99 protein-coding genes and 2 tRNA genes (2 of these 101 cut by a window edge) are annotated in these 115,343 nt (G+C 50.8%); 56 read left to right on the top strand and 45 right to left on the bottom strand.

Features of this window, described 5'->3' with window-relative positions; genetic code table 11:
• The 3 genes from rnr to EVX52_RS15930 form a co-directional block, all read left to right on the top strand.
• On the top strand, window positions 1-2,329 hold the 3' portion of the coding sequence (rnr, locus tag EVX52_RS15940; RefSeq protein WP_129991642.1) for a ribonuclease R. The gene continues 170 nt to the left of window position 1, outside the view; only the last 2,329 of its 2,499 coding nucleotides appear in the window; its start codon lies beyond the left edge, outside the window; its stop codon occupies window positions 2,327-2,329.
• A 96-nt stretch (window positions 2,330-2,425) separates the two neighbouring features.
• Window positions 2,426-3,169: a 23S rRNA (guanosine(2251)-2'-O)-methyltransferase RlmB gene (rlmB, locus tag EVX52_RS15935; protein ID WP_014411562.1), complete on the top strand. Its 744-nt coding sequence runs from the start codon at window positions 2,426-2,428 to the stop codon at window positions 3,167-3,169.
• Between the two features lie 134 nt (window positions 3,170-3,303).
• Window positions 3,304-4,935 carry an isovaleryl-CoA dehydrogenase gene (locus EVX52_RS15930; protein ID WP_129991641.1) on the top strand — a complete coding sequence of 544 codons (1,632 nt, stop codon included), beginning with the start codon at window positions 3,304-3,306 and terminating at the stop codon, window positions 4,933-4,935.
• 7 nt (window positions 4,936-4,942) lie between these two features.
• Here EVX52_RS15930 and bsmA read toward each other — a convergent pair whose 3' ends face one another.
• On the bottom strand, window positions 4,943-5,254 hold the full coding sequence (gene bsmA / locus EVX52_RS15925) for a biofilm peroxide resistance protein BsmA (protein ID WP_129991640.1): 312 nt from the start codon (window positions 5,252-5,254) through the stop codon (window positions 4,943-4,945).
• A 96-nt stretch (window positions 5,255-5,350) separates the two neighbouring features.
• Window positions 5,351-7,300: a methyl-accepting chemotaxis protein gene (locus EVX52_RS15920; protein WP_129954271.1), complete on the bottom strand. Its 1,950-nt coding sequence runs from the start codon at window positions 7,298-7,300 to the stop codon at window positions 5,351-5,353.
• Between the two features lie 278 nt (window positions 7,301-7,578).
• On the opposite strand from EVX52_RS15920, the gene yjfP reads away from it, so the two are divergent.
• The 5 genes from yjfP (at window position 7,579) to rplI (ending at window position 9,918) form a co-directional block, all read left to right on the top strand.
• Window positions 7,579-8,328, top strand: a complete 750-nt coding sequence (gene yjfP, locus EVX52_RS15915) for an esterase (RefSeq protein ID WP_129954273.1) — start codon at window positions 7,579-7,581, stop codon at window positions 8,326-8,328.
• 150 nt (window positions 8,329-8,478) lie between these two features.
• A complete protein-coding gene (rpsF, locus tag EVX52_RS15905; protein WP_013573776.1) occupies window positions 8,479-8,871 on the top strand; it encodes a 30S ribosomal protein S6 in 393 nt (130 codons plus the stop codon).
• 5 nt (window positions 8,872-8,876) lie between these two features.
• Window positions 8,877-9,194, top strand: a complete 318-nt coding sequence (gene priB, locus EVX52_RS15900) for a primosomal replication protein N (protein ID WP_013573777.1) — start codon at window positions 8,877-8,879, stop codon at window positions 9,192-9,194.
• 4 nt (window positions 9,195-9,198) lie between these two features.
• A complete protein-coding gene (gene rpsR, locus EVX52_RS15895) occupies window positions 9,199-9,426 on the top strand; it encodes a 30S ribosomal protein S18 (RefSeq protein WP_002210155.1) in 228 nt (75 codons plus the stop codon).
• A 39-nt stretch (window positions 9,427-9,465) separates the two neighbouring features.
• Entirely contained in the window at window positions 9,466-9,918 is a 453-nt protein-coding gene (gene rplI / locus EVX52_RS15890) for a 50S ribosomal protein L9 (RefSeq protein WP_129954277.1), read from the top strand.
• A 98-nt stretch (window positions 9,919-10,016) separates the two neighbouring features.
• Here rplI and EVX52_RS15885 read toward each other — a convergent pair whose 3' ends face one another.
• Entirely contained in the window at window positions 10,017-10,739 is a 723-nt protein-coding gene (locus EVX52_RS15885) for a LysM-like peptidoglycan-binding domain-containing protein (protein ID WP_129954279.1), read from the bottom strand.
• Between the two features lie 255 nt (window positions 10,740-10,994).
• Here EVX52_RS15885 and fklB point away from each other — a divergent pair, with 255 nt between their 5' ends.
• The gene (gene fklB / locus EVX52_RS15880; protein ID WP_129954281.1) at window positions 10,995-11,615 is read left to right on the top strand and encodes an FKBP-type peptidyl-prolyl cis-trans isomerase; all 621 of its coding nucleotides are present in this window, start codon (window positions 10,995-10,997) and stop codon (window positions 11,613-11,615) included.
• Between the two features lie 65 nt (window positions 11,616-11,680).
• Here the strand turns inward: fklB and ytfE are convergent, their stop codons facing one another.
• Together ytfE and EVX52_RS15870 are read right to left on the bottom strand one after the other, a co-directional pair.
• Window positions 11,681-12,346, bottom strand: coding sequence for an iron-sulfur cluster repair protein YtfE (gene ytfE, locus EVX52_RS15875; RefSeq protein ID WP_129991639.1), 666 nt, complete (start codon window positions 12,344-12,346; stop codon window positions 11,681-11,683).
• A 124-nt stretch (window positions 12,347-12,470) separates the two neighbouring features.
• On the bottom strand, window positions 12,471-14,420 hold the full coding sequence (locus EVX52_RS15870) for a bifunctional 2',3'-cyclic-nucleotide 2'-phosphodiesterase/3'-nucleotidase (RefSeq protein ID WP_129954285.1): 1,950 nt from the start codon (window positions 14,418-14,420) through the stop codon (window positions 12,471-12,473).
• Between the two features lie 198 nt (window positions 14,421-14,618).
• On the opposite strand from EVX52_RS15870, the gene cysQ reads away from it, so the two are divergent.
• Entirely contained in the window at window positions 14,619-15,365 is a 747-nt protein-coding gene (gene cysQ, locus EVX52_RS15865) for a 3'(2'),5'-bisphosphate nucleotidase CysQ (RefSeq protein WP_129954287.1), read from the top strand.
• A gap of 36 nt (window positions 15,366-15,401) precedes the next feature.
• Here the strand turns inward: cysQ and EVX52_RS15860 are convergent, their stop codons facing one another.
• On the bottom strand, window positions 15,402-15,959 hold the full coding sequence (locus EVX52_RS15860) for a YtfJ family protein (RefSeq protein ID WP_129954289.1): 558 nt from the start codon (window positions 15,957-15,959) through the stop codon (window positions 15,402-15,404).
• Between the two features lie 303 nt (window positions 15,960-16,262).
• On the opposite strand from EVX52_RS15860, the gene EVX52_RS15855 reads away from it, so the two are divergent.
• Entirely contained in the window at window positions 16,263-16,469 is a 207-nt protein-coding gene (locus EVX52_RS15855) for a DUF1107 domain-containing protein (RefSeq protein WP_014333674.1), read from the top strand.
• Between the two features lie 112 nt (window positions 16,470-16,581).
• On the opposite strand, the gene EVX52_RS15850 is transcribed toward EVX52_RS15855, so the two are convergent.
• Together EVX52_RS15850 and msrA are read right to left on the bottom strand one after the other, a co-directional pair.
• Window positions 16,582-17,931: a hemolysin family protein gene (locus EVX52_RS15850; protein ID WP_129954291.1), complete on the bottom strand. Its 1,350-nt coding sequence runs from the start codon at window positions 17,929-17,931 to the stop codon at window positions 16,582-16,584.
• Between the two features lie 227 nt (window positions 17,932-18,158).
• Window positions 18,159-18,794 carry a peptide-methionine (S)-S-oxide reductase MsrA gene (gene msrA / locus EVX52_RS15845; protein ID WP_370278352.1) on the bottom strand — a complete coding sequence of 212 codons (636 nt, stop codon included), beginning with the start codon at window positions 18,792-18,794 and terminating at the stop codon, window positions 18,159-18,161.
• A 328-nt stretch (window positions 18,795-19,122) separates the two neighbouring features.
• Here msrA and EVX52_RS15840 point away from each other — a divergent pair, with 328 nt between their 5' ends.
• From EVX52_RS15840 to EVX52_RS15830, 3 genes are read left to right on the top strand one after another with little or no spacing between them, the layout of a single operon-like run.
• Window positions 19,123-20,802, top strand: a complete 1,680-nt coding sequence (locus EVX52_RS15840) for an autotransporter assembly complex family protein (RefSeq protein WP_238483495.1) — start codon at window positions 19,123-19,125, stop codon at window positions 20,800-20,802.
• Window positions 20,799-24,614, top strand: a complete 3,816-nt coding sequence (locus tag EVX52_RS15835) for a translocation/assembly module TamB domain-containing protein (protein WP_129991638.1) — start codon at window positions 20,799-20,801, stop codon at window positions 24,612-24,614. The genes EVX52_RS15840 and EVX52_RS15835 overlap by 4 nt, the downstream gene beginning before the upstream one ends.
• Before the next feature lie 31 nt (window positions 24,615-24,645).
• The gene (locus EVX52_RS15830; RefSeq protein ID WP_013573790.1) at window positions 24,646-24,999 is read left to right on the top strand and encodes a gamma-glutamylcyclotransferase; all 354 of its coding nucleotides are present in this window, start codon (window positions 24,646-24,648) and stop codon (window positions 24,997-24,999) included.
• A 116-nt stretch (window positions 25,000-25,115) separates the two neighbouring features.
• On the opposite strand, the gene ppa is transcribed toward EVX52_RS15830, so the two are convergent.
• Window positions 25,116-25,646 carry an inorganic diphosphatase gene (gene ppa / locus EVX52_RS15825; protein WP_129954299.1) on the bottom strand — a complete coding sequence of 177 codons (531 nt, stop codon included), beginning with the start codon at window positions 25,644-25,646 and terminating at the stop codon, window positions 25,116-25,118.
• Between the two features lie 316 nt (window positions 25,647-25,962).
• Between ppa and EVX52_RS15820 the strand changes: the two genes are divergently transcribed.
• A complete protein-coding gene (locus EVX52_RS15820) occupies window positions 25,963-27,534 on the top strand; it encodes a methyl-accepting chemotaxis protein (RefSeq protein ID WP_129991637.1) in 1,572 nt (523 codons plus the stop codon).
• Between the two features lie 125 nt (window positions 27,535-27,659).
• On the opposite strand, the gene fbp is transcribed toward EVX52_RS15820, so the two are convergent.
• On the bottom strand, window positions 27,660-28,664 hold the full coding sequence (gene fbp / locus EVX52_RS15815; protein WP_129954303.1) for a class 1 fructose-bisphosphatase: 1,005 nt from the start codon (window positions 28,662-28,664) through the stop codon (window positions 27,660-27,662).
• 167 nt (window positions 28,665-28,831) lie between these two features.
• On the opposite strand from fbp, the gene mpl reads away from it, so the two are divergent.
• Window positions 28,832-30,217 carry a UDP-N-acetylmuramate:L-alanyl-gamma-D-glutamyl-meso-diaminopimelate ligase gene (gene mpl, locus EVX52_RS15810; RefSeq protein WP_129954305.1) on the top strand — a complete coding sequence of 462 codons (1,386 nt, stop codon included), beginning with the start codon at window positions 28,832-28,834 and terminating at the stop codon, window positions 30,215-30,217.
• 308 nt (window positions 30,218-30,525) lie between these two features.
• Here the strand turns inward: mpl and yhcN (EVX52_RS15805) are convergent, their stop codons facing one another.
• From yhcN (EVX52_RS15805) to argR, 3 genes are all read right to left on the bottom strand, one after another.
• Complete coding sequence (yhcN, locus tag EVX52_RS15805) at window positions 30,526-30,789, bottom strand: peroxide/acid stress response protein YhcN (protein WP_129954307.1); 264 nt, start codon at window positions 30,787-30,789, stop codon at window positions 30,526-30,528.
• 201 nt (window positions 30,790-30,990) lie between these two features.
• Window positions 30,991-31,254, bottom strand: a complete 264-nt coding sequence (yhcN, locus tag EVX52_RS15800; RefSeq protein ID WP_129954309.1) for a peroxide/acid stress response protein YhcN — start codon at window positions 31,252-31,254, stop codon at window positions 30,991-30,993.
• Between the two features lie 432 nt (window positions 31,255-31,686).
• Entirely contained in the window at window positions 31,687-32,157 is a 471-nt protein-coding gene (argR, locus tag EVX52_RS15795; protein WP_095923673.1) for a transcriptional regulator ArgR, read from the bottom strand.
• 463 nt (window positions 32,158-32,620) lie between these two features.
• Between argR and mdh the strand changes: the two genes are divergently transcribed.
• Complete coding sequence (gene mdh / locus EVX52_RS15790; RefSeq protein WP_129954311.1) at window positions 32,621-33,559, top strand: malate dehydrogenase; 939 nt, start codon at window positions 32,621-32,623, stop codon at window positions 33,557-33,559.
• 44 nt (window positions 33,560-33,603) lie between these two features.
• Here mdh and EVX52_RS15785 read toward each other — a convergent pair whose 3' ends face one another.
• A complete protein-coding gene (locus EVX52_RS15785; protein WP_129954313.1) occupies window positions 33,604-33,876 on the bottom strand; it encodes a helix-turn-helix transcriptional regulator in 273 nt (90 codons plus the stop codon).
• Between the two features lie 668 nt (window positions 33,877-34,544).
• On the opposite strand from EVX52_RS15785, the gene EVX52_RS15780 reads away from it, so the two are divergent.
• Window positions 34,545-34,904, top strand: a complete 360-nt coding sequence (locus EVX52_RS15780; RefSeq protein WP_129954315.1) for a DNA-binding protein — start codon at window positions 34,545-34,547, stop codon at window positions 34,902-34,904.
• A 52-nt stretch (window positions 34,905-34,956) separates the two neighbouring features.
• Here EVX52_RS15780 and ispB read toward each other — a convergent pair whose 3' ends face one another.
• Complete coding sequence (gene ispB / locus EVX52_RS15775; protein WP_129954317.1) at window positions 34,957-35,928, bottom strand: octaprenyl diphosphate synthase; 972 nt, start codon at window positions 35,926-35,928, stop codon at window positions 34,957-34,959.
• 259 nt (window positions 35,929-36,187) lie between these two features.
• On the opposite strand from ispB, the gene rplU reads away from it, so the two are divergent.
• The 4 genes from rplU (at window position 36,188) to cgtA (ending at window position 39,023) form a co-directional block, all read left to right on the top strand.
• Window positions 36,188-36,499 (top strand): 50S ribosomal protein L21, encoded by a 312-nt coding sequence (rplU, locus tag EVX52_RS15770; RefSeq protein ID WP_013573804.1) that lies wholly within the window; start codon window positions 36,188-36,190, stop codon window positions 36,497-36,499.
• Between the two features lie 18 nt (window positions 36,500-36,517).
• A complete protein-coding gene (gene rpmA / locus EVX52_RS15765; protein ID WP_013573805.1) occupies window positions 36,518-36,775 on the top strand; it encodes a 50S ribosomal protein L27 in 258 nt (85 codons plus the stop codon).
• 85 nt (window positions 36,776-36,860) lie between these two features.
• The gene (locus EVX52_RS15760) at window positions 36,861-37,817 is read left to right on the top strand and encodes a DMT family transporter (protein WP_129954319.1); all 957 of its coding nucleotides are present in this window, start codon (window positions 36,861-36,863) and stop codon (window positions 37,815-37,817) included.
• 33 nt (window positions 37,818-37,850) lie between these two features.
• A complete protein-coding gene (cgtA, locus tag EVX52_RS15755) occupies window positions 37,851-39,023 on the top strand; it encodes an Obg family GTPase CgtA (protein WP_129954321.1) in 1,173 nt (390 codons plus the stop codon).
• A gap of 82 nt (window positions 39,024-39,105) precedes the next feature.
• Here the strand turns inward: cgtA and pmrB are convergent, their stop codons facing one another.
• Genes pmrB through dacB form a run of 3 tightly spaced genes read right to left on the bottom strand, consistent with a single transcriptional unit; the run spans window position 39,106 to window position 42,298 of the window.
• On the bottom strand, window positions 39,106-40,185 hold the full coding sequence (gene pmrB, locus EVX52_RS15750) for a two-component system sensor histidine kinase PmrB (protein ID WP_129954323.1): 1,080 nt from the start codon (window positions 40,183-40,185) through the stop codon (window positions 39,106-39,108).
• Window positions 40,182-40,844 carry a two-component system response regulator PmrA gene (pmrA, locus tag EVX52_RS15745; RefSeq protein ID WP_129991636.1) on the bottom strand — a complete coding sequence of 221 codons (663 nt, stop codon included), beginning with the start codon at window positions 40,842-40,844 and terminating at the stop codon, window positions 40,182-40,184. The genes pmrB and pmrA overlap by 4 nt, the downstream gene beginning before the upstream one ends.
• Before the next feature lie 20 nt (window positions 40,845-40,864).
• Window positions 40,865-42,298: a serine-type D-Ala-D-Ala carboxypeptidase gene (gene dacB, locus EVX52_RS15740; protein ID WP_129954327.1), complete on the bottom strand. Its 1,434-nt coding sequence runs from the start codon at window positions 42,296-42,298 to the stop codon at window positions 40,865-40,867.
• 283 nt (window positions 42,299-42,581) lie between these two features.
• On the opposite strand from dacB, the gene greA reads away from it, so the two are divergent.
• The gene (gene greA / locus EVX52_RS15735; RefSeq protein ID WP_129954329.1) at window positions 42,582-43,058 is read left to right on the top strand and encodes a transcription elongation factor GreA; all 477 of its coding nucleotides are present in this window, start codon (window positions 42,582-42,584) and stop codon (window positions 43,056-43,058) included.
• A 180-nt stretch (window positions 43,059-43,238) separates the two neighbouring features.
• Here the strand turns inward: greA and yhbY are convergent, their stop codons facing one another.
• Window positions 43,239-43,535 carry a ribosome assembly RNA-binding protein YhbY gene (yhbY, locus tag EVX52_RS15730; RefSeq protein ID WP_013573813.1) on the bottom strand — a complete coding sequence of 99 codons (297 nt, stop codon included), beginning with the start codon at window positions 43,533-43,535 and terminating at the stop codon, window positions 43,239-43,241.
• A 182-nt stretch (window positions 43,536-43,717) separates the two neighbouring features.
• On the opposite strand from yhbY, the gene rlmE reads away from it, so the two are divergent.
• The 17 genes from rlmE to EVX52_RS15645 all read left to right on the top strand — a co-directional run bounded on the left by rlmE (window position 43,718) and on the right by EVX52_RS15645 (window position 61,790).
• Window positions 43,718-44,347: a 23S rRNA (uridine(2552)-2'-O)-methyltransferase RlmE gene (gene rlmE, locus EVX52_RS15725; RefSeq protein WP_014333696.1), complete on the top strand. Its 630-nt coding sequence runs from the start codon at window positions 43,718-43,720 to the stop codon at window positions 44,345-44,347.
• 56 nt (window positions 44,348-44,403) lie between these two features.
• The gene (gene ftsH / locus EVX52_RS15720; RefSeq protein WP_129954331.1) at window positions 44,404-46,347 is read left to right on the top strand and encodes an ATP-dependent zinc metalloprotease FtsH; all 1,944 of its coding nucleotides are present in this window, start codon (window positions 44,404-44,406) and stop codon (window positions 46,345-46,347) included.
• A gap of 125 nt (window positions 46,348-46,472) precedes the next feature.
• Window positions 46,473-47,312, top strand: coding sequence for a dihydropteroate synthase (gene folP / locus EVX52_RS15715; RefSeq protein ID WP_129954333.1), 840 nt, complete (start codon window positions 46,473-46,475; stop codon window positions 47,310-47,312).
• Window positions 47,313-47,314: 2 nt separating this feature from the next.
• Window positions 47,315-48,655, top strand: coding sequence for a phosphoglucosamine mutase (gene glmM / locus EVX52_RS15710; RefSeq protein WP_129954335.1), 1,341 nt, complete (start codon window positions 47,315-47,317; stop codon window positions 48,653-48,655).
• A 235-nt stretch (window positions 48,656-48,890) separates the two neighbouring features.
• The gene (secG, locus tag EVX52_RS15705; RefSeq protein ID WP_129954337.1) at window positions 48,891-49,226 is read left to right on the top strand and encodes a preprotein translocase subunit SecG; all 336 of its coding nucleotides are present in this window, start codon (window positions 48,891-48,893) and stop codon (window positions 49,224-49,226) included.
• Between the two features lie 85 nt (window positions 49,227-49,311).
• A tRNA-Leu gene (locus EVX52_RS15700) sits at window positions 49,312-49,398 on the top strand.
• A gap of 59 nt (window positions 49,399-49,457) precedes the next feature.
• Window positions 49,458-49,534 (top strand) — tRNA-Met (locus tag EVX52_RS15695).
• 216 nt (window positions 49,535-49,750) lie between these two features.
• A complete protein-coding gene (gene rimP, locus EVX52_RS15690) occupies window positions 49,751-50,203 on the top strand; it encodes a ribosome maturation factor RimP (protein ID WP_014411570.1) in 453 nt (150 codons plus the stop codon).
• A 23-nt stretch (window positions 50,204-50,226) separates the two neighbouring features.
• Window positions 50,227-51,735, top strand: coding sequence for a transcription termination factor NusA (nusA, locus tag EVX52_RS15685; RefSeq protein WP_013573819.1), 1,509 nt, complete (start codon window positions 50,227-50,229; stop codon window positions 51,733-51,735).
• A 24-nt stretch (window positions 51,736-51,759) separates the two neighbouring features.
• The gene (infB, locus tag EVX52_RS15680; RefSeq protein ID WP_129954339.1) at window positions 51,760-54,453 is read left to right on the top strand and encodes a translation initiation factor IF-2; all 2,694 of its coding nucleotides are present in this window, start codon (window positions 51,760-51,762) and stop codon (window positions 54,451-54,453) included.
• 77 nt (window positions 54,454-54,530) lie between these two features.
• The gene (gene rbfA, locus EVX52_RS15675; protein ID WP_014333704.1) at window positions 54,531-54,944 is read left to right on the top strand and encodes a 30S ribosome-binding factor RbfA; all 414 of its coding nucleotides are present in this window, start codon (window positions 54,531-54,533) and stop codon (window positions 54,942-54,944) included.
• A complete protein-coding gene (gene truB / locus EVX52_RS15670) occupies window positions 54,944-55,888 on the top strand; it encodes a tRNA pseudouridine(55) synthase TruB (RefSeq protein WP_129954341.1) in 945 nt (314 codons plus the stop codon). Before rbfA ends, truB begins: the two co-directional genes overlap by 1 nt.
• Window positions 55,889-56,010: 122 nt before the next feature.
• Window positions 56,011-56,280 carry a 30S ribosomal protein S15 gene (rpsO, locus tag EVX52_RS15665; RefSeq protein WP_014333706.1) on the top strand — a complete coding sequence of 90 codons (270 nt, stop codon included), beginning with the start codon at window positions 56,011-56,013 and terminating at the stop codon, window positions 56,278-56,280.
• A gap of 273 nt (window positions 56,281-56,553) precedes the next feature.
• On the top strand, window positions 56,554-58,677 hold the full coding sequence (pnp, locus tag EVX52_RS15660; RefSeq protein ID WP_129954343.1) for a polyribonucleotide nucleotidyltransferase: 2,124 nt from the start codon (window positions 56,554-56,556) through the stop codon (window positions 58,675-58,677).
• Window positions 58,678-58,806: 129 nt separating this feature from the next.
• The gene (gene nlpI / locus EVX52_RS15655; RefSeq protein WP_129954345.1) at window positions 58,807-59,691 is read left to right on the top strand and encodes a lipoprotein NlpI; all 885 of its coding nucleotides are present in this window, start codon (window positions 58,807-58,809) and stop codon (window positions 59,689-59,691) included.
• 115 nt (window positions 59,692-59,806) lie between these two features.
• Window positions 59,807-59,887: a protein YrbN gene (gene yrbN, locus EVX52_RS25770; RefSeq protein ID WP_096335046.1), complete on the top strand. Its 81-nt coding sequence runs from the start codon at window positions 59,807-59,809 to the stop codon at window positions 59,885-59,887.
• Window positions 59,877-61,790 (top strand): DEAD/DEAH family ATP-dependent RNA helicase, encoded by a 1,914-nt coding sequence (locus EVX52_RS15645; RefSeq protein ID WP_129954347.1) that lies wholly within the window; start codon window positions 59,877-59,879, stop codon window positions 61,788-61,790. Before yrbN ends, EVX52_RS15645 begins: the two co-directional genes overlap by 11 nt.
• A gap of 83 nt (window positions 61,791-61,873) precedes the next feature.
• On the opposite strand, the gene EVX52_RS15640 is transcribed toward EVX52_RS15645, so the two are convergent.
• The gene (locus EVX52_RS15640) at window positions 61,874-62,899 is read right to left on the bottom strand and encodes a luciferase-like monooxygenase (protein WP_129954349.1); all 1,026 of its coding nucleotides are present in this window, start codon (window positions 62,897-62,899) and stop codon (window positions 61,874-61,876) included.
• Between the two features lie 328 nt (window positions 62,900-63,227).
• Between EVX52_RS15640 and EVX52_RS15635 the strand changes: the two genes are divergently transcribed.
• Genes EVX52_RS15635 through EVX52_RS15625 form a run of 3 tightly spaced genes read left to right on the top strand, consistent with a single transcriptional unit; the run spans window position 63,228 to window position 66,531 of the window.
• Complete coding sequence (locus tag EVX52_RS15635; RefSeq protein WP_129954351.1) at window positions 63,228-64,202, top strand: HlyD family secretion protein; 975 nt, start codon at window positions 63,228-63,230, stop codon at window positions 64,200-64,202.
• A complete protein-coding gene (locus tag EVX52_RS15630) occupies window positions 64,199-65,371 on the top strand; it encodes an ABC transporter permease (protein ID WP_129954624.1) in 1,173 nt (390 codons plus the stop codon). The genes EVX52_RS15635 and EVX52_RS15630 overlap by 4 nt, the downstream gene beginning before the upstream one ends.
• Window positions 65,368-66,531, top strand: coding sequence for an ABC transporter permease (locus tag EVX52_RS15625; protein ID WP_129991635.1), 1,164 nt, complete (start codon window positions 65,368-65,370; stop codon window positions 66,529-66,531). Before EVX52_RS15630 ends, EVX52_RS15625 begins: the two co-directional genes overlap by 4 nt.
• A gap of 53 nt (window positions 66,532-66,584) precedes the next feature.
• On the opposite strand, the gene EVX52_RS15620 is transcribed toward EVX52_RS15625, so the two are convergent.
• Window positions 66,585-67,463, bottom strand: coding sequence for a U32 family peptidase (locus EVX52_RS15620; RefSeq protein WP_129954625.1), 879 nt, complete (start codon window positions 67,461-67,463; stop codon window positions 66,585-66,587).
• Between the two features lie 14 nt (window positions 67,464-67,477).
• On the bottom strand, window positions 67,478-68,473 hold the full coding sequence (locus tag EVX52_RS15615) for a peptidase U32 family protein (protein ID WP_129991634.1): 996 nt from the start codon (window positions 68,471-68,473) through the stop codon (window positions 67,478-67,480).
• A 315-nt stretch (window positions 68,474-68,788) separates the two neighbouring features.
• Here EVX52_RS15615 and EVX52_RS15610 point away from each other — a divergent pair, with 315 nt between their 5' ends.
• Together EVX52_RS15610 and EVX52_RS15605 are read left to right on the top strand one after the other, a co-directional pair.
• The gene (locus EVX52_RS15610; protein WP_129954357.1) at window positions 68,789-69,310 is read left to right on the top strand and encodes an SCP2 domain-containing protein; all 522 of its coding nucleotides are present in this window, start codon (window positions 68,789-68,791) and stop codon (window positions 69,308-69,310) included.
• Complete coding sequence (locus EVX52_RS15605) at window positions 69,304-69,807, top strand: GNAT family N-acetyltransferase (RefSeq protein ID WP_129954359.1); 504 nt, start codon at window positions 69,304-69,306, stop codon at window positions 69,805-69,807. Before EVX52_RS15610 ends, EVX52_RS15605 begins: the two co-directional genes overlap by 7 nt.
• Window positions 69,808-69,847: 40 nt before the next feature.
• On the opposite strand, the gene EVX52_RS15600 is transcribed toward EVX52_RS15605, so the two are convergent.
• The gene (locus EVX52_RS15600) at window positions 69,848-70,150 is read right to left on the bottom strand and encodes a GIY-YIG nuclease family protein (RefSeq protein WP_129954361.1); all 303 of its coding nucleotides are present in this window, start codon (window positions 70,148-70,150) and stop codon (window positions 69,848-69,850) included.
• Window positions 70,151-70,266: 116 nt separating this feature from the next.
• On the opposite strand from EVX52_RS15600, the gene EVX52_RS15595 reads away from it, so the two are divergent.
• On the top strand, window positions 70,267-70,710 hold the full coding sequence (locus tag EVX52_RS15595; protein ID WP_129991633.1) for a YhbP family protein: 444 nt from the start codon (window positions 70,267-70,269) through the stop codon (window positions 70,708-70,710).
• 30 nt (window positions 70,711-70,740) lie between these two features.
• Here EVX52_RS15595 and EVX52_RS15590 read toward each other — a convergent pair whose 3' ends face one another.
• Window positions 70,741-71,259, bottom strand: a complete 519-nt coding sequence (locus tag EVX52_RS15590; RefSeq protein WP_129954365.1) for a type 1 glutamine amidotransferase domain-containing protein — start codon at window positions 71,257-71,259, stop codon at window positions 70,741-70,743.
• A gap of 186 nt (window positions 71,260-71,445) precedes the next feature.
• On the opposite strand from EVX52_RS15590, the gene EVX52_RS15585 reads away from it, so the two are divergent.
• Window positions 71,446-72,087 carry a hypothetical protein gene (locus EVX52_RS15585; RefSeq protein WP_129991632.1) on the top strand — a complete coding sequence of 214 codons (642 nt, stop codon included), beginning with the start codon at window positions 71,446-71,448 and terminating at the stop codon, window positions 72,085-72,087.
• A 98-nt stretch (window positions 72,088-72,185) separates the two neighbouring features.
• Here the strand turns inward: EVX52_RS15585 and EVX52_RS15580 are convergent, their stop codons facing one another.
• From EVX52_RS15580 to phnF, 10 genes are read right to left on the bottom strand one after another with little or no spacing between them, the layout of a single operon-like run.
• Window positions 72,186-72,824 carry an acetyltransferase gene (locus EVX52_RS15580; protein WP_129954369.1) on the bottom strand — a complete coding sequence of 213 codons (639 nt, stop codon included), beginning with the start codon at window positions 72,822-72,824 and terminating at the stop codon, window positions 72,186-72,188.
• 8 nt (window positions 72,825-72,832) lie between these two features.
• Window positions 72,833-73,408 carry a ribose 1,5-bisphosphokinase gene (gene phnN / locus EVX52_RS15575; protein WP_129954371.1) on the bottom strand — a complete coding sequence of 192 codons (576 nt, stop codon included), beginning with the start codon at window positions 73,406-73,408 and terminating at the stop codon, window positions 72,833-72,835.
• 25 nt (window positions 73,409-73,433) lie between these two features.
• Window positions 73,434-74,570 (bottom strand): alpha-D-ribose 1-methylphosphonate 5-triphosphate diphosphatase, encoded by a 1,137-nt coding sequence (gene phnM, locus EVX52_RS15570; RefSeq protein ID WP_129954373.1) that lies wholly within the window; start codon window positions 74,568-74,570, stop codon window positions 73,434-73,436.
• Window positions 74,567-75,274, bottom strand: coding sequence for a phosphonate C-P lyase system protein PhnL (gene phnL / locus EVX52_RS15565; protein WP_129954375.1), 708 nt, complete (start codon window positions 75,272-75,274; stop codon window positions 74,567-74,569). The genes phnM and phnL overlap by 4 nt, the downstream gene beginning before the upstream one ends.
• Window positions 75,275-75,302: 28 nt before the next feature.
• The gene (phnK, locus tag EVX52_RS15560) at window positions 75,303-76,094 is read right to left on the bottom strand and encodes a phosphonate C-P lyase system protein PhnK (RefSeq protein ID WP_129954377.1); all 792 of its coding nucleotides are present in this window, start codon (window positions 76,092-76,094) and stop codon (window positions 75,303-75,305) included.
• Window positions 76,094-76,969: an alpha-D-ribose 1-methylphosphonate 5-phosphate C-P-lyase PhnJ gene (locus EVX52_RS15555; RefSeq protein ID WP_129954379.1), complete on the bottom strand. Its 876-nt coding sequence runs from the start codon at window positions 76,967-76,969 to the stop codon at window positions 76,094-76,096. Before EVX52_RS15555 ends, phnK begins: the two co-directional genes overlap by 1 nt.
• The gene (locus EVX52_RS15550) at window positions 76,959-78,041 is read right to left on the bottom strand and encodes a carbon-phosphorus lyase complex subunit PhnI (protein ID WP_129991631.1); all 1,083 of its coding nucleotides are present in this window, start codon (window positions 78,039-78,041) and stop codon (window positions 76,959-76,961) included. The genes EVX52_RS15555 and EVX52_RS15550 overlap by 11 nt, the downstream gene beginning before the upstream one ends.
• The gene (phnH, locus tag EVX52_RS15545) at window positions 78,041-78,622 is read right to left on the bottom strand and encodes a phosphonate C-P lyase system protein PhnH (protein WP_129954383.1); all 582 of its coding nucleotides are present in this window, start codon (window positions 78,620-78,622) and stop codon (window positions 78,041-78,043) included. Before phnH ends, EVX52_RS15550 begins: the two co-directional genes overlap by 1 nt.
• 3 nt (window positions 78,623-78,625) lie before the next feature.
• Window positions 78,626-79,069, bottom strand: a complete 444-nt coding sequence (gene phnG / locus EVX52_RS15540; protein ID WP_129954385.1) for a phosphonate C-P lyase system protein PhnG — start codon at window positions 79,067-79,069, stop codon at window positions 78,626-78,628.
• Window positions 79,070-79,795 carry a phosphonate metabolism transcriptional regulator PhnF gene (gene phnF, locus EVX52_RS15535; protein WP_129991630.1) on the bottom strand — a complete coding sequence of 242 codons (726 nt, stop codon included), beginning with the start codon at window positions 79,793-79,795 and terminating at the stop codon, window positions 79,070-79,072. It abuts the gene before it with no gap.
• A gap of 676 nt (window positions 79,796-80,471) precedes the next feature.
• Here phnF and EVX52_RS15530 point away from each other — a divergent pair.
• From EVX52_RS15530 to EVX52_RS15505, 6 genes are read left to right on the top strand one after another with little or no spacing between them, the layout of a single operon-like run.
• The gene (locus tag EVX52_RS15530; RefSeq protein WP_129954389.1) at window positions 80,472-81,038 is read left to right on the top strand and encodes a fimbrial protein; all 567 of its coding nucleotides are present in this window, start codon (window positions 80,472-80,474) and stop codon (window positions 81,036-81,038) included.
• Between the two features lie 50 nt (window positions 81,039-81,088).
• Window positions 81,089-81,811: a molecular chaperone gene (locus tag EVX52_RS15525; protein ID WP_129954391.1), complete on the top strand. Its 723-nt coding sequence runs from the start codon at window positions 81,089-81,091 to the stop codon at window positions 81,809-81,811.
• A 38-nt stretch (window positions 81,812-81,849) separates the two neighbouring features.
• Window positions 81,850-84,441 (top strand): fimbria/pilus outer membrane usher protein, encoded by a 2,592-nt coding sequence (locus tag EVX52_RS15520; protein ID WP_129991629.1) that lies wholly within the window; start codon window positions 81,850-81,852, stop codon window positions 84,439-84,441.
• Between the two features lie 36 nt (window positions 84,442-84,477).
• On the top strand, window positions 84,478-85,467 hold the full coding sequence (locus EVX52_RS15515; RefSeq protein ID WP_129991628.1) for a fimbrial protein: 990 nt from the start codon (window positions 84,478-84,480) through the stop codon (window positions 85,465-85,467).
• 37 nt (window positions 85,468-85,504) lie between these two features.
• The gene (locus EVX52_RS15510) at window positions 85,505-87,235 is read left to right on the top strand and encodes a ShlB/FhaC/HecB family hemolysin secretion/activation protein (RefSeq protein ID WP_129954397.1); all 1,731 of its coding nucleotides are present in this window, start codon (window positions 85,505-85,507) and stop codon (window positions 87,233-87,235) included.
• Window positions 87,236-87,257: 22 nt separating this feature from the next.
• A complete protein-coding gene (locus EVX52_RS15505; RefSeq protein ID WP_129991627.1) occupies window positions 87,258-95,843 on the top strand; it encodes a hemagglutinin repeat-containing protein in 8,586 nt (2,861 codons plus the stop codon).
• A gap of 187 nt (window positions 95,844-96,030) precedes the next feature.
• On the opposite strand, the gene nrdG is transcribed toward EVX52_RS15505, so the two are convergent.
• The 5 genes from nrdG to treR all read right to left on the bottom strand — a co-directional run bounded on the left by nrdG (window position 96,031) and on the right by treR (window position 103,150).
• Window positions 96,031-96,495 (bottom strand): anaerobic ribonucleoside-triphosphate reductase-activating protein, encoded by a 465-nt coding sequence (gene nrdG, locus EVX52_RS15500; protein WP_129954627.1) that lies wholly within the window; start codon window positions 96,493-96,495, stop codon window positions 96,031-96,033.
• A 4-nt stretch (window positions 96,496-96,499) separates the two neighbouring features.
• A complete protein-coding gene (gene nrdD, locus EVX52_RS15495) occupies window positions 96,500-98,638 on the bottom strand; it encodes an anaerobic ribonucleoside-triphosphate reductase (RefSeq protein WP_129991657.1) in 2,139 nt (712 codons plus the stop codon).
• Between the two features lie 343 nt (window positions 98,639-98,981).
• Window positions 98,982-100,625: an alpha,alpha-phosphotrehalase gene (gene treC, locus EVX52_RS15490; protein ID WP_129991626.1), complete on the bottom strand. Its 1,644-nt coding sequence runs from the start codon at window positions 100,623-100,625 to the stop codon at window positions 98,982-98,984.
• Between the two features lie 22 nt (window positions 100,626-100,647).
• The gene (treB, locus tag EVX52_RS15485) at window positions 100,648-102,066 is read right to left on the bottom strand and encodes a PTS trehalose transporter subunit IIBC (RefSeq protein ID WP_129954403.1); all 1,419 of its coding nucleotides are present in this window, start codon (window positions 102,064-102,066) and stop codon (window positions 100,648-100,650) included.
• A gap of 127 nt (window positions 102,067-102,193) precedes the next feature.
• On the bottom strand, window positions 102,194-103,150 hold the full coding sequence (treR, locus tag EVX52_RS15480; RefSeq protein WP_129991625.1) for a trehalose operon repressor TreR: 957 nt from the start codon (window positions 103,148-103,150) through the stop codon (window positions 102,194-102,196).
• 344 nt (window positions 103,151-103,494) lie between these two features.
• On the opposite strand from treR, the gene mgtA reads away from it, so the two are divergent.
• The gene (mgtA, locus tag EVX52_RS15475; RefSeq protein ID WP_129954407.1) at window positions 103,495-106,197 is read left to right on the top strand and encodes a magnesium-translocating P-type ATPase; all 2,703 of its coding nucleotides are present in this window, start codon (window positions 103,495-103,497) and stop codon (window positions 106,195-106,197) included.
• Window positions 106,198-106,274: 77 nt separating this feature from the next.
• Here the strand turns inward: mgtA and EVX52_RS15470 are convergent, their stop codons facing one another.
• The 4 genes from EVX52_RS15470 to EVX52_RS15455 all read right to left on the bottom strand — a co-directional run bounded on the left by EVX52_RS15470 (window position 106,275) and on the right by EVX52_RS15455 (window position 109,955).
• The gene (locus tag EVX52_RS15470) at window positions 106,275-107,249 is read right to left on the bottom strand and encodes a TerC family protein (protein ID WP_276320340.1); all 975 of its coding nucleotides are present in this window, start codon (window positions 107,247-107,249) and stop codon (window positions 106,275-106,277) included.
• A 407-nt stretch (window positions 107,250-107,656) separates the two neighbouring features.
• Window positions 107,657-108,403: a glutamine amidotransferase gene (locus tag EVX52_RS15465; RefSeq protein ID WP_129991624.1), complete on the bottom strand. Its 747-nt coding sequence runs from the start codon at window positions 108,401-108,403 to the stop codon at window positions 107,657-107,659.
• A 26-nt stretch (window positions 108,404-108,429) separates the two neighbouring features.
• Window positions 108,430-109,416, bottom strand: coding sequence for a Gfo/Idh/MocA family protein (locus tag EVX52_RS15460; protein WP_129991623.1), 987 nt, complete (start codon window positions 109,414-109,416; stop codon window positions 108,430-108,432).
• A gap of 32 nt (window positions 109,417-109,448) precedes the next feature.
• Window positions 109,449-109,955 carry a M48 family metallopeptidase gene (locus EVX52_RS15455; protein WP_129954413.1) on the bottom strand — a complete coding sequence of 169 codons (507 nt, stop codon included), beginning with the start codon at window positions 109,953-109,955 and terminating at the stop codon, window positions 109,449-109,451.
• 171 nt (window positions 109,956-110,126) lie between these two features.
• On the opposite strand from EVX52_RS15455, the gene rlmG reads away from it, so the two are divergent.
• A complete protein-coding gene (gene rlmG / locus EVX52_RS15450; protein WP_129954415.1) occupies window positions 110,127-111,278 on the top strand; it encodes a 23S rRNA (guanine(1835)-N(2))-methyltransferase RlmG in 1,152 nt (383 codons plus the stop codon).
• A gap of 65 nt (window positions 111,279-111,343) precedes the next feature.
• On the opposite strand, the gene EVX52_RS15445 is transcribed toward rlmG, so the two are convergent.
• Together EVX52_RS15445 and EVX52_RS15440 are read right to left on the bottom strand one after the other, a co-directional pair.
• Complete coding sequence (locus EVX52_RS15445; RefSeq protein ID WP_129991622.1) at window positions 111,344-112,267, bottom strand: heparin lyase I family protein; 924 nt, start codon at window positions 112,265-112,267, stop codon at window positions 111,344-111,346.
• Window positions 112,268-112,535: 268 nt separating this feature from the next.
• Window positions 112,536-114,572, bottom strand: coding sequence for an NADPH-dependent 2,4-dienoyl-CoA reductase (locus EVX52_RS15440; protein ID WP_129991621.1), 2,037 nt, complete (start codon window positions 114,570-114,572; stop codon window positions 112,536-112,538).
• Between the two features lie 396 nt (window positions 114,573-114,968).
• Between EVX52_RS15440 and EVX52_RS15435 the strand changes: the two genes are divergently transcribed.
• Window positions 114,969-115,343, top strand: the beginning of a protein-coding gene (locus EVX52_RS15435) for a crotonase/enoyl-CoA hydratase family protein (protein ID WP_129954423.1). It continues 492 nt past the right edge of the window; the window shows 375 of its 867 coding nt (coding positions 1-375); its start codon is at window positions 114,969-114,971; its stop codon lies beyond the right edge, outside the window.

Raw genomic sequence — 115,343 nt, 5'->3', positions numbered from 1 at the left:
CCGTCTGCGCGCGATGGAACGTGACGGGCAGTTAGTCTTTACCCGTCGCCAGTGTTACGCGCTGCCTGAGCGTCTCGACTTGCTGAAAGGCACGGTCATCGGTCATCGCGATGGTTACGGTTTCCTGCGCCTTGAAGGCGTAAAGAAAGACGATGTGTATCTTTCTGCGGAACAAATGAAAATGTGCATCCACGGCGACGTGGTACTGGCACAGCCAGTCGGAACCGACCGTAAAGGCCGCCGTGAAGCTCGCATCGTGCGTGTTCTGGTGCCGAAAACCAGCCAGATTGTGGGTCGCTACTTTACTGACGCTGGCGCCGGTTTTGTGGTGCCTGACGACAGCCGCCTGAGCTTTGATATCCTGATCCCGGCTGACGCCATTAATGGCGCACGCATGGGCTATATGGTGGTCGTTGAGCTGACACAGCGTCCGACCCGACGCACTAAAGCGGTCGGTAAAATCGTTGAGGTCCTCGGGGATAAAATGGGTACCAACATGGCGGTAGATATCGCTCTGCGTACTCATGAAATCCCCCACGTCTGGCCGCCACAGGTGCTGAAACAGGTCGAAGACCTGAGCGAACAGGTGCCGGAAGAAGCGAAAAAAGGCCGTGTCGATTTACGCAGTCTGCCGCTGGTCACCATTGATGGTGAAGATGCGCGCGACTTCGATGATGCCGTATATTGCGAGAAAAAACGCGGCGGTGGCTGGCGCCTGTGGGTGGCCATTGCCGACGTGAGCTATTACGTCCGTCACGGCACGGCGCTGGATGATGAAGCCCGCAGCCGTGCTACGTCGGTGTACTTCCCGTCGCAGGTTGTCCCGATGCTGCCGGAAGTGCTGTCCAACGGCCTGTGTTCCCTGAACCCACAGGTAGACCGCCTGTGCATGGTTTGTGAGATGACCATCTCCGCCCAGGGTAAGCTGACCAGCTCTAAGTTCTACGAAGCGGTAATGAGCTCTCATGCACGTCTGACATACAACAAAGTCTGGCGCATCATCGAAGGCGATCCGGAACTGCGCGAGCAATATTCGCCGCTGGTTAAGCATTTGCTTGAACTGCACACCATGTACAAAATGTTGGATCAGGCGCGTGCAGAGCGCGGCGGTATTGCGTTCGAAACCGAAGAAGCGAAATTTATCTTTAATGCTGAGCGTCGTATCGAACGTGTCGAGCCGACTGTACGTAACGATGCTCATAAACTGATTGAAGAGTGCATGATTCTGGCGAACATCGCTGCCGCACGTTTTGTTGAAAAACATGACGAACCGGCACTGTTCCGTGTGCATGACCGTCCAAGCGATGACCATATCTCCGCGCTGAAAAGCGTGTTGGGTGAACTGGGTCTGGTGATGGGCGGCGGCATGAAGCCTGAGCCGAAGGATTATGCTCAGATCATGGATGAACTGGCCGGCCGTCCTGACCGCGAAATGCTGCAAACCATGCTGTTGCGTTCGATGAAACAGGCGATTTACGATCCGGAAAACCGTGGCCACTTTGGTCTGGCGTTACCGTCTTACGGGCATTTCACTTCGCCAATCCGTCGTTATCCGGATCTGGCATTGCACCGTGCGATCAAGTATCTGCTGGCGAAAGAGCATGGCACGCTGAAAGATCGCTGGACGCCGACCGGTGGCTGGCACAGTGATTACGAAGATATGTTGCAACTCGGTGAGCATTGTTCGATGGCGGAACGCCGCGCGGACGAAGCCACCCGCAACGTGGCTGACTGGCTGAAATGCGACTTCATGCAGGATCATGTGGGTGAAGTCTTCACCGGCATTATCGCCAGTGTCACTGGCTTCGGCTTCTTCGTGCGTCTCAACGATCTGTTCATTGACGGTCTGGTGCATGTCTCATCGCTTGACAACGATTATTACCGTTACGATAACATCGGCCAGCGTCTGGTGGGCGAATCCTCCGGTGCGGTTTACCGCCTGGGCGATACGGTAGAAATTCGCGTCGAAGCGGTGCACATGGACGAACGTAAAATCGATTTCGCGCTGGTGTCCAGCACCCGCAAAGCGCGGGGCGAAGGCAAAACCGCGCGTGACCGCGCGAAAAAAGGGGGCGAACGTACCCTGCGTTCTGCTGCGCCAGCCAACGCTGGTCGTCGCCGCAGCGCTAAGAAAAACGTGAACTTTGAACCGGACAGCGCATTCCGCAAAGATGATGCGAAACCGGCAAAACCTAAGAAAGAAAAAGCAGTCAGTGCTGTGGGTAAAGACGGTAAGCCGAAGAAAGCCAAAAAGCCTTCTGACAAAACCGCAAAAATTGCGGCGGCGACCAGAGCCAAACGCGCGAAGAAAAAGCAGTCTGACAGCTAATCCTTTCTGACGATTCTTCTATGATAGAATCGTCTGTAACTATCCTTACTAAATTGCGGACAGCATGCTGTCCGCAAGTCTATTTTAAAGAGCATCATGAGCGAAATTATTTACGGTATTCATTCCGTTAAAGCCTTACTCGACAACGATCCGCAACGCTTTCTGGAAGTTTTTATCCTGAAAGGCCGTGACGATAAACGCCTGAAACCGCTGATCGACGAGCTGGAAGCCAGCGGTATCGTCATCCAGGTGGCGAGCCGCCAGTGGCTGGATGAGAAATCCGAAGGTGCTGTGCATCAGGGGATCATCGCGCGTGTGCGTGAAGGTCGTCAGTATCAGGAAAATGACCTGCCTGCGTTGCTCGAAAGCCTTGATTGTCCGTTCCTGCTGGTGCTTGATGGCGTAACGGACCCGCATAACCTGGGCGCCTGTCTGCGTACTGCGGATGCCGCCGGGGTTCACGCGGTAATTGTTCCGCGTGACCGTTCTGCGAAACTGAATGCCACTGCGAAGAAAGTCGCCAGCGGTGCCGCTGAAAACGTGCCGCTGATCAACGTGACCAATCTGGCGCGTACATTGCGCGTACTGCAGGAACATAATGTCTGGATCGTCGGCACGGCCGGTGAGGCCGATCATGATCTGTTCCAGAGTAAAATGACAGGCCCGATGGCACTGGTGATGGGGGCGGAAGGTGAAGGCATGCGCCGGCTGACCCGCGAACACTGTGACGAGCTGATCAGCATCCCCATGGCGGGGAGTGTCTCTTCCCTGAACGTTTCTGTAGCCACCGGTGTTTGTCTGTTCGAAGCGGTTCGCCAGCGCGGTCTGAAGAAGAGTTGATTGTTATTTTTTGCGCTGATTAAAACGGGAGCCTCAGGGCTCCCGTTTGCATTTCTGCGTTTGTGATCTGTCCGCCTGTTAATTCCCCGATTTTTACCATACTTACGCCATATCCTTTTGACAGGGAGCAGGCGATGGACTGGGAAACACACCGGGTTTTCAATCAACCCAAGCCGCTGAGTAACAGTAATTTATTTCTTTCCGATACGCCGCTGCGTGAAGCGGTTTCCCGCCAGCAGGCGGGCTGGGATGCAGATGTGCTGGCGTCCCTCGGGCAACAATTAGGTTCTGCGGAATCGCTTGAGCTGGGAAGGCTGGCGAATGCTAATCCGCCTGATCTTTTGCGCTATGACGCTACCGGCGAGCGTCTTGATGACGTGCGTTTCCACCCGGCATGGCATCTGCTGATGCAGGGGCTGATCGCCAACCGTGTGCACAATTTACCGTGGCAGGAAGATGCGCGGGTGGGAGCAGTAGTGGCGCGTGCAGCGCGTTTTATTCTTCACGGCCAGGTTGAAGCGGGGACGCTATGTCCGGTGACAATGACATTTGGTGCGATCCCGCTGCTGCAAAAATATCTTCCGCCGGATTTCAGTGGCTGGATGAAACCCCTGTTATCTGACCGTTATGATCCGCATCTGCAAGCCGGCGATCAGAAGAAAGGCGTGCTGATCGGTATGGGCATGACGGAAAAACAGGGGGGCTCGGACGTGCTCAGTAACACCACGCGGGCGACAGCACTGGAAGGCCGCGGTAGCGGAAAACCTTATCACCTGGTGGGGCACAAATGGTTTTTCTCCGTGCCGCAAAGTGATGCACATTTGGTGCTGGCGCAGGCAGGTGGCGGACTTTCCTGTTTCTTTTTGCCACGGATTTTGCCTGACGGGTCACGCAATGCTATCCGCATTGAGCGGCTGAAGGACAAACTCGGTAACCGTTCGAATGCCAGCAGTGAAGTGGAGTTTCAGAACGCCACTGGCTGGTTGCTGGGAGAGGAAGGTGAAGGCATTCGTCATATCCTCAAAATGGGCGGTCATACACGGTTTGACTGTGCGCTGGGCAGCCACGCCATGATGCGCCGGGCATTGTCCGTAGCGTTGTATCATGCGTTCCAGCGACAGGTGTTTGGTAAACCCTTAACCGAACAGCCTATGATGCGTCAGACACTCAGCCGGATGGCGTTATATCTGGAAGGGCAAACCCTGCTACTGATGCGTCTGGCTACCGCTTGCGGAGAGCGCAATAATCCGGCGGAACAATTGTTATGCCGCCTGCTCACGCCCGCTGCGAAGTTCGAAGTCTGCCGTCAGGGGATGCCGTTTGTAGCCGGGGCGATGGAAGTGCTGGGGGGGATTGGCTATTGCGAAGATAGCGAGTTACCGCGTTTGTATCGCGAAATGCCGGTCAACAGTATCTGGGAAGGGTCGGGAAATATCATGTGTCTTGATGTGCTGCGCACGCTGAAAAAGCTGCCTGCCAGTGCGGAAATGGTTCAGCAGATTTTTCAGCAGGTGCGCGGACAAAACCGCATCTTTGACCGGGTGTCACGCCAGTTTTTACACCGGCTGCATGCGCCGGAAGAAGCGCAAGGGCGCTGGCTGACCGGCCAGCTATGTAACCTGATGACAGCGACGCAAATGCTGGCGTTTGCGTCGCCACCGGTGGCAGATGCGTGGTGTCGCATGGTGCTGGATCCGCGCGGAGAAACACGGCTGCCGGAACGGCTATGTCAGTTACTGCTCAACCGCGCCATCGGCGCTGAATAACGAACGTTTAGCGGTAAAGTATGGCCTGAGAATACCAGCGGCCTGGCATGATGGTTTCGCTGTTAAACATAATCACGTAGTAACGGGCACCCGCAGCGTCGGCTTTGCGCTGGATTTCGGCTTCGGCATCCATCGGGCTGCCAATTACGCCAGCAGTAACATTACCAATTTTGGTCAGCGTGGAGGTTTGCGCCCGGGTAATTTCCTGCGCTTTGTCCGTCGGTGCAGGCGGTGCAACCGGTACGGTTTGCGTCAGATGACTGCAACCATTCAGTGCCACCAGTAAAAGCAGCAGGGCAGGGCGTCGGAGAAATGTCATCGTGATTTCCGGTAAAAGGGTAATGATCAAAGTGTAGCCCTTTCACCGGTATGCTGGCGAGTCTGCGTGGCATTTATTGCCGCGCAGACTCGCATTCTATCGTTCGGAAATTTTAAAGACGCTGACCAGTTGTGAGAGATGGCGACCTTGTTCACTGAGTGCCGCCGCAGTTTGCTGGGAATTTTCCACCAGTGTGGCGTTTTCCTGCGTCGCTTTGCCAATCTGCATAATGGCAATATTTACCTGCGAAATACCGGAAGACTGTTCGTGTGCTGCCACATCGATATCGCTCATCAGCACTTTTACCTGATTAATGCCCTGTAAGATATTGCTCATGTTTGCCTGCGTTTTGGCCGCGCTCTGATGGCCGTCTTCGACTTTATTCAGGGAATCTGCGACCAGATTTTCAATCTCTTTCACGGCATTTGAACTGCGCTGCGCCAGTGCCCTGACTTCCGAGGCGACAACCGCAAATCCGCGTCCGTGCTCACCGGCTCTGGCGGCCTCTACGGCGGCATTAAGGGCCAGGATATTAGTCTGGAAGGCAATGCCTTCGATAACGGTTGTGATATCCGCGATGCGCGTTGAAGCGTGTTTAATCGCCTCCATGCTCATGACCGACTGATTCACCGCCTCCGCGCCAACGGTGGCCGCTTTATCGGTCTGTTGCACCAGCTGTGTGGCCTGTGTGGCGTTGTCCGCAGTGTTCTGAACGGTAGCGGTAATCTGCTCCATACTGGCCGATGTTTCTTCAAGACTGCTGGCTTGTGTGCCGATTTGCTGAGTGATCTGATCGCTGTCGTGCGCTAATCCTTGGGTATTCATCATGATTTCAGACGAAACCTGCCGTACCTCGCCGACAATTTTTTCCAGCCCGTGACCAATACCGTCAATGGCATGCATCAGTGCACCAATTTCATCGATGCGCTGCGTCTCAGCGCGCGCACGCAGGTCCCCGCTGGCATATTGTTGTGCGATACGCACGACCTCGCTCAGCGGGCGGCTGACCAGTTTGCGGGTCAGTCCGATAAACAGAGCCGCAAAACACGCCAGCGCCAGCAGGCTTATCAGCAGAAACTGATTGCGCGTACTGTTGACCTGTTCCATCAGGCTGTTTTTATCTGTGCTGCCCACGACCACCCAATGCCAGGCCGGAACATTCGCATATACCATAAATTGCTGATGTTGGCTGGCCGCATCCGTGTATTCGCGCTGGCCTTTTGGCTGCGACATGACCTGTTGTAACTCGCCGTCAGGCCACGCAGGGGTTTTACCTTCCCCGGTCGGATGAACCAGATATTTACCCCGATCTTTCCCCGGTGCGCTGTTGAGCACAAAGAAATACCCTTTCTCACCAATACGTTTGGACAGGATTTTCTGGCGCATATCGGCATATTCTGCCGTGATATCGACACCCACGAACAAAATCCCGATCACATTGCCCTGCGCATCGCGCACCGGCTGGTATTTGGTAATGTATTGTTTACCAAATAACGTCGCCAGCCCGTTAAAGGATTGTCCGGCCATGATCTGTGCATAAGCCGGGCTGGTATTGTCGAGCAACGTGCCAATAGCGCGGTTGCCGTCCTGTTTTTTCAGGGACGTGGTTACGCGGATAAAGTCATCGCCGCGTCGGGCAAATATCGTAGAAATTGCGCCGGTGCGTGCCAGAAAATCATCAGGGATTTTACTGTCCAGATTCAGTGGCGTACCACCTGCTTTAATGACCGGTGTGGACTGATTACCCACCATGATCGGGCTGGTAGTGTCCAGTTCGAAATCCGACGGCAGAAAATGACTGAACAGACGCGTATAGCTGTCCACTTCCGCATTCAGGCTGGCGTTGTACATTTCAATCATATCTACCACGCCGGTGACCTGTTCAGAAATAGCGTTAACGGTCAGTTCACTGACCTGCTTTCCGGCAGAATGCGTCAGTGACAAAGTGAAAATAATAAATAAGGTTCCGACGAGCAGAGAGGCGATGCTGGCCAGTTTTGCGCCAATGCTCCACCGTCGAAATGCACGTTTTGATGTTTTTTTCATGGTTTTTTCCCGTTAGCTTCTGATAGCGCACTAACGGCGGAGAACGGGAAAGGATTAATGTTCAAATGTAACTATTTATTTCATTTTAAATTGATCTGAATCAATGAAATAAATGCGAATGTGTGAATTTGGATTAAGGCTGGCCCACTGAAAAAGCGGGTTTCGAATAACGGGTTATAAACCATACGAAAAAGGTTGTGGTCGCGATTTTTCAGACCCGTAGAATATCAACACCGACAGAGACCGAAATTTTTTCTAAATACGCAGGGGAAGATACGATGGTTGAGATGTACGAAGAAAATATTGACGGGATCCAGGTGATTCATGCCGTGCCCGCCGGCCAGTATCAGCAGCAACTCCCGACGATTTTTTTCTATCACGGTTTTCTGTCTTCTAAAGAGATTTACTCGTATTTCGGCTACACACTGGCGAAAACGGGTTTTCGAGTGATCCTGCCTGATGCGTTAATGCACGGCGCACGTGCGGAACACAGTGAAGAGCGCTGTCTGGCGAATTTCTGGCATATTTTACAGAACAATATTGATGAGCTGGCCTTGCTAAAAGAAGCGTTTGTCGGACGGGGTCTGGCGGATCCGCAGCGTTTAGGCGTCGGCGGCGTTTCTATGGGCGGCATGACCACCATGGCAGCGCTGATCAAATTCCCGTGGATTAAAGCGGCGGCAAACCTGATGGGTTCTGGTTATTTTGCGCGTTTATCCCACCATCTTTTCCCTGCTTACAATGCCGGTGGCATTGTGCAGCGTGACATATTTGAACGCGAGATTGCGCCTTTACTGCGTCTGGATTTCAGCGGTAAAGCAGCATTAATCGCAGATATTCCTTTGTTTGTCTGGCATGGTGAAGAAGATGATGTGGTGCCGTTTGGCGAAAGCCAGCGTTTGCGGCAGGAGCTGGCTGAAAGTGGCGCGGATACCCATCTGACTTTTATTTCTGAGGCCGGTGCAAAGCATAAAGTCTCGGTTCATGCGCTGGCTGAAGCCACAGCTTTCTTTGCCGAAAAGCTGTAAAGAAATTAATCTGCCTTTCTCCTTGAGTTTCCCACAGGCTGTACATATAATTGCGCGTCATTTTTTCGACCGCACACAAACACGTTCCTTGCTTCCATGGGCCGCGGTTGACCCTGACAGGAGGCTGAATAATCCGTAAGGAGCAATTCGATGCGTCATTACGAAATCGTTTTTATGGTTCACCCTGACCAAAGCGAACAGGTTCCGGGCATGATCGAGCGTTACAGTGCAGTAATCACTAACGCTGCGGGTCAGATTCACCGTCTGGAAGACTGGGGCCGCCGTCAACTGGCTTACCCGATCAACAAACTGCACAAAGCGCACTACGTTCTGCTGAACGTTGAAGCGCCGCAGGAAGCGATCGATGAGCTGGAAACTAACTTCCGCTTCAACGACGCCGTTATCCGTAGCATGGTTATGCGTACTAAACACGCGGTAACTGAAGCATCTCCAATGGTTAAAGCAAAAGACGAACGTCGTGATCGTCGTGAAGATTTTGCTGAAGCTAATGATGATGCTGAAGCTGGGGATTCTGAAGAGTAATTGCCGTGACGGCGAATCGTCTGGTGTTGTCAGGCACTGTGTGCAAGACCCCCATTCGTAAAGTCAGTCCTTCGGGCATTCCGCATTGCCAGTTTGTGCTAGAGCATAAATCATCGCAGCAGGAAGCCGGATTCAACCGACAAGCATGGTGCAGAATGCCCGTGGTTGTCAGTGGACAAGCGTCACAAGCATTAACTCACAGTATAACGGTCGGCACGCAACTCACTGTTACCGGATTCATTAGCTGCCATCAAGGGCGCAATGGTCTGAATAAAGTGGTGTTACATGCCGAGCAGATTGATTTGATAGATTCTGGAGACTAGCCTAATGGCACGTTATTTCCGTCGTCGCAAGTTCTGCCGTTTCACCGCGGAAGGCGTTGTAGAGATTGATTACAAAGACATCGCTACACTGAAAAACTACATTACCGAAAGCGGTAAAATTGTCCCGAGCCGTATTACCGGTACTCGTGCAAAATACCAGCGTCAGCTCGCTCGTTGCATCAAGCGCGCTCGCTACCTTTCATTGTTGCCATACACTGATCGTCATCAGTAATCGGCCACTGTCTATTAACGACTTTGAGAGGATAAAGTAATGCAAGTTATTCTGCTTGATAAAGTAGCAAACCTGGGCAGCCTGGGTGATCAAGTTAACGTTAAAGCGGGCTACGCTCGTAACTTCCTGGTACCACAGGGCAAAGCTGTTCCTGCTACCAAGAAAAACGTTGAATTTTTCGAAGCACGCCGTGCAGAGCTGGAAGCTAAACTGGCTGACGTTCTGTCCGCTGCTGAAGCTCGCGCAACTAAAATCAACGAACTGGGTTCAGTAACCATCGCGTCTAAATCAGGCGACGAAGGCAAACTGTTCGGCTCTATCGGTACCCGCGATATCGCTGATGCAGTAACTGCTGCTGGCGTTGAAGTTGCTAAAAGCGAAGTTCGTTTGCCGAATGGCGTTCTGCGTACCACTGGTGAACACGAAGTTGAGTTCCAGGTACACAGCGACGTATTCGCTAAACTGAACGTAGTTGTGGTTGCTGAAGCGTAATAACGCGTCAGTTAACCCGTGAAACGCCGGCCTTGTGCCGGCGTTTTGCTTTTCTGCGTTCAGGAAAATGTACAGACAGGGAAAGGATAAAAAACGGATCAGTTGCCGCGCTGGAAACTGCCGTCCGGCTGACGGGTAAATGTCACCGTAACATTTTGATCAGTTGTCACTTGCAGGGCCATGACCACTCCCTGTGCATCACGCTGTATCTTCACTTCCTGCCCGGTCTTCAGAGTGCTCAGCGGTTTGTCCGCTCCTTCTACCCGTGCCATCGAAAATACATCATTGACCGCCATATTATTATCGCGGAACAACTGTGCCAGCGTCTGACCCGATTGCACCTGATAACTGCGCCATGTACCGCTGTTGTCATTACTCTGCGGCTGAACAGGCTCAGGCTGCGCCATTTGCGTAGTACGACCCTGATCGTTACGCAAATCGGCCTGCATGGGGATGCTGGTCGGTTGTTGCGATTGCGACGGTGTATAGGTATTTTCTGGCGTATACGGCCACAACAACGCCAGCAGAATCACCAGGACAGCGAGAATAATGCCGCGGCGGTGTGCATATGGCAGGGGCGACAACCAGTGAAAATCGTCACTCATATGCCAGATTTTGCTCAGCAGCGTTTTGCCCCGGGTTGAGGCGGAAGTTCCGGTCTCCGTTTCTGCAGACGTGATTTCACTCTCACTTTCACTCTCACTTTCACTCTGCGGCGCTGTGGTATCGCGCATCGGCCTTTTCATAATGGCAATCCAGGATCTCAACATGGGTTGATAAATACGGATGGCTTTCCTTCTCCTGGGCGGGATTCTGCCCATGACGACCTCTCTTGTTAACTGTCGTAATGTCGACTGCCTGTTGCTGCCTAGTATAGCTGTTTAACTGCTTGATGCGGAAAGGGACAAAGCACAAATATCACCCAAACGATGCCCTGAAGGCTATCAAATGCGAAAAATTTCCCGAAAAGGGGAAGGAACTGCGTCTGCTGTCATGTTGCCTTACAGAGGATTTTACCCAAAAGCCTTGCGCTGCTATGCTGCGCCTTCGATATTTTTAAGAGCTAAGGAAATTTCATGACTACCCCTTCATTTGACAGCGTAGAAGCGCAGGCAAGTTACGGTATCGGCCTGCAGGTCGGTCAACAATTGCAGGAATCAGGTTTGCAGGGCTTAGAGCCTGACGCACTGCTGGCAGGCTTACGCGATGCGCTGGAAGGGAATACGCCAGCCGTTCCTGTTGACGTGGTTCACCGTGCGCTGCGTGAAGTCCACGAACGTGCTGATACTGTTCGTCGTGAACGTCAGGAAGCTCTGGCTGTTCAGGGGCAGGAATTTCTGGCGGCCAATGCACAGCGCGAAGGCGTGAGCAGCACCGAATCCGGTCTGCAATTCTCTGTCATCACTCAGGGCGAAGGTTCAATCCCGGGCCGCCAGGATCGTGTACGTGTTCACTACACCGGTAAACTGATTGACGGCACTGTGTTCGACAGTTCCGTACAGCGTGGTGAACCGGCTGAATTCCCGGTCAATGGTGTTATCGCAGGCTGGATCGAAGCACTGACCCTGATGCCGGTAGGTTCTAAATGGGAATTGTATATCCCACATAACCTGGCTTACGGTGAACGTGGTGCGGGTGCTTCCATCCCTCCATACAGCGCACTGATCTTTGAAGTTGAGCTGCTGGAAATTCTGTAATTCCTCAGGGATAACAGCAACAGAAAAGGGCGCTTATGCGCCCTTTTCTGTTGCTGAAACCTGACTTATTCGCCACGCAGCGCGCGCGGGAACAACAGGTTGTTTTCCAGATGGATATGCTCCATCAGGTCGGTGATAAATTCGTTGATACCGGCGTACAGTGCCCGCCAGGTCACACACGCCCCGTCAGGCGGCGTTACACCATTGGTCAGGCGTTTAATCTCTTCCAGAATCTGTCCCGCATCATCGTGCTCACGTTCCATGACTGAGATCGGACCGGCGGCCTGACGGCCCATTCCGCCGCGTATCATTGGGAACAGGATCTGTTCTTCTTTCATCATGTGGCTGGTCAGCTCTTCCAGAATCAGTTGCAGTTGAACCGCCAGTCCGTGCGGGCAAGGTAATTTGTCACCGTGTACCCGTTCCACTTTGCCGGCCATCAGAATCATTTCCGGCAACTCCTGACGGTGACGGTCATGGTAGCGTGGAATAATAAAATCGATAATTTGCGCCAGCGGTGCGGTTTTCCAGTCAGTAGAGGTATCCGGCAGTTGGGCAATTTCAGCAATCTGTTGTTCGATGAGATGAATATCCAGCTCTTTTTTGGTAACCGCGCGCAACAGGGTTTGTTTACCACCGCAGCAAAAATCGAGATCGTACTGACGGAACAAACGTGTAGCACGCGGAATGGCAACAGCCAGAGCGCCAAGGGGTTGGTCGCGATAGTCCATGATGAAGCCTCGTTAAATGAAAGAATCTATAACATGCATTATAAATGCATGTTTAAGTCACGGCTATAGCTCAAAGGAAGTACAGGAAGAAAAAACGCCCCAGGCGGGGCGTTTAAAGGGAGCATTATTTTTGCAAATCGACCCGATAAATCTCGAAACCGATGGCATCCGGGCCTGTTGCCGTCATCGGATATTGAGCGTGGGTTTTGATGAAGTTTGCAGCTTTCTCACCAGGAGAGGTTTCGAAACGGATATCCAGAGGCTGCGATGCCTGAATTGGCGCCAGCTTCCAGTTGTTGTCTGCCGTTGGCGTGACTGCGCCCGCTTTTTTGGTTTCGGCGCCGATGTAGGCCGCAACCACAGAACGGTTTTCATCCGGTGACGCAAACGCGATGTGCGTATCGCCGGTACCTGCGAATTTCCCACCGTAAGCCCGGTAGTTATTGGTGGCAACCAGGAAGGTGGCTTTCAGGTCAATCGGCTTACCGTTGTAGGTCAGGTTTTTAATACGTTCCGCATCTTTATTGATCAGCGTGCATTCACCGTCGAATTTCGCCGGCTGGCTGACATCAATCTGGTAATTCACGCCGTCGATGACGTCGAAATTATAAGTACGGAAACCGTCCCAGTTGATCAGCGACTGCGGTTTAGTGTTGTTCACGTCAATCTGATTAAACTGCCCGGCGGAGCATTCCAGCCAGTCTTTCACTTCCTGCCCGGTGACTTTCATCACCACCAGCGTGTTCGGATACAGATACAAATCCGCTGCATTACGGAAAGTCAGTTCGCCTTTTTCCACTTCCACGAAACTGGCCGGATCGTTTTTACGGCCGCCGACTTTAAACGGCGCCGCAGCAGACAGTACCGGCAGACCGGCTAAATCCGGGTCGCCCTGAATGAAATGTTCGGTATAGGCTTTCTGCGCATTATTGACGATTTGTACCGTCGGGTCGTCCTGAACCAGCGCCAGGTAGCTGTACATATTGTCGTTGGATTTGCCGATTGGCTTACTGACAAATTTACGCGTTGCGTCGTGAGAGGAGGCGAGTACTTTCACCAGACCCTGATCTTCCGCCGCCAGCGATTTCTTCTGCTCTTTATCGTAAATCGGGCGCGCTTCGGCTTTGGCGGTTTCGACTTTCCAACTGCCGCTGTCATTGTTCAGTACCATATCCACGACGCCCAAATGGTCGCCCCACATGCCCGGCATGACGGCAGGAACGCCATTCAGCGTGCCTTGTCTGATATCCGCGCCTTTGATGCTGGCGAATTCTTCGCTCGGAAAAACGGCGTGCGCGTGGCCGAAAAGGATGGCATCGATGCCTTTTATCTGGCTCAGGTAATAGACCGAGTTTTCTGCCAGGGTTTTATAAGGATCGCCCGACAGGCCGGAGTGCGGAATAGCGACAATAATGTCGGCACCTTGCTTACGCATTTCCGGGATCCACTTTTTAGCGGTTTCGGTGATATCCGCCACGGTGACTTTGCCCTGCAGATTGGCTTTGTCCCAAACCATGATTTGCGGCGGCACGAAACCGATATAGCCGATGCGCAGATTATGGGATTTACCTTCTCTGTCTTTTACCGCGTTTTCGGTGATCAGGAACGGCGTGAACAGGGGCTTACCGGTTTTCACATCAATCACGTTGGCGTTCACATAAGGGAATTTTGCACCTGCAAGCGCTTTTTGCAGATAATCCAGACCGTAATTAAATTCGTGATTGCCGAGATTGCCTACGGCGTAACCGAGTGTGTTCATTGCCAGATATACGGGGTGGACGTCGCCCTGTTTCAGGCCCTTTGCCGCCATATAATCGCCCAGCGGGCTACCCTGAATGATGTCACCGTTGTCGACTAATACTGAGTTGGTTGCTTCGTTACGTGCCGCATGGATCAGGCTCGCAGTGCGCGCCAGTCCAAATTTATCGGTCGGTTTATCTTTGTAATAATCGAAGTCCATCATGTTGCTGTGCAGGTCCGTAGTTTCCATAATGCGCAGATCCACCTGTGACGCCTGAACGGATGCCGCCGTCAGTGCCGCCAGCAGGGATAACGTCAGATGACGCTTATTCATTGCCTCGCCTCCATAGAAAGGGATGATGCCCGTAAAGAAAAACCGGATATGTATCTCAAAGTTTGATGAGAATGTAATCAGCTGTCATGGATAAATGTGAGATATAACAACTTTATGGGCTGACTACATTACGGGATAGCTATTCGTAGTAAAAAAAACTAGGCTTTAGTCATGAGAATTAATGCCCTGAGGTAAACGATGTTAGAGCAGATTTGTCAGTTAGCGCGCGATGCCGGTGACGCGATCATGGCGGTGTATGACGGTGAACAACCGCTCGACGCACGCCATAAAAAAGATGATTCACCGGTCACGGCAGCCGATATTGCCGCGCACCACGTGATTAAAGCCGGCCTGCAAAGGTTGGATCCACAAACGCCGATGCTGTCGGAGGAAGATCCGCAAAGCTGGAGTGAACGTCAGACCTGGACACGCTACTGGCTGGTTGACCCGCTGGATGGCACCAAAGAATTCCTGAAACGTAACGGTGAATTCACTGTGAATATTGCGCTGATCGAAGACGGTATTCCGGTGTTAGGCGTGGTGTACGTGCCGGTGACCCAAGTGATGTACAGCGCTGCAGAAGGCAAAGCCTGGAAAGAAGAGCAGGGCGTGCGTCAGCAGATTGCCGTGAAAGAAGCGCATCCGCCGCTGGTGGTTGTCAGCCGTTCACACTTCAGTAATGACCCTGAATTGCAGGATTATCTGGCACAACTGGGCGAGCATCAGACTGTGGCGATTGGCTCGTCACTGAAGTTTTGTCTGGTGGCTGAAGGGGCTGCGCAGCTTTATCCGCGCTTCGGGCCGACCAATATCTGGGATACCGGTGCCGGACATGCTGTCGCGCTGGCTGCCGGAGCGCAGGTACATGACTGGAAAGGCCAGACGCTGAACTACGTGCCACGCGAGTCGTTCCTGAATCCGGGCTTCAGAGTGTCTTTATTCTGATATGACACCCCGGTTTGTGGCCGGGGTTTTCACGTTTTATTCTTTTACCAGGCTATCCACCAACATAATCACCTGCTGAACATCCTGCGGCGACAATTGTCCGTCTTTAGCGAATTTAATCACTCCGTTTTTATCCAGCACCACTACCGCCGAGCTTTCCGGTTGCAGTTGCCACGCCTTTTTCACCACGCCGTTGCTGTCGACAATCACCTGCGACCACGGGAATTCACGTTTGCCACTTTCAATGCTTTTGCGCACAAACAGGCCGGTGCCGATAATTGCATCGTCAGTATTGACGATAGTGGTGGTCTGGTAACGGTCATGCGGTAAGTTTGCTGCTCTGATGGCGCTGATCAATGGCTCATTCAACGCTTTAGCGCTGCTTCTTCCCGCCATGTGCTGCACGATACGCACTTTTCCAGGCAGTTTGGCGCTGTTCCATTTGCTGTAACTGAACACATCATTAATGTCATTAAGTTCGCCTTTATCATCCACCCCGACCGGTGCCAGACGCTGACCCACGGTAAAGTTGTGGGCAGAGGCAAAAAGCGAAAATGTCATAAAACTGATCACAAAAAGACTTCTTAAAAGCATAGATTCTCCGGGGCACAAAAGAACAGTCACGCCAATCATAGGACGCTGTAAGTGGTCTGTCCTGTTGGTATGTTAAATTTGTGTTGCTGGTTACAAAATTGCCACATAAGGCAGGGTTATACTGCATTTGAATGTCAGGGTTTAAGACAATACTGAAAAGCAATGTAAAAGCAGTTAAATCCACTGGCAATGCCTGACTGCCCTGCTATGTTATAGGTCTCTTCACTATATTTTTCTGTCCCGGTATCTGTCGCCCTGCGACGTGGCCGGTACTGTAGTGATTTAACGGAGAACAATAGAAAAATGAGAATTTTCCAGCGTTACAATCCGATGAAAGTCGCAAAGTACGTTAAGACACTGTTTCGTGGACGTTTGTATATCAAGGACGTCGGCGCTTTTGAGTTTGACCATGGCAAGATTTTGTTGCCCAAGGTTCGTGATAAGCGCCATTTTAGCGTGATGTCTGAAGTTAACCGGCAGGTTACGCATTTACAGACAGAAATGGGCTAATGGCCTTGCGTGTTGTCACTGCGATTTCGCAGCGTACGCAAAAAAAACGGCTCCCTGCAGGAGCCGTTAGTGTTTCTGATATTTGAATTTTCCATGCTTGCAAAAAAACGCCTTACCCCTGCGCTTTCTTCTCGTCTTTAATTTCCTGCGGCGTTTTTGGCAACAGAGGGGTCACCGGTTGATCGACAATACGCGTCACCAGTAACTGATCAATCTTGTAGCTGTCGATGTCGACCACTTCGAATTTATAGCCGGCGAATTTCACAAAGTCTGTGCGTTTCGGGATTTTACGCAGCATGAACATCATAAAGCCGCCGATGGTTTCATAGTTGCCGGATTGCGGGAATTCCTCGATATGCAGTACGCGCATCACGTCTTCGATAGGTGTCCCCCCCTCGATCAGCCATGAATGCTCGTCACGTGCCACAATCTGTTCTTCCATGCCCTGACCGACAAGGTCACCCATCAGGGTTGTCATCACGTCATTAAGCGTGATTATGCCAACTACCAGCGCATATTCATTGAGGATAACGGCAAAGTCTTCACCCGCCGCTTTGAAACTTTCCAGCGCTTCGGAGAGCGTGAGGGTATCCGGCACAATCAGCGCATTGCGAATCTGCACGCCGCTGCTCAGCATTAAACTCTGGTTACCCAGCACGCGGTTCAGTAAATCTTTCGAATCGACATAACCGACAACCTGATCAATATGACCGTCACATACCAGGAATTTGGAATGCGGGTGGGTGGCGATTTTCTCTTTAATGCTTTCTTCGCTTTCACGCAGGTCAAAAAATATCACGCTTTCACGTGATGTCATGGAAGACGGTACAGTGCGGGATTCCAGCTCAAACACGTTTTCAATCAGCTCATGTTCCTGCTTACGCAGCACACCCGCCAGCGCACCAGCCTCTACCACCGCATAAATATCGTCGGAGGTGATGTCGTCGTTGCGCACCATCGGTAGTTTGAAAATGCGAAAGATCGTATTGGCCATTCCGTTGAAGAACCACACCATCGGGCGGCAGATCATCAGACAGAAACGCATCGGGTTGACTATACGGACGGCAACCGACTCAGGTGAAATCATACCGATGCGCTTCGGTGTCAGGTCAGCAAACAGAATAAACAAGCTGGTAACCAACACGAAGGAACAGATAAAGCTGATTTGATCCGCCAGTTCAGGCGACATGAAGCGGATGAAAAACGTCTGGAAAGCAGGGGAGAATGCGGCATCACCCACAATACCACCAAGGATCGCGACGGCATTGAGGCCAATTTGCACAACCGTAAAGAACAAACCAGGCGTCGCCTGTAATTTCATAACATGGGCGGCATTGACGTTTCCTTCGTCTGCCAACTGTTTAAGTTTTATCTTGCGGGAAGCGGCCAGCGATATCTCAGACAGCGAGAAAAAGGCACTGATCGCGATTAATAAGAGAATCAGTAAGATACTGTTTAACATAATCTATCCGTTTAACACCGAACTTAACCGGCAGGGAAAGGCACTCATTATTTTTGTTGCTTAAAGAACACCATTTTAAGAAAACCATTAAAAAGTTGTTCAGAAGAAAAAAGCGTTAAGAATGAAAAACAAAGATAATTGCCAGAAATAGTTTCAAGTGCCACATTTGTGACCCGCATAGTATAGCAGCAGCACTGAGACTGCCGCCAGCGCTTAAAAATGCCGCATTATTGCGGCGGCAGACAGACGCCGATGCCGCCTAATCCGCAGTAGCCTTCCGGGTTTTTAAACAGATATTGCTGATGTTCGTCTTCTGCATAATAGAACGGCAGGGCTTCGGTGATTTCCGTGGTGATGGTGCGTTTATCGTTCGCTTCGTCCATCGCTTGCTGGAAACTCGCCAGGCTTGCCAGCGCCTGATCCTGCTGTTCTGCACTCAGCACATACAGCGCGGAGCGATATTGCGTGCCGATATCGCCGCCCTGACGCATGCCTTGCGCCGGGTCGTGATTCTCCCAAAAAATCTGCAGCAGTTTTGCGTAGCTGATTACCGCCGGGTCAAAGACCACACGCACGACTTCCGCATGGCCTGTCTGGCCAGTGCACACTTCCCGATAGGTCGGGTTCGGTGTGAAACCGCCGCTGTAACCGGCTGCCGTGCTGTAAACCCCTTCCTGTTGCCAGAACAAACGTTCTACACCCCAGAAGCAGCCCATCGCAAAAATCGCGACTTCCATGTTATCAGGGACATGTGTCATTGAATGATCATTTACTGCATGAAGGGTCGCCACCGGCATAGGGGTTGTACGGCCAGGTAACGCTTCTGCCTGAGTAACAGACTGCGTTTTATCGGAAAGTTGCACCACGGGAAACTCCAGTTGTTGCTTTAGTGAACGAGGTTTGTAACAAAAAGTTGGTACGAATAACAACGACCACAGGTCAGTGTTAGTTGTATCTGATTGCGTCTTTGCACACAATACGGAGGACGTTGCTTCGTCGTTGAACATTTTCAGAGGATTAGCACTAAAATGCTTTCATCAGACGTTAAAAAGATGAATCTGCCAAAGACGGGCAGATAATCTCCGGCGGGCATCTGATATTTTAACAGGACAGTAAAATTTAGCAGGAGTGCGTGTGCCACGATATCGTGAACTGGGTTTGTTATTGGTACTGCTGGCCCCCTCACTTTCCATGGCAGCGAAGGTGCGTTTGCAACTGGAAGGCCTGGATGGCGATTTAGAAAGGAACGTCCGCGTTCGTTTATCATCAATTCAAAGCGATGAAGTCGGGGCTAACGGACGGTTCCGTGCCCGTGTGAGTACCGCCATTGAGCAGGGTTTACGGCCACTGGGGTATTATTCGCCGACCATCGATTTTGATTACCGTGAAACGCCGCCGCCGGGGCGTCCGGTTTTGATTGCCAAAGTGACACCGGGAATACCCGTGAAGATCGCTGGCACCCGCGTAGTGATTGAAGGGCAGGCGGAAAAAGATAATGAATTCGAACAACTCAAACAGCGCGATGTACCTGCGGTAGGGACGATTTTAAACCACGGGACGTACGACAATTTCAAAAGCGCATTGACCGGCATTGCCCTGCGCAAAGGCTATTTTGACGCCACGATGCGCAAAAGCCAGCTGGGCGTCATCGAAGATGAACACAAAGCGTTCTGGGACATTCAGTTCGACAGCGGTGAGCGTTACCGCTTCGGTGACGTCCATTATCAGGGATCGCAGATCCGTGATGAATATCTGCAAAATCTGGTGCCATTCCATCAGGGCGATTATTACACCACCGCGCAACTGGCTGAACTTAACCGTCGCCTGTCTGCTACCGGGTGGTTTAATTCCGTTGTCGTGTCCCCAGATTTTACTGATGCCAAAACCACGAAAACTTTGCCGCTGAATGCCGTGGTGTCACCGCGTACCGAAAATACGATCGAAACCGGTATCGGTTATTCCACGGACATCGGCCCGCGGGTGACGGCCAACTGGAAGAAACCGTGGGTTAACGATCGCGGGCAGAGTTTTGAAACCTCAACCACGCTTTCCGGACCGGAGCAATCTTTAGATCTCAGTTATAAAATTCCGCTGCTGAAATCCCCGCTGGAACAATACTATCTGGTGCAGGGCGGCTTCAAACGTGAAGATCTTAACGATACCAATTCAGATTCCACGACGGTAAACCTGGCGCGTTATTGGGATCTTTCCAGCGGCTGGCAACATGCGGTCAATCTGCGCTGGAGTCTCGATCACTTTACGCAGGGTAGCGTCACCAATACCACCATGTTGATCTACCCGGGCGTCAGTCTCAACCGCACGCGTCAGCGCGGCGGCCTGATGCCAACCTGGGGCGATTCCCAGCGTTATTCTCTTGATGTGTCCAACACCACCTGGGGGTCTGACGTCGATTTTGCAGTCGTTCAGGCGCAAAACGTTTGGATCCGTACGCTGGCTGACAAACATCGTTTCGTATTTCGTGGCAATCTCGGCTGGATTGAAACCAACGATTTTGAGCGTGTGCCGCCGTCCCTGCGCTTCTTCGCCGGGGGTGACCGCAGCATTCGCGGCTACAAATACAAATCCATTTCTCCGCGGGATGACGAAGGCAAACTGACCGGTGCGTCCTATCTGGGCACCGGTTCGGTGGAATATCAGTACAACGTAACCGGAAAATGGTGGGGTGCGGTGTTTGTCGATTCCGGCGAGGCGGTTAATGACATTACACAAAACGATTTCAAAACCGGTGCGGGTGTGGGTGTGCGCTGGGCTTCACCGATCGGCCCGGTGAAACTCGATGTTGCCGCCCCTGTGGGTGACAAAGATGAGCATGGATTGCAGTTTTATATCGGCTTGGGTCCGGAATTATGAGTTTATTTAAAAAGATCTGCCTGGGATTCCTGATTTTCCTGGTGTTGTTAATCAGCCTGGTGGCCTTTCTGGTCGGCACACAAACCGGCCTGCATCTGTTAATCAACGGCGCTAACCGCTTTGTGCCGGGGCTGAACATTGCCAGTACCGAAGGTGGGTGGCGTGACCTGACGCTGAAAGGTGTGCATTACGAAATGCCGGGCGTCGATGTCAAAGCCGGGGAGTTTCACCTCTCCCTTGATTTCTCCTGCCTGAAAAACAGCGCGCTGTGCGTCAATGCGTTGCGGGTTAAAGACGTTAATGTGGTGGTCAATACCCAAAAAATGACACCCGCCGCCGCACAACCTGAGCCCGAAAACAGCGAGCCGCTGACCAATCTCAGCACGCCGTATCCGATCACGTTGCGCTTACTGACGCTGGATAACATTAATATCACGCTGGATGACCGGGCTATTTCTCTGGCGTCATTCCGTACAGGGGCCCGCTGGGAAGGCCGCGCAATCCAACTGATGCCCACGCGCATTGGCGGATTACTGATTGCGCTGCCGAAAACGCCGGTCAGCCCGTTACCGGAAGTGGTGCAGGCCGCGCAGGATAAAGCCGTCGAAAAAGCGACCGGCAAACCAGCGGAACCGGTGGCGGTCGTGCCGGAGAAGCCGCTGGGTGAAACCTTGCAGGCATTGTTCGCCAAACCGCTGCTGCCTGAGCTTCCTGATTTCCGTCTGCCGGTCGATCTGGATATTCAGCAAATTCTCGCCGAAAACCTGCGCCTCACCGGTGACACTGATGTGCTGATCACCCGTTTCGAGCTGAAAGCCAGTACGCAAAATCAGCGTGTGACGCTGGATAAACTGATCGTTCGCTCGCCGCAGGGCTCGGTGGATGGTGTGGGGCAGGCGACACTCAACCAGAACTGGCCGGTTGAAATGACCGTCAATACCGCCGTGAATATCGATCCGCTGAAAGGCGAGAAGATCAAACTGAAAGTGGCGGGCGGGCTGCGCGATAAGCTGGATGTTGGTCTGAATCTTTCCGGCCCGGTCCGTGCTCAGCTTGCGCTGCAAACGCAGCTGGCAGAAGCCGGATTGCCGCTGGACCTGAAACTCAGCAGCGATGCGCTGCAATGGCCTCTGACCGGTACACCGCAATATCAGGTGAAAGGTTTCACGTTTAACGTCAGCGGTAAAGCGACCGGTTATGCACTTTCGCTACGTTCCGATTTCAAAGGCGCTCAGATCCCGCCTGCCACATTGACGCTTGACGGTACAGGCAATGTTGAGCAGTTCAGGCTGAAGTTACTGCGTCTGGCCGCGCTGGAAGGGAATGCCGACCTGACCGGTATGGTGGACTGGAGTAAAGCCATCAGCTGGAACAGTGAACTGAAGCTGACCGGCATTAACACAGCCAAACAATATCCGGACTGGCCGTCGAAGTTGCAGGGCAAAATCACCACGCGCGGCAGCCTGTATGGCGGTACGTGGCAGATGCAGATCCCCGTATTGGACCTGACCGGGAATGTTAAGCAAAACGCCGTTAAAGCGCAGGGTAACGTGCGTGGAAACAGTTACGGTCAGTGGGATATTCCACAACTGCACCTGGAACTGGGCCGCAACAATCTGGATGTAAAAGGCACACTCAGCGATACCTGGGATCTGGACGCCAAAGTGGACGCGCCGCATCTTGATGGCGCTTTACCGGGGCTGGGCGGCGTAGTGAAGGGAATGCTGCAACTGCGCGGGGATCTTAAGGCACCGAAGTTGCTGGCGGATCTGACCGCGACGGGTCTGAAATGGCAGGCATTGACGGTGCGCCGCGTGGATATTAAAGGCGATGTCAGCTCTACCGATCAGATCCAGGGCAACCTTGCCGTGCGTGTTCAGCAGCTTAAACAGGATGCGCTGGATATTACCGATATCAATCTCGATGCCAAAGGTGACGAGAAAAAACATGAACTGACGTTAAAAGTTGAGGGCAAACCGGTTTCAGGTCACCTGGCGCTGAACGGTAGTTTTGACCGTGCGACCGAGGAATGGAAAGGCAGTATCACCAATACTTTGTTTGATACCCCGGTCGGACAGTGGCGTCTGAACCGTTCGGTTGCACTGGATTATTTCAATAAAGAGCAGCGAATTACCGTTGGCCCGCATTGCTGGCAAAACCCGAACGCGGATTTATGTGTGCCGAAAACAATTGATGCCGGTGCCAGCGGACAGGCGAGTGTGGTACTCAACCGTTTTGACCTGGCGATGATCAAACCTTTCCTGACGGATGACACACAACTGAGTGGTGTTTTCAGTGGGAAAGCCGATGTGAGCTGGAAAGCGGAAGGTGGTCTGCCGCAGGCCAGCGTTTCACTGGTGGGTAAAGGTGTCAAAGTTCAGCAACTGGTACAGGGCAGCCCGCTGCCGGTAGCATTTGATACGCTGAATCTGAACGCCGGGCTGAACAACGGGCGTGCCAGTCTCGACTGGCTGATTAAAATCACTCACAACGGTCAGCTTGACGGCAGCATCCAGATTGCCGATCCGCAGGGAAAACGTAACCTCAGCGGTAATGTGAATATTGCCCGTATCTCAATGGACTTGCTGCAGCCCGCGCTGATGGACGGTGAAAAAGCCTCGGGTATTTTGAATGCCAGTCTGCGTCTCGGCGGCAATGCACAGAAGCCGCTGGTCTTCGGCAAACTGGCACTAACCGATGTGGATTTTGACGCGCAATTTATGCCGTTTGATATCACTGATGCCAATATAGGCATCAATTTCAACGGCATGTCTTCCATCATGGAAGGGGTAATCAAAACGGCACAGGGCCAGCTCGAACTGAACGGTAACGCCGACTGGAGTGAGCTTAACGCCTGGCGCGCCCGGATTGCGGCCCGGGGCAACAAAGTGCGGGTTTCCGTGCCGCCGATGGTCCGTCTGGACGTTTCGCCGGATTTAGTGTTTGATGCCACACCGCAGTTGTTCTCGTTAAACGGAACGGTAGATATTCCCTGGGCGCGCATTACGGTGCAGGAGTTACCGGAAAGCGCTGTAGGCGTATCGTCGGATGAAGTGATGCTCAACGATCAGCGTCAGCCGATCGCACCGGCTTCAGCCTCTATTCCGATCAATAGCAATCTGATGGTGAACATTGGTAAAGATGTCCGCCTCGATGCCTTTGGCCTGAAAGCCCGGCTGGAAGGTGCGCTGAAAGTGGCACAGGACAGCCGAGGTCTGGGGCTGAACGGGCAAATTAATATTCCGTCCGGACGCTTCCACGCCTACGGGCAGGATCTTATTGTGCGTAAAGGCCAGTTGCTGTTTTCCGGTCCGGCGGACCAACCGCTACTGAATCTGGAAGCGATCCGCAACCCGGATGCGACAGAAAATGATGTAGTGGCTGGTTTGAGAGTGACCGGTGAGGCTGATGCGCCTAAACTTGAAATATTCTCAGATCCGGCGATGTCGCAGCAGGAAGCCTTGTCCTACCTGCTTCGCGGGCAAGGACTAGACAACTCCGGAGGAGACAGCGGCGCAATGACTTCAGCCCTTATCGGGTTAGGGGTTGCGCAAAGTGGTAAACTTGTGGGTAAAATCGGCGAGGCATTCGGTGTCAGCAATCTGGCGCTGGATACTCAGGGCGTGGGAGACAGCTCTCAGGTCGTGGTCAGTGGTTATGTTTTGCCGGGCTTACAGGTGAAATATGGCGTCGGAATATTCGACTCACTGGCAACGCTCACCCTGCGCTACCGGTTGATGCCCAAACTTTACCTGCAGGCGGTATCGGGCATCGATCAGGCATTGGATTTGCTCTATCAGTTTGAGTTCTAATTCATGTGACTTTTACTATACGAATATAAACATGCGAATAATTGTTTACGGTAGCTTACGACGCAAGCAAGGCAACAGTCATTGGATGACGAATGCTCAATGGTTGGGTGACCATGAGCTGGAAGGGTACGCCCTGTATAATCTGGGTCATTATCCTGCTGTTATACCAGGGGAAGGCAAAGTCTATTGCGAAGTTTACCGCATTAACTCGTCCATTATGGCTGAGTTAGATGAGCTGAAAAGTAATACGAAAGATTATCGTCGTGAGCTGATTTCGACACCTTATGGCAGCGCCTGGATTTACCTCTACATTCGCTCACTGGATGGTGTGCCGAGAATTGAGGGTGGCGACTGGGTTAAGCGTAACGAAGCAGTAAGTGAGTAATCTGAGCAAGGTCGTCTTAAAATAATCGTTGTCTGACAGCGCTTAATACATAAAAAAACACCGCCATCTGGCGGTGTTTTTTTATCCGAACGTTGGTCGTTCAAACGGCAGAAAACTTATTTGTTTTTAGCACGTTCGAAAGAGGTCACGATTTCAGCTTTTGCTGCAGCAGCATCTGCCCAACCGTCAACTTTGACCCATTTGCCTTTTTCCAGCGCTTTATATTGCTCGAAGAAGTGGGTGATCTGGCCGCGCAGCAGTTCTGGCAGGTCATTCACATCTTTAATGTGATCGTATTCTTTGCTCAGTTTGGTGTGCGGAACCGCAACAACTTTCGCATCTTCGCCAGATTCGTCCGTCATTTTCAGAACGCCTACCGGACGGCAACGGATCACAGAACCTGGTTGCAGCGGGTATGGTGTTGGAACCAGAACGTCAACCGGGTCGCCATCCAGAGACAGCGTGTGGTTGATGTAACCGTAGTTGCACGGGTAGAACATCGCAGTAGACATGAAACGGTCTACAAACAGTGCACCGGTGTCTTTGTCTACTTCGTACTTGATTGGGTCTGCGTTTGCAGGGATTTCGATCACTACGTAGATATCTTCTGGCAGTTCTTTGCCTGCCGGCACATTCAGTAAGCTCATTGTTGGTTTCCTTCGTTGAACCAGGAATAGAGTGCTGCACATTATAGCCAACTCTCCCGCGATTTCCCGCCCTTTTCATCGAATCGTATATGCGCATTCCCCGGCATGACCTGCTGTTCAACCCCGGCTGAATCTTCCGTCCTGGCAGTAAAATTTACTTGCCTGACATTTTTCCGCGTAACTGCCTGTTTTTCCCTTTCTTATCAAGATATTCAAACTATTGCCGATAACAATATTCAAACAAAAAATCAGGATTAACCTGATCCCTACCCATCTGATGCAACTCCTTTTCACCTGAATGGCTGGATAACACCGTATGTTGAATAAGTTGAGCGTAAAAGCCGGTCTGATTGGCCTGCTGGTAGTTATGACATTGATTCTGTTGCTGGTTAGCGTACTGGGTGCAAATGCCATCCGGCAAAGTGCGATTTCGCTGCAACACATTAACCAGCTTCAGGGCGATGAACTGGGTTCACTGGCCGACAGCTACAGTTTTTCGCTGCGCACGCGTGTTGCCAGCGGTGTGGCGGTGCGTCAGCTGGAAATTGGCATGATGGATGATGCGAAAAATACAGCAAACCGCATTGCCGGTTATATCCAACAAGCCGATGCCGATCTGGCGAAATTTGTCAGCATCCAGGATGATACTCAGCAGGGCAGAGATTTATCCGATGCGGTGAAGAAAACCTATGATGCCTATAAAGCTAACGGATTAATGCCGCTGCTGGCAGCAATCCAGGCGCAAAGTGCAGACGGCTATTACGATGTGCTGGAAAATAAAATCACGCCTTACAGCAATGCTTATGATAAAGCGCTGGCGGATTTCCGTACCTACGCCGTAGATAACACCCGTCAGCGGATCGAACAGGCCCGCGCCAATGCACGTATTCAGCTGACGGTGATTATCACGAGTTTTATCATCGCGCTGATTATCGCTGTGCTGGCGTGGTTCGCGTTGCAAAAAATCATTATGCATCCGCTGAATTTCTCTATCGCGCAGCTTGAATATATCGCCAGGGGCGATCTGACCCACGAAATAGATGATTCCCGTAATAACGAAATGGGGCGTCTGCTGAAAGCGATGAAGCAGATGCAGGATTCACTGGCATTGTCTGTCGGTCGCGTACGTGATGCCGGAAATCAGATCGATGTCGGCTCGCGCGAGCTGGCTGCCGGTAACGTCCACCTGGCGCAGCGTACCGAAGAATCTGCCGCGTCGCTGGAGGAAACTGCCGCGAGTATGGAACAGCTGACTTCAACCGTTCGCATGAATGCGGCAAACTCTGACCAGGCTAATCAGCTGGCGCAAAGTGTGTCATTGATTGCGAATAAAGGCAGTGAGGTCGTCCATCAGGTCATGGATAAAATGCAGGGCATCACAGAGAGCTCAAAACGTATCGGCGATATTATTACGGTCATTGATGGCATTGCCTTCCAGACCAATATTCTGGCGCTGAATGCGGCCGTTGAAGCTGCGCGTGCAGGTGAGCAGGGCCGCGGCTTTGCCGTGGTGGCGGGTGAAGTGCGAAGCCTGGCGCAACGCAGTGCTCAATCTGCCAAAGAGATTAAAGAACTGATCGTGGATTCTGAAAGCCGGGTCGCTGAAGGTTCAGAGATGGTGAAATCCGCTGCAGACACTATGCTGGAAATCTCCGGCGAAGTGACGCGTGTGACCAGCCTGATGCGTGAAATTTCTATCGCGACGACAGAACAAACGCACGGCATCGAACAGGTGAACGTGGCGATTACGCAGATGGATCAGGTGGCGCAGCAAAATGCCGCGCTGGTGGAGCAGGCGACAGCAGCCACGCGTTCACTGGAAGAGCAGGCGCAGTTACTGGCAAAAAGCATGGCGGTATTTAAACTCAATCGCGCCGATCATTTCTGAGAACAGAAATCCTGAACGGTAAACAATAAAAAAGGTGGCCCTAAGGTCACCTTTTTACATTCAGGTCAATGCGAAGCTACACAGGGACCACGCTCATGTTGTGATGATTCTGATATGTCGTTCAGTTATTCATCCGGGAACTGGGCGATAAAGCGTTCTGCGTCTTCAACCATCGAACAGTTGCCTACAAAGAAGGGTGCACGCTCATGCAGTTTCTGCGGGATGATATCCAGAATACGGTTTTTACCGTCACTGGCTTTACCGCCTGCCTGCTCGGCCAGGAAAGCCATTGGGTTGCATTCATACAGCAGGCGCAGTTTTCCGTTCGGATGGCTGGCCGTGCTTGGATAAATATAGATGCCACCTTTCAGCAGGTTGCGGTGGAAATCTGCCACCAGCGAGCCGATATAGCGTGAGGTATAAGGGCGTTGCGTCGCTTCATCCTGCTCCTGGCAATACTTGATGTATTTTTTAACGCCAAGCGGGAATTTAATGTAGTTGCCTTCGTTGATTGAGTACATATTGCCCTTTTCAGGGAAACAGACTTTTTCATGAGAGAGACAGAAAACACCGAGTGAAGGATCATAGGTAAAGGCATGCACGCCTGCGCCGGTGGTGTAAACGAGCATGGTGGAGGATCCATACACCACATAGCCTGCGGCAACCTGGCGGTTCCCCGGTTGCAGAAAGTCAGCTTCTGTTACCGGCTGGCCCAGCGGGGTAGTACGGCGGTAAATCGAGAAAATTGTTCCGACAGAGACGTTAACATCGATGTTTGAAGAACCATCCAGCGGATCCATCAAAATGACGTATTTTGCGTTTTCAGCGCGTTCACCTTCGAAAATGACAATCTCATCTTCTTCTTCCGATGCGATACCGGCAATTTCACCACGCGCCTTCATTGCGGCTTTTAATTTTTCATTGGCGTACAGATCAAGCTTCATCTGTACTTCACCCTGCACATTCTCTGCACCACTGGTACCCAGAATGTCGACCAGACCCGCTTTGTTGATATCACGGTGAATGATTTTAGCGCCGAGTTTTATTGCTGAAAGTAACGCCGTGAGTTCACCCGTTGCATGTGGAAAATCTTGCTGCTTCTCAACAATAAATTCGCCTAACGTTTTCATGACACTTTCCCTGAATCGAGGATAGATAACGGTACGTTAATAAAAATTTCACAAGAACGTGAGCAGTTTAGCCCAAATATATGGATGAATCATAGGCAAATCCATTTCTTCTGGAGGATTCTGAGCGTTAGAATAGCGGCTGACTTAAAGGCATTAATGGAAAATATATGCGCATTCATATTCTTGGGATTTGCGGCACGTTTATGGGCGGGCTGGCGATGCTGGCACGTGCACAGGGGCATCAGGTAACCGGTTCGGACGATAACGTTTATCCACCGATGAGTACGCTGCTGGAAAATCAGGGAATCGACCTGATCCAGGGGTACGATCCTGCCCAGTTAGATCCTCAACCGGATCTGGTGATCATCGGCAACGCGATGACGCGCGGTAATCCTTGCGTCGAAGCCGTGCTGGAGCAGGGGATCCCTTATGTCTCGGGCCCGCAATGGTTACATGATCATGTCCTGCCAGAGCGCTGGGTCATTGCTGTTGCGGGGACGCACGGTAAAACCACCACTGCCGGCATGGTCACGTGGATCCTGGAGGCTTGTGGTTATGAACCCGGGTATGTCATCGGCGGCGTTCCGGGCAATTTTGAGGTGTCCGCGCGTCTGGGCAACAGCCCGTTTATGGTGCTGGAAGCCGACGAATATGACTGTGCGTTCTTCGATAAACGTTCCAAATTCGTTCATTACAGCCCGCGTACGCTGATCCTCAACAACCTTGAGTTCGATCACGCTGACATCTTTGATGATCTGAAAGCGATTCAGAAACAGTTCCACCATCTTGTACGTCTGGTGCCAGGCAAGGGGAAAATCATTCTGCCTGAGCACGACACGCCGCTGAAACAAGTGATGGCAATGGGGTGCTGGAGTGAGCAGGAATTTGTCGGTGATGCCGAAAATTGTGTATGGGATGCGAAAAAACTGACGCCGGATTCCAGCACTTTCGAGGTTTATCTGCATGGCGAAGCCGTCGGGCAGGTGAACTGGAGTTTGGTTGGCGAGCACAACATGCATAACGGTCTGATGGCGATTGCTGCTGCACGCCATGTGGGTGTGAAGCCGGAAGATGCCTGCAGGGCACTTGGCGATTTCATTAATGCCCGCCGTCGCCTTGAATTGCGCGGCGTAGAAAATAACGTCTGTGTGTACGACGATTTTGCTCACCATCCGACGGCTATACTGGCGACGCTTGCTGCATTGCGCAGCAAAGTCGGCGGAACTGCGCGTATTCTGGCGGTGCTGGAGCCCCGTTCAAATACCATGAAAATGGGCATGAGTAAAAATGAACTGGCACCTTCGCTGGGCCGTGCTGATGAAGTTTTCCTTTTACAGCCACAGCACATTCCCTGGCAGGTGGCCGAAGTGGCTGAACATTGTATTCAGCCAGCTCACTGGAGTGCAGATGTCGATTCTCTGGTGGATATGGTGATTAAGGCCTCGCAGCCTGGCGATCATATTCTGGTCATGAGCAATGGCGGATTTGGTGGCATACATGAAAAGCTGTTAGCGGCACTGGCTGTTAAAGCGAAAACCGTCCCGGAGCAATAATCCTGGCGCATTATGAGAGTTAAGCACAGCAGCCGCTGTGCTTTTTTTATGTCTGTGAGTGGCCGGAGCAAGTCATTCAAGTCATTAACGGGCAAAAAAAAAGCCCTCGAAAAGTTGAGGGCCAAAGGGTGTCGTCGGACAGGACGACGAGGGTATCGTTAGCAAGAGAGTCAGGCAGTGGCAGTGTCAACTCTCTTTCCAGCCTCAACAGCGCTCATTATCACTGGTTTGTGGCTGTTGAAACCCGGTAACGCTAATTCAATAAATACTCAAACAGTGGTTTTATCTCAGTGAGAAACTCAGAAATCTTATTGATAGATTTCTGCTGTCGCGTGATAAGCGCCGTTGTTATAAGCCTCGATCACACGGAAAGATTTCGCGCCTTTGCTTTCAGCTTTATCAGACAACTGCTGGCGGATATCCATTGGCACGCCGTTGACGCCACTGACGCTAATCGTGCCCATAGGTCGCAGATTTTCTGCTTGCTGGTTTGTGACAAGCTGCGCGGCAGAGGTAGCAAAAGAAACAGCAGACAACAGGCTAAGTGCGGCAATAGTGGTAATAATTTTCATGATATTTTCCTGAATATACAGACGTTGGTGCTTTTCATCAGAGAGCAACGTCAATTGAGGTTTGGATTTATCAGGGCTGTAATATCGGGTTCAGGAGCACGTAAAGCGTGCGGGAACGTAGATGGTGCAGTGACAAATCCTTCTTAGTGCGCATTGCGCGGGCCTGAGTCATTCAGGCCCCTTCGCTTCTTTTACCTGAACTTATTGGTAAATTTCTGCGGTCGCGTGGTAGTTACCTTCCTCACGAACTTCGATAACCCGGAATGCTTTAGCACCTTTGGTATCGGCTTTATCTGACAGCGCCTGACGGATATCTGATGGGGCGCCGGCTACGCCACTGACGCTGATCATGCCTGTTGGCTGCATTGTTGAAGCTTGTTCTTGCGTAACAGGTTGTGCTGCAAAAACACCAAATGACAATGCAGAGAGAATGCTTAATGTTGCGATAGTAGTTTTAACTTTCATGATTTTGACCTCGTCGATTTTATTATGTTTCTAACAACTGGTGCTTCACACCACGGAAATGAGTATACATCTAGTCACGTCATAAATTAATAGCGAGCTAATAGTAATTTAGGTTGTTATATGTCAACTATTTGTATTTTTAATAACAAAAAAGCATAAAAAAAGAGTAAAAAATGGTCTTTTTAGGTTAATTTTTCGTAAAATCAATAAGTTGAATGAATTTGACTATTTGTGCTTATTTTTGCTGTGAATCACATACTGGAAAACTTTATGTGACGGAATTTAACCGAAATGGGGGTGTGCGGGCGGCTGTTTTGATAAACGCAAAGGCAGTAATCAATGAAGGGAAGTGTATTGAATGAGGTCAGAGGGAGTGATCTTCTGACCTCAGGCACAGAATGAGGGCGTCAAAAGGAGCAAAATGTTGCAGCCCTATAGCTCTTGCTCAAACAAACTAAGAATCGCATCGTGTAATTGTTTGACGCTAAATCCACGGGCCGGTGTCGTGAAGATCGTATCATCGCCGGCAATGGTTCCGAGGATCCCTTCGGATTTCCCCAGGGAGTCAAGTAAACGCGCGATCAGTTGTGCGGCTCCCGGGCTGGTTCGGATCACCACAACGGCATCGTTATAATCGATATCCAGCACCAGATTTTTCAGAGGGCTGGTCGTTGTCGGCACGCCAATCTCAGCAGGCAGGCAGTACACCATTTCCATCTTCGCATTACGGGTTCTGACGGCACCAAATTTTGTCAGCATCCTTGAGACTTTTGACTGATTGATATTTTCGAAACCATCATCCTGAAGAGCGACAACAATCTCGCCCTGAGAACTGAATTTCTCTTCCTTCAACAGCGCTTTGAAGGCTTTGATCAAATCTTCCTGTTTAGCAGGATTACGCATTTTGCACCCTGTTCTCTGAATCATAGTGGGGCTGATTATGCAGATAATTGAATTTTTATGCAACAGAGGTTAACTGCAAAAATCATTAATTAAGCTTGCGACAAGGAATGTAAGTGACGAATTCCCCACGATGATTTCATGAATATGCCAAAATTTTGCATTACGGCTGAGCTGTATTGCACAAGAGTTTACTCTCATGATCTCGATTCAGCTCTCACATTGGACCGAATTTAACCATTTATTAACCTGGCCTATTTTGTGGTGCTACTTTTAATGATGAAGCTTTCCGATAAAAAGTGATTAAAAGCGGAAAAGGTCGACCAGGAGGTGTTTTTTTACTTTCTAAACGACCCACCTCAGATTCTCTGCAGGTAAGCGATTGTTTTTAACGGCGTAAGTGATTAAGGTCACACCCAATTAATTCCACGACACTTATAAGTTAATGATAAAAAAGGAGTATAGGATGAAAGTTGCAGTTCTAGGTGCTGCGGGTGGTATCGGTCAGGCCCTCGCGCTTCTGCTCAAGACCCAGCTACCTTCCGGTTCCGAACTCTCATTATATGATATCGCACCGGTCACTCCGGGTGTCGCCGTCGATCTCAGCCATATCCCTACCGCGGTTAAAATTAAAGGTTTCTGTGGTGAAGATGCTAAACCCGCTCTGGAAGGAGCCGACATCGTCCTGATTTCTGCGGGGGTGGCACGTAAACCGGGTATGGATCGTTCAGATCTGTTTAATGTGAATGCCGGGATTGTGCGCAATCTGATCCAACAAGTTGCCAGTACCTGCCCGAAAGCCTGCATCGGCATCATTACTAACCCGGTAAATACCACAGTCGCGATTGCTGCGGAAGTATTGAAAAATGCTGGTGTCTACGACAAAAACAAACTGTTTGGCGTAACGACCCTGGATACCATCCGCTCCAATACTTTCGTGGCTGAACTGAAGGGTAAGCCACCGGAAGATATCGAAGTGCCGGTTATCGGCGGCCACTCTGGTGTGACGATTCTGCCTTTATTGTCCCAGATCCCTGATATCTCTTTCACTGAAAGCGAGATTGCTTCTCTGACTCAACGTATTCAGAATGCCGGGACTGAAGTGGTGGAAGCTAAAGCCGGTGGCGGATCTGCGACGCTTTCGATGGGGCAGGCGGCTGCACGCTTCGGACTTTCACTGGTACGGGCGATGCAGGGTGAAAATAATGTGGTGGAATGTGCTTATGTGGAAGGTAAAGGCGATCATGCCCGATTTTTCGCACAACCCGTTCTGTTAGGCAAAAATGGTATTGCAGAACTTATCGATGTCGGTCAGCTCAGTGCGTTTGAACAACAATCGCTGGATTCTATGCTGGATATTCTTCGCAAAGATATTGAGCTCGGTGAACAGTTTATTAATAAGTGATCATTGAACAAAGCCGCCGGGTTAACTGGCGGCTTTTGCTTTTCTTAACGCGGTGTTTCATGGGTCGGACGGCAACGGCGTTCGATGATTTGTGAGGTTTTGGGATCAAAATACCGGCTAGGCCAGATCAGCGAGGGATGGACACCCAAAGCACCAGCGATAAGCAATTCTCCTTTTGGCCACGGCCGTGATAATGCATTAGAAAGTGTCGAAGAGCTCAGGCCTGCTGATCGTGATACTGCTGCGAGTGTGGTGCCCTTCTTTCTCAGTGCTGCAATAATATCTGCCTGATGCCAGTCTTCATTCCTTGTCGTCATGATATTTTCCTTCTGAAAATGACTTTCAATAAATATTTTATTAAACATAGATTTCAATACTGAGTGCACTCATTATATCAACCATATCAATGTTTCCTAAAATCCATTATTTTACTTATTTAGAAAATACATTCTTATTTTGATTTAGACAAACAAGTAAATTCCTTTTGCTTTTTGTGATTTGTATCGGTTTATAATATTTACATTGAATAACATTAAAATGAAAACGTAACTGATGTGTTCTTTTTTTGATCTAATTCATTTTTTACGTTGATGAAAGATAAAAATTCAGAGGGTTTTATTATATTTCAGGAGGGTTTTTTTTATCTCTAGTTTAATGTATCCATTTGTTCTATATGATTTTTTTAAATAATCTATTTTTGATTTTAAATTTTTTCTAAGATTTTATTTAACCTGCTTTCCGAAAAAAAATTTTAACCATCCTGACAAATGTTTGATAAACATAATTCATGGAAGCATTTAAATACATCTATAGACTCACTCCTGAAAATTGAATATCTTCTTTCTGTCAAATAGGTGTTTTTCTAAATGACTTGTGTTAGTACCATCCTTTATATAAACGCTCATTACCAGAAAATATTGGTATTACTCTCATGGATGTATAACAACAATCTTTCTTACTGACTTAATAAGAAACAAGGAATGTTATGAAAAAAGAGTGGTTTGCAGCAAAGGAACTGACCGGAAAAGAAGGACTGCCGACGTCAACCCAAGGTGTCCATGGGATGGCTCGCAGATTGTGCTGGATTAAACGCCGCAGGCTGGGTGTTCAGGGACGTGCAGTGGAATATCACATCGACAGTTTGCCCGGTAATGCCGCCGCCAGCTTATCAATGAATGAGAGTTCTGCTGAATATGTTTATACATCACATCAGGACCCACTGGCGATCTGGATTGAGAGTTATAAGCAACTGAGAGAACCTGAACGTGAAACGATCATTTCATTCATTGTGAGGGAAGGGATATCTGAGTTGCTCAACAGATTACGTGAGCCTGAAAAAAACTAGCACAATAGTGCCTGTCGTACCTGCCAGAATCAGCAGGCGCGACAGGCAAATGTCAGAAATCGCGTTTTACCGACATATGCGCAAGGCCTTCAAGCGCCGAGCGGTATTCGGACTCAGGCAGTACCTGAAGCGCCCGGATTGCTTTGTCAGCTTCTTCTTCGGCACGCTGGCGGGTATAAGCCAGAGAGCCCCACTGATGCATGGCTGCCAGCACAGGCTCCAGTAAATGACGCCCGTTACCTTCTTCAATAGCTTTGCGGATCATAGCAGATTGCTCAGCATCGCCGTGCCGCATTGCATGCAGAAGGGGCAGGGTGGGTTTGCCTTCATCAAGGTCATCGCCGGTGTTTTTACCCAGCGTTTCGCCATCAGCATCATAATCGAGCAAATCATCAATTAGCTGGAACGCCGTGCCCAGATAACGACCATAATCTTGCAAGGCGGTAATCTGCTCGCTGCTTCCACCCGCCAGCATGGCAGAGGCTTGCGATGCGGCTTCAAAAAGACGCGCCGTTTTGCTGTAAATCACCTGCATATAACTGGCTTCTGTGATGTCGGGATCGTTGCAATTAATCAATTGCTGCACTTCACCCTCTGCAATCACGTTAACCGCTTTTGCCATCAGAGCCAGAACAGGAAGCGATTCCAGATCAGTCATCATTTGAAAGGCGCGGGTGTAGATAAAATCGCCGACCAGTACGCTGGCGGCATTGCCAAATGCAGCGTTCGCCGTTGCTTTTCCCCGACGCATATCTGATTCGTCGACCACATCATCATGCAGCAGTGTGGCGGTATGAATAAACTCAATCAGGGCGGCAACCGTGATGTGTTTATCGCCCTTGTAGGATAGTGCTTTGGCTGCCAGTACTGCTATCATCGGGCGGATACGTTTGCCGCCGCCACTGATGATGTAATATCCCAGTTGATTGATGAGAGAAACCTCTGAATTCAACTGTTCAAGGATGGATGCGTTGACGGCAGCCATGTCGTCCTGGGTAAGATCAATAATCTGTTCTAGGTTCATTGTGTTTTTTCAGCTGTTGTTCTCTTCACCGCAATGAGGTCTGGCTCACATTGGCACATGGCGCTAACTGTAAAGGGGATTGTACTTGAAAAACAGTGTAGATAAATGCTATCGGAAGAACTGCGCTTTTTTTCTTCTTTTGTCGTGATTGTGCTCTTGTCTTATGCTGATTTTTTGCGTAGAATTCGCGCCCTATTGTGAATATTTATAGCGCCCTCTGGACTATACAAAGTTGAGTGCGCGGAAAGCGGAGTTTTATATGTACGCGGTTTTCCAAAGTGGTGGTAAACAACACCGTGTCAGCGAAGGACAGACTATTCGTCTGGAGAAGCTGGACGTTGCAACTGGCGAAGCTATCGAATTCGATCAGGTTCTGATGATTGCAAACGGTGAAGAAATCAACATCGGCCTGCCTTTAGTTGCTGGCGGTGTAATCAAAGCTGAAGTCGTTGCTCACGGTCGTGGCGAAAAGGTCAAAATCGTTAAGTTTCGTCGTCGTAAACACTATCGTAAGCAGCAGGGCCACCGTCAGTGGTTCACTGACGTTAAAATCACCGGCATCAGCGCTTAAGATTAGGAGAGCGGAACAATGGCACACAAAAAGGCTGGCGGCTCCACACGTAACGGTCGCGATTCAGAAGCTAAACGTCTGGGCGTAAAACGCTTTGGCGGCGAAGCAGTACTGGCAGGCAGCATCATCGTTCGTCAGCGCGGCACCAAATTCCACGCGGGTATCAACGTGGGTTGCGGCAAGGACCACACTCTGTTTGCTTTGGCTGACGGTAAAGTCAAGTTCGAAGTTAAAGGCCCGAAAAACCGTAAGTACATCAGCATCGAAGCTGAATAAGTTTTTCGCGTCTTAGTAAATAGATGTAAGCCCCGCAATTCGTTGCGGGGCTTTTTACATTCTGGTTAGCCCATTCTGGCGGGATATGGATACGAAATCGCAGGCACCTGTCGGGATTCTGTTGGCGCTGATTACTGCCATGAGTTGGGGTTCTTTGCCTATAGCCCTGAAGCAGGTGTTAGTGGTAATGGATCCCTTTACCGTGGTCTGGTATCGGTTTTCGATAGCTGCGATCGTATTGGGTTGCATTCTGGCGGTAAGACGCCGATTGCCCTCTAAAGCGATTTTCAGCCGCCCGCGCTGGTTGATCTTAGTGCTGGTCGCCACCTGCGGATTGCTGGGAAACTTTGTGCTTTTTAGTTCCTCTTTGCAGTTTCTCAGTCCAACGGCGTCGCAGGTTATCGGCCAGCTTTCTCCGGTCGGTATGATGGTGGCCAGCGTTATCATCCTCAAAGAAAGGATGCGCGTGACGCAGGTCATTGGCGCTCTTATGCTAATTTTCGGGCTGATATTGTTTTTCAATACCAGCCTGATTGAAATTTTTACCCGTCTGACAGATTACACTCTGGGTGTGATTTTTGGCGTCGGGGCAGCGATGGTCTGGGTGATATACGGTGTGGCGCAAAAGGTATTGCTGCGCCAACTGGCTTCACCGCAAATCCTGTTTTTGCTGTACACTTTATGTTCTATCGCATTGCTCCCGCTGGCCAGCCCGGCGGTGCTTTCACAGCTCAGCGGCTGGCAGTTTGCCTGTCTGTTGTTTTGCGGCGCGAATACCTTAGTGGGATATGGCGCCTTAGCGGAAGCGATGGCGAGATGGCAGGCGGCTCAGGTGAGTGCTTTAGTAACACTCACTCCGCTGTTTACCCTGCTATTTTCAGATTTATTGGCACTTGCCTGGCCTGACTTTTTTGCTGCACCGGTGCTTAATTTCATTGGGTATCTTGGTGCATTTGTGGTGGTGGCAGGTGCAATGTTTTCCGCAATTGGCCATCGATGGTGGCCACGTCGGACAGAGCAAAACCTGGTAGCTAAACGTTAGCTGCCCGGCGAATGATTTACGGAGACGGTACAAATGAAGTTTGTTGATGAAGCCACGATTCTGGTTGTGGCCGGTGATGGCGGTAACGGGTGCGTCAGCTTCCGCCGCGAAAAATACATTCCACGTGGCGGCCCGGATGGCGGCGATGGCGGCGATGGCGGCGATGTCTACCTGGTTGCTGATGAGAACCTCAATACGCTGATCGATTTCCGCTTTGTGAAATCTTATCGTGCTGAGCGCGGTACTAACGGTCAGAGCAGCGACTGTACCGGTAAACGCGGTAAAGATATCACCATTAAAGTGCCTGTCGGAACACGTGTCCTTGACCAAAGTACTGGCGAAGTCCTGGCCGATATGACTCAAAATGGTCAGGTTAATATGGTCGCTAAAGGCGGTTTCCACGGACTGGGTAACACCCGTTTTAAATCCTCCGTGAATCGTTCACCGCGTCAGAAAACCATGGGCACTAAAGGTGAAGAGCGTGATATCGCCCTTGAGCTGATGCTGCTGGCCGACGTGGGCATGCTGGGGCTGCCAAATGCGGGTAAGTCGACGTTTATCCGCTCCGTCTCTGCTGCGAAGCCAAAAGTGGCTGATTATCCGTTTACCACACTGGTGCCAAGCCTTGGCGTGGTGCGTATGGATCACGAACAAAGCTTCGTGGTTGCAGACATACCTGGTTTGATCGAAGGGGCTTCGGAAGGCGCTGGTCTGGGTATCCGCTTCCTGAAGCATCTTGAGCGTTGCCGCGTTCTGTTGCACCTGATCGACATTGCACCGATCGATGAGTCTGATCCGATCGAAAATGCTAAAGTCATCATCAACGAGCTGAAGCAATACAACGCTAAGCTGGCTGAAAAACCGCGCTGGTTAGTGTTCAATAAAGTTGATCTGATTGAGAAAGAAGAAGCTGAAACGCGTGCAAAAGCAATTGCTGACGCATTGGGCTGGGAGGGTAATTATTACCTCATCTCCGCCGCAAACCGCGAAGGCGTCAATGCATTGTGCTGGGACGTGATGAAATTCATCAACGAAAACCCTAAGCACATGGCAATTGAAGAGGCAGCGCCAGAAAAAGTTGAGTTCATGTGGGATGATTATCACCGTGAACAACTGGCAGAAGTGGAATCTGAAGCCGACGACGACTGGGATGATGACTGGGATGAAGATGACGATGAAGGTGTCGAAATCATTTACGAACGTTAATCCTGCGGATTAACTTTTCATCTCAGTACCAAAGGCTGCCCCTGGCAGCCTTTTTCTTTTTTTTACAAGGCATTAACGGGCATCAGTTGAGTGCCAGTGAGCTTTGAAGTGCAACATGCGGTAACCAGCACTGCGCGCTGAGCCCTGCATTGTCGATACGATTTCGCAATGTCAGCGTACCGCCATGCAGGTGTGCAATCCTGACGACGATATTCAGCCCCAGACCGCTACCCCCATAACGTTGATCGACACGCTTGAAAGCCTGCGTCAGTTCACTGGCTTTCGTCTCATCAATGCCCGGACCCGCATCGTCAATCTGTATCAGAAAGCCGTTATCCTGCGTCACAATGGTAATGTTGATATCGCTTTTTTCCGGCCCGTAGCGGTAAGCATTCTCGACCAGATTACGCACCATCAAACGCAGCAGTACGGCATCACCCTGTATTTCAGCATGCAGTGGCACCTGAATTTTCAGCGTCTGTCCACGTTCATTGAGCATTTCACCCAACTCTTCCCGCAGTGGTTCAACGACATGATTTATCAGATCAACCTGCTGATATTCCCCTTTCGCAAAATTCTGACCTGCGCGGGCAAGCATGAGTAATTGCTCTATGGTATGCATTAACAGGTCGATGCGGCTGATCAGTGTATCACTGCCTTCCACGCCCTTTTTTTGCATTATCTCAAGATGTAGCCGGACGCCAGCCAGCGGAGTGCGTAACTCATGAGCGGCATCGGCAGTGAACAATCGCTCCTGCTGAATCGTCGTAGAAAGTCGTGAAAATAGTTGATTCAGTGCATTAGTCACGGCAACAACTTCCCTGATTTCGCTGTTGAGTGGCAGGGGAGAGAGGTTATCGGCCGAGCGGGTTTCCAGGCGTTTTTGTAACTGGTTAAGAGGACGTATAATCCAGCTGATGGCCCAGAAAGATAACAACAGGGTAATGCTCATCATCAGCAAAGAAGGGGCAATCAGAGAGGCAATGGCTTCGGCAATCTCCTTCTCAACGTGAGCATTGCGGACTTTGGCCGAAAGTGTGTCATTAACCAGCAGGTTAATTTGCTCCTGGCTTTCATGCCAGAGCCAGAAAATACTGGTGAGCTGAGTGACGAACAGGATCAGTGCAAGCATAACCAGCAGACGGCGGCGCATACTGGTCATACGCTCATTTCCAACCTGTAACCGATACCGCGCACGGTTCTTATGGCTTCTTTACCGAGTTTACGGCGCAGATTATGAACATGCACTTCGAGGGTGTTGGAGCCTAAATCATCCTGCCAGGTATAGAGATCCTGCTGGAGCAATTCACGGTTTACCGTCTGTCCGGCACGCATCATCAACCGTGATAAAATAGCGAATTCTTTGGGGGTCACTTCTACCGGCGTATCGCCGAGATAAGCCTGCTGTGAGGAAAGATTAATTTTCAGGTTACCCACGGAAATCTGGTTGTCGCTTTGCCCCTGATATCGGCGGATCAGAGCACGAACACGCGCCTGCAGTTCGACTAAAGCAAAAGGTTTAATCAGATAATCATCGGCGCCTGCATCCAGGCCATCGACCCGGTCTTCGAGTGCATCCCGGGCGGTAAGAATAAGAACGGGCAGGGAGATGTTCTGACGACGCCACTGGCGTAACAGCGTTGCGCCATCTTTATCTGGCAATCCTAAGTCCAGGATCACCAGACTGTACTGGCTGGTTTGGATCAGGCTTTGTGCCTGCGCCGCAGTAGAAGCGCAGTCACAGGCGTAATTTTCACTGGTAAGTGCCAGCATTAATCCCTGCCGTAAAAGTTCATCATCTTCCACTATCAGCAGTTTCATTGTCTGGCACTTCTCCGTGGTTAATTATTTTGGTAAATATCCCTGTAGAGACGACTCTCAAAGCGCACCAGCGGTGCACGACGTGTACGTTGATCTTCAGGGGGAACCGCATAGCCTGAGAGGAACTGCACAAAGGCCATACGCTGGCCGCTGGCTGTGGTGATAAAACCGGCAAGGTTATATACACCTGACAGCGAGCCGGTTTTTGCCGACACTTTGCCGTCCACACCTGCTTCGTGCAGGCCGCCGCGATACTGCAAGGTTCCGTCATGACCCGCTAAAGGCAGCATCGATATAAAATCTAATTCTTTATCGTGCTGGGCGATGTATTGCAGCACCTGCATCATTGTGGCCGGTGACAATAAATCATGACGTGAAAGGCCAGAACCATCCACCTGGATAGAGTTGCCTAAATCCACGCCTGCTTTTTGGCGCAAAACCTGACGAACAGCATCTGAACCCGCCCGCCATGTTCCCGGTACGCCAAAACGCTGATGACCAATGGTACGGAATACCGTATCGGCGATCATGTTGTCTGATTTCTTAAGCATCTGATGCAACAGGTCATGCAGCGGTGCCGATTGGGTTTGCGCCAGTACAGTACCCGCTGGCGTCGGCTGGGTCTGACGTTTCAGCGTACCATCAATCTGGATATCCGCCTGCAGCAGCTCGTCTTTGAGAATCGCACCGGCATAGCTGGCTCCGTCCTGAATAGCGAAAGCCAGCGGTAAAGGCTCGCTGCGTTGTGTCAGACAACCTGTAAGAGTGTATCGGTTGAATTCACCCGGTACGACATCCAGCTCACAATATTGCGCATCCGGTGAGCCTTTTGCCAGCGTGCGGACTTCACTGAACATGTGTACGGGATAATATGAGGCCACGCGGATAAACGCATTTTCGTCAGGTTTAGGTGCACTATACAGTGATACCGAGAAACAGTTTCTGTCGACAATCGCGGCTGCCGGGGGGGCGCTGAAGCATTGGGTGATGTCGTTCCATGGCCATCCCGGAGCTTTATCATGGCTTGCGAACACGGAAGTGTTAATGATCACATCGCCGCTGATTTCTTTGACGCCCTGTTTTTTCAAAACAGCGACCATATTCCGAATATTCTGACGCTTCAGGGTCGGGTCGCCCGAAAAACGCGCGACCAGATCTCCCTTGAGTACACCGTCAGAAACTGAACCTGGCGTTTCGAGTGTGGTAGTGAAGCGGAAATCAGGCCCTAGCTGCAACAGCGCAGCCAGCGCCGTCAGGATCTTCATGGTGCTGGCAGGCAGCGCCATCTGAGTACCGTGATAATCGATCGCAGGTGCAGGGGCACCAATTTTTTGTACCAGGACCGCCAGATTCGTGCCATCAGGCAGATATTCTGTGTAGTTTTCGATCTGAGCCGCATTTGTATTCAGAACAAACGCGCATGCTAATCCACTGACAATTCGTAAAAAACGCATTATTTTGGTAAAGGCTCTGAGTAACGGCAGGATAAATGTGGTGCCATACTACGATGCTACGAACCCAGGCGCAACGTGGCTGAAAGTAAACGATGATCCTCAAGGAACTCTACGTTAAAATACGAATCAAAATGCAAAATGATTCCTGGCCTGGTGGCAACTCCGGGTGAGGTTTTTTTTGTTTTTCGCCAGAGAGAGTCGGTCAAAAGAACTGACTTAATTTCTTACCTGATTCAATCAGGACGGTGTTTACCGAAAGGACCAAGTTAGAGGTAATGAATATATGAAACCGATTCCGATGACATTGCGTGGCGCAGAGAGATTACGTGAAGAACTGGACCATCTGAAGAGCGTCCGCCGCCCGAAAATCATTTCTGATATCGCGACTGCACGTGAACACGGCGATTTGAAAGAGAATGCTGAATACCATGCCGCCCGCGAACAGCAGGGTTTTTGTGAAGGCCGTATCCAGGAAATCGAAGCTAAGCTTTCGAATGCTCAGGTCATTGATGTGACCAAGATGCCTGCCACTGGCCGGGTAATTTTTGGTGCTACCGTGAGTGTCATGAACCTGGACACTGAAGAAGAGCAGAAATACCGTATCGTGGGAGATGATGAAGCTGATTTTAAGCAAAATCTGATTTCTGTGAATTCCCCGATTGCACGCGGTTTGATCGGCAAAGAACAGGATGATGTTGTTGTGATCAAAACGCCGGGTGGTGATGTCGAGTTTGAAGTATTGAAGGTCGAATACCTTTAAAATCTGCATTAAAAAGGGCGAAACGAGACGTTTCGCCCTGTTATTCTCACATTCATGCAGTGAATTGCTTCACAGTAAATTGAAAACTAAAGTAAAAAGGCCTGCTCAGACCTTCCCCTGAACGTGATTTCGTGGCACCTTTCCGAAAATCTACAGCGCTTTTCGTTAAACCTTAATAGATTAACGCGGTAAGATAATTTTGCGGTCTTCGGTGGAAGGGCGATAAAGTACCAGCATATTGCCGATGACTTGCACATTACACGCCTTGGTTTCACGCACAATCGCGTCTACGATCAGGGACTTCGTTTCGCGTTCTTCTGCCGCGACTTTAACCTTGATCAGTTCGTGATGTTGCAGCGCCTGTTCAATTTCGGCGAGCACACCTTCAGTCAGCCCGTTGTTGCCCAGCATAACAACCGGTTTGAGTGGATGCGCGAGGCCTTTCAGGTACTGTTTTTGTTTATTGTTAAGATTCATCGTCTTTTTTGCTTAAGTTGGGATTGAAAACGGGTCATTCTACCGCCATCTCATGTATATCACCAACCCGGACTGCTTCGGGGAGGCAATAATACTGACTTAGCCATAGACGTCATGATGCTAACAGCTTGTTCCAAAAGCTCTAACTCAGGGTGGTTGGAAAACTATATGGTTAATAAATAATGTCTAATAAAAAGCGTTCTGCAAGTTCCAGTCGCTGGTTGCAGGAACACTTTAGCGATAAATATGTGCTGCAGGCACAGAAAAAAGGGCTGCGTTCCCGTGCCTGGTTTAAACTTGATGAAATACAGCAAGGCGATAAGCTGTTTAAACCGGGTATGACAGTCGTGGATTTAGGGGCAGCTCCCGGCGGTTGGTCACAGTATGTTGTGACACAAATCGGTAACAAAGGGCGTATCATCGCCTGTGATATTTTACCTATGGATCCTATTGTTGGAGTCGATTTCCTTCAGGGGGATTTTCGTGATGAATTAGTTCTCAAAGCGTTGCTTGAACGCGTGGGAGAAAACAAGGTTCAGGTGGTCATGTCCGATATGGCCCCTAATATGAGCGGTACTCCGGCAGTCGATATTCCAAAATCGATGTATCTGGTTGAATTAGCATTGGATATGTGTCGGGATGTATTAGCACCAGGCGGAAGTTTCCTGGTGAAGGTGTTTCAGGGAGATGGCTTTGATGAATACCTGCGGGAAATTCGCTCCCTGTTTACGAAGGTGAAGATTCGTAAGCCAGACGCTTCCCGAGCACGTTCGCGAGAAGTGTACATCGTAGCGACAGGGCGGAAACTGTAGTTCCCTAACGCTGTTTGTTAACACAGTTGTAATATGAGGTTAATCCCTTGAGTGACATGGCGAAGAACCTGATCCTCTGGTTAGTCATCGCAGTTGTATTGATGTCTGTATTTCAGAGTTTTGGTCCCAGCGAATCAAATGGTAACAAGGTAGATTACACTACCTTTACAACCGAAGTGGCCCAAGACCAGGTCCGTGAAGTACGTATCAATGGACGTGCGATTGACGTTATCAAAAAAGACAGCAGCAAATACACAACCTATATTCCGGTTAATGATCCTAAATTGCTGGATACGCTGCTGAGCAAAAACGTGAAAGTTGTTGGAGAACCGCCTGAACAGCAGAGTTTCCTGGCGACTATCTTTATTTCATGGTTCCCGATGCTGCTTCTGATTGGCGTCTGGATATTCTTTATGCGGCAAATGCAGGGCGGCGGTGGCAAAGGGGCTATGTCCTTTGGTAAAAGCAAAGCCCGCATGCTGACGGAAGACCAAATCAAAACGACTTTTGCCGACGTTGCAGGCTGTGACGAAGCGAAGGAAGAGGTAAGCGAGCTGGTAGATTACCTGCGCGAACCAAGCCGTTTCCAGAAACTGGGCGGTAAAATTCCTAAAGGCGTTCTGATGGTAGGTCCTCCGGGTACGGGTAAGACCTTGCTGGCTAAAGCGATTGCCGGCGAAGCCAAAGTCCCGTTCTTTACCATTTCCGGTTCTGACTTCGTTGAAATGTTCGTGGGTGTGGGTGCATCACGTGTGCGTGACATGTTCGAACAAGCGAAGAAAGCAGCTCCATGTATCATCTTCATCGATGAAATTGATGCCGTAGGCCGTCAGCGTGGTGCAGGTTTAGGTGGAGGTCACGATGAACGTGAACAGACACTGAACCAGATGCTGGTTGAGATGGATGGCTTCGAAGGTAACGAAGGTATCATCGTTATTGCTGCAACCAACCGTCCGGATGTCCTGGATCCTGCGTTACTGCGTCCGGGTCGTTTCGACCGTCAGGTTGTTGTTGGCTTGCCAGATGTTCGTGGCCGTGAACAAATCCTTAAAGTTCATATGCGTCGTGTGCCATTGGCAACTGACGTTGATGCTTCGGTGATCGCCCGCGGTACACCGGGTTTCTCCGGTGCAGATCTCGCGAACCTGGTTAACGAAGCCGCGTTGTTCTCTGCACGGGGTAACAAACGTGTGGTGTCAATGGTCGAGTTCGAAAAAGCCAAAGACAAAATCATGATGGGTGCTGAGCGCCGTTCCATGGTGATGACCGAATCGCAGAAAGAATCCACCGCCTATCACGAAGCGGGTCACGCTATTATTGGTCGCCTGGTTCCGGAACATGATCCTGTGCACAAAGTGACCATTATTCCTCGTGGCCGTGCATTGGGTGTGACTTTCTTCCTGCCTGAAGGTGATGCGATCAGCGCCAGTCGTCAGAAACTGGAAAGCCAGATTTCTACCTTATACGGTGGCCGTCTTGCTGAAGAGATCATCTATGGTGTAGAGAAAGTGTCTACCGGTGCGTCAAACGACATCAAAGTAGCGACGTCGATTGCCCGTAACATGGTGACACAGTGGGGCTTCTCAGAGAAATTAGGTCCGTTGCTGTATGCAGAAGAAGAAGGTGAAGTCTTCCTCGGCCGTTCAGTCGCGAAAGCTAAACATATGTCTGATGAAACCGCCCGCATCATTGATCAGGAAGTTAAGTCTCTGGTTGAACGTAACTACATTCGTGCGCGTACTTTGCTGATGGAAAACATGGATATCCTTCATTCAATGAAAGATGCCCTGATGAAATATGAAACCATCGATGCACCACAAATTGATGACCTGATGAACCGTACTGAAGTTCGCCCGCCAGCTGGCTGGGACGACGCTAACGGCAAAAACGGTAACAGCAATTCCAGCGACGGCGGTGCCCCGAAAGCGCCAACGCCGGTTGACGAACCTCGTACACCGAATCCTGGTAACACGATGTTTGAGCAATTCAGCGGCAAATAAGCTGTTGATTGGAAAATAACGCTGATAACACTCAACCCCGGGCTTGCCCGGGGTTTTTTATGCGTGCATTCTTTACCACGAAATTTGAAAAGGCCTTTATTGATTGATCAGAAGGGACGTGATTTATGCACCTCACAGCCAGAGAGTCCAGGTTGGACCTCACTTTCCCCCAGGTCATGGGGATCCTGAATGTTACCCCGGATTCATTTTCCGATGGCGGGCGACATAACACACTTGATCTTGCCCTCAGACATGCTCAGGCAATGGTTGATGCAGGCGCATCCATTCTCGACATTGGGGGCGAATCGACTCGTCCTGGTGCAGCAGAAGTCAGTGAGGATGAAGAACTGGCCCGTGTGGTGCCGGTCGTTGAAGCCATTGCACGGCGTTTTGATGTTTGGATCTCTGTTGATACCTCAAAAGCCTGCGTGATCCGGGAAGCGGCACATGCGGGTATGCATCTGATCAATGATATTCGTTCGCTTCAGGAACCCGGTGCGCTACAGGCTGCAGCCGAAACCGGTTTGCCTGTTTGTCTAATGCACATGCAGGGGGAACCCAAAACGATGCAGCATGCCCCGCATTACGATAATGTTGTTGCACAGGTGGAACAGTATTTTGTTGAACAAATTTCACGTTGTGTGAACGCTGGCATTGCAAAAGAGAAATTGCTGCTCGACCCGGGCTTCGGTTTCGGTAAAAATTTAGAGCATAACTATCAGTTGCTCGCACGGCTGGCTGATTTCCATCACTTTGGCATACCGTTGTTAGTGGGGATGTCGAGGAAATCCATGGTGGGGCAACTTCTGCATGTCTCCCCGGAAAAACGGGTTACAGGAAGTGTGGCTTGTGCTGTGATTGCCGCCATGCAAGGTGCCAGGATCGTGCGCGTACATGATGTGAAAGAAACCGTTGAAGCGATGCGTATCGTTGAAGCGACACTTTCTGCAAGGGATAAAAATTAATTATGAGCAACCGTAAATACTTTGGGACAGATGGCATCCGCGGAAAAGTGGGCGATACCCCGATTACCCCTGATTTTGTTCTGAAACTGGGCTGGGCTGCGGGCAAAGTATTAGCACGCCACGGTTCGCGGAAAGTGATCATCGGTAAAGATACCCGCATTTCGGGTTACATGCTGGAATCCGCGTTAGAGGCCGGTCTCGCGGCGGCAGGTTTATCGGCGTCTTTCACCGGCCCGATGCCAACGCCTGCCGTTGCCTATCTGACGCGTACTTTCCGTGCAGAAGCTGGCATTGTCATTTCAGCCTCGCATAACCCTTACTACGACAACGGCATCAAGTTTTTCACTATCGACGGGACCAAATTGCCTGACGAGGTTGAAGAGGCGATTGAAGCAGAGCTTGAAAAACCATTGACCTGTGTTGAGTCCGCCGAACTGGGTAAAGCCAGCAGAATCGTGGATGCAGCTGGTCGGTACATCGAATTCTGTAAAGGAACATTCCCGACAGAGTTGAGCCTGAACGGCCTGAAAATTGTGGTCGATTGCGCTAACGGGGCCACTTACCATATTGCACCCAGTGTGTTGCGTGAACTTGGGGCAAAAGTTATCGCTATCGGCTGTGAGCCGGATGGCATGAACATCAACGAAGAGTGCGGCGCAACGGATGTCCGTCAGTTGCAGCAGCGCGTTCTGGCTGAAAAAGCAGATGTCGGACTGGCATTTGACGGCGATGGTGACCGTCTGATTATGGTTGACCATGAAGGCAACAAAGTTGATGGTGACCAAATCCTTTACATCATTGCGCGTGAAGGGCTTCGTCAGGGGCAGTTGAAAGGCGGTGCGGTCGGCACGCTGATGAGCAATATGGGCCTCGAGCTGGCGCTCAAACAGCTCGGTATTCCCTTTACGCGGGCGAAAGTGGGCGACCGATACGTGCTGGAAAAAATGCAAGAAAAAGGCTGGCGCATTGGTGCTGAAAACTCTGGCCATATCATTCTGCTGGATAAAACCACGACGGGTGATGGCATTGTGGCAGGGTTACAAGTGCTTACCGCCATGGTGCGCAACCACATGAGCTTGCATGACCTCTGCAGCGGCATGAAATTGCTTCCGCAGATCCTGATCAACGTCCGTTTTGCCGGTGAACATGATCCGCTGGAATCTGATGACGTCAAGCAAGTGACGGCAGACGTTGAGAAACAGCTGGCCGGCCGCGGTCGGGTGCTGTTGCGTAAATCAGGTACCGAACCTCTGCTGCGCGTAATGGTGGAAGGGGAAGACGCACAACTGGTGGAAAAACTGGCCAACCGCATTGCTGATGCCGTAAAAGCGGTCAAAGCGTAAGCCGATAAAAAACGGTAAATTTTCGGTGGATTTCTTGCTGCCGGACGTTCGGGCAGCAGGTTTCATGCCGATTTGCCGTTTTTTTCCGCAAACGAACAATTTGATGAAAATTGCCCTTGCACGGCAATACGGCTTTGGTTAGTATTCACACCCGCTTCAGTGGGTCCTTTGATGACCTGCTAAATGGTGAGAAGCAATTGGCATGCGGTGAACCCGCGAGGATACAGGTACTACTATGTACGACGCTCTTCTGGTGATTTTCCTTATCGTAGCAATCGGGCTTGTCGCTCTGGTTATGCTGCAACAAGGTAAAGGCGCTGATATGGGAGCCTCTTTCGGAGCAGGTGCTTCTGGCACATTGTTCGGTTCGAGTGGTTCCGGTAACTTCATGACCCGTATGACAGGCATTTTGGCAGCACTGTTCTTTATCATTAGTTTGATTCTCGGGAACATGAGCACCAATAAAGGCCAAAAAGGCAGTGAGTGGGAGAACCTGAGTCAGCCAGCTAAAACTGAGCAGACCACTACGCCGGCAGCTCCAGCAGCGCCTAACAGTGACGTTCCTCATTAAGCAGTAAACTTCTTTAAGATAGAAGACAGGTTTTGAAACAGTGGCTTGTGCTTGGACAGTATAAGCGATTGTGAAAAAAAAGAGTGCCGAGGTGGTGGAATTGGTAGACACGCTACCTTGAGGTGGTAGTGCCCGAATGGGCTTACGGGTTCAAGTCCCGTCCTCGGTACCAATCTTTATGATAACTTGCTTTTTAGCGGTTATCGGCGTAGTATTTGCCACGTTTTCGGACGCGGGGTGGAGCAGCCTGGTAGCTCGTCGGGCTCATAACCCGAAGGTCGTCGGTTCAAATCCGGCCCCCGCAACCACTTTCCCTAAGTGTTTATTTCAAATAGACTTTCAGTATCTTCCTGTGATGTTCTGCAGCTTCAATTTGAAAACAACACTTTGCGAAAGTTGTACCGAAGCCGCTATGCGGCGAATAGGGTCCAGTTGCATAAAGCCCCGATTTATCGGGGTTTTTTGTTATTTGGCAACAGAATCACTGGGCTATTTAGCCCTTTTTTTATGTCTTGGGGGTGGGCTTGTCCACATTAGAACAAAAATTAACAGAGCTGATTACAGCACCAGTCGAGGCACTTGGCTTTGAGCTGGTGGGCATCGAGTTCGTTCGGGCTCGCCAATCGACGTTGCGCATCTATATTGATAGTGACGCCGGGATCAATGTTGATGATTGTGCTGATGTCAGCCACCAGGTGAGCGCTGTGCTGGACGTTGAAGATCCAGTTACTGTCGCCTACAACCTGGAAGTTTCCTCTCCAGGCCTTGATCGTCCTATGTTCACCGCTGAACATTATCAACGTTTTCTTGGCGATGAAGTCAGTGTTGTTTTGCGTATGGCAGTGCAAAACCGCCGCAAATGGCAGGGCATCATTAAAGCTGTCGAAGGCGAAATGATCACGGTGACAGTGGAAGGGAAAGATGAAGTGTTCGCACTGAGCAACATCCAGAAAGCGAACCTGGTACCCCACTTTTAAAGAGTTTGGAAGAGGCAACTAGGATGAACAAAGAGATTCTGGCTGTTGTAGAAGCAGTTTCTAATGAAAAATCCCTCCCGCGCGAGAAGATTTTTGAAGCGCTGGAAATTGCATTATCAACGGCGACCAAGAAAAAATACGAGCAGGAAATCGAAGTCCGCGTCAGCATTGACCGTAAAACCGGCGACTTTGATACTTTCCGTCGCTGGGTGGCAGTGAACGAAGTGACCCAGCCGACCCGCGAAATCACCCTTGAAGCTGCACAATACGAAGATCCGTCAATCGACCTCGGCGGATATATTGAAGATCAAATTGAATCGGTCACTTTTGACCGCATCACCACACAGACTGCTAAACAAGTCATCGTACAGAAAGTACGTGAAGCAGAACGCGCGATGGTGGTTGATCAGTTCCGTGAGCAGCAAGGTGAAATCGTTACTGGCGTCGTTAAGAAAGTTAACCGCGACAGTATTGCACTGGATTTAGGCAGCAACGCTGAAGCTGTTATCCTGCGTGAAGACATGCTTCCTCGTGAAAATTTCCGCTCTGGTGACCGTATTCGTGGCGTGTTGTATGATGTCCGCCCTGAAGCACGTGGTGCCCAGCTGTTTGTCAGCCGTTCACGAAACGAGATGCTGATTGAACTGTTCCGCATCGAAGTGCCGGAAATTGGCGAGGAGCTGATTGAAATTAAAGCTGCTGCCCGTGATCCTGGGTCCCGTGCGAAAATTGCCGTAAAAACTAACGACAAACGTATCGACCCTGTCGGTGCTTGTGTCGGCATGCGTGGTGCACGCGTTCAGGCCGTTTCCAGCGAACTGGGCGGTGAACGCATTGATATTATCCTTTGGGATGACAATCCTGCGCAGTTCGTTATCAACGCAATGGCACCGGCAGACGTCGCTTCCATCGTAGTTGATGAAGATAAATGCACCATGGATATCGCCGTTGAAGCCAGCAACCTGGCACAGGCGATTGGCCGTAATGGCCAGAACGTGCGTTTGGCTTCCCAATTGTTGAAACAGCATCGTGGTGATGACAAGTGGGAACTGAACGTGATGACAGCAGACGACCTGCAAGCCAAACATCAGGCTGAGGCACACGCTGCGATTGATACCTTTACCAAATACCTGGCCATTGATGAAGATTTCGCCACGGTGCTGGTTGAAGAAGGTTTCTCTACGCTTGAAGAACTGGCTTATGTGCCAGTTAATGAATTGCTTGAAATCGACGGCCTGGATGAAGACACCGTGGATGCGCTGCGCGAACGCGCAAAAGAAGCGCTGACCACGCTGGCTTTAGCTCAGGAAGAAAGTCTCGGTGACAAAAAGCCTGCTGACGATCTGCTTAACCTGGCGGGTCTGGAACGTAGTATGGCATTTAAACTGGCTGCACAAGGGGTTTGTACGCTGGAAGATCTTGCCGAGCAAGGTGTCGACGATCTGGCTGATATTGAAGGTCTTACTGACGAGCAGGCTGGTGAACTTATCATGGCCGCGCGCAATATCTGCTGGTTTGGCGACAACGCGTAATAAACTGTAGCAGGAAGGAACAGCATGACAGATGTAACTGTAAAATCGCTGGCGGCAGAAATTCAGACTCCGGTTGATCGCCTGGTACAGCAATTTGCTGATGCAGGGATCTCGAAGTCCGAAGCTGACTCTGTGACCCAGCAAGAAAAAGAAACTTTATTGGCGCATCTCAATGGTGGAAACCCAGGTGCGACAAACAAACTGACGTTACAACGCAAAACGCGTAGTACACTGAATATTCCGAGCACCGGCGGGAAGAGTAAATCGGTGCAAATCGAGGTCCGCAAGAAACGCACTTATGTTAAACGTGATATGACCGAGGCAGAACAAGCCCAGGCAGAAGCGGAAGAGCAGGCGAAGCGTGACGCGGAAGAACAGGCACAGCGTGCAGCAGCAGAGCAAGCCCAGCGCGAAGCTCAGGAAAAAGCCAAACGCGCCGCCGAAGAGCAAGCTAAACGTGAGGCCGCTGATAAAGCTAAGCGTGACGCAGCGGAAAAAGATAAAGTGACCAATCAAAATACCGATGAAGTAACCAAACCAGCTCAGGCAGATAAAGCACGCCGTGAAGCTGAAGCCGCAGAGCTGAAACGCAAAACGGAAGAAGAAGCCCAGCGTAAGATTGAAGAGAACGCCAAACGCGTTGCAGAAGAAGCCCGTAAAATGGCTGATTCTGGCGTCTGGACTGAAACTGTTGCGCCGAGCGAATCAGAATCTGCTGACTACCATGTCACCACTTCTACGCATGCACGTGCGGCCGAAGACGAGAATGATGCCAAAGTTGAAGGCGATCGTCGTAGCCGTACCCGCGGTGGCAAAGCGACTAAACAGAAAAAAGGCAACAAGCTGTCCGAATCTAAAGCGGATCGCGAAGAAGCCCGTGCTGTTGGCCGTAATGGTAAAGGCAAACGCAAACCAAGCACGCTGCAGCAGAGCTTCAACAAGCCTGTGGTTGCCGTAAACCGTGATGTCGTGGTGGGCGAAACCATTACTGTTGCCGAACTGGCAAACAAAATGGCCGTCAAAGGTTCTCAGGTCATCAAAACTATGATGAAACTGGGCGCTATGGCGACCATCAACCAGGTTATTGATCAGGAAACTGCTCAGCTGGTTGCAGAAGAAATGGGTCATAAAGTTATCCTGCGTCGTGAGAACGAGCTGGAAGAAGCGCTGATGAGCGATCGTGACACAGGTGCTTCCGCAGCTGCTGAGCCTCGCGCTCCGGTTGTGACCATCATGGGCCACGTTGACCACGGTAAAACTTCATTGCTCGACTATATTCGTTCCACGAAAGTCGCCGCAGGTGAGGCCGGTGGTATTACTCAGCACATCGGTGCTTATCACGTAGAAACTGAAAACGGCATGATTACCTTCCTGGATACCCCGGGACACGCCGCGTTTACTTCTATGCGTGCTCGTGGTGCTCAGGCAACAGATATCGTGGTTCTGGTTGTTTCCGCTGATGACGGCGTGATGCCGCAAACCATCGAAGCTGTTCAGCATGCGAAAGCGGCTGGCGTGCCAATCGTTGTTGCGGTAAACAAAATTGATAAACCAGATGCTGATCCGGACCGTGTTCGTACCGAATTGTCTCAGTACGGCGTTATGCCGGAAGAGTGGGGCGGCGAATCTCAGTTCATCCACGTTTCTGCGAAAGTCGGTACTGGTATCGACGATCTGCTGCAAGCTATCTTGCTGCAGGCCGAGGTTCTGGAACTGAAAGCGGTGCGTAGCGGTATGGCAAGTGGTGTTGTGATCGAGTCCTTCCTGGACAAAGGTCGTGGTCCGGTTGCTACCGTGCTGGTTCAGGAAGGTACGCTGAACAAAGGCGACATCATTCTGTGTGGCTTCGAATATGGCCGTGTCCGTGCGATGCGTGACGAAATGGGCCGTGACATTACGTCTGCGGGTCCTTCTATCCCTGTCGAAGTGCTGGGTCTGTCCAGTGTGCCGGCTGCGGGTGATGAAGTTACCGTTGTACGTGATGAGAAAAAAGCACGTGAAGTTGCGCTGTATCGTCAGGGTAAATTCCGCGAAGTTAAACTGGCTCGTCAGCAGAAATCTAAACTGGAAAACATGTTCGCGAACATGACCGAAGGTGAAGTTTCTGAACTGAACATCGTTCTGAAGTCAGATGTCCAGGGTTCTTGTGAAGCAATCTCTGATGCCTTGCAGAGCCTGTCCACCGACGAAGTTAAAGTTAAGATCGTTGGTATGGGTGTCGGTGGTATCACCGAAACTGATGCGACACTGGCTGCTGCTTCTAACGCGATCATCCTCGGCTTCAACGTCCGTGCAGATGCGTCTGCCCGCCGCGTTGTTGAAAGTGAAAGCCTGGATCTGCGTTACTATTCCGTTATCTATAACCTGATTGATGAAGTCAAACAGGCAATGAGCGGTATGTTGGCGCCAGAATACAAACAGCAAATCATTGGCCTGGCTGAAGTTCGTGACGTATTCAAGTCACCTAAATTCGGCGCTATTGCAGGTTGTATGGTGACTGAAGGTATGATCAAGCGTAACAACCCAATCCGTGTGCTGCGTGAAAACGTGGTGATCTATGAAGGCGAACTGGAATCCCTGCGTCGCTTCAAAGATGACGTTGCTGAAGTCCGTAACGGCATGGAATGTGGTATCGGCGTTAAGAATTACAACGATGTGCGTACTGGTGATGTGATCGAAGTCTTCGAAATCATCGAGATCAAACGTACTATCGCTTAACGTTTGCGAAGTCGCTGATATCCAGATGGGGGCCTTGCGCCCCCTTATTTGTCTGGAGCAAGTAAGGAGAAAGCCTCATGGCAAAAGAATTTAGCCGTACTCAGCGCGTCTCTCAGGAGATGCAAAAAGAAATCGCCATCATCTTACAGCGTGAAGTCAAAGACCCACGCGTAGGCATGGCGACAGTTTCAGGCGTAGAAGTCTCACGCGACCTGGCATATGCCAAAGTGTTCGTCACCTTCCTGGATGTGCTGACCACTGATAATCACGATCCTGATCGTGTCAAAAATGGCATCAAAGCCTTGCAGGACGCGTCAGGTTTCATTCGTACGCTGATCGGTAAAGCGATGCGTTTACGTGTAGTACCGGAGCTGACTTTCGCTTACGACAACTCTTTGGTTGAAGGTATGCGTATGTCCAATCTGGTGACTAATGTCGTGAAGAACGATGCTGAACGCCGTTCCGCTGCAGGCGATGACGAGGAAGCATAATGAGTCGCCCACGTCGCCGCGGCCGTGATATACACGGTGTTCTGCTACTGGACAAATCTTTAGGCTTGTCTTCTAACGATGCCCTGCAAAAGGTTAAACGCCTTTATAACGCTAACCGCGCAGGCCATACCGGCGCGCTTGATCCTTTGGCCACCGGTATGCTGCCACTGTGTTTAGGCGAAGCGACTAAATTCTCCCGGTTCCTGCTTGATTCGGACAAACGCTATCGCGTGATTGCCCGCATGGGGCAACGCACCGATACGTCAGATGCTGAAGGTGCCATCATTTGTGAACGTGAAATGACGTTCACCCGGCAACAACTTGACGACGCACTCGACAGTTTCCGCGGGGAAACTCAGCAAATTCCTTCCATGTATTCCGCATTGAAATATGAAGGGAAAAAGCTGTACGAATATGCCCGTCAGGGCATCGAAGTTCCGCGAGAATCACGCAGCATTACGGTGTATGAATTGCAATTTATACGCTGGGAAGGCTTTGACGTTGAGCTGGAGATTCATTGCTCAAAAGGCACTTACATCCGCACTATCGTCGATGATCTTGGTGAGAAGTTGGGTTGTGGTGCGCATGTGACTTATCTGCGTCGTCTGCAGGTGGCAACTTATCCTTCAGAGCGAATGGTCACCCTGGAAAAACTCCATGAGCTGATCGCTCAGGCAGAAGAGCAGGGTATTGAGCCGCGCTTGCTGCTGGATCCTTTGTTGTTGCCGATGGATAGCGCATGTGAAGACTTCCCGGAAGTGAACCTGTTACCTATGGTGGCCGGATATGTCAAACAGGGCCAACCTGTTCAGGCATCAGGTGCGCCCGTCAGCGGTATGGTTCGCATCACTGAAGGCGAAGAACGTAAGTTTATCGGTGTAGGAGAAATTGATGATGAGGGTCGTATTGCACCTCGTCGTCTGGTTGTTGAATACACCGATTAAGCGCTTTCTGCTTACCTTGCGATCATATATAGCAAAGGGTAGAATAGCGCAGCTTATGCATTGGGTTGCTGAATTAGAGATCGGCACCCGTTTAATTATCTATAATATTTTGGAGTAAGATTATGTCTCTAAGCGTTGAAGCTAAGGCTCAGATCGTTTCCGACTTCGGTCGCGGCACTAACGACAGTGGTTCTACCGAAGTTCAGGTTGCTCTGCTGACTGCTCAAATTAACCATCTGCAAGGTCACTTTGCAGAACACAAAAAAGATCACCACAGCCGTCGTGGTCTGCTGCGTATGGTTTCTCAGCGTCGTAAACTGCTGGACTACCTGAAGCGTAAAGATGTAGCACGTTACACCAGCCTGATCGAACGTCTGGGTCTGCGTCGCTAATCAAGCGAGTTTCAGTGTAAAGGGGCCAATAGGCCCCTTTATTCTAGGAAGCGCAGCCAAATCAGGGTACTGTATGGCTGCGGTTTCTACTGTTATTCTAAGAACATGAACTTCCGTTACAGATGTTTTCGCGCGGCTAATGAGAGACTTTATTACCACATTGCCAGGTATATAAGGATTGTCATTAGTCGCGAGAATGTAGTGAGAAGCTCGGATATTTATCGGCGTGAACTGCTGTCATAACAGCTGCGCGTCATACAAAAGGATATTACATTGCTTAATCCGACTATTCGTAAATTCCAATACGGCCAGCACACCGTTACGCTGGAAACCGGCATGATGGCTCGTCAGGCTACTGCCGCTGTTATGGTTAGCATGGACGATACTGCGGTATTCGTGACCGTTGTTGGCCAGAAAAAAGCTAAACCAGGTCAGAGTTTCTTCCCGCTGACGGTTAACTATCAGGAGCGTACTTACGCTGCTGGTCGTATCCCGGGCAGCTTCTTCCGTCGCGAAGGCCGTCCAAGCGAAGGCGAAACACTGACCTCACGTCTGATTGACCGCCCGATTCGCCCGCTGTTCCCGGACTCCTTCCTGAATGAAGTTCAGGTTATCGCGACTGTGGTTTCCCTGAACCCACAAGTTAACCCTGACATCGTTGCGATGATCGGTGCATCTGCTGCCCTGAGCCTGTCTGGTATTCCATTCAATGGCCCGATCGGTGCGGCACGCGTTGGTTATATCAACGACCAGTATGTTCTGAACCCAACCGCTGATGAGCTGAAAACAAGCCGTCTGGATCTGGTTGTGGCAGGTACTCAGGGCGCGGTTCTGATGGTTGAATCTGAAGCTGAAGTACTGAGTGAAGATCAGATGCTGGGCGCGGTCGTCTTTGGCCACGAACAACAACAAATTGTTATCGACAACATCAACTCATTGGTTGCTGAAGCCGGTAAGCCAAAATGGGACTGGCAGCCAGAAGCCGTTAACGCTGAGCTGCATGCTCGCGTCGCTGCACTGTCTGAATCCCGTCTGGGTGATGCGTACCTGATCACCGAGAAGCAAGAACGTTACAACCAGATCAATGTCATCAAAGCTGACGTTGTTCAGGCTCTGCAAGCTGAAGACGAATCCCTGGATGCTGGCGAAATTTCTGACATCCTGGGCAGCATCGAGAAGAATGTGGTTCGTAGCCGTGTGCTGCGTGGCGAGCCGCGTATCGATGGTCGCGAAAAAGACATGATCCGTGGTCTGGATGTGCGTACTGGCGTTCTGCCACGTACCCATGGTTCTGCTCTGTTCACCCGTGGTGAAACTCAGGCGCTGGTGACTGCAACGCTGGGTACTGCCCGTGATGCACAGAACCTGGATGAGCTGATGGGCGAAAAAACTGACAGCTTCCTGTTCCATTACAACTTCCCTCCGTACTCAGTCGGTGAGACCGGGATGGTGGGCTCGCCAAAACGCCGTGAGATTGGCCATGGCCGTCTTGCTAAACGTGGCGTGCTGGCGATGATGCCAAAACCAGAAGACTTCCCGTACACCGTGCGTGTGGTTTCTGAAATCACTGAATCCAACGGTTCATCCTCAATGGCTTCTGTTTGCGGCGCATCTCTGGCCCTGATGGATGCAGGTGTTCCGATTAAGGCCGCTGTTGCCGGTATCGCAATGGGTCTGGTTAAAGAAGGCGAAAGCTTTATCGTTCTGTCCGACATTCTGGGTGACGAAGATCATCTGGGCGACATGGACTTTAAAGTGGCCGGTAGCCGCGACGGTATCACCGCGCTGCAGATGGACATTAAAATCGAAGGTATCACCCGCGAAATCATGCAGGTGGCTCTGAACCAGGCTAAGGGTGCGCGTCTGCATATCCTGGGCGTGATGGAACAGGCTATCAGCACTCCACGTGGCGATATCTCTCAGTTTGCTCCGCGTATTCACACCATCAAGATCAGCCCGGACAAAATTAAGGACGTGATCGGTAAAGGTGGTTCTGTGATCCGTGCGCTGACCGAAGAAACCGGCACCACGATCGAAATCGAAGATGACGGTACTGTGAAAATCGCAGCAACCGACGGCGAGAAAGCGAAATACGCTATTCGTCGTATCGAAGAGATCACTGCTGAAATCGAAGTGGGTCGTATCTATCAGGGTAAAGTGACCCGTATCGTAGACTTTGGCGCATTTGTTGCCATCGGCGGCGGTAAAGAAGGTCTGGTGCATATTTCTCAAATCGCTGACAAGCGTGTAGAGAAAGTGACTGATTACCTGCAGATGGGCCAGGAAGTTCCGGTTAAAGTTCTCGAAGTTGACCGTCAGGGTCGTGTGCGTCTGAGCATCAAAGAAGCTACCGCACCTACTCAGGACGAAACAACTGAGCAACCTGCAGCAGAATAATCTGTAACAGAAGTTTTACAGCTCCTTTCCATCTGGAAAGGAGCTGTTCGTCTCACGGACGCAGGACGCGTTTGTGTTAAGCAAGCGGATGACAGGATGTTCATCCAATGTTTGTCTCCGGGAGTAGAAATGAAGCCTTTCTTGCGCTGGTGTTATGTTGCGACAGCACTTATGTTGGCAGGATGCAGCAACCATGATTGGCGTAAAAATGAAGTTCTGGCGATTCCGTTGCAACCGACGTTGCAGCAGGAAGTCATCCTGGCACGCATGGAACAAATACTTGCCAGTCGGTCATTAACCGATGATGAGAGAGCACAGCTATTATATGAGCGCGGTGTGCTGTATGATAGTCTCGGGCTAAGAGCACTGGCGCGAAATGATTTTTCACAAGCGCTGTCTATTCGTCCTGATATGCCAGAAGTTTTTAACTACCTGGGGATTTACTTAACGCAGGCAGGCAATTTCGATGCTGCCTATGAAGCGTTTGATTCTGTACTAGAGCTTGATCCAACTTACAACTACGCGCGTTTGAACCGAGGTATCGCACTGTATTACGGTGGCCGATTCTCGTTAGCGCAGGATGATCTGCAGGCGTTTTATCGAGACGATCCAAATGATCCCTTCCGTTCGTTATGGCTTTATCTTGCGGAGCGAGAAATCAATCCGAAGGATGCCGAGGTAGCGCTTCAACAGCGTTATGACAAAGCGGACAGAGGGCAATGGGGATGGAATATCGTCGAATTCTACCTGGGCAAAATCAGCGAATCTACGCTGATGGAACGCCTCAAGGCAGAAGCAACGGATAACACTTCGCTCGCTGAGCATCTCAGTGAAACTGACTTCTATTTAGGTAAACATTACCTAAGTCTGGGGGACAAGAACAGCGCTGCGGCACTGTTCAAACTGACGGTAGCTAACAACGTTCATAACTTTGTTGAGCACCGCTATGCATTGTTGGAATTGGCGCTTTTGGGCCATGAGCAAGACGACCTATCAGAATCGGACCAGCAATAGCTGACGACACCAATCAGCCTTTTAAATCATGGTATTTACCATTTTTTAGCGCCTTTACGGGCGAGGGTTGCTTTGTTCGTTTTATAATCTAATTTGAGCCGGTTCACACTTTTCAATGAAAATGACTGAAAATTTTCTCGACGAGTTATGTAGACTGGCTGCCATTATTAATGAGGCACGTGTACATGACTACTGAGCTTGAAACCTCTTTTGCTGACCTGGGGCTGTCTGCTCCGATCATTTCTGCCCTGACTGATTTGGGCTACGAAAAACCTTCACCAATCCAGGCTGAGTGTATTCCTCACCTGTTAAATGGCCGCGACGTTCTGGGCATGGCTCAGACAGGTTCCGGTAAAACAGCCGCATTCTCTTTACCGCTGCTGCATAACATTGATGCTTCACTGAAAGCACCACAAATTCTTGTTCTGGCCCCGACCCGCGAACTGGCGGTTCAGGTTGCTGAAGCAATGACCGATTTTTCTAAACACATGCATGGCGTGAATGTGGTTGCCCTTTATGGCGGCCAGCGCTATGACGTCCAGTTGCGCGCTCTGCGTCAGGGACCACAAGTTGTTGTGGGTACTCCGGGTCGTCTGCTGGACCATCTGAAACGTGGCACGCTGAACCTCTCTAACCTGAGCGGCCTGGTGCTGGACGAAGCTGATGAAATGCTGCGTATGGGCTTCATCGAAGACGTCGAAACCATCATGGCGCAGATCCCGGCTGAACATCAGACCGCGTTGTTCTCTGCAACCATGCCAGAAGCTATCCGTCGTATTACCCGTCGCTTCATGAAAGATCCTCAGGAAGTGCGTATCCAGTCAAGCTTGACCACGCGCCCTGATATCAGCCAGAGCTACTGGTCTGTTTACGGTCTGCGTAAAAACGAAGCATTGGTACGTTTCCTGGAAGCAGAAGATTTTGATGCGGCGATTATCTTCGTACGTACCAAAAACGCGACGCTGGAAGTGGCTGAAGCACTTGAACGTAGCGGCTACAGCAGCGCTGCGCTGAACGGTGACATGAACCAGGCCCTGCGCGAGCAGACTCTGGAACGTCTGAAAGATGGCCGTCTGGACATTCTGATCGCAACCGACGTGGCAGCACGTGGTCTCGACGTAGAACGTATCAGCCTGGTGGTTAACTACGACATCCCGATGGACTCAGAATCTTACGTTCACCGTATCGGTCGTACCGGCCGTGCAGGCCGTGCAGGTCGCGCACTGTTGTTCGTTGAGAACCGTGAGCGTCGTCTGCTGCGTAACATTGAACGCACCATGAAGCTGACCATTCCGGAAGTTGAAATCCCAACTGCAGAAGTTCTGGGCGAGCGTCGTCTGGCTAAGTTTGCAGCGAAAGTTCAGCAACAACTGGAAAGTAGCGATCTGGATCAATACCGTGCGCTGCTGGCAAAACTGCAACCTGCAGAAGAGCTGGACGTTGAGACACTGGCTGCGGCACTGCTGAAAATGGCACAGGGTGAACGCCCTCTGATCGTTGCAGCGGATCCGGTCTTCAAAAGCCGCCCACCACGCCGTGAATTCGAAGAACGTGGCGACCGTGGTGATCGTCGTGACCGTCCGGCCCGCAGCAATGACCGCCCTGCACGTGATGGCGATAGCCCGCGTCGTGAGCGTCGTGACGCTGGCGAAATGGAGCTGTATCGTATCGAAGTGGGTCGTGACGATGGCGTTGAAGTTCGTCACATCGTTGGTGCTATCGCTAATGAAGGCGACATCAGCAGCCGTTACATCGGTAACATCAAACTGTTCGGTACGCACTCTACTATCGAATTGCCGAAAGGTATGCCGGGCGAGATCCTGTCTCACTTCACCCGTACACGTATCCTGAATAAACCGATGAACATGCAACTGATCGGTGATGCGGTGCCACAGGCTCCACGTCGTGATCGTCCGGCCGGTGCTGGCGGTGAGCGTCGTGGTAATGGTGCTCCGCGTCCGTTCAACGGTGAACGTCGTGAAGGTGGCCGTGGTAACGGTGCTCCACGTTCTTTCAGCGGTGACCGTCGTGAAGGTTCTGCAGCCGCAGGTGATCGTCGTCCGCCAAGCCGCGCACCACGTCGTACTTCTGACGCATAATCTGCTTTCAGTTCGCTGATTTTCAGATAATAAAAAACCAGCCTCCGGGCTGGTTTTTTTATGCCTGCGATTTACCTGACCTGTCAGCTGATGCGTTGCTCTTTGACCAGTTCACCCTGAAGTTGTGAAACAATCTCGAATGAATGCAGGCGTGCCTGATGATCAAAAATCTGGCCGTTGATCATCAGTTCATCGGCTTCAGTTTCCCGCAGAATATTTTGCAGCCCCTGACGCACACTTTCTTTATTGCCGACCACCGACATACGCAGCGCATTATCAACGCCAAAGCGTTCCTGAGCGGACCATAAGCTTTCGATGTTATCAACCGGCGCAGGGAGTTTACCCGGCATTCCACGGCGCAAATTGATGAACTGTTGCTGATTAGAGGTGAACATCCGGCGCGCTTCTTCATCCGTGTCGGCAGCAATGGCATTGATACATACCATGGCGTGGGGTTTCTCAAGCTGTGCAGAAGGCTGGAACTTGCTGCGGTAAATTGCTAATGCCTGATACAGCATGTCCGGTGCGAAATGTGAAGCGAAGGCGAAGGGCAGTCCGAGCGCCGCCGCCAGCTGGGCGCTGTAAAGGCTTGAGCCCAGTAACCAGATCGGCACATGCAAACCCTGTCCGGGCACGGCCTGGACAGGTTGCTGCGGCTGAACGTCACCGAAGTACATCTGCAACTCCTGCACATCCTGCGGGAAGTTGTCGATTTCACCGGAGAGATGGCGGCGCAGGGCAATCATGGTGCGCTGATCGGTGCCCGGCGCACGACCTAATCCCAGATCCACACGGTTCGGGTAGAGTGTAGCGAGCGTACCGAACTGCTCGGCAATCACCAGCGGTGAGTGGTTCGGCAGCATCACGCCGCCGGAACCCACGCGGATTGTTTTCGTCCCACCTGCAATATAACCCAGCAGCACAGAGGTTGCCGCACTGGCGATGCCGGTCATATTGTGGTGTTCCGCCATCCAGTAACGCTGGTAGCCCCATTTCTCGGCATGTTGTGCCAGTTCCAGTGAACACTGAAATGCGCGGGCAGGATCGGCGCCCTGCGGAACCGGTGCCAGATCGAGAACGGAAAGGGGGACGGTGTTTTTATCAGACATAATCGCAGCTCACTCTTGATTGAGGTGAGTGGAGAAAGTATTCACTCCGCTCATAATTAGAACGAGTATCACCCAATAGTAATAGATTGAATACGGCATTTGTGCCCTTAAATGCCATTTAAACATCCTAAAATAGGATTGAATTAACCTAAACTATCATTTCAGCCAATATGTTGTTTTGAGTTAAAAATGCTCTGTTTATCCCGCTATGATTTCACTGATATCTGTATGTTCCGCCTGAAGAGATTGATGCAACAAAGGACAATAATATGGAAAGGATACCCAAAGCCGCTGATAAAAACAGGCAAACAAAAAGGATGTCGTACCGATGAGTAAACGAATTTTATTGACCCTGCTGCTGATTGCAGTGGCGGTTTCTCTGGCTGTGTTGTTCCGGGCGCACAATCAGGATCTGTTATTGCAGGGTGAAGTGGATGCACCGGAAGTCATTGTGGCCTCGAAAGCCAAAGGCCGGGTGACAGAACGTCATGTAGAACGCGGTGACGATGTCAAAGCCGGACAGCTATTGATTACCCTCGACAGCCCCGAATTAATGGCGCAGTTACGTGCGGCTGAAGCGGCGCGCGATCAGGCAAAAGCGCAGCTTGATCTTTCCGTTAACGGCACGCGTGAAGAAAGTATTCGCAATCTGAAAGCCACGCTGGCGCAGTCGCAGGCGGAATACATTAATGCACGGGACCTTTATAACCGTAATGCCAAAATGGCATCCAAAGGTTTCATTTCTGCGGCTGATTTGGAAGATTCCCGCCGCGCCCGCGACAGTGCTTATCAGCAGGTGCTGGTGGCCAAAGCCAACCTGGATGAAGGCGTCAACGGTGACCGCGTCGAGCAACGTGAAAGCTATGCCGCTCAGTTGCGCCAGGCGGAAGAAGACCTTCTGGAAGTGAAAGCGCAAACCGATGATTTATTAGTCAAAGCCCCGGTTGATGGTGAGGTCGGACCGATTCCTGTGGAGGTCGGCGAGTTGCAAAACGCCTCGAGCCCGTTACTGACGTTGGTTCGTCTGCCTGATGCGTATTTCGTGTTTAACCTGCGTGAGGATATCCTGGCGGGCGTGCGTAAAGGCGATAAAGTCCGGATACGCGTTCCCGCGCTGAATAACCAGATGATCGAAGCGGAAGTGCGTTACCTTGCTCCGCTTGGCGATTATGCGACCAAACGCGCCACGCGGGCGACCGGCGACTTTGATTTAAAAACTTTTGAAGTGCGTCTGTATCCCGCGAAACCTGTGCCCGGATTACGTCAGGGCATGAGCGCATTGTGGCAATGGCAAGCTCAATGAGGCCGGTCAAAGCGCCGCGCAGTGAAAGGGTGAAAGCCGCATGGCGCTGTTTCAGTCGGGCTTTTACCCGCGAGGTCCGGCATGCTTTCCGCAAGCCGGTGATCCACTGGTTGTGCTGGATTTTTCCTCTGCTGCTTTTCGGGCTTATCAGCAGTAACTTCTCGGAAGGTACATTGCTGGATTTACCGGTATCTGTGGTCGACAATGATCATAGTCCGCTATCCAAAATGCTGGTCCGCAAACTGGACGCCGGTTCTCACGCGCACGTGCAGGCTTTTGAAGGCGGTTTGCCGGAAGCTGAATACCGTCTGCGTACCGCGCAGGATTATGCGCTTTTGTATATTCCCAACGATTTTGAAGCCGATGTGCTGGCCGGAAAACAGCCCGGCGCCGTCCTCTATTACAACGCATTATTCTACGGTGCCGGATTATATTCCACGCAAGATTTCAGCGGACTGATCACCGAACTTAATACCCGCTACCGTTCAATCATTGCGACAGAAATGGGGAAAACGCTGCCTTCGCTGGCAAGTGTAGATCTCTCGTACGGCAGCCTGTTTAACGCCAGTGGCAGCTACATTTATTATCAGCAATTTGCCGCGACCATCCATCTGCTGCAACTGTTTACTGTCACCTGCATGATTTACGTGATGGCGCGCAGCCAGGCATTACTCGGCGCACCTTCGTTCACACTGGCATTGCTTGGCAAACTCGCGCCATACACATTGTGTTTTACCACGTTGCTGATGGTGGAAATCGCCATGCTGGTCGGGTTTTTTGACGCCCGTGTCAGTGGTAATCCTTTGTATATGCTGCTGATCGGTTTTTTCTATGTGATCGCCGCACAAAGCCTCGGATTACTCCTTTTCACTTTCACTAAAACCACCATCACGGCTTACACCATGATGGGGATTTTCGTCAGTATTGCGCTGACTTTCTCGGGCATGGCGGTGCCGGTGCTATCGATGCCGTTGCCAGCCCGTATCATTTCCGGTATTGAGCCGCTGAGTTATGCGCTGGCCGCCATGTTTGATGTTTTCCTGCGGGAAGTGTCAGTGCGCGGCATTCTGATGGTGTGTTGCATTCTGCTGATCTATCCGCTGCTGACCAGTTTGCTGGTGCGTAAACGCCTGTATATGCGAATGAAACAACAGGAACCAGGGCAATGACGGGTCGCGAATGGGGTAAAACCTGGTGGAAAACCTTCAGTAAAGTGCTGACCGGTTTGCTCGATAAACCGATGTGGATGATGTTACTGCTTTCACTGTGTGTGATGAGTCTGGTTTATGCCAACAGAACAGTGTGGGACTTGCCCGTCGCGGTGATCGACCAGGATCACAGTACGGCCAGCCGCATGCTGTCCCGCCAGCTTGATGCGGGGTCGAAAATTGCCACCGTCGCGTATGACAATCTGGCTGACGCGGAACACGATCTGGCGCTGCGAAAACTGTTCGCAGTGATCATCATGCCGGTCGATCTGGAGAAGAAGATCCTCGCCGGACAAAATATTGTGATCCCGGTGTATGGTGATGCCACCAACCGGCTGGCAAACGGGCAGATTCAACAGGATGTGCTGTCGGCGTATCAGTCGATCCTGACGCAGTACAACACAGATTTGCTGCTCAGCAACGGTTTCAGTGAGCGTCAGGCCAGCGTGGTGCTTTCGCCGATCCTGGGCCAGTCATCTGATCTGTTTAACCCCGGCATCAGTTTTGCCGCCATTATTTTTCCAGGTTTACTGGTGATGCTTTTGCAGCACTCATTACTGATAGCCAGTGTGCGCGTCAGTATTGTGCTCAACAGCGGGCCTTCCGGGAAATCATCGATCCCGGCGTTTCTGGGGGGAATTTCAGCCTTGATTCCGGTCTGGCTTTTTCTGTCGATTGTATTGTTCGTATTGTGGCCCTGGGTATTGGGTTACCGGCAAACGGCAACCATTCCTGAGATTTTGCTGCTGACGTTTCCGTTCCTGATGGCGGTATTAGGTTTAGGGAAACTGGTGACGGAATGTCTGCGCAGCGTGGAGCTGATTTACCTGACGCTGGCGTTTCTGACTACGCCGGTCTTCTATATATCAGGTACCATCTGGCCGTTGCAGGCGATGCCCGCATGGGTTCGGGCGATTTCTTCCATGCTTCCTTCAACGTGGGCGACCAAAGCCATTGCCGGTGTGAATCAGATGGGATTGCCGTTTAAAGACGTGGGTGGCGACATTATGATGCTGCTGATCCTGTGCGTGTTTTACACTTTCATTGGCATTGCCGTGGGCATGTTGCGTGATGGCGTCCGGCTGCGCGCGATGTTCCGGCCGAAGCCTCCGCACTTATAAAAAAGGGATATGGCGCAGTGGTCATATCCCTTCTTAGTGTTGTCTGTCTGTGGTTACTGGCGCAGTTCCAGCCCGGCGACACGCTGCCAGTAGCCATTACAGTCGGCTTTATCGGTAAGTGTCAGCGGATACAGTCCGCGTTCGTTGGTGCGAAACGCTTCAAGCGTGGCGAGTGTGTCCATGGTTTCCGGCGACAGACGCACAATGTCTACCAGCCCCTGCATTGACATAAGTTCGTTACCCAGGTTATAGCAATAGCCGCTTTGCGTCTGAATGCCGTTGAGCACGAACACCTGCTGATTTTCCTGAGACAGCATTTTACGGCCCTGCGGATAACTGATGCAGCAGGTTTCACATTCATCCTTCGCCCGGTTTTCTGAACGTGCAGTAAAACAGCGCGCCGAATACGCCAGTGGCAGATGCCCGTAGGACAGCACTTCTACGTCAAATTTATCGCGAATGCCCAAAGCCTGGCATTGGTTGAGCAGATTCACCAGCCAGTCACGGGAAAGCTCGACGGGCATACACCAGCGCACCATGCCCTGTTTATGCAGCAATTTCAGCGTGACCGCGTTGTAGCAATTCAGCGCATGGCCGGCGACAAATGGCAGATTGCGTTCCGCCGCCATATTCACCGCGCCGAAATCATTGGCTTCGAGCAAAAATTCACCGTTCTCCACATAGCGTTTCAGTTCATTGAGCTCTGACGGTGCCTGCAACAACGCCAGCGTGGAAATCACCACCTGTTTACCCGTTGCAGCCAGCTGACGCGCGATCTCCAGCCAGTCGTTCACTTTCATTTCCCGGCGTTTGGCACACACATTTTCGCCGAGGTAAATCACATCCGCGCTGCTGGTCGCCGCAGCCTGATAAAAGTCTTCCACCTGTGCTTTCGGCCAGTAATAAAGGAGGGGGCCTAAAGAATATTTCATCATCGTCTCTTCAGTTACTGCCACTTGCGGTGATAGGCACCCAGCGTCGTTTGTGTGCCCTCAGACATGGAGCCCAGCGTGTTCATCCAGGCTTCCTCGGTTTTAAAGTTTTGCGGATCAGCCATGCAGCGGTCGATGGCCGCACGCCATACGCGTGCGACCTGGCTGACATATGCCGGGCTGCGCTGACGCCCCTCAATTTTCACTGACGCAATATTGGCGGCGAACAGTTCCGGTAATAATTCCAGCGTGTTTAAACTGGTCGGTTCTTCCAGCGCATGGTATTTCGTGCCATCCACCAGATAACGGCCTTTACACAGAGTCGGATAACCGGCGTTTTCGCCTTCGTCATAACGGTCGATCAGCACATCATTCAGACGTGATTCCATGCCCTGCGTGGTCTGTTGCCAGCGTACGAACCGTGCCGGAGAACAGGCACCCACAGTATTGGGCGATTCGCCGGTCAGATAGGACGAAAGATAGCAGCGGCCTTCGGCCATAATGCACAGGCTGCCGAATGCGAATACTTCCAGCGGCACAACGGTAGTACGGGAAAGCTGACGCACCTGATGCATGGAAAGCACACGCGGCAATACCACGCGGGCAACATCAAAGTTGCGTTTATAGAAACGAATGGCTTCGTCGTTGGTGGCGGAAGCCTGCACCGATACATGGCGTTCAACATGAGGATATTTATTCGCCGCGTAATCCAGCATCGCCAGATCAGCCAGGATCAGCGCATCTGCGCCGAGTTGTGCCGCCATATCTACCGCGCGTTCCCAGCGCTGATAACCGTCAGGATGGGCAAATGTATTGATAGCAATATGCAGTTTACGACGGTGGCGGTGCACGTAACTGGCGGCTTCCTGCAGCTTTTTTTCCGTAAAATTCAGGCCGGCGAAATGGCGCGCATTCGTGTCATCTTTCAGACCGATATAAACCGCATCTGCGCCATTGTCGATCGCCGCTTTCAGCGCAGGTAAATTTCCTGCCGGGCAAAGTAGCTCCATTCTCGTTCCTTACTGCAACCGGTCAGCCAGAGCTGAACAGTTGGGGGTGATGAAAAGCCAGTTGCCGACGTCATTCATTCATCAGTCAGGGCTTTGATTGGCGAACTATTTTAGAGAATGCAGGGATGCAATATTTTGATTTGAGGCAGTTTCTGCGGCTTTGAAGGGCTTACCGCCCCCGGGGAGGTTGTACGTGGCGTTTTTCTGTTGCAGTATTTATTGATATAGACCGCTGAACGTTACCGGCAATGTGTCAAAATAGGCCGCATAACCGCCTTAAAACTTGTCGAAAAGTTACCGAGAGGAGTAGTGCCAGTGTTGCAAAAACTACGTGCACGTTTGGTTCGTCAGGGACCCACCCTGTTGAGTGTGCCTTTGAAATTCACGCCATTTGCATTACAACGTCAGGTTCTGCAACAGGTGCTGAGCTGGCAGCTTCGTCAGGCACTGGCTGATGGCGAACTGGATTTCCTCGAAAACCGATGGCTGAAAATTGATGTCAGCGATCTGAACCTGAGCTGGCTGATGTCGGTGGGCGAAGGTAAGCTGATGATCGCTGAACACGGCGAGGCGGATGTCAGCTTCAGCGCAAACGCTAACGACCTGATCCTGATTGCCGCCCGTAAAGAAGATCCTGATACGCTGTTCTTCCAGCGCCGTCTGCGCATTGAAGGCGATACGGAGCTCGGTCTGTATGTGAAAAATCTGATGGATTCTATCGATCTTGATACCATGCCGCTGTTGCTGAAAAACGGCCTGCTGCGTCTGGCCGGTTTTGTCGAAGCGGGACTGCAAGAGGACCGCGGGTCAAAAACTCCGGTAGCTGAGCCATGTTAATCCGTACTGAAATTCCGGTCGATGCTGCGGGCATAGACCGTCTGCTGCGCGCCTCATTTCCGACTGGCGCAGAAGCTGATCTGGTGCAGGAGTTGCGTGAAGATGGTCTCCTGACGCTTGGCGTGGTCGCGACCGACGATGAAGGGGGTGTCGTGGGGTATGTGGCATTCTGTCCGGTGGATATTCAGGGCGAAGACCGTAACTGGGTGGCGCTGGCACCGCTGGCGGTAGAGCACTCTCTGCGTGGTCAGGGACTGGGCGAAAAACTGGTGTACGAAGGGTTAGATTCCCTGAATGAATTTGGTTATGCCGCCGTCGTGGTATTAGGTGACCCTGCGTATTACAAGCGTTTCGGTTTTCAACCTGCGGCTGCTCACGGCCTGCATTGCCGCTGGACAGATACTGAAACCATGTTCCAGCTGTTTACTTTGGCAGACGATGCGCTGTCCGACGCCAGCGGTGAAGTGGTCTTCCCGTCAGCGTTTAATCGCTTCTGATGACAGTCAGAGGGCACAGAGGCCGGTTTCCCGGCCTTTTTTATTTTCCGCTTTCCGCGAATCCCAGATAATTTTCCAGGCATTCCGGCGCGTTTGTCACCAGCAGCTCTTTCTGTGCCTTACTCAGTTTTTTGACTTTTATTTCCAGCTTTGATGCCCGCGAGCGGTCACCTGCCTGGCACTGAAATGCCAACGCTAATTCTCCTTTCCCACGCAATGATTTCGCTCCTTTACCACACTGATGCTGGGCGAGACGCCGCGTCACGTCTGTCGTGATGCCGGTATAGAGCATCCCGGTAGGCGTTCTCAGCATATATAAAAACCAGTTGGCGGTGACGGGCATAAGCTTAGGTATGGGAAAGGAAAAGGTCGTGTCAGTTTACCCGAAAGGCACAACAGAGTGAGGCAAAACATCGTCATACAGCGTTAAACTGTGAAAAATGAAGATGAGGATTGGCGATGAATAACCCTGATGATCTGCAACATATCCTGAAATTTTTGAAAAAGAACCATGTATTGGCGCTGTGCGCTACTGTTGACGGCGAAATGTGGAGCGCTAATTGCTTTTATGTTACCGATGAGGGCAGCATGACGCTCTATTTCATGACAGAACTCAAAACTCTTCATGGCTCGCTGATGTCCCGATCGCCACACATTGTGGGAACGATTGCGCCACCTCCGAAATCCATCGCGCTAATTAAAGGCATTCAGTATCGTGGGGAAGCTACCGTTCTCGATGGTGAAGAAGAAAGCCGTGCGCGCAGTCAGTATTGTAAACGTTTCCCTGTCGCCATCGCGATGAAAACGCCGGTCTGGGCACTGAGGCTCAGCCACATTAAAATGACAGATAATGCGTTGGGATTTGGTAAGAAACTTGTATGGGACAGAGAAGAGACACGGTGATTTGCCCCTCTGTGCAGAGGGGCGGCGGGTTTATTCTGCCAGAATCTTCAGTGATTCACGGTTAAAAGCGGGCAGATCATCCGGCGTCCGGCTGGTGACCAGCGTGTTGTTGTCGACCACCACTTCTTTGTCATAAAACTCGGCACCCGCATTTTTCACGTCCACGACCACCGGTTTCACCGTGGTGAGTTTGCGTCCCCGAACGACATCGGCATTAATCAGCAATTGCGGCCCGTGACAGATGGCGAAAATCGGTTTGCCGCTATTGGCGAACTCCCGGGTAAATTCGACAAACCGGTCATCTCCGCGCAGGGTATCCGGCGAATGTCCGCCGGGCAGCAGCAGGGCGTCAAACTCAGCGACGTTCACATCATCAATTGATTTATCAATGGTAACGGAAGCTTTCCCCTGCTTGCCTTTAATGACGTTACCCGCTTTGTTCTCAATGGTGATGACCTGATGTCCAGCCTCGCGATAAGCCCCGGCGGGTGAAGTGAATTCAGAATCCTCAAATTCATCAGTGATGAGTACCGCTATCTTCTTGCTCATGGTTCCTCCTGCTGAGAATGTGTTTTTTGACTTACCCCCATAATCCTAGAAGCCAGGGACGGACTGATCAAACTGGATTCCTCCGAGTCTGGTCAGGTAACAGGAACTGTCTTATAGCGTGATATTCACATTCAGGTAACACTTCGATCCTCTGTGTCTGTATGCCGTGATTTAAAAGGAAGTGATATGGCAAAAGTTCTTCTGCTGGGTGGGAGTGGTCTGATCGGGAGGGAGCTTTTACGCCTGCTGCAGCTGGATCCGCGTGTCAGCCGTATTGTTGCGCCGAGTCGCCGTCCGTTGCCACCGGGCAATAAACTGATCAATCCGCTGGGCACGAATCTGACCTCACTGGTTGTTGCACTTGATGAACCGATTGATTTGCTGTTCTGCTGTCTGGGTACCACACGTAAACAGGCGGGAAGTGCACAGGCATTTCGGGCCGTGGATTACGATCTGGTGGTCGATTGCGCCAAAGCGGCACGGGAACTGGGTGCCCGCCATTGTCTTGCTGTCAGCGCACACGGCGCGGATGCGCATTCGTGTTTCCTCTACAACCGCACCAAAGGTGAAATGGAACTGGCGCTGATGCAACAGGGCTGGCCACTGCTCACGCTGGTCAGACCGTCGCTGCTGGTAGGCCGGCGTCATCCGCCGCGCCTGCTCGAGCAACTGAGCGCACCATTATTTAAAATGCTGCCAGGGAAATGGAAAGCCGTGGAGTCTGACATTGTGGCAAAAGCTTTGCTGGAACAGGCATTTAACGCCGGGTTGGGGGGGATCACCGTGCTGGATTCCGATCAGATTGTTGCCAGCGTTGAAGAACTTTAATGCACAGGGATCCGCTTCAGCGGATCCCTGTGATAAGCTGACAGGCAAAAAATGCGAATTTCCTGCCTGTCAAACCCTGAGCCCGCTCCCCGCCTTCTCTACAGATATTTTTCCGCAAACACAGCCAGATCTCTGAAGTCCGGCATCCTTTCTTTCAGTGTTTCATGATCCCAGTTCCACCACTGACTTTTCTCGATCCGTTCGATCATACTGTCGTCAAACCGCATGCCGATCTTTTTAGCCGCCACGCCTGCGACGATGGAGTATGGCTCGACGTCTTTGGTCACTACGGCTGACGTACCAATGACCGCGCCATTGCCGACTTTCACGCCGGGCATCAGCACCGCGTTATGACCAATCCATACATCATTACCCACGGTGACGTGATGTTCACGTCGCCAGTCGAAAAATGCCTGATCGTCCTCACCCAGCCCGTATGCTGAACTGCGGTAGGTAAAATGGTGCTGAGCCACACGCTGATAAGTCGGATGGTTACCAGGATTGATCCGTACATAGGTGGCGATCGATACAAATTTGCCGATCGTTGCGTAGAAGATCTGATTATTCCCGGCGGTATAGGAGTAATCGCCGATCTGCGTTTCTTCAATAATCGCATTATCGGCAATATGTACATATTGTCCGAGCTGCGATCCGTTCAGCTCGACCTGCTGACCAATTTTAGGTCGGGCATAATCCTGTTCATCAGCCAGCGAAAAGGGAGAAATGATGTCTGTCATAGGATCCTTCATTGTGAAGTTACGGGATAAACAGGCGTACTGACCGGCAGAGAAAGGATCGCCAGCAGATGCTGTAAGGTGTCCTGCAATGCACCGTCGTTGTTCAGCAGATGGCACTCTGCGGGCAGCGTGCTGGCATATTCTCTGGCACGTTGCAGACGGCGGGCAATTTGCGCCACATCCTCACGTCCGCGCTGCGAAAGTCGTGAGGCCAGCACAGGATCCGATACCTGCAAACACACCGGGAGCAGGCGCTGGCCGTAACGCTGACGGGCTTGTTCCAGATGAGCACGCGAGCCGTTCATCACCACATGACAGCCCAACTGCATCCAATGGTCGATCTCAATGCCCACGCCATACCGGCACTGGTGTGCGACCCATTCCAGCGCGAACAATCCCTGCTGACGGCGTTGCATAAATTCAGCTTCGCTCAATGCAATATGATTTTCCGAACCGGCATCTGCGGGGCGCGTAATATAACGATGCGCCACCGTGACATTGTCCGGTAAATGTTGACGCAGGGCATCCAGCAAACTGTCTTTTCCCGAGCCAGAAGCGCCCATCAGATAGAGTAAACGACTCATTTCATCTCCTTAGACTCTCATCCCCTCAGAACACCTGAATGCCCTGACGCCAGACGTTTTGCACGTAATGATGATCGCCATGCGCGCGTGCCAGCACCAGATCCGCGCGCTTGCCTTCGGCTATTTCACCGCGATCTTTCAGGCCCAGGGCATTGGCCGGATTACGTGTTACCAGTTTCACCGCCTGCGGCAGGCTGAAAGCGTTATTTTCATCACCGGCAATGCGGAAAACAGCATCGAGCAGGCTGGCGGGATAGTAATCAGAAGAGAGAATATCCAGCAGACCGAGCGAGGCCAGATGATGCGCCGGGACATTGCCGGAATGGGACCCGCCGCGCACAATATTTGGCGCACCCATCAGCACCTGCAAACCGTTGGCGTGCGAGGCGCGTGCGGCCTCTTCAGTGGTCGGAAATTCGGCAATCACGCTGCCGAGTGCCAGCGATTCTTCCACATGCGCGGCCGTCGCGTCGTCGTGGCTGGCCAGTGAAATATTGCGTGCCCGGCAGTGCGCGGCAATGGCTTCACGGTTTGGCTGTGCCCAGCGGCGCGAGAGGGCGATTTGCTCTTCCTGATAGTCGTCCATCTGCTGGTCGTTAAGGTGGTACTTGCCCTGATAATACTCACGGTATTTCTGCGGCGTGGCGAACTGGCGCTGGCCCGGTGAATGGTCCATCAGCGAAACCAGTGACAATATTGACGTATCCATCAGCTTTTCGAACAACGGCAAGGTGGTTTCATGCGGCAGTTCGCAGCGCAGATGCAACCGGTGTTCGGCGCGGTTTAATCCGGCATTCTGGCTGTTGATGATAGCGTCGATCATCTTTTGCAGATTATCCAGACGATGCCCGCCGTCGCGCACATCACCGACAGCGACGGCGTCCAGCACCGTGGTGATGCCGCTGGCGACCATCAGGGCATCATGACTGCTCATAGCCGAATGCGCCGGCCAGTCAACTTTCGGGCGCGGCGTGAAAAATTTATCCAGATTGTCGGTGTGCAGCTCGATTAAACCCGGCAGCAACCAGCCGCCCTGCGCATCCAGCGCCTGTGGCAACTGACTGCAGCTGTCTGCGAAGGCGCTGATCACGCCGTTTTTCATCTCAAGCGATCCTTCAACAACCTGATCGTCGAGTACCAGTCTGACGTTATTGATGATCATACGGACATCTCCGGCGCGGTTTCGGGGCTCATTTCATACAAACGGTCGGCAACACGTTGGCGCACATCCTCGTCATGGAAAATCCCGACGACCGCCGCACCGCGTGCTTTGGCCTGCTCAATCAGCGTAACCACGGCGGCGCGGTTAACCGCATCCAGTGAGGCGGTAGGTTCATCGAGCAACAGCACCGGATAATCGACCACAAAACCACGGGCGATATTCACGCGCTGTTGTTCGCCACCGGAAAACGTTGAAGGCGCAAGATGCCACAGGCGTTCCGGTACGTTCAGATGGTGCAGCAATACGCTGGCGCGTGATTCACTCTGCGCTTTATCCACACCCAGTTCGAGCAGCGGCTGCATCACCAGATTCAGCGCGCTGATACGCGGAATAACCCGCAAAAACTGGCTGACCCAGCCGACGGTATGACGGCGAACCGCCAGAATCTCGCGCGCTTCGGCGCTGACGATGTCGATTTGCTGACCCTGATGCTCCACCCAGATGGTGCCGCTGTCCGGCAAATAGTTGCCGTATAAGGAGCGCAAAAGGGTGGATTTTCCGCTACCGGACTGGCCATGCAGCACCACACATTCCCCGGCATTGACCGTCAGACTGGCGTGACTGAACACCGGTAATCGGGCACTGTTCTGGTTATGCAGCACGAAAGTTTTACTGAGATTTTCGACCCTGAGCTTCGTCGTCATTTTGGTCACTCTTTCTCTGGAAGTAGATTCAGGACAGCACGGAAGAAACAAGCAGCTGTGTATAGGGATGATGCGGATCGTCGAGCACGCGGTCGGTTAAACCACTTTCCACCACCTGACCTTGTTTCATCACCAGCAAACGGTGCGCAAGCAGGCGGGCAACGCCAAGATCGTGGGTGACAATCACTACTGCCAGCTGCATTTCCACCACCAGCGTGCGCAGTAAATCCAGCAGACGTGCCTGAACGGACACATCCAGGCCACCGGTTGGTTCATCCATAAACACCAGACGGGGATGCGTCACCAGATTGCGGGCGATTTGCAGACGTTGCTGCATTCCGCCGGAAAACGTGGTCGGCAGGTCATCAATACGTGAAACCGGGATTTCGACATCTTCCAGCCACTGACCGGCCTTCTTGCGGATATTGCCGTAATGGCGCTCACCGACAGCCATCAGACGCTCGCCGATATTTCCCCCGGCTGAAACCTGGCGACGCAGGCCGTCCATCGGATGTTGATGCACCACGCCCCAGTCGGTGCGCAGCAGACGGCGGCGGTCACTTTCGGGCATGTCATACAACGATTGCGCAGGAACCTGCCCGTTGTTGTAAATCACGTTGCCTTGCTGCGGCGCAAGACGGGCAGAAATCGACTGCAACAGTGTGGTTTTGCCGGAACCGGATTCGCCGACAATGCCCAGCACTTCGCCGGGATACAGATTGAACGACACATCGCAAAAGCCTTTGCCCGGCGCATAAAGATGAGTCAGGTTATTCACCGACAACAGCGGCCCGGCGGTAAGATTTAAGGGAGTGTTCATCAGTGGTTACCCTCGTTTGAAGCCTGTTGCTCAACCTGCTGAGCGCAAAAATCGGTGTCGGAGCACACGAACATGCGGTTGCCCTGATCGTCGAGCACCACTTCATCGAGATAACTGTGGTGCGAGCCGCAGAGGGCGCAGGGCTCATCCCATCGCTGAGCGGTAAACGGATGATCGTCAAAGTCCAGACTTTCTACTTTGGTGAACGGTGGCAGGGCGTAAATGCGTTTTTCACGTCCGGCGCCGAACAGCTGCAATGCAGGCATCATGTTCATTTTCGGGTTATCAAATTTCGGGATCGGCGACGGATCCATCACGTAACGATCATTCACTTTCACCGGATAGGCGTAGGTGGTGGCGATATGGCCGAAGCGTGCGATGTCTTCATACAGCTTCACCTGCATCACGCCGTATTCTTCCAGCGCGTGCATTTTGCGGGTTTCGGTTTCACGCGGTTCGATAAAACGCAGCGGCTCCGGGATCGGCACCTGAAAGATCAGGATCTGATCTTCCTGCAACGGTGTTTCCGGAATGCGGTGACGGGTCTGGATCAGGCTGGCTTCCACGGTTTTCCCGGTGGTTTTCACCCCTGCGACGCGCTGGAAGAATTTACGGATCGACACGGCATTGGTGGTGTCGTCAGCGCCCTGATCGATAACCTTCAGCACGTCGTTTTCGCCAATCACGCTGGCAGTCAGCTGGATCCCGCCGGTGCCCCATCCGTAAGGCATCGGCATTTCGCGACCGGCGAACGGCACCTGATAACCGGGGATCGCCACCGCTTTCAGGATGCCACGGCGGATCATACGTTTGGTCTGCTCGTCGAGATAACCGTGGTTGTAGCCGGTGATCGTTTGGGCGGCATTATTGTTCATGGGCGGAGTCCTGTTGTTTTGCGGCGCGCAGGCGTTTTAACAACTCCAGTTCGGCCTGGAAATCGACGTAATGCGGCAGCTTGAGGTGCGAGACAAAACCGGCGGCTTCGACGTTATCGGCATGGGATAACACGAATTCTTCATCCTGCGCCGGACTGCTGATCTGTTCGTTGTATTCACGGGTTTGCAGTGCGCGATCGACCAGCGACATCGACATCGCCTTGCGTTCAGCGCGACCAAACACCAGTCCGTAACCGCGGGTAAAGTGCGGGGGCTTGTCTTCCGGTGCGACAAAACCGTTCACCATCTCGCATTCGGTCAGCAGGATTTCGCCGATATCAATCGCAAAGCCCAGCTCTTCCGGCACGATTTCGACCGTCAGCCAGCCGGTGCGGATTTCACCGGCGAAAGGATGCGTTCGCCCGTAACCGCGCTGCGTGGAATAGCTCAGCGACAGCAAAAATCCTTCATCGCCGCGGACAAGTTGCTGCAGGCGCGCGGCGCGGGATGCCGGATAGACAGGCGGCGTGCGGGTGATATCTTCCGGTTCGCTGCCGTCATCTTCTTCCTGAATCGCCAGCTGTTGTTGCGTGAGTAAATCAAACACATGGCCGCAGTTTTCCGGCTGCGGTTCATCTGCCACTGGCGTGAACGGCGCTTCGCCTTCGGCCAGCAGCGCAAAGTCGAGCAGACGGTGGGTGTAATCGTAAGTGGGACCGAGCACCTGACCGCCGGGTAAGTCTTTATAGATGGCGGAAATACGCCGTTCAATACGCATCGATTGGGTATTCAGCGGCTCGCTGGTGGCCAGACGGGGTAATGTCGTGCGGTAAGCGCGTAGCAGGAAAATGGCTTCAACCAGATCCCCGCCGGACTGTTTAATGGCCAGTGCTGCCAGTTCGCGGTCATAAATCCCGCCTTCGCTCATGACGCGGTCGACTGCCAGACCTAATTGTTGTTCGATCTGATCACAGCCGATTTCATTCACATTCGTGTTGCCACGGCGCTCGTGCGCCAGCAACTGATGGGCGGCGGCAATCGCCTTCTCACCCCCTTTAACGGCTACATACATCAGCAGACCTCCACGCGCGTGGTGCGCGGTATGGCAATCAGTTCTTCGCCGCAGGTGAACATAAAGTCCAGACCCAGCGGGAAACGGTGAGGACGGTTCAGCAGATAATCGCGCACGCAATCAGGCAACTGTGGAGAAATAATCCGGCTGTTTTCAATGCCCGGCCCGCGCAGGCGCAGCGGCGTGCCACCGGTCAGGCTTTCGAGCTGAACAATCACGCTGGTCGCCAGCTCCGGCGACATTTCATCGCCGCACGGGAAAGCCAGCAGGGTTGCGCTGTCCAGCGCAGGATCAGCCAGCGCAAAACTGACAGCGGATGGGTCATTGGTCAGTACGGCGCCGGTATGAAAACGCAGGTTTTTACGCAGGATTTCATCGTTAAGCGATGCACTCAGCCATAGCGGTGTGTCCTGATCGATAAGCGTCAGCAGCACACAGGCACTGGCGGATCCCAGTGCGCCGAAACCGGGCATGGCAGGCAGTTGTACGCTGATGCCTGGCTCGCTTAATCCTTTGAGAATACGGCGAAAACTGTACTGCGCATCGGCGACCGGATGCTGAAAACTGGCAACAAGTGACATGAGTTATTCTCCACGAACCAGAGTAAAGAAATCGACGCGGCTGGAAGCCACTTCGCGGGCACGTTGCTGGCGGCGTTCCTGTTGCAGTGCGGCCAGCGGTGCTATCACGCGTTTATGCAGCAGTTCGTCCATGCCCTGTATTTGCAGTAATGCATCAATGATGGCGCACAGTTCGGCGTGGGCTTTATTGCGACCGGCAACATAGCTGTAGCCATAGATGCCGTTATCGGTGCGGATAACCGCGCGGGTAATGGTCATGTCGCCCATCACGAAACGTTTACCGGTACCCCCCATCCGGCCCTGAAGCTGAGTCAGGCCGGTTTCAGCTGCACGGAGTCGCTCAAATTGCGGCGATAAATTCAGCGGTTGCCAGTGTGCGAGCAACTCATCAGGCCGGCTGTGAGCCAGCACTGACATCCAGCGCTGGCGGGTTTGCAAGTGATCCATTCAGTGCTCCATTGTCAGTTCAATCATGTCGGCACGTGTCAGGCTGACGGAGTATTCCGCCACGGACGCGTTGCTTTCACAGATATTCAGGGTGCGGACACACAGCAGCGGTGCCTGGGGTACGATTTCAAGTAATTTGCTCTCTTTAGCCAGTGCGCGGCGGGCATTAATGCGGGTGGTACGGCGGGTGAGTTTTTGCTTAATTTCCTGGCGAATAAAATCATGCAGCGAGCCGCTGTGGAAATTTTGCAGCGCAGGCCACCAGTCCAGGTCCGGTAAATAGTGGTCAATCACGCAGACCGGCACGCCGTTAACGCGGCGTAACGTACGCAGATGGATCACCGTATCGCCTTCCTGACGGGACAGTGCCGCCGCAACGTGGTCGGTCGCCGGACGCAGCACCGCCAGCAGTCGTTCGCTGGTCGGGTGACTGCCTTGATCCAACAGGTTCTGACTGAACCGTGCCTGTGAATGCAGCGGATAATCATAAGGGCGCATCAGGACCAGCGTGCCAATTCCCTGGCGGCGTTGCAGCCAGCCGCGATCCACCAGCTCATCCACCGCACGGCGCAGCGTATGACGATTTACCTGAAAACGTTCGGCAAGCTGCTGTTCCGGTGGCAAATAATCGCCACAGCGGTAACCGTTACGCAGTTCCTGTTCCAGCTCAGCGGCAATTTGTTGATAGACAGTCGTGTGACTGGTCGGATGTCTAGATAAGTTCATCACAATGAATACCTCGCACGGGAGAAACAGGCAAAGGAGAGCGCTGCGGTAATGTGCATTCGCCGGAGAATTTTTCGGAAACGAAATAAAGGAGACATGATGCAAACCTCAGTTCGGTGTTGGCATCATGTTGGAGAAGTTAAGTGACAGTTGGGTGAAGTTCTGGTTGCAGTGATGTGAAAGATGAAATAAGGGGAAAAAAGTTCAAAATTGAGGGAACTTTTTGAAACGCGATTTATTAACATTTACCTTAGGATAGTTTTTACTAAATGTTTATTCTCCTTTGATTCTATTAGATTTTATCTTTCCTCCAAATGTAAATTATTCTAGGTGTTTTTTACAATTTAGATCTTAAGTTATTTTAATTTATAATCATCCATATCTTAATTTAAAAAAAAGACAGGGCAATTAAACGAAATGCTTAACACGAAGTGGAGTTCTAAAAGTATAACCCGGTGTTTTTCATGCTGAATTTAAAAGTGAATATACAATAGCGGCATAAATTCATTTGGGTTGTAAATAATAAATCAAAAAAACATAATAAAATATAATTAATCGCATATGGAAGTGATTTGTTAAAAATTAGTATATATTTCAACTATCGTTCATTTATGTACAATATGCATCTTCTAGAGCGGTTGATTATATTTGTCTCAATAACAAGGAAAAGTTATTTATGTTAAAGAAATCCAAACTTTTATTATTGCCTGTTTGCTTATTTGCCAGCAGCATGGCGGCCAGTGCTGAAGACGGTACCATTACTTTTACCGGTACCATTAGTAGTGCAACCTGTATTGTCAATGGTGGGACTGATGAAGGCCTGACGCCATCTGGTACTTTTACGGTCAACCTTAAACCTGTCAGCACGACAGCATTGGATGCTACCGGTAAGAAAGCCGGTGACACGCCATTTTATATCAGCTTAAGTGGTACTGACTGTCCGAATGGTAAATTTGCTAACGTTTCCTGGGAACGTGCGGCAAGTACCAAAATTGACAGTGCGACCGGTAACCTGATGAACTCTACTGCTTCAGGTTCGGCAACGAAAGTACAGGTTGTCTTGTCTGACGAAAACAAACAAGCCATCGATTTACGTGTACCAGTGACTGATCCGACTACCGGTAAAGCAATTTCAAATAATGCTGCCCGTTTTGATTATTGGGCACAATATATTGCTACCGGTGGTGCAACTACTGCAGGTACAGTGAATACTGACGTTGTTTACTCCATTATTTATAACTAAGAATAATAACCAGGGTACTTGTACCCTGGTTAATTATCGGAGTATTAAAGATGAAGCTAAAATTGGCAATTCTATTGCCTCTGTTTTTCTCATTCCTGACGCCAGCCTTTGCCTCTATTCAGGTCATGGGAACGCGGGTTATTTTTAACGCCAAAGAAAAAGAGCAATCAGTCCGTATTAATAATGTCGGGGATGCTCCTGCGCTTATTCAGGTCTGGATTGATAGTCGCCGGGAATCAAGCGTTGAAGATAAAGAGAATTTACCTTTTATCATCAACCCACCGATTGCCAGAGTTAATAAAGGCAAAGGGAAGGTCTTACGTATCTTTCCGACAGACGAAACAGCCAGTAAATACCCTCAGGATCGCGAGACGATGCTTTGGATAAACATTCTCGATATACCCCCTGAAAGTGAGAATGCAGCTGATAAGAATCTGATGAATATTGCGGTAAGAACACGCCTTAAATTCTTTTACCGCCCGGCGGGCTTAAAAGGCGAACTTTTAACTGCTTCAGAGAATGTTGCCTGGACCACACAGAAAACAGCAACAGGCTATAAAGTTACGGGAAGCAATAACTCGCCATATTATATTTCTTTTGCCTCGCTAAAGATTGCGGGTCAGGAAGATACTATTCTTCAGGGCGATGTTATCGAACCTTTCAGTAGTAAAGTGTTTGAATTTAAAAATATTAAAAATTCTACGGCACCGGTCCTTAAATATACTTTCATCACAGACCTGGGTGCGTTTGTCAATAAGGAATTGAAATTGTAATGACGTAACGTTATTGCAATAAATTAAGGGATATTTTTGTGATTCGCTTAAATCAAGCATCAAGAAATTTTTCCGCTTTTATAGTGGGATTTTCCAGTTTCATGGTAAGTAATGCATTTTGCGAAACAGTGCCTGTTACTGGAATGACGCTTGGAAGCAATATTGAATCTAAGAGTACTGTAAAAGAGAAAAAAACCGTACGGTTTAACAATGGGTTTATGGTCGGTAATCTTGCAGGCATGGATCTCTCGGCGTTTGATAATGAAGAATTAACGAAACCAGGCGACTATCACGTAGATGTTAAAGTCAATGGCAAATCTATTGGCGTAAAAAAAATTAAATATGTCTCTGTAGGTAGCGAAATTCAACCTTGTTTAACAAAAGAGTTTATTTATCAGTTCGATATTGATACTTCTAAGCTTCATGCCGGATGGGATGTGGATAAGTGTATACTATTAAGTAAGCTCATTCCTTCCGCAACATTTAAGTATGACTCTGATGAAGAAACATTAGAGTTTTCTATACCCCAGGTAAGCTTACTCAATAATCCTGAAGGGTATGTTAACCCTGCGCTTTGGGATAATGGTGTACCTTCTTTAGCGGTAAACTATTCTCTCAGCGCAACGAATGTGCGTAATCAGGATCATACCTCCGATGATTACTATTACGGAAATGCCCTCTCTTCATTAAAGTTGGGAGCATGGCGTTTCTATACGTTCGACAGCGTCACTAAAGACAGCACTTCCACCCAGTGGGATCATATTTCAGCGTATACACAGCGTGCAATCGCACCGCTTAAAGCCGAAATGAAAGCCGGTGATATCAACACGACCGGCGAACTGTTTAATACCGTTTCGCTGCGTGGTGTCAGTTTAGCCACTGATGAACGCATGCTGCCTGATTCACTGCGCGGCTATGCGCCGGTGATCCGTGGTGTTGCGGATACCAATGCAAAAATAACCATCAGACAAAATGGTAATGTCCTTAAGGAACTGACAGTTCCACCCGGTGAATTCGAAATCACGGATCTTTATGCTACGGGCTATGGCGGTGATCTGGAAGTTACAATCACCGAGGCAACAGGTCAGGTACGTACCTTTATTACGCCTTACTCCAGCGTACCGATGTTATTACGTCCGGGGCAATCGAGATTTTCAACCACTGTCGGTGAAATACGTAATGACTCATTACGCGATAAACCCCTGGTTCTGGAGGGAACTTACCAGTATGGGTTGACTAACCAGGTCACCGCTTACACAGGTTTTCAGACCACAGAGGATAACGAATATTCCGCGCTGATGGCCGGTGCTGCTGTCAATACACCCATAGGGGCTTTGGGGGCCGATATTACCCGGTCCTTCACCTCGTTCGAGGTGGAAGATGAGGATTCCTGTGATCGTTTCTGCAATATGAGTTTGAAACTGAGTCTGGCTAAATTTTTCAATGACACCGGAACGAACCTCAGCCTTGCGGGTTACCGTTATTCAAGTAAGGATTATTATTCTCTCAGTGATGCTCTGCTGACCGCTCAGGCATTAGAGGACGATGATGGTAAATATTTACCTATTAACTACCGGGATAAGGTTGAAATAAATATTAGCCAGAACCTTATCGATGGCTGGGGGAATGTTTATCTTTCCGGATACTATGGCCGTGCCTGGGATTCACAAACAGAAAAAAATAACACCAGCAGCTATCAGTTTGGTTATTCCAATTCATGGCATGCAATGAGTTATAACATTAACTTCAGCAAAACTATTGATGAAGATGGCGATACCGATGATGCGATATATCTCAGTATGTCAGTGCCATTTGGTACGCTGCACTCGAAGGTGCCGAAACTTAATGCGTCTGTCAGCTACAGCGACCAAGACTCCAGCATCAGAACCGCGCTGAACGGTACTGCCGGGGAATATAACCAGATGTCGTATGGTGGCTGGATAAACTATGTACAGGATCACCAGACAAATGCAGGGATAAATTTAGGTTACAGCGGCAGTGCCATGCAGGGGAATATCGGGTATAGCCAAACCGAAACTTCATTCATGACCACGATGAATGCCAGTGGCGGGATCGTATTGCATGAAGGAGGCGTTAATTACAGTTCTGCATTGAGCGATACCTTCGGTATTGTCGAAGCGAAAGGAGCAACAGGCTCACATGTTTACCCTGATATGATCTCTCAGGTTTCAGAGAATGGGTATGCCATTATTTCCTCACTCAATCCTTATCAATATAACGATATTTATCTTGATACTAAGGGTGCGGATATGGAAGTCGAAGTTGACGATACTAAGGCAAGTTTAGTTCCTACTGCCGGCGCCTCAGTAAAACTAAGTTTTAAAACAAAAAATAACATCAATAAATTCTTACTTATTAAAGATAAAAAAGGTGTTGTTGTCCCTTATGGAGCGATGATTAAAGACAGTGATGAAAGCGTCCTTGGGATTGTTGGGCAGGGCGGAAGGGCGATGGTGGCTCAGCCTGAAAATAATGCTGAACAATGGTTAACCGTTTCCTGGTCTGAAAAGAAAAACGCTCATTCTTGTCGTATGAAATATATTCCAGACGAAAAGGAATCTGCAGAAAAAACAGTTGGTATCGCCACACTCAATAAAGTGTGTGAATAGCGATAACTCATATTTATTGATAACTTAAGGAGGGGCATGATGAGGTTGATAATATCAGTCGTTATGCTGGGTTTATTATCCTGGCTGATGCCTGTGTCTGTGGCATTTGCCGCTAATGACTGTACCATCACACAGGGTAAAGCCCTTAATGTTTCCGTTATAATACCGACGCTCAGGCCCGCCAGTAAAGGCACAGTGGGAACCGTATTAGGAAGGGCCGAAGTGAATACTTCAGCCATCACCTATACCTGCGGAGCGTTGATTCGCAATACCTGGCGTTCAGCTTTTACCCGGCCAGAGTCAACGCTGCAGGCATCGGACAATGTTTATAATACGAACATTGTCGGTCTTGGGATCCGGTTAAGTTGGCCGGCTTCCAGAAATGCCTATTTCCCCGATGCCTTTGAGTGCATAGGCATATGTACTGAACCTGCTGATAAAGTCGTTCTGGAGTTTGTTCAGACTGGTGTCATCAAAAGCGGGACGATCCCTGCTGGCCTTATCGGGCATGTGAGTTTAGTTGCTGATACCAGCCCGGGTACACCGGTTGATATTGTCACTATTAATTTAGGGGCACCTATTGATGTGGTGCCACGCTCATGTGCCATTTTAACAACCACTCAAAACGTTGATTTAGGCACCTATTCCCTGGCTGATTTTCAGAGCCGGAAGGTCAGGCGGGGCGCAGAAGTCCCCTTTACGCTGATATTAAGTTGCCCTGATCAAACCTCAGTGCAATTTCAATTTCGGGGTGAAAGACCCGTGGGTGCACCGAACGGATATATTGCTAATTGCGATGACGAAAGCTGTGCTCAGCAGGTCGGTGTGAGATTGCTGAATAATTCAGGATCCGCTATTGATACCGCAGGTGCTTCTGTCGATGCGACAGGAAAGAAAGGTGCATCAACCATTATATCGGGTGATAAAACATTTGGATATAAAGCACAAATATATCCGCTTGATGAAACTAAAATGACCGCCGGTAAAATAGATACTTTCGTGGTTTTTGATATTTTAATGAATTAATGAATTACACATATAAATACTATTTAGGGAGAATCTAATGTATAGGAAATACAGCGCGTTGGGCGCTGGCTTACTTGTGGTTTCACTTTCTGGGCAGGCCGCTGTATTGACGCCAATGAACTCAAATCGTGATCTTGACCAGTTAGAACGTCGCCAGACGCAAATGAATATTGAGCAGGAAAAAAGCCGCGAAGCAGAAATTATCAATGCTGAGAAGAATAGCGAACAGTTGCCTGATAGCTTTGCGAAAGCCGGGCCAGGGTATAAATTTGATATTAATGAAATTACGGTGTCGGGTGATGAGGAGTTTGCTGACTCCCCACAGCGTCAGAAAATTATTGATGCCTATAATCATAAGAAAATGGGCCAATATGAGATTATTTCGCTCGTTAAAGATCTGACTAATTTTTATGTGGGTAAAGGCTACACAACCACCACCGTGACTATTCAGGAAAGTAGCCTGAAAAGCGGCGTTCTGACACTTAAAGTGTTGTGGGGCAAAATTGATGGTTTTAGCGTTGAGGGGAAAAACCCAAATTTTCGCCAATCGACCCGTCTGTTCAGTGCAATCCCATTTGCCAAAAATGACGTGCTGAATATGTCTGACGTAGACCAGGGGCTGGATAACCTCCTGCGCGTCTCCGGGGGCAGCAAACTCATTATTGTCCCGTCAGATAAAAATGGCTATTCCACCCTGGATTTACAGAACAGCGATGTTCAGATGTTTTCAGGTAGCCTGGGGACCAATAACTCAGGCACAGAAAGAGATGGCTGGAGTCAATATTTTGCCAGCCTCAGTGCGAATAATCTGGTCGGTTTTAATGATGTACTTAACTATTATACCTCATTCAATGATCTGAATAATAATAATGATAATCAGAAGTCCTGGTCTCTGAACTACAGTATCCCGTTGGGATATTGGGCATTTGATACACAGTATTATCATTCAAGTTATGACAAAACCATTGGGGGAGATTTCGGTGGTTACGGTTCCGACGGTTCATCCGATCGTTTGTCGCTGAAAGTCAGCCGGATGCTTTTCCGTAATGCACAGGGTAAAACCAGTGCTTATGCCAAAGTAGAAACTAATGACAGTAACAACCGCATCGAAGGCTCACAAATTGATGTGAGCAGTAAGCGTTTCTCGAATGTGACACTGGGGTTAACCCGGGTCGGCACGATGTTTGATGGATCACTTTACGCTGATCTGAGTACGACCTTTGGTGTGCCATGGTTTGGTGCTGCCTGGAAAAACGACCCTGATTTAACGGGGTTCGACATCGATGCCGTGAAATACAACGGTTTGCTCAGTTGGTCAAAGAATCTGTATCAGGCCGGGCGTGTTGGCGTCGAGTATGAACTGGGTTCTGGTTTCCAGTATACAGATGATATTCTGGTCAGCGATGAAAATATGAGCGTAGGCGATGAATATACCGTTCGGGGCTATAAAGATAGTTATATGTCTGTAAACAGCGCTGCCTACATTTCCAATACTTTCAAATTCCCAATCAGTGTATTTAAATACGGCATCAATCAGGTTTCACCGTTCATTGGTTATGATTTGGCCGTGGTAAAAGATAATTGTTCCCAAGATGTCTCTTTGTGCCATGCAGAATACATGACCGGCGCGGCAATAGGTTTGAAATTTAATGCCACTCATTTCAATAGTGCATTGACTTATAGCCGCCCGTTAACAGAACCAACCTCATTAAGACATACCGGCATGTCAGAAGAAGCAATTTATTATAATGCGTCAGTTTCGTTTTAATGAACAACACCAGTAATTACCTATGAAAACAGAGGATGTTATGAATAATCATAGTAAAAAAGGTCACTCAAAAAGAGTGATAAAATTGAAGCCATTATACCTGGCAATGGCTGGCATTTTTTCAAGCTTTGCCGATGCAGGGGCAATTATTCCTGATAGTCGTGACCATAGTGCACCCACGATGAACCAAAGTGCCAATGGCACACCCGTTATTAACATTGTTGATCCCAATGCAAGCGGTATTTCTCATAATAAATTTACTGAATTTAACGTTAATCAGGAAGGGGTCATTTTTAACAATAGTACAACCGATGGCACCAGTAAGATTGGCGGCTTTGTTATTAAGAATGATCAGTTGAATAATGAGGCAAATGCCATTATTTCTGAAGTTACCGGGACGAAGGGAACGCAGATTAATGGTGCGATGGAGGTTTTTGGTAAAAAAGCTGATGTCATTATTGCTAACCAAAATGGTATTTCCGTTAATGGTGTATCAACGGTTAATGCCAATAACCTGACCTTAACGACGGGTAAAATTAATCCGCAGGCTGATGGCCGCATCCAACTGAGCGTCGAGAAAGGGACGATCAATATTGAGGGGCAAGGGATTTCAACTGAAGGGTTGGGTTACTTTGATATCATCAGCCGTTCAGCCGTACTGGAAGGTGAAATGGCCGGTCAGGCTGATATTAAAATGGTAACAGGTCTGAATGACTATGACATTCAGTCCCGTACGCATACCGTTCGTGATGCCAATGCCAGCGACCGCCCCGAAGTCTCTATTGATGGTAGTGCATTAGGCTCAATGTATGGTGGCCGTATCCAACTGATCAGTACCGAAAGTGGCGCAGGTGTGCGTCACGAGGGCAGTATCATTGGCAATCAAAGCATCGAAATTTCGGCGAACGGTGATCTGCGGTTATCGGGGTTGAAAAGCGATCAGGGTAGCGTCGCGCTTGCCGGTAATAATGTCAGTATTCAGAAAAACTCAGCGGGGCAAGGTGGCATCGACAGCCAATGGGATCTGATGATCAATGCGCTGGGCCATGTGGATATCGGTGCTGATGCTATCTCGCAGCAGGGCCGGATCATTATTGATGCCAGTTCAATGCTGCAAAATGCCGCCACATTAATGGCAAAAAATGGTCAGACTGCCTCTGTCAATGTGCCATCAATCCAGATCAACGTTGCGAATGAATACCAGATCGTCGGCTCGCTGTATGCGGTTGATCAGTCCGGCCAGACTATACCAGGGGCGGTGGTTTCTCTGGAAAATGGCGACTATGTGGTGCGCCGCGATGGCCAGGTCATCGAGGCCAGCGTTGCCTCCAATGCCCAGGTTGTGAGTAATAGTGGTGATGTTGTCATCAATGCCAAATCTGCCAAAAATAATAACGGGGGCATCGTTGCTCAGAAAGGCGCATTGGTATTAAACATTGATGAGCTGGTCGAAAACAACGGTATGATCAACGCATCGGGTAAACTGACCATCAATACCCGCGCATTTAAAAACAAAGGGATTATCTTTACTGACAGTCAGTTGATTAATACCGGCTCATTAGAAAATACCGGTGGGTTGTATGCGCAGAATACCATTGATGCGACAACTGACTCATTCATCAACAGCGGTAAGATGAGTTCAACTGACGGCGATATGCAGCTTAATGTTAATGGTACGACAGCCAATAACAGCGGCAGCATGGCTGCGAAAAATATCACCATCAATCAAAAAAATCAGGCCGATAAAAGTGCCATTTTTGTCAATGATGGCAGTATAGATACCAGTGGTTCCCTGCATATCAATTCTGATTCAATGCATAACAGCGGCCAAGTCACTGCAGGTACAGTGGCTGATCTTACGTTAACGAAAGAATTGAAAAATAGTGGTGAAGCGGCAGAAATCATTGCCGAGCAGGACCTGTTAATTCACAGTAACCTGGCTGATCATGAACTTTCTGTATTCAATGAGGCGGGTTGGGTACAGGGCGGTAATATTCGCGTAAGTGATATTGATACTATCAGTAACACAGCAAACGGGACGTTCATTGCCAATAATGCCATTGAGCTTTCCAATATCAATAATATCTTTAATGATGATTCTCTGATTAAGGCTGACTCTGTATTATTAAGCCATGTTCAAAATATCAACAACACCCAGGACTCCGTTATTGAAGGTAGCAGTAACCTTCAGATCACGGATGTTAATACCCTGAATAACAATAAATCGTCTCTTCAGTCTGATGGCGATATCACCATAAGCAACGTCTCTGATGTGAGTAACGTGAATGGTCTGATAAGTTCCGGTGGCATTCTGGACATCAACCATGTTGAAAATTTACTCAATACTGCGGTGTCAACCATTCAGGCCTCTGCGGCATTGTTGATCAATTCTGTCACTTCTTTGGAAAATACAGAGGGTTCTTCTCTCATTTCACAAGATGTGATGAATATTGATACTGTAAAAAATATTCATAATGATGCTTCGGGTCAGATAATCAGTGAAACTGCGCTGAATATCTCGAATGCAGAAAGTCTGGAGAATGCGGGGACTATCCAGTCCAATAGCAATCTGTCCATTGAGAATGTGCTTACGTTGCTGAACTCAGGTGAATCTTCCCTGATTGCTGCGCTTGATAATCTGACGATGGCGAATATCACCAGCTTATCCAATACCGAGAGCGCAACCCTATCTGCGGGTCTGGAATTAGTGCTCAATTCCATTGGTACGCTGATCAATAACGCGGCGCTCATCCAGTCAGAAGATGCGTTGACTATCAATGCCGCTAATCTCACGAACCTGGCCGGTAATATTCAAAGTTATGGTGATATTGTTCTCAACATCACGAATATACTTGAAAACTTATCGTCCTCTGGCATTGATGAATACGATAACCCGACTGTATTTAATGCCAATCTGGTTTCTGACGGAAATATTGATATTCATGCAAATACTTTGGTGAATAACAGCGAAATTAATGCGACAAATGTTCTTGTAGACGTTAATGATCTGAATAATACCTCTGGTAACATTGAAGGCTTCAGCACCGCTGATCTTAGAATTAAAAATGATTTTGTGAATCAGGATGGTACTGTCAGAGGTAATGATAGATTATCTCTTGATATGGCGAAGGATTATGTGTTCGATGAGGCGGCGGGGGATCTTCTGACCACGCAGGAATTATCTATTCATTCTGACGGGAACATTGTGGTTCGTGGTTCGCTCGAAAGTATGGGTGATATTATTCTGGACGCCGGAAAAGATATTACTAACTATTTTGCGATTGTCAGTAATCAGGATATTACGCTGAAAGGTAAGAATATTACCAATGCTTATAATGAGCCGGGTACGGATAGTGAAGGCAACCCTGTTGCTGGCATGAGCAGCCTTATCTGGGCGTTCGGTGATGTCAATATTGATGCACGGGAAGGCACGTTCCACAATCAAAAATACGGTAATGTCCTGAGCGTGGGCAATATGAGTATTATCGCCCACGATATCATCAATGATGCGGGTATCATTCGCTCAGAAGGTGATATGGCGCTGGATGCCCAAAGCCTGAGCAACCTCAGCGAATACAGCGGTGGTGGCTGGCAAACAGGTGCCCTGCAGGAGGGGGAAGGCTTTATTGAGGATTACTCTAAAGTTGCGACCTATGTTTCCTGGAGAGTAGAAACTTATCTGCCGGTATTATCTTCCGATCTTACGGTAACAACCAAAGCGGAGATTTCATCGGGCGGTAAGATCGACATCAATCAGCGCGGTATTTTTGAAAATACGGCTGAGAATCCTTTAGAAGTGCTCAATGAAGGAGGTATGATCCAGTCGGTCGGTGATATGACCATTACGGGTAATCTGACCAACAAACCTCGATATACACAAGCATCATTGTATGAATATGTTACCACGCCTTTAGAAAAACCGATTGAGATTGAGTATTACTGGAAAACTGTTGCCAGTGGTGGGGATAAAGCAACATTCGATACTGTTTATTCCTTCATGGACTGGTTGTTTGGCGATGGTAATCCGACATCCATTAATGGGTATACTCTCACTGATGACGTGATGTCCAAGATGTTCATCCGTACTGCAGAACTCGAGAAAGATGATTTCTTGAAATCAGTGCGTAAGGCTGCTGGTGGCGGTGAAAAATCAACTGCATCTCCGCAACTGAATTCCTTGATGATCATGATGTTTGGTGAGAGCTGGATTACCAAAGATCTGAATACGTTAAGAAGTGACTGGGAAAATATCAGTCAATCTGATGATGAAGCACTGAAGGCAAAAGGTTTTTACTTCCTGCCTAATGACACGGGCAGCATTGTCACGCTGGGGACTTTCACCCATAACGGTGGTGAACTGAATAACGGTATTGGTGATTTTGCGATTGAAACGGGTACGTCGGATTCTGTAAATGTTGAAAAAGTGGGGGATCAGGAGATTGCCCCGATTGGTGGCAGCACCGAGGTTCTGATTAACCTTAAAGATATTGAAGAATATCGCGCCGGTATTTCGCCAATGAGCACCATTGATGCGATGAGTAAAATGCCTGCGATGTTCCCTTATTCGCCTGAATGGAACCAGCGTAATACCAGTGAACCTTCACTCAAGGATGGTCCATCAAATACTGTTACGCCTGTCTTCGAAACGCGCTTTGAAATGATTGACCAGAGCCAATACTATGGTTCGGACTATTTCTTTGAACAGGTCGGTTATGTACCTGATGAGCCGGTATATGTTATTGGTGATAACTATTACATCTCGGAACTGATCCGTCGCCAGGTTAATGATTCTGTTGGCTCCTATTTCGCGGTGCGTGATGGTGTCGATGGCGTTGACATGGTTCAGATGTTAATGGATAACGCCAACTATGTGGTCAACAACGGTGTCCAGGTAGAAAATGAGGCGTCTGATATTCTGTCAGGTCAAACGCTTAATCAGGATGTGGTTGATACAGAAGTCACTCCGGAAAACTCATACTCTATGAGGAGCACCGATATCCCGGTAGGATATGAGGCGTCTGATAACCTTCCTGGGCAAACCCTTAATCAGGATGTTGCAGAAACTCCACCATCCAATACACATACGGAAGATCTCGGTCTGGTCGTGGGTGAACCACTGACTGAAGAACAGCGCGGTAAGCTGGATAAAGATATTGTTTGGTTTGTAAACCAAACCATTGATGGTGAACAAGTATTAGTACCCTTTGTCTATCTGTCCAACGCGACCCTTGACGCAATGTCTACCGGTGCAAAAGAATCCTCCGGTTCTGCAGTTATTCATGCTGAAGGTGACGTCAATATTGATGCAACCCAGGTGAATAATAATAATGCCGTTATTTCTGCAGGGAATGATGTCAACATTACTTCAGAAGGGGACATTAATAATACGAGTAACGGGGCTAATGGTGGTATTTCTGCCGGTAATAATGTTGATCTGACCACAACTGACGGGTCTATTAACAACGATGGCGCTTATATTAAAGCGGGCGATGATATTAATATGTCTGCTGAAAATGGCAGCATTGAAATTACCGCCAGCGTGGGTCGTGATGAAGAAGGTAAGCAGCAGGTTCATACTTATGATGACGCCATTTCTGCTGGCGGCGACATTGATATGAAAGCAAAAGATATTACATCTAATGCAGCTACCTTTGAAGCCGGTAACGATATTAATATGACGTCCACTGAAGGCGATATTACCTTCAATGAGATGCACGAAATATCGGCCGAATACACGAATGATTTAGATAAAAAGAACGCACTTAACTTTACCCATACTGAAACTGAAACCACCACCGCCACCGCTATTGAAAGCAAAGTGGCTGCCGGCGGTAAATTAAATATCGACTCTGCTAAAGATGTTGTGATGAAAGGCGGTGAATATTCCGGTACATCCGGCAACATCACTGCGGCGGGCGATGTCGATATACAGGCCACACAGGATTATGAACATACAGAATCTGTGGTTGAAGCTCGTGAGTTTACGCTCACCGGGAATGCTAATGCAGTGGGTTATTCCGCATCAGGTGAATATAGCGCGCGTGATGGCGGCAGTGGCAGTACGTCACAGGGCGAGTATGAATTTGATTATGGTTCAGATAATGGTGGGGCGAAAAACCCAGGTAAATCTGCGGTCGCTCCGGCAACAGAAGTCTTCGTGGGCTTCCGTTCATCTACAGATGAGGCGACATCTGATACCAAAACAAACCAGAATGCTTCTTTCAATTTTGCCGACGACCTGAACCTAGAGGCGAAAACTGTTGATATTGGGGGGGGCGATTTTAAAGTCGCTGATGAGTTAAATATTACGGCGGATGAACTTAAGACCACCAAATATGTTGATACTCACGAGGAAACGTTCAGTCATGAAGCGCTTTCTGTGGGGATAACATCAACGACGTCCAGTGTCTTCCTGGATGTCGCGGATAAAAATGCCAATATGATCGCCAATGCAGTCAACGACCCGGACGTGGGTTTTGATGCCTTAACCACAAGTGCTCAGGTGGCGGGTGATGTAACCAACTTAATCTTCAATGATTATGCTTCACTCAATACCACATACGGCATTGATTACAATAAATCATCTGGTTCAGCAAGTTCGACCAGTGAAAATATTACCCACATTGATGCCGGTAAAGTCAATATCAAAACCAAAGGCGATACCACGCTCAATGGGGTTGATATGAAAGCCAAAGATGTGGCGATTGATGCGGGTGGCGATGTCAACATGCGCGCTGCTGAACAAACCACCTCTTATAAAGAGGATGGCATGAACTTCAGCATTGGCATCACTGCCGGTGCAGGGGTTGACCGCGATTCTGCAGGTGCCGGGGTCTCACTGGATGCCAGCGGCGGTAATAATCATACGAACAACAGTTCTAAGAGTTACACCAACACAACGATTGCGGCAGACAATATTTCCATTATCAGTGGCAAAGACGTTAATTTGATCGGAGCGGATATCACGGCAAAAACTGCAGATGTGAAAGCCGCAGGGAATATGAACATTGTTTCCGTTCAGGACACCGTCGACAATGATGCTTCAAGCTGGCATGCAGGTGCTTCTATCGGGGCTGCGTTCACAACACAGACGGGAACCATCCCTATTCCTACAGCATCTGTGAATGCTGGCGGAGGATCTGATTTCCTTGACAGCGCGACGACGAATAAACAGTCAGGTATCCATACTTCAGGTCCGCTGAACGTGGAAACCGGTGGTGATATGAATATGACTGGCGGTCAGCTGATCTCTGATGACCATACTGGTACCGTTCATGTTGCAGGCAATATCAATGCGCAGGACCTTGTTGATACCACTGAACAGGATGGTGCGTATGGCGGCGGCGGCGGCGGTGTAACGAAGACGGGGACCAGTGCTAATATATACGCGCAAACCACGGATGAGATCCACTATCAGGAAAATCAGCATTCAACGATCGATGTGGGTGATACGAAGGCTGGCCAGATTAATGGCAACCTCAACACTGACGGTACGAAAATCTCTGACGTTGTCAAAGACGAGAAAGAATGGGGCAGTGATATTGCTGCCACCATCAGCTGGAGTCCGAGTAAGACGGGTAGCTATGATGTGGATACGCCTACTACGGTGAAGCCGAAGCCAGCTGATACCACTGATGGCGTTACTCCACGTCCGACGCCGAAACCGGATGATGTGACACCAACACCAACACCACAGCCGAAACCGGAACCAACGCCGGAACCAACACCGCAGCCGAAACCGGAACCAACACCGGAGCCGACGCCACAGCCGAAACCGGAACCGACACCGGATGTTGAAGATCTTACTCCGGTGAAAACGCCAGATGACACGGTGAAACCAGACGACACGGTGAAACCAGATGACACGGTGAAACCAGACGATACGGTGAAACCAGACGACACGGTGAAACCAGACGACACGGTGAAACCAGATGACACGGTGAAACCAGACGACACGGTGAAACCAGACGACACGGTGAAACCAGACGACACGGTGAAATCAGACGACACGGTGAAACCAGATGACACGGTGAAACCAGATGATACGGTGAAACCAGATGACACTGATACGCCAAAACCACGTCCAAGCGAATACAATGGCAAGAAGTGGGAAGTTAAAACGCCTGAGCGTGTTGTCCTGACGCCAGGGTCTGCAACCGGCAACACGACCTGGATTGAACCACCGAAATCGGGTCCGGGTAAAAACGGATCGCAGTTCGAGGGTCTGCCAAAAAGCGGCTCCACTAAAGCACGTGATACATCGACCAAAACGCCGGCAACTGAAAGTACGCCAGACGTTAAAAAGGCCGATCCAAGCGAGTATAATGGTAAGAAATGGACTGTCACCACGCCAGATCCTGTTGTACTGAGCCCGGGGTCTAACAGTAATAACATCACGCCAAATGATCCACCGCGTGACGGCAATAAGAATAACGGGACGGATTATGAAGGCCAGCCAGTCCGTAAGGATGTGCAACTGCCAGACGGTGCTGCTAACTGGCAATCACTGATGCCTGAACATGTTATGGCTTCTGAGCATACTTATCAGGAAACTGAATGGTCTGAGAGTAATACCCCAATCAACCAGCGGGGTACGAAGAACGCGTAAGTAATAAAACAGTAATCTCCATTAGCCCTGAAGTGCGTCTCCTATGAGGCGCACTTTTTTTTCATCTGTCGTCTGGCAAATACTGCGATCGGGGGATGCCAAAAGGAGAGGGGAGAGCGATGAAGCTTAAGGAATAAAATGATGCGACAAAAAGAGAAGGCACCGCCGAAAAGCAGTGCCTTAATAATCACCTCAGATAATGAATCACCTGATTGCTGCTGCCGCGCCAGATAAGTGACGGGTCTTTGAGTTCCTGCACAAATTTCCCGTCGACCAGTACATTAATCAGCGCCACAACGTCCTGTTGTTCAGCGGTCAGTTCACACCGCGTATAGCCCGTCCACATCCACACATCTTTGTCCGGACACTCCGCCTGTACGCGCAACAACAACTGGCGCACTGCAGAGAGATTTTGCGGATGCAGCGGGTCACCGCCGGAAAGGGTGAGACCCTGACGCGGGATCACCGTATTTTGCAGATCGGTAATGATGCGGTCTTCGTCTGCCTGCGTAAACGGCTTGCCGGAATCCAGCCGCCAGGTACTTTTGTTATAGCACCCGCGGCATTCATGGACACAGCCGGACACGAACAGCACACAGCGCGTTCCGGGCCCGTTCACGACATCGACAGGATAATACTGATGAAAATTCATCACGTTAACCCAACTGACCATTACCCAAATGTTTAATCCGGCGCTTCACTTCCTCCTGCTTGCCGGCGTTAAACGGACGGGCATCCGGGCTGCCGAGATATCCGCAGACGCGGCGGGTGACGGAGACACGGGAAGGTTCATGGTTGCCGCATTTCGGGCAAGTGAAGCCTTTGCTGGTGCACTCGAATTCGCCGGTATAACCGCAGTCGTAGCACTCATCGATCGGCGTATTGGTGCCGTAATAAGGCACGCGGGTATAACTATAATCCCACACGTCTTCCAGCGCTTTCAGATTATGTTGCAGGTTAGGATATTCGCCATAGCAGATGAAACCGCCGTTGCTCAGTGGCGGATACGGCGCTTCGAAATCGAGTTTTTCATAAGGATTTACCTTCTTTTCGACGTCCAGATGGAAGCTGTTGGTGTAGTAACCTTTGTCGGTAACGCCCGCAACCAGCCCGAATTCGGCTTTGTCCAGACGACAGAAACGGTCACAGAGATTTTCGCTCGGCGTGCTGTAAAGGCTGAAGCCGTAGCCGGTTTCCTCTTTCCAGCTTTCGGTTGCCGCCTGCAGACGGGCCACAATCGCCACGGCCTTTTCGCGTAACTGGCCGTCATCGAACATGTGGGTTTGATCGCCGAACAGCGCGTTAATGGTTTCATGCACGCCAATGTATCCGAGCGAAATCGAGGCCCGGCCATTTTTGAAAATGCCGGAAATATCGTCGTCGGCTTTCAGGCGCACGCCACAGGCGCCTTCCATGTACAGGATCGGCGCAACCCGGGCTTTGATGCCTTCCAGACGTGCAATGCGGGTCATCAGCGCTTTCTTCGCCAGCAGCAAACGCTCGTCAAGCAGTGTCCAGAACGCCGCCTCGTCGCGTTTCGCTTCCAGCGCGATACGCGGCAGGTTCAGGCTGATCACGCCGATATTATTGCGGCCCTCGTGGATCATCTCGCCATTTTCTTCATATACACCCAGGAAGCTGCGGCAGCCCATCGGGGTTTTGAAGGATCCGGTGACTTTCACCACCTGATCGTAATTGAGGATGTCCGGATACATGCGTTTGCTGGCACATTCCAGTGCCAGTTGCTTGATGTCGTAGTTGGCATCACCGGCTTTATGGTTCAGGCCGTCGCGGATCGCAAACACCAGTTTCGGAAATACGGCAGTTTTGCGGTTTTTGCCCAGACCGGCAATACGGTTACGTAAAATGGATTGCTGGATCAGACGTGATTCCCACGAGGTTCCGAGACCGAAACCGAAGGTGACGAACGGCGTCTGACCGTTGGCGGTATGCAGCGTATTGACTTCATATTCCAGCGACTGGAACGCGTCATAGCACTCTTTCTCAGTCCGGTTACGGGCGAACGCTTCGGCATCGGCAATCTGCCATTCTTCGGCGGTCTGGCGATGTTTATTGAAGCTGGCAGTGACAAACGGTGCCAGCACTTCGTCGATGCGGTTAATGGTGGTGCCGCCATAAATGTGGCTGGCGACCTGTGCAATAATCTGCGCGGTGACGGCGGTGGCCGTTGAAATTGATTTTGGCGTATCAATTTCTGCATTGCCCATTTTGAAACCATGATTCAGCATGCCTTTCAGATCGATAAGCATGCAGTTAAACATCGGGAAAAACGGCGAATAATCGAGATCATGATAATGGAGCTCGCCACGTTCATGCGCCAGCACGACATCACGCGGTAAAATATGCTGTTTGGCATAATGTTTTGCCACGATCCCGGCCAGTAAATCGCGCTGGGTCGGGATGACTTTACTGTCTTTATTGGCGTTTTCATTAAGCAGCGCCATATTGCTTTGTTCAACCAGACCGCGGATTTCCTGATTCAGGCGGCCACGCATTTCACGTTTCACATCGCGGTCATGGCGGTATTCGATATAAGCGCGTGCCAGCTTTTTATGCGGACCTGCCATTAACTGATTTTCGACCGCATCCTGAATCTCGTGGATATCTACACGAGCCTGATCTTGCAGACTTTCCGCCACCACGCGGGCAACTTGCGCGCAATAATCCACGCTGTCGATACCGGCAGCAGCAGCAGCGCGTTGCACTGCTTGTTTGATCAGAACTTCATCGAAAGGGACCTGACAACCATCCCGCTTAATCACGATGGGCTGCATTGTAGTCGGTTTTGCGGGTAGGGTTTCCAGTCTGTCTGCCTTCACAATGACACTCCTATTGGGCGGAACCCGCGCCCCACAAGGCTTACAGGCCGGTTGTGGGGTATTTGCGGAAAACCGCTATATATTGGGTTGGGTGTGTACTATACACACTATATGTAGCATTCATGCGAGTGATAATTCTCGTTTTATTGACCTGAAACAAAGAATTTTTTTGGCGGAGGAATTGATGACCAACTGTCAGTTCTGGCCTGAATTTTGCGGATTGTTTTATAAGGAGATGCATTAAAAATAAACGGGCCAGACACGAATGTGACTGACCCGGCAGAACAGAAATTTCAGATTATCCGGCGAGTTGCCAGCGACATTCGTAGGGACGAAGTACGCCGCAAACCGCCGGTGTGGCGTAATTACTTAACACCTGTTCGCCGCAAAATACCGGTAACGCAAGCGTCTGCTCCTGTGCGCTCAGGTTCGCCATCACACTCAGGGTTTTTCCGTTCGCCATGCGGGTATAACACCAGAGTTGCGGATGTTCAGGCAGTAAATCCTCATAATCGCCGTCCGTCAGCACCGGCAGTGATTTACGCAATCGGATCAGTTGCTGATACAGATAAAACACGGAATCGTTATCCGCCAGTGCCTGCTCAGCATTAATACTCTGCGCGTTATGGCTGACGGAAATCCACGGTGTGCCGGTGGTAAATCCCGCCTGTTCGCCGGCGGTCCACTGCATCGGTGTACGTGAGTTATCCCGCGATTTCCGTGCCAGGATGCGCAGCAATTCTTCAGTATTGCGTCCGTCCGTTTTCAGCTCAGCAAACATATTCAGGCTTTCCACATCGCGATATTGCTCAAGATGTTTAAAGCCGGGATTGGTCATGCCGATTTCCTCCCCCTGATAGATGTACGGCGTGCCTTGTAAGCCGTGCAATACCATCGCCAGCATTTTTGCCGAGGTGTTGCGCAGCGCACCTTCATCACCAAAACGCGACACAATGCGCGGCTGATCGTGATTACACCAGAACAACGCATTCCATGCGTGCCCGTGCATCCCTTGCTGCCACTCGCGAAAAATCTGCTTGAGGTGTACGAAATCAGGCGGCGCATCAGTCCATTTTTCGCCGTTCGGGTAATCTACTTTCAGATGATGGAAGTTAAAGGTCATCGACAGTTCACTGCCGTCATTGGCAGCGTAGCGGCGGCAATGTTCCAGCTTCGTTGAAGACATTTCGCCGACCGTCATCAGCCCGAGTGGCTGAAATACGTCACGGCTGAACTCCTGTAAGAATGCATGAATACGTGGTCCGTCGGTGTAAAAACGCCGCCCATCGCCTGCGTCATCGGACGGGAAATCCTGCTGTTTCGACACCAGATTGATGACATCCAGCCGCAGCCCGTCGACGCCCTTATCTGCCCAGAACTGGCAGACTTTTTTGAGCGCCCCGCGAACAGGCGGATACTCCCAGTTGAGATCCGCCTGCTCGGCCGCGAACAGATGCAGATAATACTGACCGCTGGTTTCATGCCACTGCCAGGCACCGCCACCGAATTTGGAGCGCCAGTTATTCGGCGGCCCGCCTTCGGCTGCACCGTCACGCCAGATATAAAAAGGCCGGAACGGGCTGCCCGGATCCTGCGACTGCCGGAACCATTCGTGATGCGTCGAGGTGTGATTAAACACCATATCCATCACGATGCGGATCCCGCGCTGATGCGCCTGTGCAGTCAGCCGCTCGAAATCCTCCAGCGTGCCGTAAGCCGGGTCAATCTCACAATAGTCGGCGACGTCGTAACCATTATCAATCTGGGGTGACAGATACATCGGCGTCAGCCACAGGGCATCAACGCCCAGCGTTTTCAGGTAATCCAGACGCTGTGTGATGCCGTTGATATCACCGGTACCGCTGCCCGTGGTGTCCTGAAAACTCTTGGGGTAAATCTGGTAAATCACGCCGTTTTTCCACCACGGCAATTCGCTGTTCATTCCTTTTTCCTTCTTGAAGGTCTTACACCACAGCCAGTTCACCACGGCGGGCTTTACGCTGGTAAACCAGCACGGTCAGGATAATCGGCACCACAATCGCCACCAGCATCGCCATGGCGTAAATACTCCAGAACTGCAGCTTGATAGACAAAATGCCCGGTAAGCCGCCGACGCCGATACCGTTGGCCGTAACGTGGAACAGCCCGCAAATCAGACCGGCACCGGCTGAGCCAATCATCGCGCAGAGCATCGGGAAGCGGTATTTCAGGTTGATCCCGTACATGGCCGGTTCGGTCACGCCGAGGAAGGCGGATATCGCTGCGGGCACGGAAATCTCGCGTTCATTATGTTTGCGGCTGACGATAATCACGCCCACCACGGCGGCCGCCTGTGCAATATTGGACAGGGCGATCAGCGGCCATACCGGGGTTCCGCCGGTGTTTTGCACCATCTGCATGTCGATGGCGAGGGTGGTCTGATGCACGCCGGTGATCACCAGCGGTGCATAGAGGAAACCAAACAGCGCGGCACCGATCGGTGCAAGGCTGCCGGTCATGATGAATTTCACCGCGAATGCCACGCCGTCACCTACCATGCGGCCAAACGGCCCGATCAGCGTGTGCGCCAGGAATACCGCAATCAGCAGTGAGCTGACCGGCACAATCACCAGGTACAGGTAATTAGGCACGATACGTTTCAGGCCACTTTCGATGATGGCTAACGCCATGCCTGCGAGAACGGAAGGAATAACCTGCGCCTGATAACCGACTTTTTCGATGGTGAACCAGCCAAAATTCCATACATCAGGGATCTGCTGGCCGAGGTTATAGGAGTTCATCAGTTGCGGTGATACCAGCGTGATGCCGAGCACGATGCCGAGGATCTCGGTGCCGCCCATTTTTCTGACCGTCGACCAGCAAACCGCCACCGGCAGGAACATAAACACGGCTTCGCCAAGCAGCCACAGGAAGTCGTAAATGGATTGCCACAGCGGGTGCATCTGCGCCAGCGTCTGGCCGTCGCTTATCGGAATTTCACCGATAACGTTGCGGAAACCGAGGATCAGACCGCCACTGATTAGCGCGGGCAACAGCGGGAAGAAAATTTCGGCGAAGTGAGAAATACTGCGTTCGAACCAGCTCATGTTCTGGCGGGCGGCGATTTTTGCCTGCTCTTTACCTGCCTGACTTTTACCGGTACTGGCGAGCAGGACTTTATAGTAATCGTCCACTTCCGGCCCGATCACCACCTGGAACTGCCCGGCATTGGTGAAGCAGCCTTTAACCATTGGCAGGGCTTCGAGGCCTTTCGGATCGGCTTTAGACGGATCATTGAGGACAAAACGAAGACGTGTAATGCAATGCGTCACCATCGCGATATTGTCGCTGCCGCCAACGAGGGCGATCAGCTGATCAACATCCTGTTGCTTAACTTTGCTCATGGGAAGTGGCCTGTGTTTTGCGTGAGTGTGTAGGGTACGGTTCAAGCATAGCGAAGGCGGTGGGAATTTGTCTGGGAACGTTCCCGGTTTTGCCGGGACGATCACAAAGTTTCTGTATAACGTCGGATCAGAAAGCGAGCTTTCCGGGGATAATCAGCTGCCGCACATGTGCGCCATCGCTGAGCTGCGCCAGCAATTGTTTTGCCGCCGCTTCACCGCCCGCGCCATAGCCGAGTTCCACGGAATACGATTCAGGGAAGAGGAAATGCAGCAAAGGGTTGTTACCTATCCCGCACACCTGTACGCCACGGATTTGCTGTTGTTGCAGGTATTTTTGTGCGCCGATAGCGATGGTGTCGGACGCGCATACCACTGCCTGAATGTCATTTTCCAGCAACTGGGAGATCAGATCGAAGCCGCTCTGATAAGTCAGTGCGCCCAGTGCAATGTGCGGTGTCAGGCCGTGCTCTTTACAGAAAGCCCGGAAGGCCGCGCTGCGACGCTGACCGGTGGTGGTGTCTTGTGGCGAAACACCGATAAAGCCAATCTTCCGGATGTTTTGCGCCAGCAACTTTTGCATCAGCAGCTGCACCGCGCCCGCATCGTCATAACACACCGAAGACAGCCCCGGTACTTCGCGCGCCAGCATCACCATTTTGTCCTGCCATGGCATCAGCATTTGTGCTGAAAGTCCGGTAAAACCAAACAGCACCACGCCGTCGATATTGCGCTGTTTCAGTACCTGCAAATGCTCTTTAACGCGCTCTGCGCTGAACTGACTTTCCAGCACAATCGGGTCGAATCCCTGCTGATAAAACAGCGGCAACATGGCACGTACTGCCAGGTTTTCCGAAGGAGAATCGAGGCGCGACACGATGATTGCCACAATTTTATCGCTGAAGCCGCGCATTGCCCGCGCTGATTTCGACGGGCTGAAGTGCTGTTGCTCAATCACCTGTAATACGCGTTCACGGGTTTGCGGGCTGACGTTGCCTTCGTTATTTAAAACGCGGGAAACCGTGGATTTTCCGACGCCGCTCAGGCGGGCAATATCATTAATGGTCAGGCGATTTTGCTGGGTCATGTTTTAAGGTGAATAAAGGTCAGGTTTAAATTTGGTTGTAGTTAACCGGCGTATACTGCGCTCGCCGGAGATGATGTGCGCGTCATCCCGTGACGTTACCCTAACGGATTTTTATACCCGATGCGTATGAATTTCCAAACCGTTCCTTACCGGAGGTGAAAACCCATGGAACCTGACCCCAATTCTGTAGGTCCGTTGTGATCCGGTAAGCACCCGCATTTTTGCTGCTGCTTGCCGTGACTTTACCTGGCAGGCAGTGGCGCACGTTTTTTCGTTCGCCCTGTTTTTAATAACCCTTTTGCCATGCTCATGGCGGCTTCGCCGTGGGCGCAACAAAGGTGCGAATGATGTTCAAAAATTTCACTTCCCGGCTGTTCACTGCGCTCAGCCGTAATTTACCGCGCCGTTTAGTCCGCCGCGATCCGATGCTGGAAAACGTGTCTGTCCGCGCGGCGCAGGCGATCCCTGCTGCTATGTCTGCGCATTGTCAGGCCTGTGCCCGCGCTACCGAAGACCAGTTGTATCTGCAATTTGCCAGCCATCCGGAAGGGCTGACTGCGCACGAAGCCGATGCGATCCGCGAAGTTTCCGGCCTGAATCAGACCGGCGATCAGCAACCGTCGCCGTGGTGGCTGCATCTGTGGCATTGCTACCGCAATCCATTCAACCTGCTGCTGACCGTACTCGGTCTGGTATCTTACGCCACCGACGATTTAACGGCAGCGCTGGTGATTGGTGCGATGGTGTTTATTTCTACTTTCATGCATTTCATCCAGGAAGCGCGTTCCAATAAAGCCGCCGATGCGCTGAAAGCAATGGTCAGCAACACCGCGACCGTGCTGCGCAGTGACGCGCAAACCGGACGGCACGAAACGGTGGAGATCCCGATCAGCCAGCTGGTGCCGGGGGATCTGATCAAGCTTTCTGCGGGCGATATGATCCCGGCTGATCTGCGTATTCTGTCTGCTAAGGATTTGTTTATCAGCCAGGCGGCGCTCACCGGGGAATCCCTGCCGGTGGAAAAACATGCCTGTGAGAAAAAACCGATTGCCTCTGATCCGCTTGAACTGAGCACCCTGTGCTTTATGGGCACCAACGTGGTGAGTGGCACAGCGATTGCGATGGTGATCGCCACCGGCGGCAAAACCTGGTTCGGTCAGCTTGCCGAACGCGTGGTGCAGGAAGATACACAACCGAACGCATTTCAGGCGGGGATTAGCAAAGTCAGCTGGCTGCTGATCCGCTTTATGATGGTGATGACGCCAGTAGTGCTGCTGATCAACGGCTACACCAAAGGTGACTGGTGGGAAGCCGCACTGTTTGCGCTCTCGGTGGCGGTCGGGCTGACGCCGGAAATGCTGCCGATGATTGTCACATCAACGCTGGCGAAAGGCGCGGTAAAACTGTCACGCCAGAAAGTGATCGTCAAACGCCTGGATGCGATCCAGAACTTCGGTGCTATGGATATCCTTTGCACCGATAAAACCGGCACGCTGACGCAGGATAAAATCGTGCTCGAGCGCCACACTGACGTGCTCGGCGTGACCAGTGACGAGGTACTGCATCTGGCATGGCTGAACAGCCATTACCAGACCGGTTTGAAAAACTTGCTGGATGTGGCGGTGCTGGATGCGGGCGATCCGCATCCGGGGCATAGTTCACTGAAAGTGGATGAGATCCCGTTCGATTTCGATCGCCGGCGGATGTCTGTTGTCGTCGCAGAAAATGACCAGAATCATCGCCTGATCTGCAAAGGCGCACTGGAAGAAATGCTGTCGATTTGTACGCTGGTGCAGCTCAACGGTGAGATTGTGCCGCTGACCGATGTGTTGCTGGCGCGCATCCGCCGTATCACTGACGATCTCAATCAGCAGGGCCTGCGCGTGGTGGCGGTGGCGCATAAAGTGATGCCATCGCGTACGCAGGGCTATGGCGTGACCGATGAGTCCAGCCTGATTCTGGCCGGTTACATCGCATTCCTCGATCCGCCAAAAGAGAGCACCGCGCCCGCGCTGGACGCACTGCAACGCAAAGGCGTGACGGTGAAAATCCTCACCGGCGATAATCCGCTGGTGGCGCGTAAAGTTTGCAAGGATGTCGGATTACAGGCTGATAAAGTGGTCATCGGCAGTGACATTGACGCGCTTGATGATGTGCAGCTTCTGCATGTGGCCCGGGAAACCACGGTGTTTGCCAAACTGACGCCAATGCACAAAGAACGCATTGTGCGCGTTCTGCGCGATGAAGGGCATGTGGTCGGATTTATGGGCGACGGCATTAACGATGCTCCGGCGCTGCGTGCGGCGGATATCGGTATTTCCGTGGATTCGGCGGTGGATATCGCCAAAGAGGCGGCTGATATCATTTTGCTGGAAAAAAGCCTGATGGTGCTGGAGCAGGGCGTGACGGAAGGGCGCAGAACGTTCGCCAACATGTTGAAATACATTAAAATGACCGCCAGTTCCAACTTCGGTAACGTATTCAGCGTGTTAGTCGCCAGCGCCTTCCTGCCGTTCCTGCCGATGCTGCCGCTGCATCTGCTCATTCAGAACCTGATTTACGATGTGTCTCAGGTGGCGATCCCGTTTGATAACGTCGATGAAGAACAACTGGCGAAACCGCAGCGCTGGAATGCCGGAGATATCGGCCGTTTTATGGTGTTCTTCGGGCCGATCAGTTCCGTATTCGATATCCTGACCTTCAGCCTGATGTGGTGGGTGTTTAAAGCCAATACTGTTGAAGCGCAGACGTTGTTCCAGTCCGGCTGGTTCATTGAAGGATTGCTGTCGCAGACGCTGATCGTACATATGATCCGTACACGTAAAGTGCCGTTCATTCAGAGCCGTGCGTCCTGGCCGCTGTGCATCATGACGCTGATGGTGGTGATCACGGGTATTGCACTGATCTACTCACCGGTGGCCGGATTCCTGCAATTGCAGGCACTGCCGCTGAGCTACTTCCCTTGGCTGATCGCGATTCTGGCAGGCTACATGGTGCTGACTCAGTGCGTGAAAGGCTGGTTCGTGCGCCGTTACGGCTGGCAGTAATCTTTAAAATTCTATCCTGAATGCTAAAAAGCGCGACCGGTGAAGCGGCCGCGCTTTGCATTAATCAGTTTGAAATTTTACGACTGTGCATTGTTCTTGCGATCGTTACGACGGTTCACCCAGGTGTTAATCAGCAGGGTGATGATCAGAATCGAGGCGATCACGCCCAGTGAAATACCCACCGGAATGTGGAACACGTCGAGCAGCAGCATTTTGATACCGATGAAAATCAGGATCACCGCCAGACCGTATTTCAGCATCGAGAAACGTTCTGCCACGCCTGCCAGCAGGAAGTACATCGCACGCAGACCGAGGATCGCGAACAGGTTAGAGGTCAGCACGATGAACGGGTCGGTGGTCACCGCGAAAATCGCCGGGATGCTGTCGACCGCGAAAATGACGTCGCTCAGTTCGACCATGATCAGCACCAGCAACAGCGGGGTGGCGAACAGAATACCGTTACGGCGCACGAAGAATTTCTCACCCTGCAACTCGTCGGTCATGCGCATTTTGCTGCGCAGCCAGCGGATCATCGGTTTCTCACCAACCTCACCGTCGTCTTCTTTCGCCAGCGCCATCTTGATCCCGGTGAACAGCAGGAACGCGCCAAACACGTACAAAATCCAGCTGAACTGACCCACCAGCCAGCTTCCGGCGAAAATCATGCCGGTACGCAGGACGATAGCGCCGAGCACACCGTACACCAGTACGCGGCGTTGCAGGTTGGCCGGAATGGAGAAGTAGCTGAACAGGATCAGCCAGACGAAGACGTTATCTACCGCCAGCGCTTTTTCCAGCAGGTAGCCGGTCAGGAACATCGTGGCCTTGGCGTCGGCCACCTCGCGACCAAACTCGCCGTTGAGGTACCACCAGAAGCCGAAATTGAACAGCAACGACAGGCCTATCCACACCAGCGACCACAGCGCGGCGCTTTTCATACTCATGGTTTGCGCGCCTTTGCGACCCTGTAACAGCAGGTCGAAAGCGAGCATAATTATCACTACCACGGCAAAAGAGCCCCACAACATCGGGTTGCCTACGGAGTTCATCATTGCGTCATCCTCGAAAAAACATCAAAAAAAAACGGCCAGCGTCAGAAGACGTTAGCCGCTCATTTTTTGAGCTGTGAGCAACCTCGCCTTCCGGCAAGGTCTCACTTACAACCCGTTTCCCCTTCATCCTTCGAGCCGCAGGGTTGTTGGCTGCGTTCGCTCACCCGAATCACTGACCTGTGTCAGCTCATCGGGATTCGTTCGCTTACCGCCTACCTGCAACTCGAATTATTCGGGTAAACATTAATTAGTGGGTTGTCCCGGTAACCGGGTGGCTGAGATGGCGCTTAAGCGCGGATCCAGGCACCGTAATGACGATTATCCGGCGAAGAAGTTACTCCCCTTTGCAGTTCGCAAATTAATGCAAAATGTGTCAGATGTCAAATATTCAGAAACATTTTAGACTATTAACCCGCCAGTGCCTGACGTTTACCGAGTGCGCCGACAAAGGAAAGCAGCAGGCTGCGGCTGAGCGGTGTTTCGCTAAGTTGCTGAGCCTGATGCGCAAAATCGACATGATCATCTTCGGCAATGGAACCCAGCCAGGACAAATATGTCTTCATGACCGCCAGACTGAATTCAGGGTGAAACTGCGTGCTGATGGCGTTCGGGCCATAGCGCAGGATCTGATGCGGATCGTGCAGCGTTTTTGCCAGCACCTTCGCCGTCGCGGGCGGGGTTATGACGGTTTGCAGGTGGATAAGATTTGCGGCGAACTGCGCCGGAAGCTGCGATACCAGCGGATCAAGATGCCCGTCCGGCGTCAGCGTCACCTCATGGGTACCGACTTCAATGCCTTGCGGATGGTAATCCACCTCGCCGCCCAGCGCGTATGCCATCAGCTGATGGCCGTAGCAGGCACCGAACATCGGTAATTCCTGCAACATCCCCAGCCGTACCCAATCCGCCGCTTCTTCGCTCCATGCCAGATGCTCGGTCACCATGCTGCGTGAACCGGTAATGATCGCCCCGCAATAGTTTTCCGGCGGCAGCGGACGTTCACCTGCCTGTAAGTCCACAATCACAACCTGCTGTGCGTCAATATCGCCCTGACGGATAAACATCTGCGGAAAGTTATCGTGCGCACGTCGGATAGGTTCCGGCGCGTGGCCGGTCTGCAAAATCAGCAGAGGTTTCTGACTGGGTGCAATCATCTGTTACTCCCGATTATGACTGAACATTAAGGCTGGGTATCGGCCGGGAACACCACGCCGGTCTGACGGCGGATTTCCGTCAGCACTTTGGCGGTGATACGCGAGACTTCCAGCCCCGGATGCGCGACAAACTGGCTGTCGACCAGAATCGCAAACGTTTCTGCCTCATACAACATGGTGTTGATGTGCTGCGGTTGGGTCAGATCCAGCTTCTGGCTGCCGCGTGGCGTCAGGCTGAGCGTCTGGCATTCAGACAGTTTTTCCATCTGCAACGTACCGTCTTCGCCCTGGATCTCACTCGGCAAATGGGAATCGCTGATTTTGGAATGGTGGATCACCACTTCGAAATCATCAGCATATGACAGGATGACCGTTCCCTGACCATCAACGCCGCTTTCCAGCAAGGTCGCCGTGGCTTTCACCGATTCCGGTTCGCCAAACAATGAAATGGCACTCGCCAGACAGTAATAACCGATATCCATGATCGAGCCATTGGAAAACGCCGGGTTAAAGGTATTCGGGTTTTCACCGGCCAGATAACGCGGATAACGTGAGGAATACTGGCAGTAATTCAGAATGGCTTTACGCAGTTTACCGATACGGTTCAGCGCACCTTTCATATGCAGAAAGTTGGGCAGATAGGCAGTTTTAAAGGCTTCGAACAGCACCACGTTGTTCTCTTTCGCACAGGCGATCAGGCTTTCGGCTTCGCGCAGATTGGACGCCAGCGGCTTTTCGCAAATCACATGCTTTTTGTGGCTGAGGAACAACAGAGACTGCGGGTAGTGCAGGGAATTCGGACTGGCGATATACACCGCATCAATCAGATCGGATACTGCCATTTCTTCAAGGGAATCAAAATAATGCTCAACCGGATAATCCTCGCCAAGCTTTTTAGCGCCTTCCAGCGTGCGGGAATAAATCGCGGTTAACTTCATCTTACCGCTCTCGTGTGCGGCATCAATAAAACGCTGGGTGATCCAGTTGGTACCAACAACCGCAAAACGAATCATATATATTCCGTATAGATAAGTTGAGATCTCATTTAGGTGTATAACTTACCGAAAACTTCCAGATGCGTCAGGTACATGCGCGTGTCGAACTCTAACTGATGATAGTCAGGCGTCATATGACAGCACAGGCTGTAGAACGCTTTGTTGTGTTCTTTTTCTTTCAGGTGCGCGAGTTCATGCACCACGATCATTTTCAGAAATGCTTCCGGCGCGCTTTTAAACACTGTCGCTACACGGATTTCCGCTTTGGCTTTCAGCTTGCCGCCCTGAATACGGGATATCGCGGTATGCAGCCCCAGTGCGTGCTTCATCACATGAATTTTATTGTCGTAAGCCACTTTGCTTAACGGCGATGAACTGCGCAAAAACTGGTTTTTCAGGTCCAGCGTATACTGATAGAGCGATTTGTCGGTGGTCAGCTCGTGCGGTTCCGGATATCGCGTCAGCAAGACTTTACCTAAACGTTCCTGGTCGATTAACTGACGCACCTGAGCCTGAAGCGACTCCGGATAGCCTTGAAGATAGGTCAATTCAGGCATAACTGTTTGCTTTATCTCTTATTACCGGGGGAAAAGTTGCCGTACCGGCCAGCGTTGTTTTTGCAACGATCACACGCATCCGGCCATTAAACCCCTTTTTAACTGAAAAAACGTTTTACTGATAGACCAAATTAAGGGATAAACAGCGCAAATTGAATATGAGGAGGGCCAATGAGCCAATTTGAAACCGAAACCGGTGGTCAGTTACTGCAACTGCGTCTGGAACGTTATCCGCTGGAAGAAGCGGCAACGCAGTTACAGGCATGGGAAGCGGCCGATGAATATTTGCTGCAAAACCTGAATACTGATGCGCTCAACGGCCGTCCGCTGCTAATTTTCAACGATGCTTTTGGCACTCTGGCCTGCGCATTGCAGCCGCACAATCCGACCAGTATCAACGATTCCTTTATGAGCCAGCTGGCGATGCGCCATAATCTGCGCATTAACGGTTTTGACGAAGACAGTGTGGCAACGCAAAGTAGTCTGGTGCCGTTGCCGATCAACCCGGGTCTGGTCGTCATCAAAGTGCCAAAAACCCTGGCACTGCTGGAACAACAATTGCTGGCGCTGCGTGAAGTCGTGACGCCGGGCACGCAGATTATCGCCGGCGCGAAAGCCCGCGACATTCATACGTCAACGTTGCAGTTGTTCGAGAAAATTCTCGGTCCTACCAAAACCAGTCTGGCGTGGAAAAAAGCCCGTCTGATCCATTGTGAAGCCACTTTGCCTGCGCAAACCGCTGAGCCGGTGATTTCTGAATGGGCGCTGGATGACAGCGAGTTCCGTATTTCCAACCATGCCAACGTGTTCTCACGCGGCGGTCTGGATATTGGCGCGCGTTTCTTCATGCAGCATCTGCCGGAAGGCATCCAGGGGCGCATGGCGGACCTAGGGTGTGGTAACGGCGTGATCGGCATGACCGCACTGGCGCTGAATCCCGATGCGGAAATGCTGTTCGTCGATGAATCCTATATGGCGGTGGAATCGAGCCGTATTAATGTCGAAAACAACCTGCCGCAGGATGTCAGCCGCTGCCATTTCGAAGTAAATAACATGCTGGCCGGTGTCGAACGTGAAACGCTGCACGCCGTGCTGTGTAACCCGCCGTTCCATCAGGGCACGGTCATCAGCGATGACACCGCCTGGCGCATGTTCTGCGATGCCAAGCGTTGCCTGCAAACCGGCGGCGAACTGCGTATCGTCGGCAACCGCCATCTGGATTACTACCAGAAGTTACGTCGTCTGTTCGGTAACTGCACGACGATCGCCACCAATCAGAAATTCGTGATTTTGCGTTCTGTGAAAACGGCGTCGCATCACTGACATGCGCCCGCCGGCTCCGACATGGTTCCGGCGGGCGGCTCAGAGACTACACTGTTCGTAATAACTTAATAATGATGTCTGTGTTTTCCTGTCTGGCTGGGAATATATTTACGATGAACCTCACGGACGTTGTCAAAATATATAGATGTTGATTTTATGCCCTCGACTTTTTTCTGATTAGGGATGTAAACTCCAAACTTAGAATAATGTTTTTCAGATGTAGGGGAACCAAATGCGCAGGAAGTTGAAAACATATTTTTCCCATTGATCAATAGTTCAATAAAAGGCTTTCTTTTATCCCACGTTATTTTTATTTGAAATTGGTTCCAGGCATCAGGACAGGCCAGAGTAGCGATCATCTTGTTTGTTTGTTGTCCATAGATAGAATTTACGACGATCTTTATCTTTTTACCCTCGATCAAATGAAGGGATATGGGAGGGCGATCTTTCCCCATGGTCTTCATGAGGCCGCCAGGTTCGCGGACCTGAAAGAAAATCACATCGTTGGCGGCCTGTCCCACTTTCATTTTAAAGCTATAAGATGAATCTACATGCATGCCTAATTTATTATGATGGGCAAGTTCCGTGCGGAAATTACCTGTCTGGGCCGGGAGGTGAAATTTAATTACGGTGTTATTTTTCTCATGTTCCTGGGAAATGAAACCTGATTGTAACGCACTTTGTATGATTGTCTTGTTTGAACTTCCATGATGTGAATAATTTGGGGTGTCAATACTGATATCAAATTGCCTCAGATGATACTGACTGGAAAATGAACTCTGTATCCTTTCAAGCGTTCTGCCTGTACCATGACGAGAAAGAGAGGACATATTGACATGAGGTGAAGAACCAAAACATATATTCTGGATGAGTGTTATATCACGAGGGACCTCTAAAATATTTCCCTGAAGATTAATATTTTCAACCGAAATGGGTGTATCAGTAGAGCATAAGTGTTGTTGCGTATGTAGAGTGAGGTCGGAAGGCATGTTCTATATCCTTTGATAAATACAATCATTCAACTGGTGAATAAAATTGATGGCATCCTTGTCTTCCCCGGATGAAATATAGAGGGTGACGATTTGCCATGAATATAGGTATTACCAGCGGTTATGCTGTTCAGCGCAGATTGTTTATATGTGTCATCCATGAAATGGGAAACAGTAATTAAGTGATTAGCCCAAAACTATATCCCCCCAATTAACCCCCAATTATTGGGGGTAATGAAAAATATATAACAAAACATAAATTTTACTACTAAATTTTCAGTGCCAGCCGGGTACCCTGATCGATAGCACGGCGGGCATCGAGTTCGACGGCCACGTCTGCGCCACCAATCAGATGTACAGTTTGACCGGCCTCCTGCAATGGCTGATACAACGCGCGCTGGGGTTCCTGCCCGGCGCAGATAATAATGTTATCCACTTCCAGACACACCGGTTCACCGTTCATCATCAGATGCAAACCCGCATCGTCAATGCGTTCATAACTGACCCCACTTTGCATTTTCACGCCGCGTTGCAACAGACTGGCGCGGTGGATCCAGCCGGTGGTTTTCCCCAGGCCCGCACCGACCTTAGTGGTTTTGCGTTGCAGCAAAACGATATCCCGCGCGGCGGGTTCCGGCTGTGGCCCCTGCGGTGCCAGGCCGCCGCGATGCGTCAGGCTCTGGTCGATTCCCCATTCCTGGCTGAAAGCCTGGGTGCTGAGACTCGACGACGAGCCGTGGTGGATCAGATATGCGGCGGTATCAAAACCAATGCCACCGGCACCAATAATCGCGACACGCTGCCCGACCGGTTTTTTATCCCGCAAGACGTCGAGATAAGTCAGTACGCTCGGGTGATCGATGCCCGCAATATCCGGCAGGCGCGGCGAAATACCACAAGCGAGGATCACGTCGTCATAGTCTGTTAGCTGGCTGGCATCCACGGTTTCGCCCAGACGCAATGTCACGCCTAATAATGTCAGTTGCCGCGCGTAATAACGCAGCGTCTGATAAAACTCTTCTTTACCGGGGATCTGTTTGGCGATATTAAACTGCCCGCCGATTTCATTGTGTGCCTCAAATAATGTGACGTGATGCCCGCGGCTGGCGGCGGTGGTGGCAAAGGCCAGGCCGGCGGGTCCGGAGCCTACCACGGCCAGACGTCTGAGGACTGTGGCACGGCTGACCGGTAACAGCGTTTCCCGACAGGCGCGCGGGTTCACCAGACACGAGGTGACTTCCCCGGCGAAGATCTGATCCAGACAGGCCTGATTGCAGCCGATGCAGGTATTGATTTCATCAGCCCGTCCCTGCGCAGCTTTTTCGACAAACGCCGGATCGGCGAGGAACGGACGCGCCATCGAGACCATTTCCGCACAGCCTTCGGCGAGGATTTTCTCCGCCACTTCCGGGTCATTAATGCGGTTGGTGGTGATCAGCGGGATCCCGACTTTGCCCATCAGTTTTTGCGTCACCCAGCTGAACGCCGCGCGTGGCACCAGGGTGGCAATGGTCGGAATACGCGCTTCATGCCAGCCGATGCCGGTATTGATGATGCTTGCGCCCGCCTGTTCGATACGCTGAGCCAGTATTTCGACTTCCTGCCAGTCCGAGCCTTCTTCGACCAGGTCCAGCATGGATAAGCGATAAATAATGATGAATTCCCGGCCGCAGGTTTCACGTACGCGGCGCACGGCTTCGGTGGCAAACCGCATGCGGTTATCAGCAGAACCGCCCCAGCGGTCTGTGCGCTGGTTGGTGCGCGCGGCGAGAAACTGATTAATCAGATAGCCTTCTGACCCCATGATTTCCACACCGTCATAACCCGATTCTTTCGCCAGCCGTGCGCAGCGGGCGAAATCCGCCAGCGTGGATTCGATTTCCTCTTCACTCAGCGCATGCGGCGTAAAACGGTTGATCGGTGCCTGAAGGGCTGAGGGGGCAACGGGGTGTGGCTGATAGCTGTAGCGGCCCGCGTGAAGGATCTGTAGCGCAATTTTACCGCCAGCAGCATGAACCGCGTCAGTCACTATACGGTGATGCGTGATGTGTTCCTGTTCGGCGAGAACGGAGCCGCCCTGATACACCACGCCTTCTGCGTTAGGGGAGATGCCGCCGGTGACAATCAGCCCGACACCAGCGGCGGCGCGTTCGGCATAAAAGGCCGCCAGACGTTCAGGCCCGTCTTCCCGTTCTTCCAGCCCGGTATGCATTGAACCCATCAGCACACGGTTTTTAAGTCGGGTAAAACCTAAATCCAGCGGCGCCAGCAGGTGCGGATAAAACAGCGAAGCGCGTTCAGTCATGGAATTCTCTTAAGTGGTCGGATGAGATGAATTCAATTTAGCTGCTGGCAGAGTAATTGGAAAGTCAGTGTGTAATGACTGTGATATGTATCACTGTGCGCAATCTGCTGGGAATGAATTAACGATGATGCCTATTATTTATCGCCGTTTATTCATGAGCAGCGATAATTTTTGAGGGCGGAAAACAGCAAAACATGACAGGTGAAATAGTTATTTCTTTGTTTTTACACAGTATGCGTCTTATTGCAGGTCATTTATTTTTAACATTTTTTTAGGGATTTGTGCGTGTTAGGATTATTTTTATAAAACGATATCGAATCGATTCAGTTCGGGTTAGAGCTGGACTAGGCTGGAGCTGCTTCACCCTAAAATTCATTTCTAACCTGGATATATATTATGAATCTTATTGACCATACAGCCTGCCGCCCGTTCACCGAAGCCGGGCATTTGTCCCAGATTGCAGCCTATTATGAAGAAGGTCGTAATGTCATGTGGATGATGCTCAGGTCTTATCCACGCCCCTGTTTTAATCATGAACTCATTGAAGACATCATGACGCTGACTTATGCCGCAAAAGCGTCGGGGCTGCGTTTTGATTTTTGGGTTACCGGCTCTTTGGTGCCCAATATGTACAATGTGGGAGGTGATCTGAGTTTCTTTGTGGAATCCATCGTCAATAACAAACGCGAGACGTTACGTGCTTACGCCAGATCCTGTGTGGACTGCGTACATGCTGCTGCGCGCGGATTTGACGTGGGAGCGATCAGTTTG

This window comes from Rahnella sp. CFA14(1/10), assembly GCF_004195095.1.
Lineage (GTDB): Bacteria > Pseudomonadota > Gammaproteobacteria > Enterobacterales > Enterobacteriaceae > Rahnella > Rahnella perminowiae.
Note: the sequence above shows the minus strand (reverse complement) of the source record. Positions and strands in the feature narration are given on the sequence as shown.

Bases quoted from the DNA above. Each gene is read 5' to 3' on its own strand.
- phnK (WP_129954377.1), bottom strand. From the start codon at position 76,094: ATGAACACTCCCTTAAATCTTACCGCCGGGCCGCTGTTGTCGGTGAAT.
- EVX52_RS15550 (WP_129991631.1), bottom strand. From the start codon at position 78,041: ATGTATGTAGCCGTTAAAGGGGGTGAGAAGGCGATTGCCGCCGCCCAT.
- rlmG (WP_129954415.1), top strand. From the start codon at position 110,127: ATGAGCCAATTTGAAACCGAAACCGGTGGTCAGTTACTGCAACTGCGT.
- EVX52_RS15555 (WP_129954379.1), bottom strand. From the start codon at position 76,969: ATGAACAATAATGCCGCCCAAACGATCACCGGCTACAACCACGGTTAT.
- EVX52_RS15530 (WP_129954389.1), top strand. From the start codon at position 80,472: ATGTTAAAGAAATCCAAACTTTTATTATTGCCTGTTTGCTTATTTGCC.
- EVX52_RS15505 (WP_129991627.1), top strand. From the start codon at position 87,258: ATGAAAACAGAGGATGTTATGAATAATCATAGTAAAAAAGGTCACTCA.
- nusA (WP_013573819.1), top strand. From the start codon at position 50,227: ATGAACAAAGAGATTCTGGCTGTTGTAGAAGCAGTTTCTAATGAAAAA.
- EVX52_RS15615 (WP_129991634.1), bottom strand. From the start codon at position 68,473: ATGGAGCTACTTTGCCCGGCAGGAAATTTACCTGCGCTGAAAGCGGCG.
- secG (WP_129954337.1), top strand. From the start codon at position 48,891: ATGTACGACGCTCTTCTGGTGATTTTCCTTATCGTAGCAATCGGGCTT.
- rpmA (WP_013573805.1), top strand. From the start codon at position 36,518: ATGGCACACAAAAAGGCTGGCGGCTCCACACGTAACGGTCGCGATTCA.
- EVX52_RS15820 (WP_129991637.1), top strand. From the start codon at position 25,963: ATGTTGAATAAGTTGAGCGTAAAAGCCGGTCTGATTGGCCTGCTGGTA.
- greA (WP_129954329.1), top strand. From the start codon at position 42,582: ATGAAACCGATTCCGATGACATTGCGTGGCGCAGAGAGATTACGTGAA.
- nrdG (WP_129954627.1), bottom strand. From the start codon at position 96,495: ATGAATTTTCATCAGTATTATCCTGTCGATGTCGTGAACGGGCCCGGA.
- EVX52_RS15445 (WP_129991622.1), bottom strand. From the start codon at position 112,267: ATGCCTTCCGACCTCACTCTACATACGCAACAACACTTATGCTCTACT.
- treC (WP_129991626.1), bottom strand. From the start codon at position 100,625: ATGAACAGCGAATTGCCGTGGTGGAAAAACGGCGTGATTTACCAGATT.
- EVX52_RS15885 (WP_129954279.1), bottom strand. From the start codon at position 10,739: ATGGGCAGAATCCCGCCCAGGAGAAGGAAAGCCATCCGTATTTATCAA.
- EVX52_RS15830 (WP_013573790.1), top strand. From the start codon at position 24,646: ATGCGAATAATTGTTTACGGTAGCTTACGACGCAAGCAAGGCAACAGT.
- rplU (WP_013573804.1), top strand. From the start codon at position 36,188: ATGTACGCGGTTTTCCAAAGTGGTGGTAAACAACACCGTGTCAGCGAA.
- bsmA (WP_129991640.1), bottom strand. From the start codon at position 5,254: ATGACATTTCTCCGACGCCCTGCCCTGCTGCTTTTACTGGTGGCACTG.
- EVX52_RS15860 (WP_129954289.1), bottom strand. From the start codon at position 15,959: ATGCTTTTAAGAAGTCTTTTTGTGATCAGTTTTATGACATTTTCGCTT.
- EVX52_RS15870 (WP_129954285.1), bottom strand. From the start codon at position 14,420: ATGAATAAGCGTCATCTGACGTTATCCCTGCTGGCGGCACTGACGGCG.
- EVX52_RS15605 (WP_129954359.1), top strand. From the start codon at position 69,304: ATGTTAATCCGTACTGAAATTCCGGTCGATGCTGCGGGCATAGACCGT.
- ispB (WP_129954317.1), bottom strand. From the start codon at position 35,928: ATGAACCTAGAACAGATTATTGATCTTACCCAGGACGACATGGCTGCC.
- EVX52_RS15515 (WP_129991628.1), top strand. From the start codon at position 84,478: ATGATGAGGTTGATAATATCAGTCGTTATGCTGGGTTTATTATCCTGG.
- EVX52_RS15440 (WP_129991621.1), bottom strand. From the start codon at position 114,572: ATGACTGAACGCGCTTCGCTGTTTTATCCGCACCTGCTGGCGCCGCTG.
- EVX52_RS15470 (WP_276320340.1), bottom strand. From the start codon at position 107,249: ATGATGAACTCCGTAGGCAACCCGATGTTGTGGGGCTCTTTTGCCGTG.
- phnH (WP_129954383.1), bottom strand. From the start codon at position 78,622: ATGTCACTTGTTGCCAGTTTTCAGCATCCGGTCGCCGATGCGCAGTAC.
- rplI (WP_129954277.1), top strand. From the start codon at position 9,466: ATGCAAGTTATTCTGCTTGATAAAGTAGCAAACCTGGGCAGCCTGGGT.
- mpl (WP_129954305.1), top strand. From the start codon at position 28,832: ATGCGCATTCATATTCTTGGGATTTGCGGCACGTTTATGGGCGGGCTG.
- phnN (WP_129954371.1), bottom strand. From the start codon at position 73,408: ATGAGTCGTTTACTCTATCTGATGGGCGCTTCTGGCTCGGGAAAAGAC.
- EVX52_RS15455 (WP_129954413.1), bottom strand. From the start codon at position 109,955: ATGCCTGAATTGACCTATCTTCAAGGCTATCCGGAGTCGCTTCAGGCT.
- nrdD (WP_129991657.1), bottom strand. From the start codon at position 98,638: ATGCAGCCCATCGTGATTAAGCGGGATGGTTGTCAGGTCCCTTTCGAT.
- fbp (WP_129954303.1), bottom strand. From the start codon at position 28,664: ATGAAAACGTTAGGCGAATTTATTGTTGAGAAGCAGCAAGATTTTCCA.
- EVX52_RS15840 (WP_238483495.1), top strand. From the start codon at position 19,123: ATGGCAGCGAAGGTGCGTTTGCAACTGGAAGGCCTGGATGGCGATTTA.
- folP (WP_129954333.1), top strand. From the start codon at position 46,473: ATGCACCTCACAGCCAGAGAGTCCAGGTTGGACCTCACTTTCCCCCAG.
- rlmB (WP_014411562.1), top strand. From the start codon at position 2,426: ATGAGCGAAATTATTTACGGTATTCATTCCGTTAAAGCCTTACTCGAC.
- phnL (WP_129954375.1), bottom strand. From the start codon at position 75,274: ATGACGACGAAGCTCAGGGTCGAAAATCTCAGTAAAACTTTCGTGCTG.
- yhbY (WP_013573813.1), bottom strand. From the start codon at position 43,535: ATGAATCTTAACAATAAACAAAAACAGTACCTGAAAGGCCTCGCGCAT.
- rpsF (WP_013573776.1), top strand. From the start codon at position 8,479: ATGCGTCATTACGAAATCGTTTTTATGGTTCACCCTGACCAAAGCGAA.
- EVX52_RS15850 (WP_129954291.1), bottom strand. From the start codon at position 17,931: ATGTTAAACAGTATCTTACTGATTCTCTTATTAATCGCGATCAGTGCC.
- EVX52_RS15855 (WP_014333674.1), top strand. From the start codon at position 16,263: ATGAGAATTTTCCAGCGTTACAATCCGATGAAAGTCGCAAAGTACGTT.
- phnG (WP_129954385.1), bottom strand. From the start codon at position 79,069: ATGGATCACTTGCAAACCCGCCAGCGCTGGATGTCAGTGCTGGCTCAC.
- yjfP (WP_129954273.1), top strand. From the start codon at position 7,579: ATGGTTGAGATGTACGAAGAAAATATTGACGGGATCCAGGTGATTCAT.
- EVX52_RS15640 (WP_129954349.1), bottom strand. From the start codon at position 62,899: ATGTCTGATAAAAACACCGTCCCCCTTTCCGTTCTCGATCTGGCACCG.
- EVX52_RS15460 (WP_129991623.1), bottom strand. From the start codon at position 109,416: ATGATTCGTTTTGCGGTTGTTGGTACCAACTGGATCACCCAGCGTTTT.
- nlpI (WP_129954345.1), top strand. From the start codon at position 58,807: ATGAAGCCTTTCTTGCGCTGGTGTTATGTTGCGACAGCACTTATGTTG.
- EVX52_RS15585 (WP_129991632.1), top strand. From the start codon at position 71,446: ATGGCAAAAGTTCTTCTGCTGGGTGGGAGTGGTCTGATCGGGAGGGAG.
- treB (WP_129954403.1), bottom strand. From the start codon at position 102,066: ATGAGCAAAGTTAAGCAACAGGATGTTGATCAGCTGATCGCCCTCGTT.
- EVX52_RS15645 (WP_129954347.1), top strand. From the start codon at position 59,877: ATGACTACTGAGCTTGAAACCTCTTTTGCTGACCTGGGGCTGTCTGCT.
- truB (WP_129954341.1), top strand. From the start codon at position 54,944: ATGAGTCGCCCACGTCGCCGCGGCCGTGATATACACGGTGTTCTGCTA.
- EVX52_RS15595 (WP_129991633.1), top strand. From the start codon at position 70,267: ATGAATAACCCTGATGATCTGCAACATATCCTGAAATTTTTGAAAAAG.
- EVX52_RS15510 (WP_129954397.1), top strand. From the start codon at position 85,505: ATGTATAGGAAATACAGCGCGTTGGGCGCTGGCTTACTTGTGGTTTCA.
- phnM (WP_129954373.1), bottom strand. From the start codon at position 74,570: ATGATCATCAATAACGTCAGACTGGTACTCGACGATCAGGTTGTTGAA.
- fklB (WP_129954281.1), top strand. From the start codon at position 10,995: ATGACTACCCCTTCATTTGACAGCGTAGAAGCGCAGGCAAGTTACGGT.
- ftsH (WP_129954331.1), top strand. From the start codon at position 44,404: ATGGCGAAGAACCTGATCCTCTGGTTAGTCATCGCAGTTGTATTGATG.
- pmrB (WP_129954323.1), bottom strand. From the start codon at position 40,185: ATGACCAGTATGCGCCGCCGTCTGCTGGTTATGCTTGCACTGATCCTG.
- cysQ (WP_129954287.1), top strand. From the start codon at position 14,619: ATGTTAGAGCAGATTTGTCAGTTAGCGCGCGATGCCGGTGACGCGATC.
- yhcN (WP_129954309.1), bottom strand. From the start codon at position 31,254: ATGAAAGTTAAAACTACTATCGCAACATTAAGCATTCTCTCTGCATTG.
- dacB (WP_129954327.1), bottom strand. From the start codon at position 42,298: ATGCGTTTTTTACGAATTGTCAGTGGATTAGCATGCGCGTTTGTTCTG.
- cgtA (WP_129954321.1), top strand. From the start codon at position 37,851: ATGAAGTTTGTTGATGAAGCCACGATTCTGGTTGTGGCCGGTGATGGC.
- EVX52_RS15760 (WP_129954319.1), top strand. From the start codon at position 36,861: ATGGATACGAAATCGCAGGCACCTGTCGGGATTCTGTTGGCGCTGATT.
- glmM (WP_129954335.1), top strand. From the start codon at position 47,315: ATGAGCAACCGTAAATACTTTGGGACAGATGGCATCCGCGGAAAAGTG.
- EVX52_RS15525 (WP_129954391.1), top strand. From the start codon at position 81,089: ATGAAGCTAAAATTGGCAATTCTATTGCCTCTGTTTTTCTCATTCCTG.
- argR (WP_095923673.1), bottom strand. From the start codon at position 32,157: ATGCGTAATCCTGCTAAACAGGAAGATTTGATCAAAGCCTTCAAAGCG.
- yrbN (WP_096335046.1), top strand. From the start codon at position 59,807: ATGAAAATGACTGAAAATTTTCTCGACGAGTTATGTAGACTGGCTGCC.
- EVX52_RS15930 (WP_129991641.1), top strand. From the start codon at position 3,304: ATGGACTGGGAAACACACCGGGTTTTCAATCAACCCAAGCCGCTGAGT.
- treR (WP_129991625.1), bottom strand. From the start codon at position 103,150: ATGACCCAGCAAAATCGCCTGACCATTAATGATATTGCCCGCCTGAGC.
- EVX52_RS15620 (WP_129954625.1), bottom strand. From the start codon at position 67,463: ATGAAATATTCTTTAGGCCCCCTCCTTTATTACTGGCCGAAAGCACAG.
- EVX52_RS15835 (WP_129991638.1), top strand. From the start codon at position 20,799: ATGAGTTTATTTAAAAAGATCTGCCTGGGATTCCTGATTTTCCTGGTG.
- EVX52_RS15465 (WP_129991624.1), bottom strand. From the start codon at position 108,403: ATGATTGCACCCAGTCAGAAACCTCTGCTGATTTTGCAGACCGGCCAC.
- yhcN (WP_129954307.1), bottom strand. From the start codon at position 30,789: ATGAAAATTATTACCACTATTGCCGCACTTAGCCTGTTGTCTGCTGTT.
- EVX52_RS15635 (WP_129954351.1), top strand. From the start codon at position 63,228: ATGAGTAAACGAATTTTATTGACCCTGCTGCTGATTGCAGTGGCGGTT.
- mdh (WP_129954311.1), top strand. From the start codon at position 32,621: ATGAAAGTTGCAGTTCTAGGTGCTGCGGGTGGTATCGGTCAGGCCCTC.
- rlmE (WP_014333696.1), top strand. From the start codon at position 43,718: ATGTCTAATAAAAAGCGTTCTGCAAGTTCCAGTCGCTGGTTGCAGGAA.
- ppa (WP_129954299.1), bottom strand. From the start codon at position 25,646: ATGAGCTTACTGAATGTGCCGGCAGGCAAAGAACTGCCAGAAGATATC.
- EVX52_RS15600 (WP_129954361.1), bottom strand. From the start codon at position 70,150: ATGCCCGTCACCGCCAACTGGTTTTTATATATGCTGAGAACGCCTACC.
- infB (WP_129954339.1), top strand. From the start codon at position 51,760: ATGACAGATGTAACTGTAAAATCGCTGGCGGCAGAAATTCAGACTCCG.
- EVX52_RS15580 (WP_129954369.1), bottom strand. From the start codon at position 72,824: ATGACAGACATCATTTCTCCCTTTTCGCTGGCTGATGAACAGGATTAT.
- mgtA (WP_129954407.1), top strand. From the start codon at position 103,495: ATGATGTTCAAAAATTTCACTTCCCGGCTGTTCACTGCGCTCAGCCGT.
- EVX52_RS15780 (WP_129954315.1), top strand. From the start codon at position 34,545: ATGAAAAAAGAGTGGTTTGCAGCAAAGGAACTGACCGGAAAAGAAGGA.
- EVX52_RS15625 (WP_129991635.1), top strand. From the start codon at position 65,368: ATGACGGGTCGCGAATGGGGTAAAACCTGGTGGAAAACCTTCAGTAAA.
- EVX52_RS15630 (WP_129954624.1), top strand. From the start codon at position 64,199: ATGAGGCCGGTCAAAGCGCCGCGCAGTGAAAGGGTGAAAGCCGCATGG.
- rbfA (WP_014333704.1), top strand. From the start codon at position 54,531: ATGGCAAAAGAATTTAGCCGTACTCAGCGCGTCTCTCAGGAGATGCAA.
- EVX52_RS15920 (WP_129954271.1), bottom strand. From the start codon at position 7,300: ATGAAAAAAACATCAAAACGTGCATTTCGACGGTGGAGCATTGGCGCA.
- phnF (WP_129991630.1), bottom strand. From the start codon at position 79,795: ATGAACTTATCTAGACATCCGACCAGTCACACGACTGTCTATCAACAA.
- EVX52_RS15785 (WP_129954313.1), bottom strand. From the start codon at position 33,876: ATGACGACAAGGAATGAAGACTGGCATCAGGCAGATATTATTGCAGCA.
- pmrA (WP_129991636.1), bottom strand. From the start codon at position 40,844: ATGAAACTGCTGATAGTGGAAGATGATGAACTTTTACGGCAGGGATTA.
- ytfE (WP_129991639.1), bottom strand. From the start codon at position 12,346: ATGGACTATCGCGACCAACCCCTTGGCGCTCTGGCTGTTGCCATTCCG.
- EVX52_RS15590 (WP_129954365.1), bottom strand. From the start codon at position 71,259: ATGAGCAAGAAGATAGCGGTACTCATCACTGATGAATTTGAGGATTCT.
- rpsR (WP_002210155.1), top strand. From the start codon at position 9,199: ATGGCACGTTATTTCCGTCGTCGCAAGTTCTGCCGTTTCACCGCGGAA.
- rpsO (WP_014333706.1), top strand. From the start codon at position 56,011: ATGTCTCTAAGCGTTGAAGCTAAGGCTCAGATCGTTTCCGACTTCGGT.